Raw genomic sequence first — 115,343 nt, 5'->3', positions numbered from 1 at the left:
GTTATAAGTCTTGTCGAGCATGATTCCTGACTTCCACAGTCTTTAAACGAATACGGTTTTCTTCCGGCACCGGGCACAGGCCCGGATTCGCCGGAAGAAGGGGCGCAGAATACCCAACGGCGGCAAAAAACCAAACCGCTAAACAGGAAAAAAGAAGGCCGCTCCCTTCTTCCCGGCAGAAGGCCGCTGCGGGGGCGGACCAAAAGCAAGGCCGCCGGGGCTTTTCGGTCCCCGGCGGCCTTGCACTGTCAGTCATCCGATCAGTGGCAGCGCTTACTTCTCGCCACCGGAAACCAGACGCTCAATTTCCTTACGGACCAGACGTTCCACCAGATCGGGAAGATGGTTGTCCAGCCATTCCGTCAGCAGCGGGCGCACCATCTCGCGGACCAGACCTTCAATGGTCAGGCCCCCGTTGCCAACCCCCAGAGACCGTTCCCGGGCAATCAGGGCCAGTTCAGAGAACGCGGCGGTGGATTTCGCCTCTGTCGGCGGGGATACCAGACGTTCCGCCTCGTCCACCACCGCCAGCGGCGCGGCGACAGGCTCCGGACGCCAAATCGATTCCAACTCGTCTTCCACTTCTTCAACAATAGGCTGCGGCGCGGGAACAGGCTGAAGCAGCAGCGGCTCCTCCTCTTCCTCAGCCACCATCGAGTCGGTCAACTCGAATACTTCGTCTTCCTCGTCATCCTCACCCAGCGCCTGCGCTTGCAGGGCATCGTCCCAGGAGACTTCAGGCTCCGGTTCCGGTTCGGGTTCAGGAGTCATGTCCCAAGCCGGTTCGGGCTCGGGCTCCGGTTCGGGCATGGGGGCGGGCTTGGGCGCTGGCGCGGGGGCCTTGGCCGCAGGCTCTTCCTCATCCTCCGACAGGATCTTACGAATGGAGGCAAGGATGTCCTCCATCGATGGTTCCTGATTCTTCTCGTCCATGGCGTACTCCGCCCCCAGCCGGACCTGTCAGGGCGGCACGGGCGCCCCTTACCTACACTAACCTAATGCAGTGATACAACATCGACCCTTAACATTTTGCAAACAAGGGAAGATCAATCGATATTCATCGGAAAATACCGCTTGGCCCGCCCTGCCCCGGATCAATGGCGCACACATATCAGCAGTGGGGAGTGTTGCAAAGCCCCGTTATTCTGTCCAGCAAGCACAGAAAGCCCCGGCCGGAAAACCTGGAAAAGAAACAGGCTGCAAGGGAGCTTCCCCCGCAGCCTGCCAATTCCCTTACACTCCGGGCCGGGAGGAAAACTCTGTTACTGAGCGGCCTTACGGGCCAGATCTCCGTCCTGATCCGCCGCATCGGAGGAGCCGAACCACGTGCCGCGGACGTCGTCATAATGCCCGACCGGATCATACAGCTCCACCGGCAAGGACAGATCGCGGGCATTCATCCGCCCGACCGCCGCCAGAACCGCATAGACCGCAACCCGCTCGGTCCGCTGCGCCCGGACCAGTCCGACGCGGGCATCCAGAAGCTCCTGCTCCGCGTCCAGAACATCAAGAACGGTGCGGGCCCCAACCTGCGCCTCACGTTCAACCCCTTCGAGGGCGACGGTGGCGGCGCGGACCTGCGCCTCCAGCGAGGTGATCTGGGCGCGGGACGCCTGAAGCTGCTCCCACGCCTGAATGGCGGATTCGCGGGACTGCTGGCGGGTCTGCTCCACGATCAGGCGGCGCTGCCCGGCGGTATGCTTGGCTTCTCGGATGCGGGAGTAAGTGCCCCCGGCCTCGTACAGCGGCACCGACACCGTCGCCACCACCTGATATCCGTTGGAACGCGAATCCTGCGACGAATCATCAAAGTTCCGGAAGGCTGTCCCCTGCAAGGCCACCGTCGGTAACAGCTCCCCGGTGGCGGCATCAACCGAATTGACCGCCGCCCGCGCCGCATATTCCGCCGCCAGAACCGTTGGCTGCTCCGTGGTGGCAAGGGCAACCGTTTCCTTCAGCGACGGCGGCAGGCCGGTGACCTCCGCCGGTGTCAGAAGCTGCTCCGGCGGCAGACCGACCAGTCGCTCGAACGTGGCGCGGCTGGTGGACAGCTGGGATTCGGCGGCAATCCGCGATGCCGTTGCCCCGGCCAGCCGGGATTCGGCCTGACTGACATCGGTCCGGGTGATTTCCCCAACCCGGAACCGGTCCCGCGTTGCCGCCAGCTGACGCTGAAGAACCTGCTCGTTGTTCGCCTTCAGCTCCACCTCAGCCTTATCGCGCACCACATTCAGATAGGCCTCGGTCACAGCGGTGAACAGGCGCTGCTCAACCACGCGCAACTGCTCCCGCGCCGCCAGAACCTGATTCTCCGCGGCCTCCGTCTGGTTCACCGTCCGGAAGCCGTTGAACAGCGGCTGCGAGACCGTCATGCCCGTCTGACGGGGATGCGTCTGCTGCTCCTGCGGAAAGCGCAGATTGGATTTGCTGTTGCTGTACCCGGCCGAACCGCTCAGCGATACCGTCGGGCGCCAGCCGGACAATGCCTGTGGCACCGATTCGTCCACGCCCCGGAGCCGGGCCCGCTCCGCCTGAAGTTCCGGGTTATTCTGATAGGCTGAGGCCAGAGCCTCCTGTAAATTTAATGCCAATGCCGGAGTATGCAGGCCGCTTCCCGCCAGAAGGAGGGCCCCAAGCACAAGGGAGGCAGGCGCCAGAGACACAGACTTCTTCATGGTCAATCCGTCGTAAAGCAGTGGCGCCACATCAAATCCCCGAAACTCCGGGATCCGGTGGCGAAACCGGAAGGGACTGTTGCAGGGGCCACACAACGGGCACCTAAAACTAAACTGATTAGTTCAGTTTGATGCAGGCCTGTCAGTATGTCAATTCGGAAGGGACGCGCAGTAGAAAAGCGTCATTCTTCAGCGCCGATTGATCATTATCCGGCCAAAAAACAAAAAGCCCCTCCACCTGATGGTGAAGGGGCCTTCCGGTCGCCGCCCGCAGGGGCAGCAACAGATCAGAACACAAAACCGGCCGGCTTGCGGAAGCCCGGCAGCGGCAGAATGTTGGCATCAAACAGCTTGCGGTGCCCGAAACTGTCGCCGTTGCGGGTATAAACCGTGGCAACACCCTGCCCACCGCCGGTGACAACCGCGACCAATCGGCCACCGTCTGTCAGCTGCGACAGCAGGGCCTGCGGCACCACTTCAACCGCACCGTTGATGAAGATGACATTATAAGGGGCCTGCACCGGATATCCGGCCTCCAGATCCCCGGCGACGATCACCGCGTTGTCGTGCCCATGGCTGCTGACGGCAGAAATCGCCATCGCCCGGAAATCGGCATCGCTGTCGACGGACACCACGGTATTGGCAATCTTCGCCAGAACCGCCGTGGCGTAACCGGTGCCGGTGGCGATTTCCAGCACCACATCATCCGGGTCAATTTCAGCAGCCTGAAGCAGACGGGCCAGAACCATGGCCTCCATCACGCCACGGCCATTGCCGACCGACAGGTCGTCGTCGGCATAGGCGATGCTGCGCAGGGCTTTCGGCACATAATCCTCGCGCGGCACTTCAGCCATCGCCGCAAGAACAGCCGTATCGGTCACACCGTTCGGGCGGATCTGACCTTCCACCATATTGTGACGGGCAGCAGCGAAATCCATGAGGGGCCCCTCTCGCAACACTTTAGATCATGTGGTTGAGCCGACGGAGATGACGGCGGGGGATTGCTCCCCGGAACGCCTTTACGGTCCGCCCCTCTCTCCGGTTGTCTGATGACACCGGCGGCGGCCGCCGACAGGCGACACCAGACACCCCGTTTCGGCAACAGGTCTCTGCGCGGTTTTATAACGCCCCGCCCTCCCCTTGACAATCTCTATCCACCCTCTGGCTCTATCCACCCTCCGGCTCCATCCCCCGCCCCGTCACACCGGGAAGGACAGGCGTGAAAAGGCATTTTGCAGGAATTTGAAAGAACAGTAAAAAAGCTGTTGACCGCCCCGGAGGTCAGCGATATAAACCGCGTCCTCGGTGCAAGGCCGGGTGGCAGAGTGGTGATGCAGAGGACTGCAAATCCTTGAATACCGGTTCGATTCCGGTCCCGGCCTCCAACCGAGAAACTGATGGATATTCCGGCGTAGCTCAGCGGTAGAGCCCCCGACTGTTAATCGGGTTGTCGTAGGTTCGAATCCTACCGCCGGAGCCATCCTCAGAAAATGGCTGTATTGCATTGAATGGCTGTCGCTGTAAAGCGTCAGCCTTTTTTGTTTCCGGCCCCCTGCCCCGGCCTCTCCGGTCATACAGGCCGGAAGCCGGTCGGAACCGGTGCATCAGGCGCTTAAATCCCTGTTGCCCCCGGCCCCAGTGGGGTTTATGCAAAGCGTATAAGGCAGAGTCAGGCGTTTCCGCCCCCTCTGTCCCGACCGGTCCGACCTGGGGAGCTGAGCTGACCGTGACCGTCACCCTTATCCCTTCGGGCCTGATGATCCCGGCCCTCTGTCTGGCCGCACTCATCCTGCTTTCCGGCTGCGTCGTGCTATGGCGGCGGCAGGGCCCGATGATTCCGTTACTGCTGGCCGGTCTGGCCGCCAGCATCGGCGTGTACCTTCTGGGCCCGCTGACCACGCCACCCGCAGCCCCCCGGACGTTTGACTGCCAGTGGGACGATGCCGCCGGTAGCGGTCACCGCAGCTTCCGCCTGACCGACAGCGGAGACCATCTGCATGGCAGTTTCTCCGCCGGGCAGGACCGTCGCAAAGGTCAGGTCGCAGTCGCCGGGGATGACACCCTGACCTTCACCTTCGCCGCCGCCCGGGCTGACAGCCCGCCGGATCTGGTGGTGGTGATTGACGGCGATGATGATGAGATGCGCCCGGATGTGCCCCGCGCTTTCCGCGCCCTCGGCATTCTGGTCGGGGATGACCCGCTGAACAACCCGGATGATTTCACCGTCGAAGGGCAATGCGTACAGGCTACCGAGGCCCCGTAACGCCCTTACAGAACACCGGGCACCACAGCCAGTTCTCCGGCGATCAGTTCCAGCGCCTCAATGGCCTTTGCGGAATTCCCCCGCGCATCCAGCGGCGGCGACCACACACACAGGCTGCCAACCCCGGGCAGGATGGCGATAATACCGCCGCCGACCCCGCTTTTGGCTGGCAGACCGACCCGGAACACAAAATCCCCGACACCATCATACAGACCGCAGGTCAGCATCACCGCCAGCGTCTGGCGGGTCTGGGCCGGAGACAGGATCCGCGTTCCGTCCAGTGCACAGCCATTGTTGGCAAGAAACAGCGCCGCCTGCGCCAGCTCCTGACAGGTCAGGGGGATCGCACACTGGCGGAAATAGGTCCGCGTCACCTCCGCCACGTCATTCTCAAAACGGTTATGGGCCTTCAGGAAATAGGCAATGGCCCGGTTGCGGTCGCCGTGCTGCTCTTCCGACCGCGCCACTTCCTCATCAATGAAGATCTTCTTGCGGCCACTCAGCCCGGCCATGAAGTCGAGGATCGCGCGTTCCGGCTGGGCATAGCGGGAGACCAGTGCATTGGTCACCGCCAGCGCCCCGGCATTGATAAAGGGGTTCCTTGGAAAACCGTCCTCGTGCTCCAGCTGCACCAGCGAGTTGAAGGCCGTTCCCGAGGGCTCCCGCCCGACCCGCTGCCACAGCTCATCCCCATACAGGCGTTGTGCCATCACCAGCGTAAACAGCTTGGACATGCTCTGGATCGAGAAGGGTTCTGTGGCGTCTCCGGCAACGAAGCTCCGCCCGTCCACCAGCGCCAGCGCCATGCCGAATCGGCTGGCATCAATGCGGGCCAGCGCCGGAATATAGTCGGCAACCTTGCCACGGACCGGTCTGGCCGCGACCTCGGCATGCACCCGATCCAGAAGGGACTGATACGCGAACGACATGGTGGGGAATCCGGTGGCTGGCTGGGCGTTTGGGACTGGACTTTCCTGAGGGGCGGGGAGAATACTCGGCGCAACCGGCTGCCGCAACGGCAAGACGGCCCGGCCCGCCCTGTTTTCACCCCCGTTTTCCGGATGGTTTTTCATGCTGCAATCGCTGACGGTCCTGCTGCTGTGCCAGCTTATCGGGGAGGTTCTGGTGCGGCTGCTGCATCTGCCGGTGCCCGGCCCGGTCTGCGGGATGGTGCTGCTGTTCTGCGGGCTGTGCCTGCTGGGCCGTGTGCCCGATGGGCTGGCCCGCACCACCGATGGCATGCTGGCCAACATCTCCCTGCTGTTTGTGCCTGCCGGGGTTGGGGTGATGCTGCATTTTGACCTGATCGCCGCCGACTGGATCGCCATCGCCGCCGGGATTGCCATCAGCACCACCGCCGGGCTGATCCTGACCGCCCTGCCGATGCACCTGCTGCGCCGCCGCCACGGCAACACCCCGTCTGCGGAGGAGAACCGGTAATGGCCCCGCCCCTGCTCCCCACCGATGTTCAGGATCTGTGGGTCTATCTATCCGCCAGCCCGCTGTTTCACCTGACCCTGACCCTTGCCGCCTTTGTGCTGGCGCAGGCCCTGTCCCGGCGCTTTGGCGGGTCCCCCCTGCTGAATCCGGTACTGCTGACAGTGGTAATGGTGGTTCTGGTCCTGCTGGCCACCGGCACCGATTACCGCACCTATTTTCAGGGGGCGCAGTTCGTCCACTTCCTGCTGGGGCCGGTGACGGTGGCTCTGGCGATCCCCTTGTACCGGCAGCGGGCCATGCTGCTGCGCTACGCCCTGCCGCTGGTGGCCAGCCTGCTGATCGGCTCGGCTACGGCGGTGCTGTCAGCCGTCATCACGGTCCGCCTTCTTGGCGGACGGGCCGATACCGTCAGCTCTATGGCCCCGAAATCGATTACTGCCGCCGTGGCGATGGGGGTTTCAGAACAGATCGGCGGCCTGCCATCGCTGACCGCCGTACTGGTGATGATGACCGGTATCTTCGGCGCTGTGGCGGCCCCGTCCCTGCTGCGCCTGTGCGGCATTACCGATCCGGCGGCGGTCGGGCTGGCGATCGGCACCGCCAGCCATGGCATCGGCACCGCCCGCGCCCTGCAACTGGGGGAAACCTGCGGGGCCTTTTCCGGTCTGGCAATGGGGCTGAATGCCGTGGCAACCGCGCTGCTGCTGCCGGTTCTCTGGCATCTGGCGCTGTCGATCTTATAATCAGGCCGCTTCAGACAGGGGCATGGCCCCACAGTAAAACCCGTGCCTATGCCGGACCCGGCACATAGGGTATTATACGCATACCGATCTCCCCCCATCAGATTCCGGCACAATGAAACGGCCAACGCCCCCCTCTGCCCCGGCACACCGGCGCCTCCTGACCCGCCGGGCCATCCTCCAGGCTGTTGCCACGGCTGCGGCCGGGGCGGCGCTCCTGCGTCGGGCCCGGGCCCAGTCGACTCCTCCCATCCGCCTGATCACGTCGGAGTTTGCCCCCTATTCATTCTCTGAAAACGGGCAGGCCCGGGGGGTTGTCGCCGACCGGGCCCGGCAGCTGCTGCGTGAAACCGGGCGATCCGTTCCGATTGAGGTCTATCCTTGGGCACGGGCCTATGAAACCGCACTGCGCACCCCCGGTGCCCTGTTGTTTCCGGTTGCCCGCCGCCCGGAGCGCGAGGACCTCTTCAAATGGGTCGGCGAGGCAATCCCGTTTAAGGTCGCCCTGTTCCGCTCGACCGAGCGGCCAGACATCACCCCCACGACCCTTGAGGAGGCCGGGCAGTACCGGATCGGAGCGCTACAGAAAGACGTTAAAGGGATCTATCTGACCGCAAAAGGTATTCCACACGAGATCATCGCGGATGAGGAACTGGGCGTCCGCATGCTGGTGCATGGCAGGCTGGATCTTCTGCCATCCGATATCCGGTCGATGATGTATCGGCTGCATAAGCTGGGCCTTCCTCAGACTGCGGTGACGGAAGCCTTGCCCCTGCCTGAGATCTCCCGTCCCCTGTACTTCGCCTTCAACCGCGATACCCCGGATGAAATTGTCGAGGAGTTCCGCCGCGCGCTGGACACCCTGCCGGAGCCGGAACAGTACTGATCCTGCGCGGATCCCGGACCACAGGTAAAAATACGCCCGTATGGTTCCAGATCAATGCCGGAGCACCGGAGCTGACAGAGACTGTCGGCGATGCGGTGCCGCTCCTGATTTTATTCCCCGCAGAGTTCTGAATATAAAAGATCTTTCAGGGACCTCACTGTTTCCGGTCAGGGTCCGCCACACTCCCCGGTGCCGGGGGCCGCACTGCCCGGCATGGCGCCTGCGCTGGTTGCCTTTTTCAGGATTAAAGCATGTTTTCAGAGATCCCCGGCCTCGCCGCCCCGTCCCGCCCGCAGCAGAAGCTGTGGGCCTTTGAGGGTGAGACCTTCACGCCGGAAGAATGCCGTACCATCATTGCCCTGATGGAAGACGGACGGCAGAAAGACGCCACTCTGGTGAATGGCGAATCTGAGTCCCGGATCCGCAGAACTGCAATCCACTGGCTGCCGGAAGGGCCGGAAACCGACTGGATCTATCAGCGCCTCGCCCGGCTGGTGGCCACCGCCAACCGCGAGCACTTCAATTACACCCTCGATGGATTTCAGGAGGATGCGCAGGTCGCCCGGTATCAGGACGGCGGATTCTACGACTGGCACATCGACCGCGGCGGCAAAGGCCCGGCAGGCCGCGCCCGTAAACTGACCATCGCCATTCAGCTGAGCCCGCCGGAGGCCTATGAGGGCGGCGACCTGCAACTGAACCCGGAAGGGCACGTGCTGACCGCCCCGCGCGATCCCGGCATGGCTGCGGTGTTCCCGGCCTTTGTGCTGCACCGGGTGACCCCGGTCACCGCCGGGGCCCGGCATTCTCTCGTGATCTGGACCCACGGGCCGGATTTTACATGAGCCAAATTTTAAATGAGAACGTATAAAAAGCCCTTACCCTGACTGAAGGAAGGGTTTTTGCTGCATTGCAGCATCAAACGCTATATACTGACACGGCCGGTGCTGCCCCGTCCTGATGGGGATGACGGAAACAGCGCAGCCCCGGGCACAGTCACACACGGGGGGACCGGCATACGATGAGCGTCCGTTATCTGAAACAACTGTTCAAGCCCACGTCCGTTGCCGTGATCGGGGCCTCCAACACAGCGGACAGTGTCGGCGGCATCGTCATGCGCAACCTGTTGCAGGGGGGCTTCACCGGGCCGATCCTGCCGGTAAACCCCAAGTATCAGGCGGTTCAGGGCGTTCTCGCCTATCCATCGGTTGCCGCCCTGCCGCTGGTGCCGGACATGGCGGTGATCGCCGTCCCGCCGGATGACACCCTCAACGCCCTGCGGGCACTGGCGGAACGGGGAACCCGCGCCGCCATCATCGTCGCCTCCGGCCTCGGCTGGGCCGCTGTCAAACCCGATGTCGCCGCCGCGATCCGCGATACCGCCCGGACCCATGGCATCCGGGTACTTGGCCCCAACAGTCTCGGCGTCCTCGTCCCCGGTATCGGCCTGAACGCCAGTTTCGCCCCCCAGCCTGCCAACAAGGGCCGAATCGCCTTCGTGTCGCAGTCCGGGGCGGTCTGCACCTCGGTGCTGGACTGGGCCCGGCCCAAGGGCATCGGCTTTTCCCACTTCATTTCGATGGGGGACATGCTGAACACCGATTTCGGCGATGTCCTTGATTATCTGGGGTCAGACCCCGATACCCGCGCCATTCTGCTGTACGTTGAAAGCATTCCGCTGCGTCGGAACTTTATGTCCGCCGCCCGTGCCGCCGCCCGTAACAAGCCGGTTCTGGCCATCAAGGCCGGGCGCCGCAATGCCAGCCAGCAGGCCACGATCAGCCATACCGGCATCCTTGCCGGGTCGGATCTGGTCTACGACGCCGCCTTCCGTCGCTCCGGGATGCTGCGGGTGTACACCATCGAGGAACTGTTCGCCGCCACCGAAACCCTGTCGGTGATGACCAAGCCAAAAGGCGAGCGGATGGCCATCCTGACCAATGGCGGCGGCTTCGGCGTGATGGGCGTCGATGAACTGGATGAGCAGGGCGGCACGCTGGCCGACCTCAGCCCGGAAACCATCGAGGCGCTGAATGGCGTTCTGCCCGCCACATGGTCGCGCGGCAATCCGGTCGATATTATGGGAGAGGCCTCCCCCGAGCGCTATGCTGCTGCCCTGAAGATCCTGTGTGCTGCCAAGGAGGTGGACACGGTGATCGTCATGCATTCCCCGGTCGCCACCACCAATGCCCTGACCATCGCCGAAACGCTGATTCCGGTGATCAAGCAGAGCCGCCGGGTCAGCGTTTCCACCTGCTGGATCGGTGATGAACTGGTGCGGGAATCGCGCCGCCGCTTCCATGAGGCGACGATTCCCACTTTCACCACTCCGTATCAGGCGATCCGCAGCTTCCTGCACACGGTGGCCTACCGTAAGAATCAGGACATGCTGATGGAAACCCCCGCCAGCCTGCCCACCGAATTCACCGCCAATATCACCATCGCCCGTCGCCTGATCAGCGATGCGCTGGCGGCCGGAAGGACCACCCTGTCTGAACCGGAGGCCAAGGCGCTGCTGTCGGCTTACGGGATCCCGGTGGTGGAAACCCGGGTGGCCCACAGCCCGGCCGATGCCCGCACCGTAGCCGAATCGATCGGCTACCCGGTGGTGCTGAAAATCCTGTCCGATGATATTTCCCACAAAAGCGAACATGGCGGGGTCCGGCTGGACCTGACCAGCGCGGAAGAAGTCGAGCAGGCTGCCCAGAACATGCTGGCGCGTCTGTCCGTCTCCTTCCCCGAAGCGCGGATCAGCGGCTTCACCGTCCAGCCGATGCGGCGTCATTCGCTGGGGCAGGAGCTGATCGTCGGCATCAACACCGATCCGATCTTTGGTCCGGTGATCCTGTTCGGACAGGGCGGTACTGCCGCTGAGATCATCGCGGACCGTTCCGTCACCCTGCCGCCGCTGAACATGGCGCTGGCGGCGGAAGTGATTGGCCGGACCCGGATCGGCAAGGTCCTTCAGGGGGCCAAGGCCCATACTGCCGCCGATCTGGAATCGCTGTCTCTGGCCCTGATTCAGGTGGCCCAGATGACGGTTGATCTGCCGGAAATCCGCGAGCTGGACATTAATCCGCTGCTGGCCAGCCCGGAGGGTGTGGTGGCGCTGGATGCCCGGGTGGTTCTGGCCCCCTATGCCGGAACCAACCCGACGGACCGGTTGGCGATCCGCCCCTATCCGCAGGATCTGGAGGAAACCTTCGTGATGAAGGGTGGGCGCCCGGTGCTGCTGCGCCCGATCCGCCCGGAGGACGAACCGAACCACCATGTCTTCGTGTCCCGCCTGACACCGGAGGACATCCGTTTCCGCTTCTTCGGTCTGGTGCAGGAACTGCCGCACAGCCAGATGGCGCGGATGACCCAGATCGATTACGACCGGGAAATGGCCTTCATCGCCACCGCTCCCGACACCGACGGGCGGCCGGAAACCCTGGGGGTGGTGCGGGCCGTGACCGACCCGGACAATGAAACCACCGAGTTCTCGATTGTCGTGCGGTCTGACCTGAAGGGTGCCGGGCTGGCCAAGGCGATGATGGTCAAGATGATCCGCTACTGCCAGAGCCGGAAGACCAAGACCATGGTCGGTCAGGTGTTGAAGGAAAACACCCGGATGATGACCTTCGTCGAGCACCTCGGGTTCCGCCGGGTGCGGATGGTCGAGATTGATGTCGCCGAGGTGGAACTGGACCTGCAATCCGCCCGTATCGAAGGGGTGCCCTTGTTCGACTGAGTACCCCTTGCCGCAAAACGGAAAGCCCCCGGATCCACTCCGGGGGCTTTTTCTCTGACCCCATCATGGCGGCGTCTTTACTGTTTTACTGCACGGTCCCCAGCAGCAGCCCTTCCGGCACCCGGCCCGCCGCAACACTGCCGCCGGGGCCGGAATAGCGCAGGACCGCTGCCAGCTCATCCGCAGGCATCGGCTTGCCAAACAGATAGCCCTGTACAACATCGCAGCCTTCAGCCCGCAGATATTCGTACTGGTCTTCCGTCTCCACGCCTTCAGCAATCACCTCCAGCCCCAGACTGTGGCCGAGGTTGATGGTGGCCCGGGCAATCACCGCATCAGAATGGTTGGTGGTCATCTGCCGGACAAAAGACTGGTCCAGCTTCAAACGGTCCACCGGAAACTGCTTGAGATAACTGAGGGAACTGTAGCCAGTGCCGAAATCATCAATCGCCAGCTTCGCGCCAAGACCGGACAGATCCTCCAGCGTGCGGATCGCCTCGTTGGCATCCTGCATCAGCATACTTTCGGTCAGTTCCAGCTCAATCCGGGCCGGATCAACACCACTGCCAGCGATGGCATCCCCAACCCGGCGGACCAGATTCCCCTGCTGGAACTGAACCGCCGAAATGTTGATCGCCACCGTAATCGGCGGCAGGCCATCATCCTGCCACGCCCGGCTCTGGCGGATCGCTTCCTGAATCACCCAGTCGCCGATCGGCAGAATCAGGCCGGAATCCTCCGCCACCGGGATAAACCGCGACGGCGGGATCATACCATGCTCAGGATGCTTCCAGCGCAGCAGCGCTTCCACCCCGATAATCCGCCGGGACCGCACATCCACCTGCGGCTGGAAGTTCAGGCACAGATCGCCGTTCTCCAACGCCCGCCGCAGGTCGCCTTCCAGCGCCAGCCGGACCCGGGCCTCATCATTCATCTCGTTGGAATAGAAGAAACACTTTTCAGTCTCGGACCGCACCGCCCGGTACATCGCCATATCGGCGTTTTTGATCAGGTGGTCCGGGTCTTCCCCGTCCTGCGGATAAATGGCAATCCCGACATTGGTGCCGACCCGCACTTCCAACCCGCTGATATCCACCGGACGGTTGACCGCATCAATCACCTTGCGGGCGAGCAGGGCCGCCGCCTCGGTGCTGGTCAGGCGGTTCTGGATCAGGGCGAACTCATCGCCGCCGATGCGGGCGATGGTATCCGCCTCCGGTGCCGCAACCGCATTGATGCGGGAGGCGATGGTCATCAGAAGCTGGTCGCCGACGTCATGCCCCAGCGTATCGTTCACCCGCGAAAACCGGTCAAGGTCAACGAACAGCACCGCCAGCGAGGTCCGGTTATTCCGCGCCTGATTGACCGCCTGATACAGATGGTCGCGGAACAGAACCCGGTTCGGCAGACGGGTCAGCGTATCGTAGTTGGACAGATAGGCGATCCGCTCCTCCGCCCGCTTCCGCTCGGTGATATCCTCATGCACCGTCACGAAGTGGGCAATCTGGTCCCGCTCATCGCGGATCGGGGCCACGGTCTGGTCAACGGTGTACAGGCTGCCGTCCTTCCGGCGCTCCACCATTTCACCGCGCCAGACCCGCCCGGATTTAATAGTATCCCAGAACCGCCGGTAACTGTCGTCATCCTGCATCCCGGACCGCAGCAGGGCCGGGGTTTTCCCCAGAACCTCATGCGCTTCATAACCGGACAGACGGGTAAAGGCGGCATTGACCCATTCAATCCGGCCTGACACGTCGGTGATGAAAATCGCATTGGCGGCGGCGGCCAGTGCCGTCCCCTGAAGACGCATCTGCGTCTGATCCTGCATCACCTGAAGGGCATTGCCCAGCCGGGCCGAAACCGTATCCATCTGCTTCAGCGACCGCTGATCCGGGGCCAGACCGGTTCCGGCCACCATCAGACAGCCGATCACATCCGTCTGCCCCCACAACGGCAGCACCACCAGCCAATCCTGCGGTACCGGCAGGGCGGCGGGCAACGGACTGTCATCGACCGTCAGCAGCAGCCGCCCGCCCATCCGGACCACATCCTGAAGGACACCGTTGCTCCAGTCCGGGCGGGACAGAACAACCGCCAGCGCCTCCGCCGAGACAGCAGAGCCGGAGACACCCCGCACGCTGATCTGTCCCTGCCGCTCCGGCACGGCAATCACCGTCAGCCCCAGCCCGAACAGCCCACAGATCTGATGACAGAGCGCCTGTTGCAGGTCCTCCGGATTCCCGCCGGCAATGGCGGTCCGGTCCAGTTCATGCAAAAAGTCGTTCATCGCCCCGGACCGGCGTTCTTCCGCCAGACCGTGCAAGGCAATCAGACAGATATCCTGCCCTTCGTATTCCGTCCGGCGGATCACGGCCCGGATCGGAACCCTCTGCCCCCCCTGCGACACCGACACCGACAGATCCGTTCCGGCAGTGTCTTCGGAAAGAAGCTGCGGCCAGTCCGGCGCCGCCCCATTCTCACCGGTCAGAAGCAACCGGAGCGGCTGCCCGACAAAAGCATCCGCCGGGCCACAGCCACCGGTCAGCAGGGCAATGGCCCGATCGTTAGCATCCCGGACCGTTCCGTCCGGATCAACCACCAGCAGGGCATCGGGAAGCCGGTCCAGCAGATGCCGGACCCGCCCGACCGCCTGACCGGAGGCCTCAAGCGCAGCCTCCAGACGGGCCACTTTCTCGTCAGCCGCCGTCCGTTCCTGTCGTATTGCGGCGAAGACCGTCAGCAACCCGGCGAGGGGAAGCAAAGGAACCATCAACAGGCGGGCGGCCTGCCCTGCCCCCTCCGGCAGATCCGGAAACAGCCCGACTCCTGCCCCGACTGTTGCCCAGAGAACAATGAGAAAAACCGGCAGAAAAACCGGGACTGGGGAGACAGCCTCCCGCCCGGCATCCTCCCCGTCGCGGGAGAGTCTCAACAGGCGTTGAGACAACAGACCGACAGCCCCGGCCATAATGGCTGCGGTTGCATGGCTGACACCATCCCCCGGGAGACTCGCCGAGGCCGCTCCAGCCAAACCGCCTACGACCAGCAGGGCACCGATCAGGCTTTGCCTGGACAGACCGGTCTGTCCGCGCAGAAGCCTTAACACCAAAGATGGAGAAGAAAATCCGCTGAGAACCAGCAGGGAAACCCCCGCCGCCAGCGTCATCGCGCCCCCTCCGGCCAAGACGGCCCGGGCAAGTCCCGCGCCCTGAAAATCAGCATTAACAATGCTTAAGGCGGATAGAAGGCTGCCCACAGCAAGCAGCAGGAAGGCCCCGGAGCAGGACCGGGCGATTGCCTTGGCGCTCCCGACGAACGGAGCCGGGACCTGAAAAAGTCCGGCCATCACAATCAGGAGAAGAGAGGTCTGGAGCGTCAAAGGGTGTATCACGATGTCCATCGGGCAACAAAAGAGTGAACGAGTGTATCATCCTATTTTTCCCGTGGATAAGCTTTCCGATCAAGCCTGAAGCGATAAATAAGAATAAATGAGTTTAGCCCCCCGATAAAAAAGGTCGGATTTGACTGATTCCGGCGAATAAACTATTGGTAGGAGTGCTTCGCTACAGCGCGGACTCAATGCCTCACTGTCACGGCCGGCAAAACCCGGGGGTGATCGCAGGCGCGGTCCATTAAACCTTTCTGTCAGCGGAGTGCAGGCAGGGAGCCAGAATGACAGCGCGCGGGACGACCGTGTGTGAAACAGATGTTTGGGTAGGGGAACCTATGACTTCACGGCGCGGACAACACCTGACCGGAGGAATCGCGGTCGCTGGCCTGATGATGCTGGCCAGCACACAGGCAGGCGCAGCCCCCCTGTCAGAAGAGTTGCAGGGGCTTCTTGGGCAGCACCCGAAGATTGAAGCCAGCAAGAACACCGTTTCATCCTCTGACGAGGCTGTGAACAAGTCCTTTGCCGGTTTTCTGCCGACCATCAACCTGACCTCTGATGCCGGGTATGAGCATGTGAACAGCCCGGCCCGCCGGACGTCTCCCGGCGATCCCTACGACCGGGGCCGTCAGGTGGTGTCCGTTGTTGCCAGCCAGCTGCTGTATGACGGCGGGCAGACCAGTTCCCATTACAATGCCGCCAAGCTTCAGAAGACCGGCAGCGAATACGAACTGAACGCAACCCAGCAGGGCGTGCTGTTTGAAGGCATCAGCGCGTATCTGAATGTTCTGCGCCAGCAGGAGCTGCTGCGGCTGTCCCGCACCAACGAGGACAACATCAAGCGCCAGCTGAATCTGGAAGACGAGCGGGTCCGCCGTGGCTCCGGCATTGCCGTTGACGTTCTTCAGGCCAAAACCCGCCTCCAGCTGGCCAAGGAACGCCGGATCGCCGTTGAGGGCGCCCTGAAGTCGGCGATTGCCACCTACGAGCAGGTCTATGGTCATGCGCCGGAGACCGGCAAGATGACCGTCCCCCACGCCCCGATCAACGATCTGCCGAAGACGGTGGCAGAGCTGGTTGATATTGCGGTCAAGGAACATCCGTCGATCCGGTCTGCCGCAATCCAGAGTCAGGTGGTCGCGGAACAGCGCGATGCCGTCGATGCCGAATACATGCCGCGCATCACGCTGGAAGCGGCCAGCAACTATGAAAACAATAAAAACACGGTGATCGGCGAACGCCGGGATTACACCGTGCTCGTCAAGGCGAACTGGAATCTCTACAACGGCGGTGCCACCAGCGCCAGCGCAGCCAAGGCTGCCTATGACTACGCCGGCAGCCAGAACAACGCCGTTTATACCCGCCGGAAGGTCGAGGAACAGGCCCGGGTGGCGTGGGAAACCCTGCGCACCTCCCGCGAGCGGGTCAGCCTGCTTCAGAATGCGGTGAACATCGCCAGTGAAGTGCTGGACGCCCGCCGCAAACTGCGCGAGGCCGGAAAAGAAACCGCCCTGAACGTGCTGGATGCGGAAAACGAAGTCTATACGGCCGCCATCAATCTGGCGGCGGCAACCTACGATGCCCGCACCGCTGCGTTCCAGACCCTTCTGGCCATGGGCCGCCTGACACCGGCCTTTGCCGCAGTCCCGCTGAAAACCGGGGAACAGGCCGATCTGGCCCTGCCGGTCGGCAACTGAGCAAGCCATCAGCACACAGGGCGGTCAACCCGCCTTGACTGAACAGACCCCCGCCGCGTGCGGGGGTTTTTCATTTCCCCCGATGCTCATTCCCCTGTCAGGCCCTTGCCTGCACCCTGATGCACAGACAGAAGCGCCCCCTTCCTTTCAGAAGGGGCGCGCAGGCCACACACCGGATCCGTTCTTACTTGCTGGTGGCGACGTAGACACCATCCCAGTCCGCACCCGGTGGGTTGGCGCGGTAATCGGCCAGCCGCTCGGCGTACAGATCATAGAAGCCTTCGATATGCATACCGTCACTCAGGCGGCGGCATTCGGTCAGCAGCTCTTCCATCCGGTCCCAGTCCTGTGCCCGGTAGGCGGCGATCATCAGATCATGCACCTGCCGCAGGGCGGTGAATTCGGGTGACGTCGCGAACGCCTCATCGCCCAGCAGGGTGAAGATGCGCACCGGCAGGGTCTTGCCCTTCACCTTAATCAGATCCAGCTCCAGCACCGCAAAATCCGGGGCCCGCTGATAGGTGTTCTCGCCGATGACGATCGAGACACCATACGGCTTTGACTGCCCTTCGAGACGGGAGGCAAGGTTAACGTTATCCCCCAGCACGGAATAGTCAAACCGCTGATCCGACCCCATGTTGCCGACGCAGACCTGCCCGGAATTCAGGCCGATGCCGACTTTCAGCGGAATATGCTTTCGGCCTTCCTCGATGGCTTCCTTTTCCAGATCAACATTGACCTTGACCATGGTTTCCATCATCGCCAGCGCTGACCGGCAGGCGTTGGCGGCATGGTCGTCATCATCCAGTGGCGCATTCCAGAACGCCATGATGCAGTCGCCCATATATTTGTCGATGGTGCCGCGCCGGTCGAGGATGACGTTGGTCATCGGCGTCAGGAACCGGTTGATCAGCCGGGTCAGGCCCTGCGCGTCAAACTGTTCCGAGATGGTGGTGAAACCACGCACGTCACAGAACAGCAGGGTCATATCACGCATTTCGCCGCCCAGCCGCAGCTGGCTGGGGTCCTGCGCCAGACGTTCCACCAGTGCCGGGCTCATGTACCGGCTGAAGGCATCACGCACCTGCCGCCGCTCCGCCTCTTCCCGCGCATAGTTGGAATAGGTCAGCATCATGTACAGCAGCAGGGAACACAGCGCCGGGTAGACCGGATCAATCAGCATTCTCTGGGTTTCAAAAAACCACCACGATCCACCGGTCATCACCCCGATCGCCAGCGCCAGAATGATCACGGTCAGGCGGGCCCCGGCCAACGGCACCAGAACCACCATCAGCATCCCGGCGGCCAGCGCCCCCAGCATTTCAATCAGCCGGGCCCCCTGCGGCCGCTGTAACTGGGTCCCGCCCAGAACGTTCTCCAGAATCTGGGCGTGGACCTCCACCCCCGGAATCACGGAATCAAGCGGCGTGGACCGGATATCAAGCAGCCCTACCGCCGAGGTCCCGACCAGAATAAGGCGCCCGGCCACCTTCGCCGGATCAACCGTGCCGCGCAGCACATCAACCGCAGAAATGTATTTCGCCGGATCATGGCGGGAGAAATACACCCACACCCGCCCGCGCTCATCGGTTTTCAGCAGGCTCTTGCCCACCAGGATGCCCTCGACGCCGCCCGCCGGGAACATGCGGATCGCGGTGGACCGGTTGCCGGTCGCCACCCGCAGCATCTCGACGCTCAGCGCCGGTTCAATGGTGCCATTAACATTGGCCATCATCGGCAGACGGCGGGAAATCCCGTCCAGCTCCAGCGCCGAATTAAAGATACCACGCCCGGCAGCCACCTCTTCCAGCACCGCCAGATTGCGGACAATACCGGTGTGGAATTCCAGCCATGGGCGGGGATCACCCCCGCGTTCAGCAATGGAATGCTCCGGAACATTCTCACGCCCGATCACCGGCATCGCCTCCGACCGCAGCGACTGCCCCAGCACCACCCGGCTCCGGGACATCATCTGGGCCAGAACGGAATCGTTGTCGGGCAGGCCTTCCAGAACGGTCCGGGTGCCGTCATCAATCCCCGGCAGCTCCCCGGCGATGGAGCCCGGAGACATGCGGTCAGGCTCCGAGAACACGATATCGAACCCGACCACAACCGCCCCCATCTGGGTCAGGCGGTCCACCAGCCGGGCCACCGTGGTCCGGGGCCATGGCCACTGCCCGATCTCCGCCAGACTGCGCTCATCGATATCAACGATCATCGCCGGGCGCTCCGTGACCTCGCGCGGCTTGATCTGGTTGTAGATATCGAAGGTCTTGATCCGCAGGAACTGTAACGGAACCGGCTCCCACACGCCGAACGCCATCAACGCCGCCAGCAGAACCAGCCCGAGCCCCCGCCCCCTGCCAAGCACGGCACGGCGCAGGCGGCGCAGCAACGGCTGCCGGGGCCCTGACGGGCGCCTGTCCCTGACCTTCGCCTTGGGGGAGCTCCCCCCTGTTCCGTCAGGAGCTTGTCCGCCCTTCCCCAGACGGCTCAGAACACTTTTCATTGCCATTCCCCGATCAGGTCCTGCCCGGCTCACTCCGTCCCGGACGGTACCGGAAGCGCATAGTGCCCGTTCTTCGCCGGGACGAACCGTTAAAATTCGATCTGTCGCCTCAGCCTGCCTGTCGGGCGGACAGATCGCAAGACCGGAAATATATCTGTTTCAAGCCGTTGACATTCCCATCTGCTCCGTGGACAGACACCGCGGGAGACGGCAGGATCAGACCCAGAAAACCCCGGCGGCCAAAACGGCCGCCCGGTGTTCGGATAACCCCGACGGAAACACGTTCCGATGCCTTCTGCCCCCCCGCAAAGCCCTGCCCCGCAGGCCGCTCCGGCCGCCGGTTCCTGGCTTGAAACGGTCCTGCGCCCTCTGCTGCCTGTCACAAAAGATCTGCTGGCCGCCTCCCTGTTCATCAACATTCTGGCATTGGCCGGGCCGATCTTCGTGATGCAGGTCTATGACCGGGTGGTGTATCAGGCCGGGCTGTCCACACTGACCGGGCTGGTGATCGGCATGGCCGTGGTGGTGCTGTTTGATTTCACCCTGCGGCAGATGCGGGCCCGGGTGATGCAGGGGGTGGCGGTGCAGGTGGATGTGACCGTCGGGCGGCGGCTGTTCCACAAGGTGCTGTCCCTGCCGCTGCGGTCCCTGGAATCCCGGCCCACCGCCGCGTGGCAGCAGATTTTTCAGGATATTGAGGTGCTGCGGAACTGCCTGTCCGGCCCGACCGTTGTGCTGCTGTTCGACCTGCCGTTCACCCTGCTGTTTCTCGGCCTGATCTTCGTGATCGCCATGCCGGTGGCGTGGGTTCTCGTCGGGGCACTGGTCGCCTATGTGGTGATTGCGGCGCTGTCGGCCCGGGCGGTGGGGTCTGCGGCGGACAAGGAGCGGAAGCGCCAGATCAGCCGCGACGTGATGATGGCGGAAACCGTGATGGGCCGCACCACCGTCAAGGCGCTGGCCATGGAACGCGGGCTTCTGCCGCTGTGGGAAGACCGTCAGGCCGATGCGATTGAACGCTCTCTCGAACGCGGGCACCGGTCCGACCGGTTCGTCAACATGGCTCTGGCGGTGACGACCCTGACGACGGTGCTGATGACCACAGTCGGGGCGCTGTCCATCGTTGACCAGAAAATGTCCATTGGCGCGCTGGTGGCAGCGAACATGCTCTCCGGGCGGATGATCGGCCCGTTCAATCAGCTGGTCGGGGCGTGGCGGACCCTGCTCGGGTTCCGGCAGTCCGCCCGCAGGCTGGGCGATCTTTTCGGGCAGCCGGAAGACCGGCAGAGCAGCGGTCTCGCCCTGCCCCGCCCGTCCGGCCTGCTGACGGCGGAAGCCGTAACGTTCCGGTATGGGCGGGAAACCGTGCCGACCATCAATGCCGTCAGCCATGTCTTCCGCCCCGGTGGCATCACCGCCATTATGGGCCGGAACGGCTGTGGCAAAACCACGCTGCTGAAAATCCTTCTGGGTCTGTATGCCCCGGAAAGCGGGCGGGTGCTGCTGGACGGCGCTGACCTGTCTCAGTTCACCCGTGCCGAGCTGGCCGGATGGATCGGCTATGTGCCGCAGGATTGCGTTCTGTTCAGTGGCAGTATCCGCGATAACCTGACCCGCGCCCATCCGGGCATCGGCGACGATGATATTCTGGAGGCCTCCACCCTTGCCGGAGCGCATCAGTACATCATCAATCTGCCGGATGGCTATGCCACCGATGTCGGGGAAATGGGCAGCCTGCTGTCGGGCGGGATCCGGCAGCGGCTGGCCATCGCCCGCGCCCTGATGGGCAAACCGTCCGTCCTGATCCTTGATGAACCCTCCGGCAGCCTTGACCGGCAGGCCGAGGACCATCTGCGGGAGGTCCTGATCAAACTGGCGCAGGACCGGACGGTGATCATCGTCACCCACAGCCCGGCCCTGCTCTCCGCCTGCCGCAGTATTGTGGTGATGGAACAGGGGCAGGTGGCGGTCAGTGGTCCGGCCGGGGATGTCATGGGCTACCTCAGCCGGAAAGGCACCCCCGCCGCCCCACCGACCCCCGGTCCGCAGACCGTCTCCCCCACCGCCCCGTCTGCCGGAGCCTGACCCCGATGAGCGAGAACACCGTACCCGGCCCGGCCCCGGTTTCCCCTGCCATGCCCGTGACCATCCCCGGGACCATACCCGGCCCGTCCCGGCTGGATGCCCTTGCATCCACCCGGCAGGCCGCCGGACTGCGCCGCCTCGGCTGGATTGTCATGCTGTTCCTGACCGTGTTTCTGGTCTGGGCCGGGTTTGCCCGGCTCGATGAGGTTTCCGTTGCCACCGGAGAAGTGGCGCCACAGGGAAAAATCAAGATCGTTCAGCACCTTGAAGGGGGTTTGGTCACCGATATCTACATCCGGGAAGGGGAACTGGTGCGCGAAGGGGCGCCGCTGATGCAGCTGGACCTTGGTAATGTCGCCGCCAGCCGCGAGGAAATCGCGGTGCGGATCGACGGCCTGACCCTGACCCGTGCCCGCCTACAGGCGGAAGCCAACGGTGCCCCGGAGCCGACTTTCCCGAAAGAAGCCGCCACCCGCCGCCCGCAGCTGGTGGGCACCGAGACCGATACCTTCACCGCCCGCAGGCGCGAGCTGGAAGCCACCCTGCGGGTGATGGCCGAACAGGTGCGCCAGCGCGAAGGAGAGCTGCGGGAAATGACGGTGCGGCAACGGAACCTGACCACCAACCTCGGCCTGTCGCGGCAACGGCTGGGGATGTCCACCAATCTGCTGAAAGATGGCCTGACCGCCAAAATGGACCACGTCCAGTTACAGGCGGAGGTCGAGCAGATCAGCGGGGAGCTGTCGCAGATCGAAGCCACCCTGCCCCGGATCACCGCATCGCTGGAAGAGGCCCGGGGCCGCGCCGCCGAAGCCAGCCTGAAATTTCAGCGTGAGGCCCGGGAGCTGCTCAGCCAGACTGAAATTGACATTGCCCGCAATACAGAACTGCTGAACAAAGCGACCGAACAGCAGACCCGGACCGAAATCCGCAGCCCGATTGAAGGGGTGGTCAAAAACATGCGGATCAGCACCATCGGCGGGGTCGTCAAACCCGGCGAGCCGATCATGGATATTGTCCCGTCCAAGGACAATCTGGTGATTGAGGCCAAGCTGAATCCGATGGACCGCGGCTACGTCAGCATCGGGCAGGAAGCGACGGTGAAGATCTCCACCTATGACTATGCCCGCTATGGCGGCCTGAAGGGCAAGGTGATTCTGGTCGCCCCGGACTCAACCGTGATGGAAGGCAAGCCCCCGTACTTCCGGGTGGTGGTCGAACCTGAGAAATACTGGCTGGGCGATATCCCCGACACCTATGTGATTTCGCCGGGGATGGAGGCAACGGTGGATATCCACACCGGCACCCGGTCGGTTCTGCATTATCTGATCAAGCCGGTGCTGAAACTGAAGAATGAGGCCTTCCGGGAACGCTGATGCCCTGCGAACGCGGGGTTAAATTTCCTTGCCCGGGCTTGCACCCCGGATCAGTTTCGTTCACTGTGTACGCCACACCGTACAGAGCGGCTTTACGGTGCAATTACAGGGTTTTCCCATGTCACTGCCTACCCTGCTCGGCGTCCTGTTCAGTATTGTGCTGTTCATCGGTTCAATTCTGCTCAGCACCAACAAAGTCACGGTCTTCCTTGACCTGCCCAGCTTCGTGATGGTGGCTGGCGGCACCTTGGCCGCCACCTTTGTTTCCTACGAGGCCCGCTATGTGCTTCTGGCCCTGCGGCGGATGCAGTCAATCCTGTTCGTCAGCAAGGTCAACCGCGCCATCCTGACTCATGAAGTCGGCCGGGTGATCCGCTGGGGCTACATCATCCAGAAGTCCGGCATGCCGGGGCTGGAAGCCGATGCCAACAAGGTCCGCCGCGAAGACCGCTTTGTCGGCTTTGGCATTGATCTTGTCATCTCCGGTTATACCGGGCAGGAAGTGCGGGAAATCCTGTCCACCACTATCGAAACCACCTTCACCCGCAATGTGGTGATCGCCGACATCCTGCGCAACATGGGGGGCACCGCCCCGGCCTTCGGGATGATCGGGACCCTGGTCGGCCTGATCATCATGCTGGATAACATGGCGGACCCCAGCAAACTGGGCCCGGGGATGGCGGTGGCGCTGATCACCACCCTCTACGGTATTCTGTTCGCCCGCTTCCTGCTGCTTCCCGCTGCGGCCAAACTCCAGCAGCGGGAGGAGATCCTGCGCTTCCGCAACTATCTGGTCGCCGAAGGGCTGGCCCTGCTGGCTGAGCGCAAGAGCCCCCGCTACATTCAGGACCGGATGAACGCCTTCCTTGACCCCTCGCTCCACTTCAGCATCGACAAGGTGCGCCAGAAGTAACAGCAGGCGGACGGAGGCACCCAATGTTTGACAACACAAAACTGTCCCCACCGAAGCCACCGCCGGAAGACGAAAGCTGGATGGCAACGTTTGCCGATATGGTGACGCTGATTCTGGTGTTTTTCATCCTTCTGCTGTCGATGTCTAAGCTCGACACCGCCAAGTACGAGGAAGTCTCGGCCGGGATGACCAAATCCCTCAGCGACCGCAAGGTGGAAACCCCGATTGAGGATCTGCGGCAGACCATCCGCGATAACATGAAGGGCACCAAACTTGATGACGCGATCGCCATCGGCAAAGATTCTGCCGGGGTTTCGCTCGAAATGGCGGCGGCATCGTTTTATGAACTTGCCTCGGCTGATTTCAAGCCGGAGGCGATGGACACCCTGATTCAGCTGGCTGACACCATCAAGGCAGAGCGTTTTGACGGCTTCCAGATTGCTGTCGAAGGCCACACCGACGATACGCCGATCCGGACTGAAAAGTACCCCAGCAACTGGGAACTGTCCGCCGCCCGTGCCGCCCGCGTGATCCGCCTGTTCGAGGATCAGGGCATCAACCCCAGCCGGATGCGGGCGGTCGGGCTGGCTGACACTGCCCCCAAGGTGCCGAACCGGGGGCCCTACGGGGATCCGCTGCCGCAAAATCAGGAAATCAACCGCCGGGTGGTCGTCCGGCTTCAGCCCCGCTGAATCTCCGTTCATATGAACAGTAAAAAACCGCAGCCTTTCCGGTCTGCGGTTTTTTGTTGTCTCCGGCGGATCCCGGTGGGGTGAATCCCGGTGCGGTCAGCCCAGTGTCAGTTCCATGTTATCCCGGGCAATCAGGGCACCATCCCACATACGGCGGGCCTGATCCTCAAGCCGTTCCATGAACTCATCATCATGGTCCGGGTCATGATGAAAGATCGCCAGCCGCCGGACATTGGCCGCCCGGCACAGCCGGACCCCTTCCTGCCAGGTGGAATGCCCCCAGCCGACCTTGGCGGGAAACTCGTCATCCGTATAGGTGCTGTCATAAATGACCAGATCCGCCCCTTCAATCAGGTCAAGGATCCGTTGGTCCGGCCGCCCCGGCACGTGCTCGGTATCGGTGATGAAACACACGGACAGGCCATCATGGTTAATCCGGTACCCGGTGGCGCCATTGGGATGATTCAGCGGGGCCGTCTGCACCACCACGTCATCGCCAAAGCGCAGGGTTTCCCCGGCATGGAAATCAACGAAACGGATTGTGGCCTGAAGGGCTTCCAGCGGCACCGGAAACATCGGGGTCGCCATCTGGCTGGCAAAAACCTGCTGGATTCCGCCACAGTCCGCCAGATGACCGGCATAGATATCCAGCGTCATTTCCGGGCCAAAGATCGGGGCAAAAAACGGAAATCCGTTGATGTGATCCCAATGGGTATGGGTCAGCAGAAGAGAGCTGCTGTTCAGGCCCTTCCGCGCAAACTCATGCCCAAGACCACGGATCCCCGTTCCGGCATCAAGGATCAGGTGCTGGTCGCCAGCCGTCACTTCAATGCAGGAGGTATTGCCCCCATACACCACGTGATTGGGCGAAGGGCAGGCAATGCTGCCGCGGACTCCCCAGAACTTGACCTTAAATCCCATCTTACCTACCCCGAACCTGAACAGGCGTCCCGCCCCGACCCATGTACAGCACGATACCGCTCTCTATAATCATTCAGAAACTGAACGAAAACTCATATCAAATTTTATGCAGGCTTCCAATTAATACGGTCGCCGACGACAAGACCCAGCAAATTCTGGGCGGAACCGCCGTTGACCGCAATCTCCACCAGCCCGTTGGAATTAACATACCAGAACGGCTGCCCCGGACCGACCAGACCGAAGGTCCGCGCATAGGGCAAAGACCGGCCACGCACCGTCAGCAGGCGGTCTGCCGGGCAGGCATCCCCCCGCAGGCCGGTCATCGCATTGCCGAAACGGTCAAAGTAAATGACCTCGGCAAGGCTGGTTGACCAATCAGGCCGACACAGATCCTGCGCCGGAATTTCCTTCACCTGTAGCGGCGCGGTCTGCCCCGGCTTCACCCCGCAGGCCAGCGCCGCCGCAACCGGCGCAAAAATATCGCGGCCATGGAAGGTGGCGCTGGCCTGATCCGGGCGCCACAGCACTTCCCATGCCTCAGCCCGCTGACCGGTGGCCACCACCGCGTGCAGCAGCCCGTTATCAGGGGCCACGTACCAACGCCCGTCCACACGGGCAATCACCGCCCGCCGTTCCGTCCCCACGCCGGGATCCACCACGCAGACATGCACGGTCCCGATCGGGAACGGCGTCCGGGTATAGGCCGGAAGCAGAAAACTGGCAGCCCGCGGCTGGTAGGTGGGCAGATCGGCAAACAGATCAATCACCGGAATCCCGGGAGCCTTGGCCGCCAGAACCGCGCGGACCTGCCCCAGATAGGGGCCTTCCAGACCAAAGTCGGTGCTCAGAACCAGCATCATCGCGTATCAGCCTGCCCTGCCATTGTTGTCTGCACCGGCGGCGTCCCTGCCACTGGCATCCTGCCCGGACCGTACCATCAACACGCATCCCCCTCCAAGTATCGCGACCACCGCGCTGCACAGAAAAGCAGCGCCGTAACCGCCGGAAGCGCTGACAGCCACCCCGAACAGGGAAGGCCCCAGCACAACACCGGCATAGGTAAAGGCGAGAGCCCCGCCCGTTGCTTTCCCTGCATCAGCAGGTCCGGCGGCGTGGGCCACTTCTGCCAGAAAAACCCCATTCCAGCCGATCGCCGATGCCCCCAGGATCACCACCACGGAAAGAATGGCAAAAACAGGCCACTCACTGGAAAAGAAAGCACACCCTGACGCTGTGACGGCCATCACAATAGATAAAATTGTTAGCATTTTTCGGGCCCCGAGCCAACGGTCAGCGAGGATTCCCCACACAACCCGCCCGATGCTGCCCGCCACCTGCGCCACCGCAAAAACCACCCCGGCCCTGACCAGAGAATACCCCAGATGACTGACCAGATAGGTCACCAGATAGGCGGAAAAAGACAGCTGGACCGCCGCAAAACAAAAGGAAGACAGCGCCATCAGCCTCAGGTTCCGCCGCCCCCAGACCAACAGGAACGGCACGGCCCATCCGCTGGCCCCCACCTTCCGCCGGGGGACAAGACGGTCAGCATCCAAAGCCGGGCGCAGCGGCTGCACCAGCAGGGACATCAGCAGTGCCGCCCCGCCAACAGCCCCGGCAGCCCCCTGCCAGCCAAACGTCAGGACAAGCCAGGGCACGGCAGCCCCGGCGAGAACACCCCCCAGCGGAACCCCGGTCTGCTTGATGGAGAAGATCAGGCCACGCTGATGTGGCGGCGTGGTCCGGGCCAGCATGTGGGAACTGGCCGGTGTCGCCGGACCATAGCCAAACCCGATGATCAGCGCCGAAAACAGGGCCGGGACCAGAAAACCTGAGGCCAGCCCGCACAGCCCGGCCCCGCACAGCCCGGCCCCGCACAGCAGCAGACAGATCTGGCTGACCCGCATCGCCCCGACCGTGGCGACAACCGCACCGGACACCACCGTCGCCAGCATCGCCCCCAGATACACCAGAGACGTATAAAAGCCGACGAAGGCCGGATTGAAGCCGATCTCCGCAGCCGCTTCCGTCGCGAAAACCGGTGGCGTCAGGGCCGCCCCGGAGATCAGCGACTGCATGGCCGTCGTCACCGCCAGCACCAGCCATGGCGACGGACCCCCTTGCGGAGAGGAGGCCGGAGCGGTCTGAGAGGAAAGGGCCATGCCGGGGCACCCTGTGCGAATGAAACTTTTTTGACTTTGCGCTTTTCCAACCCCACATTTACAGTCTAACCGGGATAAACGGAATGCCGTAAACCCCTTTATTTTTTGATATTTTTGTTTTCGGGACTCTCCTCATGGCCGTTATCAACCGTATCGCCGATTTCAGTCAGGATATGGCCGCGTGGCGGCACGATATTCACCAGCACCCGGAGCTGGCCTATGAAGAGCACCGGACCGCCGCCCGGGTTGCCGCCCTGTTGCGGGAATTCGGTGTGGATGAGGTGACCGAAGGGGTCGGCGGCACCGGGGTGGTCGGTGTCATCCATGCCGGTGACGGGCCGTCCATCGCCCTCCGGGCGGATATGGACGCGCTGCCGATTGAGGAACTGGCCGAAGACCGCCCCTATAAGTCGCGCCATTCCGGCAAGATGCATGCCTGCGGCCATGATGGCCACACCGCCATGCTGCTGGGCGCCGCCCGCTATCTGTGCGAGGAACGGCCGTTCCGTGGCAGTGTGGTGCTGGTGTTCCAGCCCGCCGAGGAAGGGAAAGCCGGGGCCAAGGCGATGATTGAGGATGGCCTGTTCACCCGCTGGCCGGTTCAGGCCATCTACGGCATGCACAACATGCCGGGCATTGATGCCGGGGCCTTTGCCGTCGCCCCCGGCCCGGTGATGGCCGCCGCAGACCGCTTCACCATCACCGTCACCGGCCATGGTGGCCATGCCGCCGCCCCGCATCTGGTGCGGGACCCGATTGTCGCGACCTCGGCGCTGGTCAGCGCCCTACAGACCATCACCTCCCGCAATACCAAACCGACCGACACGCTGGTGGTCTCGGTGACGCAGTTCCACGCCGGGGACACCGGAAACGTTATTCCCGACAGTGCGTGGATCGCCGGAACCGTCCGTCATTTCGACAGCGCCGTCGGCACCGCCACAGAAGCCCGCATGCGGGAGATTGCCGCCGGGATCGCCGCCACCTATGCCGTTGAGGTCGAGGTCAAGTACATCATCGGCTATCCGGCGACCGTTAACTGGGACGAACCGGCGGCACTGGTGCGCGACGCCGCCGTCGATGTGTTCGGGCCGGACCGGGTACAGGTGCAGTCTCAGGCGATGTTCTCGGAAGATTTCAGCTATTACCTTCAGCAGGTTCCCGGCTGTTATGCCTACATCGGCAACGGCCATGGCGGACCGCACGGTTGCAGTGGCCTGCATAACCCGTTCTATGACTTCAATGATGAAATCCTGTCCGGCGGCGCCAGCCTGTTCGTGCGGGTGGTGGAAAAGGCCCTGCCGCGATGACGTCGTCCCGCCCGCTCGCCGTCTGTAGCCGTCGGCTGCCTGCCCCGACCGAACAGGCGCTGGAAAGCCTGTGCACCGTCATCGCCAATCCCGGGGATCTCCCTCTCCCCGCTGCCACGCTGGCGGAGCGCTGTCGCCAGCACGGGGCCACTGTTCTGGTGGTGACCCCGACCGACCGCATCAGCGCCGACATCATCGCCACCCTGCCCGACAGCCTGAAGCTGATTGCCACCTTCTCGGTCGGTTATGAACATATTGATGTTGAGGCAGCGCGGGCGCGGGGCATCACCGTCACCAACACCCCCGGTGTCCTGACGGACGCCACCGCCGATATTGCGCTGCTGCTGATCCTTGGGGCGGCCCGCCGGGCTTCAGAAGGGGAGCGGGAGATCCGCACCGACAGCTGGACCGGCTGGCGGCCAACCCACCTGATGGGCACCCACATCGGCGGGCGGCGGCTGGGCATTCTCGGCATGGGGCGGATCGGGCAGGCCGTCGCCCAGCGGGCCCGGGCTTTTGGCATGGAAATTCACTACCACAACCGCACCCAGCTGAGCGCAGAGCAGGAACAGGGCGCTATTTTCCATGCCGACGCCGACAGCCTGCTGCGGGTCTCCGACGTGCTGTCCCTGCATTGTCCGGCAACGCCGGAAACCACCGGGTTCCTGAATGCACAGCGGCTCGCCCTGCTGCCCGATGGGGCCATTGTCATCAATACGGCGCGGGGGGCCATCGTCAACGATACGGACCTGATCGCCGCCCTGCGCAGCGGGCGTATTGCCGCCGCCGGTCTGGATGTCTTTGCCGGTGAGCCCGATATCCATCCGGACTACCGGGAGCTGTGCAACACCTTCCTGCTGCCCCATCTGGGCAGCGCCACCCTGCAAACCCGGACCGCCATGGGAAACAGCGTCATCGACAGTATACAGTCAATTCTTCTCAACCGCTTACCGTCAAACGCCCTGTGACGCGACTTTCGCCTTAGACAGCGTAGTCCATCCGTATCATTGCGCCATTATTCTTCCCGCCGCTATCGTGCAGACTGTTTTGAATGCGTGAATAACCCGGTACACTGTCGGGGTATGGGTGCGGTTTGTGGGGATGACAGACAGGATGGCGCAGCCGATCGATCAGGTTACCCGCCTGAGAGAACAACGGGACCGTTTCATCGCCTTCGCCTTTGCCGGGGCTGAAGTGCTGATGGAACTGGATTCCGAATTCCGGATCACCTATTCCGCCGGTACGGCGGAACACCTGCTTGGGGTCAGCAGTGACCGGCTGGTCGGGTTGCAGATTGATGCACTAGTCGCCCCGGGGGACCGCGTCACCCTACAGGAGCTGATGCGCCGGATCCAGAATGCCGGTCGCATGGAACGGACCCGTCTGCACTTCCTGCGCAAAAACGAACCCTTCCGTGGCATCCTCAGCGGGATCACCTTCCCTGAACGCCCCGGCACCACCTTCCTGACCCTCAGCCGCGCCCAGCGGGGCGACTATACTGGCCGCGACGGCGGCGGGACCAAAGGCGATCAGGCCCCGACCACCATCCCGGAACCCATTCCGCAGAACGGTGATGAATTTGCCCGTCTGGCCGCCCGGCGTCTGGAAGATGCCGAACGCTTCGGCGAAGACGTGCGGATGACGCTGATCGATTTTGACGGTGCCTCCATCAAGGACCGTCTCGATCCGGAAGCCGTCGGTCAGTTTATTGAAGGCGTTGAATCCTACCTGCGTGCCTGGTCGGTCGGCGGGAATTCCGTCGGGGTGCTGGAAAACGGCAAATACGGCGTTATCCACGATAAAAACCTGCAACCCGAACATGTGACCTCCCGCATTTCCGAGATCGCCGCCCTGTTCGATCCGGCCGGGGAAGGGATTAAGGTCAACGCCTCCACGCTGGACCTCAGCGCCGACAGTCTGACCCCTGAAGATATCTCCAAGGCGCTGGTCTACACCATCAACCGCTTTGTCGAGGAAGGCGGCGAAGACTTCGCCATCCGCTCGATCAAGGACAGCTACACCGAGGCGATCAACGAAACTCTGGCTAAGGTCAATGCCTTCCGCCAGACCCTGACATCAGACAATTTTGTTCTGGTGCTCCAGCCGATCATCGATCTGAAAGGCTGGGGGGTTCACCATTACGAAGTGCTGGCCCGCATGGTGCAGGGGGACAAACTGTTCCTGCCCGCCCGCTTTATCGGCTTTGCCGAAGAATTTGGCGTGGTCAACGAATTCGACCTGATGGTGGTCCGCAAATCCATCTTCATGCTGAAGGAAAGCCGCAAGCTGCAACCGCGGGCATCCATCGCCGTCAATCTGTCCGGGAAATCCCTGAGTAATGACGGCTTTGTCCAGCAACTGCTGCTGATGCTGGCGGAAAACCGGGAAATTCTTCCGCGCCTGATGTTTGAAGTGACGGAATCGGCCGAACTGAAAGATCTGGAAGCCGCCAACCGGATCCTGCAAAAGCTGCGCTCCTTCGGCTGCAAGATCTCCATCGACGATTTCGGGGCCGGGGCCGCAGCCTTCCAGTACCTGAAGGCCCTACAGGTCGATTTCGTCAAAATCGATGGCAGCTACATCCGGGATGCCTTCAACACCCGCTACGGCATCCCTTTCCTGAAGGCCATGGCCCAGCTGGCCACTGACATGGGCATCCAGAGCATCGGCGAAATGGTCGAAGATGCCCGTACCATGTGGCTGCTGAATGACGTCGGCGTCCATTTCGGGCAAGGCTATTTCTTCGGGCGCCCGATGCCGGATGTGTTCAATTTCCGCCTCGCCCCCCTGCCCGACCGCAGTGGGCTGGAGCGGACAATGGTCAACCGATACTGATCTGCCCTTCTTATCCCCGACAGCACAGGCAGCGCCCACCCCGGCGCTGCCTTTTTCTCTGCCTGACAGGCGGTTTACCGGAAACCGGCACGGCGGCAGGCTTCCGTGATCTGGGACTGTTCCGTGTTGGTCAGCGGTGCCCCATCCAGATACACCTGATTGCCACGCAGGGTGACTTCTCCCAGCGGAATTTCACTGCCGAATCTCGTGCCATTGGATCCCAGCCCCATCCGCTTCGCCAGATCAACGGAAATCGGGATCCGGATCACGTCGAGGATCTTCCGCCCCATGGACGGGTCAATCCCGCCCCCCGGCCCTTCTGCCGGAACCACGGCGCGGCCGTTGACGTCCACCCCCGGCTTATAATCAACATCCGCGCTGGTGCTGCCGACCGTCACCTTCCGGCAGGCGGCAGGACTGATGCCGACATAGGTCTCCGCTGCTATCGCCATGGTGGCCGATACAGCCAGTGGTGCCGCAACCATCAACAACAAACACTTCCGCATGGGTCACCTGCCGGTTTCTATTCTGACAGCCATCATAAGACGGGACAGCCTGAAAGCCTACTCCGCCCATTTTGTGGTCAATCTGGTCATAAAAAAGTCACGATTTTTTATAAGCCATGCATTTTTCGCGTGACAAGGATACCCTTCACGCATATCTTCATGTCACCAGCAGGGCCGAACAGGTGGCTGGGCTTGATGAGGATGCCACCACATTCCTTCATCGCCCCCACCACAGGCAGCCCGAGTTTAGGGAGGAATGCCGCATAAGCGGCGGGTCTGGAGACAGGCCAGCGGTCAAAGACCGGGTGCAGCGAAAATCGCGCACAGAAAAGGCGGAGCCTCAAAGCTCCGCCTTTTTCCATTGCCTCATCTTGCCCCGGGCAACCCCTCCAGCCAATGCGCATAAGCCTGTGGCCAGTCCTGCGTCCGGTCCCCTGCCCGCCCCATGGCAAAACCATGCCCCCCCGTTGGATACCGGATCATTTCAACCGGCACCCCTGCCACCTGATATGCTGCGGACAGCAGACGGCTGCTCTCCGGCGCGACAACAGCATCATCCTCTGCCTGCACCAGAAACAGCGGCGGGGCCTGCCCGGTGACATGGGTCTGTAAGGACCATTGCTCTGCCTCCTCCCTCCGTCCGCCTCGGCCGATAATCTGCCGGTACGTCGAGGTGTGGGTATTCGGCGGCAGCAGGCTCACCACCGGATAGATCAAGGCCGCACCACTCACAGGAGACCGATCCATCGCGATGCCAGACCGTGGAGACCGCACCTGAAACCCCGGCCGGAATGCGGCCACCCCCAGAAGGTGCCCCCCGGCAGAAAAGCCGAGGACACTGACCTGGGCTTGCCGCTGGCGGATCACCTGCAAAGCCCGCAGAGCATCCTGTAACGGCGCCACAGGGCCATCAGCCCACCCTTCGCCGGGAAGACGGTAAATCAGAATGTAGGCCGTATACCCCCGCGCCGTCAGCCAGCGGGCCGCAGGCTCAGCTTCCTTCCCGACCTCAATCCGGGTATATCCCCCGCCCGCCGCGATCAGCACCGCCTGCCCATTGGGGCGGGACGGCGACAAAACCCTGAGGACCGGCTGACGGATGCTGGTCCAGGCCCCTTTTGCAGAGACCACCGGCCCCCCGAGCGGCCCGCCGCCGCCGGAAATCTCATCCTGCCACAGCCGGATCTCCTCCCCCCGCCCGGCAGCGCAGGCGATGGTCGGCCAGAGTCCCCCGGCACTCAGAACGGATATCCCGAGCCCCCGCAGAAAATGACGCCTCTGCATGCACTCCCTCCCTTGAGAGCGTTTTCAGCAAAAGTGGACACCGGTTTTGCGGTTGAGAATGCTCTAACTTTTTAAAAATGAAGCATTTTCGATTGATCGGAGTCCACTCAACCGAAAATGCTCCAAGTCCCGGAAAAAGGACCGGGCCTGAGCCGTATCTGCTCAGGCCCGGGATCCTGTGGTTTGCCAAAACGGTCCCCGATCAAGGGGGACAACGCACTGGTGTAAAAAGGCAAAGCCGCCTCAAGGATGGATCAGCGCCGGATCAGGCCTGCTCCAGCTCCACCAGAGTGCCGTTGAAATCCTTCGGATGCAGGAACAGGACCGGCTTATCATGGGCCCCGATCTTCGGCTCCCCGTCGCCAAGCACCCGCATCCCTTCCGCCTTCAGCTTATCGCGGGCCGCATAGATATCGGCCACTTCGTAGCAGACATGGTGAATGCCACCGCTGCTGTTCTTGGCAAGAAAACCGGCAATCGGGCTGGTTTCCCCCAGCGGATGCAGCAGTTCGATCTTGGTATTGTCCAGCTCCACGAACACCACGGTCACGCCATGGGCAACTTGCGGCACCGGGGCGGAAACCTTGGCCCCGAGAACATCACGGTAGGTGGCGGTGGCCGCCTCCAGATCCGGAACGGCAATGGCAACGTGGTTCAGGCGTCCAATCATGGGTGTGTCCTCTCCTCAGGTCTCAGATCGTTGTTTCATCCGCGGATCCCGGTTGTTCCGGGTTTTATAAAGCTGGGGCCGGAATTGCTCCCGGCCCGATACTCACGCAGAAAATTACAGGCGGACCAGATGCACATCCGTCACCGGCTTGCGGCCCTGATCAATGTGCAGCACCTTCCGCAGGGCGCGGCGGGCCGCTTCCTGCACGGCGTCATCGTCCGCCTTCTCCCGCCGGTCAAGGCGGTCAACCGCATCCCGCACGGCGCGGATCAGGCTGTCACCGCCCCCTTCCTCATCATCATCCGGGGTAAACAGCCCGTGCGTCGTCACCAGCGGGTCCGCAACCAGCCGGGTGCCCTCCATCACCAGTGTCACCACCGCAGCACCATTGGTGACCATCTTGCGACGGTCCTTCAGCACCGGGCTGTCCATCGGAACAATGCGGTCACCATCCACGGTCAGGCGGCCAATCGGAGCCGAGGCAACCACCTTCGGACCGAGCGGAGCCAGCTGAAGGACATCGCCATTGTCGATCACCGCCGTATCCTGCGCCCCGTGGTTCAGGGCAAAATCGGCATGGATCTGGAGGTGGCGACGTTCGCCGTGCACCGGAATCACCATCTGCGGCCGCAGCAGGCTGTACAGCTCCGCCACTTCCTCCTGCCCCGGATGGCCGGACACATGGATGAAGGCGTCACGGTCGGTGATCACCTCCACCCCTTCCCGCACCAGCTGATTATGCAGGCGGAAAATCGCCCGCTCGTTGCCCGGAATCACACGGGAGGAGAACAGGCAGACATCGCCCTTCCCCAGCTTGACGTAGGGATGATGGCCCCAGGCGATCCGGGTCATCGCTGCCCGCGGTTCCCCCTGGCTGCCGGTGCAGACATACAGAACCTCGCGGGCCGGCAGACGGTCAGCCTGTTCCGCTTCGAGCAGACGGCCCACATCCTGTAGGTAACCGCATTCACGCGCCACATCGACGATCCGCCACAGCGACCGCCCGACCAGACACACCTGACGGCCATTGGCCCGGGCGGCGCCGATCACGGTTTCCAGACGGGCAACGTTGGAGGCAAAGCACGACACCGCCACCTTACCGCCAAAGCGGCCGATCACCTCGGTCAGGCTGCGGCGGACTTCCCCTTCCGAGCCGGAATGACCGGGGTTCATAATGTTGGTGCTGTCGCTGATGACGGCCAGAATACCTTCATCGCCCAGCTCACGCAGGCGCTTGGTATCGGCGTCCGGGCCGACCAGCGGCTCCGGATCCAGCTTCCAGTCACCGGTATGGTAGACATTACCGTGCGGAGTGCGGATCATCAGCCCGTTCGGTTCGGGAATCGAATGGGTGAGGGACACGAATTCAATCTCGAACGGATCGAGATTGATCTTGCCGCCCAGCGGCACCACATGCACCGGCACGTCCTTCTCGATGCCCTCTTCCTTCAGCTTCAGCTTCAGGAACTCCGCCGCAAACGGAGTGGCATAAACCGGACACCGCAGATCGGGCCACATATAGGCAACGGCCCCGATGTGGTCCTCGTGGGCGTGGGTGATGACGATCCCGACCAGATCCTGCGCCTGTTCTTCCAGAAACAGGTGGTCGGGCATAACCACATCAACGCCGGGGATTGAATCGTCGCCGAAACTGACCCCCATATCCACGGCCAGCCACTTGCCGTTGCAGCCGTAGACATTGAGGTTCATACCGATTTCGCCGGTCCCCCCCAACGGAAGGAATACCAGACCGTCTTTCGGGGCCCGCCGGATTTGCGGAAGGGTCTTTTCGCTCATGCTGCCTTATTTCTTCGGTAAATCTCAACCAGGCCCCGCAGGGTCAGATCCTGATCAAGGTGATGAATGGCCTCTGTGGCCTCGATAAACAGGGGGGCGAGCCCGCCGGTGGCGATGACCGTCATCGGAGCCCCGAATTCTTCTGATATGCGCTTGACCAAGCCCTCGATCAAGCCGACGTAACCCCAGTAAATCCCGGACCGCATGGCCGGGACGGTGGACTTGCCGATCACCTGCGCCGGCCGTCCGACCGCCACCCGTGGCAGCTGGGCCGCCGCCATATGCAGGGCCTCCAGCGACAGGTTGATCCCCGGGCAGATGCAGCCCCCGTGATAATTTCCGGCCCCATCCACCACATCAAAGGTGGTCGCGGTGCCGAAATCGATGACAATCAGCGGACCCACGTACTTCACATGGGCGGCGACAGCGTTGACCAGCCGGTCAGCCCCCACCTCTTCCGGACGGTCCATCATAATCTGCAACCCCAGATCCACCGTCGGCTCACCGATCACCAGCGGTTCGGTGGCAAAATAGCGGCGACACAGGGTTTTCAGCGTAAACAGGTTGGCGGGAACCACCGACGCGATGATCGCATCCTTGATGTCTTCCCGCTTCAGGTCAATGAACTGCATCAACTGCGACAGCCAGACGCCGTATTCGTCAGCGGTCCGGTCAGACCGGGTCGAGGACCGCCACTCGCCGCGCAGGACGTCACCATCATACACTGCAAAGACAGTGTTGGTGTTGCCAGAATCAATCACCAGCAGCATTTCTGACTCCGCTCCGTGCACCCGGCCTTTATTCTCAGGCCGGTGTGCTGTTTCCTCCGGGTCTTGCGTTGGCCCGGCCCTGACAGGCCGGACGGACCCTTTGTTCCTGCTACCGGGGCCTAGCGTGCCCCAAAGAACACATCTGCCGCCATGATACGGATGCGCCCCATGTTGCTTTGCAACACAAGCGCCCCATCGGCGTCAAGGTCAACAAACTCACCCTGCTGTTCGGAGCCGTCATGCAGGCGGGCCGTCACCGTTTGCCCGCGCCCCTGCGCCACCTCCAGCCACGCCGAACGGATCGGGGCGAACCCGCCGTCCCGCCACAGCTGCGTACAGGCGGCAAGATGACGGCATAAAGCCGCCGCCAAGGTTTCCGGGCTGACCACCGCCCCTTCCTGCCGCAGGTTCGTTGCCGGATACAGCGCCTGCCCCGGCGGGGGGGACCACACCAGATTCACACCGATCCCGACAATGACATAGGGATCATCACTCTCCAGCAGAATACCGGAAATCTTGGCCCCGTTGACCAGAAGATCATTCGGCCATTTGCAGCGAATCGGTACATGCGGGGCAACATCGCGCAGAGCATCGGTCAGGGCCACGGCAGCCACGAACGACAGCTGTGCTGCGGTCGGCAGTCCCCCGGGCCGACTGTCCAAGCGGATGGAGATATACAGGTTCCCTTCCGGGCTGGTCCATTCCCGGCCCCGCCGCCCCCGCCCGCTGGTCTGGCGGGCAGCAACCACCGCCAGCCCCTCCCCCGGATCACTGTCACGGCGGCGGCGGAGTTCAAGGTTGGTGGAATCAGTTTCCTGCAAAAGGACGAGGCGCCACCCATGGGGCAGCGCCTCGCGGCTTACACGCTCGTTGGCCGTGTCCAAGGACTTAACCCGGGAACAGAACCTGAGCCGCCGTCTGCGCCGAATTGATCAGCGCCGCCGGCCACAGCCAGAACAGCAGGGTAACGGCAGAGGTGCCCCACAGGATGACGGTGTTGGCCGTCGCCGGACGGTCAAAGCTATCCACCGGCTCATCGAAGTACATGATCTTGATGACGCGGATGTAATAGAACGCCGACACCACCGAGGTCAGAACGCCGATGATCGCCAGACCGAACATCCCGGCCTTCACCGCCGCCATAAACACGTACAGCTTGGAGAAGAACCCGGCGAGCGGCGGGATACCGGCCATCGAGAACATGAAGATGGTCAGGGCAGCGGCCAGACCCGGCGAGGTCCGCGACAGACCGGACAGATCGGAGATGCTTTCCACCGCCCGGCCCTTCTGGCGCATCGACAGGACGACGGCAAAGGCACCGACGTTCATGAACACATAGAGGGCAAGGTAGACCAGCGCACCACGCACGCCTTCCGGCGAGGCAACGGTCAGGCCGACCAGCACATAGCCCATGTGACCGATCGAGGAATAAGCCAGCAGGCGCTTGATGTTGGTCTGGTTGATCGCGCCGAAAGCACCGATGGCCATCGACAGGATCGAGATCAGCCACACCACCTGCTGCCACGCCCCGACCAGATCAGCGAACGGACCGGCCAGCAGACGGATGAACAGGGCAATTGCCGCCACTTTCGGGGCAATGGCGAAGAACGCGGTGACCGGGGTCGGCGCGCCTTCATACACGTCCGGGGTCCACATGTGGAACGGCGCGGCAGAAACCTTGAACGCCATGCCCGACAGCATGAACACCAGACCGACCATCACGCCGGTGGACGGGTGATGCGACAGCACTTCCGCCAGCTTGTCGAAGCTGGTGGTCCCGGTGAAGCCATAGACCAGCGACATGCCATACAGCAGCAGGCCGGAGGCAACGGAGCCCAGAATGAAGTACTTCAGACCGGATTCCGTGGACTTCAGGGTATCGCGCTTGAACGCGGCGAGAACGTAGGCCGCCAGCCCCTGAAGCTCCAGACCGAGGTACAGGCTCATCAGGTTGTTGGCGGAGATCATCATCAGCATGCCAAGGGTGGCGAAAATGATGAGGATCGCATACTCGAACTTCTTGACCTGCTCCTGAGCCAGCCACGACAGCGACAGGATCAGGGTCAGCGCCGACGCCCCAAGGGTCGCCAGTTTGGTGAACACGGCAAAGCCGTCGGTGACGAACAGCCCGTTGAACAGGGTGGCCGACCCTTTCGAGCCGGTCAGCACCAGCCCGGCGGCAGCGACCAGCGCGGCCACAGCCAGCCAGCCGACCTGCGCCGTCGCGTCGGACTTCCGGAACACCCCGAACATGAGCAGGACAATCCCCGCCCCTGCCAGGAACAACTCGGGAGCAGCAGCACCCAGGTTTGCGATCACAGTCATTGTGTCTATACCTTCTTCTGCCTGCCCGTCGTCAGTTCGCGGCAACCGAACCGCCGTTGGCGGCCGCCAGCGCGGACTGATAGTTCTCGATCAGGTGAACAACCGACGCATGCATCGGATCAAGGAACGAGGACGGATAGATCCCCATCCACAGCACCACCAGGATCAGCGGAACGAACATCGCGATTTCCCGCGGGCTCATGTCCAGCAGCGCCTTCAGGTCTTCCTTATCCAGCTTGCCGAAGCAGATGCGACGGTACAGGAGCAGGGCATAGGTGGCGCCCAGGATCAGACCGGTGGCGGCAAACAGGCCGACCCAGGTGCTGGTCTGGAAAGCCCCCAGCAGGACCATGAATTCGCCGACGAACCCGGCAGTGCCCGGCAGGCCGACGGAGGCCATGGTGAAGAACAGGAAGACGGTGGCGTACTTCGGCATGGTGTTGGACAGGCCGCCGTACCGGGCGATTTCACGGGTGTGCAGGCGGTCGTAGACCACACCGACGCACAGGAACAGCGCACCGGACACCACCCCGTGGGACAGCATCTGGAAGATGGCGCCTTCGATGGCCTGCTGGTTGAGGGCAAACACACCGATGGTCACAAAGCCCATGTGGGCAACGGAGGAATAGGCAATCAGCTTCTTCATGTCGTCCTGCACCAGCGCAACCAGCGAGGTGTAGATGACAGCAATGATGGACAGGGTGAACACCATCGGCGCGAAGAATTCGGTCGCTTCCGGCAGCATCGGGATCGAGAAGCGGATGAAACCGTAGCCACCCATCTTCAGCAGCACACCGGCCAGAATGACGGACCCGGCGGTCGGGGCTTCCACGTGGGCATCGGGCAGCCAGGTATGAACCGGCCACATCGGCACCTTGACCGCGAAAGAGGCAAACATCGCCAGCCACAGCCACAGCTGCATTTCGTACGGGAAGCGGGTCTGCATCAGGGTCGGGATGTCAGTGGTCCCGGCGACATAGAGCATCGCCAGCAGGGCCACCAGCATCAGGACCGAGCCGAACAGAGTGTACAGGAAGAACTTGAAGGCAGCATACACCCGGCGCGGACCACCCCACACCCCGATGATGATGAACATCGGGATCAGGACCGCTTCGAAGAAGATGTAGAAGATCACATAGTCCAGCGCGCAGAACATGCCGATCATGAAGGTCTCAAGGACCAGAAAGGCCAGCATGTATTCCTTCACGCGCTTTTCCACCGCGCCCCAGGTCGACAGAATGCAGATCGGGGTCAGGAAGGTGGACAGCAGGACAAAGAACAGCGAAATGCCGTCGATGCCCATGTGATAGTTGATGCCCCAGTCGGGCAGCCACTGCACTTTCTCGACAAACTGGAAGTCGGCCGTGGCGGGGTTGAACCCCCGCCACAGGGCCAGCGACAGAACGAAAGTGGCCAGAGAGGTCAGCAGGGCCACATTGCGGGCATTGCGCGCAACGACAGCCTCATCACCACGGACGAACAGAATGAACGCCGCGCCGACCAGAGGAAGAAAGGTGACGAGTGACAGCAAGGGAAGGTCGGTCATCGGTGCTTATCCTGCCTTTGACATCAGGAACCAGGTCACGAACACCGCAACACCAAGGATCATGGCGAAGGTGTAGTGATACAGGTAGCCAGACTGGGCCCGCGACACGCGGCGAGCGATGTCCCGGGTGGCGGCGGCGATCCCGTCGGGGCCGACGCCATCGATCAGCGCACCATCCCCGCCCTTCCAGAAGTGGCGGCCCAGAACGAACGCCGGACGCACGAAGATGCGGTCATACAGTTCGTCGAAGTACCACTTGTTGAGCAGGAACAGATAAACCGGACGGAACACGCGGGCAATAACACCCGGGATGCCCGGAGCAAACAGATACAGCACGTAGGCCAGAGCAATCCCGCCAACGCTCATGTACAGCGGCAGCAGCTTCACCCAGGACGGAACATGGTGAGCGTGGGCAACGGAGTCGGTGGCATCAAGAACCTTGATCGCCTCACCCCAGAACGCCTCGCGGCCTTCACCGACGAACAGATCGTAGCCGACATACCCGGAGAACAGGGCACCAACCGCCAGAACCAGCAGCGGAACCAGCATCACCGGCGGGCTTTCATGGATATGGCCCATGACATGCTCGTTGGCGCGCGGCTTACCGTGGAAGGTCATGATCAGCAGACGCCAGGAGTAGAACGCGGTCATCCCGGCGGCAGCGATGCCGAGGACGAACGCATACATGCCCGGGCCGGAATGCGACGCGTAAGCGGCTTCCAGAATCATGTCCTTGGAATAGTACCCGGCAAAAAACGGGATACCGGCCAGAGCCAGAGACCCGACCCACATCATGGCATAGGTGACCGGAATGTGCTTCCAGATCCCGCCCATCTTGCGGATGTCCTGTTCGTCAGACATGGCGTGAATGACGGAACCGGCCCCGAGGAACAGCAGCGCCTTGAAGAAGGCGTGGGTCATCAGGTGGAACACGGCGGCCTGATAGGCATGCACGCCGATGGCGAAGAACATGTAACCCAGCTGCGAACAGGTGGAGTACGCGATCACGCGCTTGATGTCGTTCTGGGTGCAGCCGACAGTGGCGGCGAAGAAGGCGGTGGTGGCACCGACAACCGCAATCACCGCCAGCGCATCCGGGGCATATTCATACAGCGGCGACATGCGGCTGACCATGAACACACCGGCGGTCACCATGGTGGCAGCGTGGATGAGGGCGGACACCGGGGTCGGGCCTTCCATCGCATCCGGCAGCCAGGTGTGCAGGCCAAGCTGAGCCGACTTACCCATGGCACCGACGAACAGCAGCAGACCGATGATGGTCAGGGCGTGCGCCTGAATGCCGAAGAAGGTAACGGTGGCATCAGCATATTCCGGGACGGCGGCGAAGATGTCCTTGAATTCGACGGAGCCGAACAGGAAATACACCCCGAAGATCCCCAGCGCGAAGCCAAAGTCACCGACACGGTTGACAACGAAGGCCTTGATGGCGGCGGCGTTGGCCGACGGCTTTTCGTACCAGAAGCCGATCAGCAGGTAAGACGCCAGACCGACGCCTTCCCAGCCGAAGAACAGCTGAACGAGGTTATCGGCGGTCACCAGCATCAGCATCATGAAGGTGAACAGCGACAGGTAGGCCATGAAACGGGGCACCGACTTATCGTGGTGCATGTAGCCCCACGAATACAGGTGCACCATCGACGACACCGAGGTGACCACCACCAGCATGACGGCGGTCAGGGTATCGACATGGACCGACCAGGACACCTGAAGATCCCCGGAGGAGATCCACTTGAAAAGCTGAATGCTCTGCGGCTGACCGTTCAGGCCAACCTCGATGAAAATCATGATCGACATGGCCGCCGAGGCCATGACGGAGCCGGTGGTCACCAGCTGCGCCCCGCGGTCCCCCAGAATGTGGCGGAAGAACCCGGCGATCATCGCCGCCAGAAGCGGCAGGAAGATTGCTGCGACGTACATTGCGTGGTTCCTCAGCCCTTCATCTGGTTGATGTCCTCAACCGCGATGGAACCACGGTTGCGGAAGAACACGACCAGGATCGCCAGACCGATCGCCGCTTCAGCAGCGGCAACGGTCAGGATGAACAGGCTGAACACCTGCCCGACCAGATCGTGGAGGAAGGTCGAGAACGCCACCATATTGACATTCACCGACAGCAGCATCAGTTCGATGGACATCAGGATGATGACCACGTTCTTGCGGTTCATGAAAATCCCGATCACCCCGAGAACGAACAGGATTGCCGAGACCGAAAGATAGTGCGAAAGCCCGATGGTCAGCATCAGATGCCCCCTCTGGTCGAGACCTTCTTCAGCTCCACCGTGCGGCCACGGTCAAGCTGCGCCGCGATGTTCTGCTTGTGCACACCCGGACGGGTGCGGTGGGTCAGCATGATCGAGCCGATCATCGCCACCAGCAGAACCAGACCCGACGCCTGGAAGAGGTAGATGTAGTCGGTGTAAATGATGTTCCCCAGCGCCTGAATGTTGGAGACCGCGCCCGGGTCAGCCAGCGGCTGGGCCCGTGCGGCCTCAATTTCAGGGGCCAGCACCCAGCCGCCGGTGATGGCGGCGATTTCGGCGAACAGCACCACACCGATGGCCACGCCGACCGGCATGTATTCCGCCATGCCTTCCCGCAGGTTCAGGGTGTTGATGTCCAGCATCATCACCACGAACAGGAACAGCACCGCAACCGCGCCGACGTAAACCACGACCAGCAGCATGCCGAGGAACTCAGCGCCCATCAGCACGAACAGACCGGCCGCGTTGAAGAAGGTGAGGATCAGCCACAGCACGGAATGAACCGGGTTGCGGGCGGTGATCACCATCACCGCCGAGAACACGGCGATGACGGAGAACAGATAAAACGCCAGACCCTGGATAATCATCTGTTCCCCTCCCCCGCCCGCAGAGCGGGCATGTTGACCAGAGACATAATTTTGCCTTGAGAATTCATGGTGTCCCGGGCCTCGCCTTAACGGTACGGCGCATCAAGCTCGATGCGCTTGGCGAGTTCCTTTTCCCACCGGTCCCCGTTGGCGAGCAGCTTGTCCTTGTTGTACAGCAGCTCTTCGCGGGTTTCGGTGGCGAACTCGAAGTTCGGCCCTTCGACAATGGCATCCACCGGGCAGGCTTCCTGACAGAAACCGCAGTAGATGCACTTGGTCATGTCGATGTCGTAGCGGGTGGTGCGGCGGCTGCCGTCATCACGCGGTTCGGCTTCGATGGTGATGGCCAGCGCCGGGCAGATCGCCTCGCACAGCTTACACGCAATGCAGCGCTCTTCCCCGTTGGGGTAGCGGCGCAGCGCATGTTCGCCACGGAAACGCGGGCTCAGCGGGCCCTTTTCCATCGGGTAGTTGATGGTCACCTTCGGCTTGAAGAAATACTTCAGCGTCAGCGACATCCCCTGCAGAATTTCGGTCAGCAGGAAGGACCGGACGGTACGGTCGATAAAAGCCATTTTGCCGTTCTCCCTTCCACTCAGTTCCACGGGGTCCAGCCGGTGGCCTTCAGCACACCAGCGGTCAGCACCAGCCACAGCAGCGAACCCGGCAGGAACACCTTCCAACCCAGACGCATCAGCTGGTCATAGCGATAACGCGGGAAAGCGGCACGGGCCCAGATGAAGATGTACAGCAGCAGCACAACCTTGATCAGGAACCACAGCGGGCCCGGAATCCAGTTGAACGGCGCGATATCAACCGGGGGCAGCCAGCCGCCGAGGAACAGGATGGTGGTCATCCCGCTCATCAGGATCATGTTGGCGTATTCACCCAGGAAGAACAGGCCGAAGGTCATCGCCGAATATTCGACGTTGTACCCGGACACCAGTTCCGCTTCCGCTTCCGGAAGGTCGAACGGGTGGCGGTTGGTTTCGGCCAGAGTGGAGATGAAGAACATCACCGCCATCGGCAGGTGCGGAATGATGAACCACACGCTGTTGGCCTGCGCCTCGACGATCTTGGTCAGGTTCAGCGACCCGACGGTCAGCAGAACCGAGATCATGATCAGGCCCATTGCCACTTCGTAGGACACCATCTGCGCCGCAGAGCGCATGGCACCGAGGAAGGCATAGCGGGAGTTGGAAGCCCAGCCCGCCATGATGATCCCGTACACGCCCAGCGAAGAAATCGCGAACAGGTACAGGATACCGACGTTGAGATCAGACAGAACCCATCCGGCATTGACCGGGATCACCGCCCACGCGATCAGCGCGAGAATGAAGGTGATCATCGGGGCCAGAATGAACACGGCGCGGCTGGCGCCGGTCGGGATGATCGTTTCCTTCAGCAGCAGCTTCAGGCCGTCGGCCAGCGGCTGGAAGAGACCGAACGGTCCGACCACGTTCGGGCCACGGCGCATCTGCATGGCGCCGATGACCTTGCGTTCCATCAGGGTGAGGTAAGCGACGGCCCCCAGCAGCGGCAGCACAATCGCCAGAATCTGGGCAACAATGATGATGCCCGGCCAGATATAGCCTTGCCAGAGGTCAGCCATGGGTTCCCGTCTTCCGCTTCTGGTTGCCGTTCACGTACACTTCCGTGCATTCCGCCATCGTGCGGCTGGCACGGCTGATCGGATCGGTCATGTAGTAGTTCTTGACCGGGCTTTCGAAGGCCGCGGCATCGATGGCACCGGCAACGCCAAAAGCGCCCCATTTGCCAGCCGGAACGGCGGTATCTTCATCGAACACCGGGCTGACGGCGGCCAGACGGTCGCGCACCTGCACCAGCGTGTTCTGCGGCAGGGTATGGCCCAGCACCTCGGACAGGGCCCGGATGATGGTCCAGTCTTCCTTGGCTTCACCCAGCGGGAACACGGCACGGGCGGTGCGCTGCATCCGGCCTTCGGTGTTCAGGTAGGTGCCGCTCTTTTCGGTGTAGGCGGCACCCGGCAGGATCACGTCGGCGCGCATCGCCCCGGCGTCCCCGTGGGAGCCCTGATACACCACAAAGGCCTTGCCCAGACGCTTGGTGTCGATTTCGTCGGCACCCAGCAGATAGACGAAGTCCAGCTCGCCCTTTTCGGCACCCGACAGGATCCCGTCAAGATCACGGCCATTGGCCCCCGGCACGAAGCCGAGTTCCAGACCGCCGACGCGGGCGGCGGCGGTGTGCAGAACGTTGAAACCGTTCCACCCGTCCTTGACCAGACCACAGCTGTCCACAACCTGCGACGCCAGCGCCAGAATGGCAGCGGAGTCCTTACGGGTCAGCGCCCCCATGCCGAGGATGATCATCGGCTTCTGGGCGGCCTTCAGAACGGCAGCGAACGGCGAGGAGCCATCGGCCACAGCCTTCAGGGCATCCGGACCGGTGCCGAGATGATCAACCTTATAGGTCAGGTCGGTGGCTTCGCCGATCACGGCGAACTTGGCCTTCCCGGTCAGGTAGCGCTTACGCAGACGGGCATTGAGGACCGGAGCTTCCCAGCGCGGGTTAGACCCGACGATCAGGATGGCATCAGCCTCGTCAATCCCGGCGATGCCGGAATTGAACTGCCACGACAGCCGGTTCGACAGGTCGAACACCGCACCGTCCTGACGGCAGTCGAAGCTGCGCGAGCCCAGAGCGGTCAGCAGGTCCTTCAGCAGAACCATCGATTCCGCATCGGCCATATCCCCGGCAACGGCGGCCATTTTGGCACCGCTGGTGGTCTTGACCTTGGCGGCAATGGCCGCAAAGGCTTCCTGCCAGCTGGCCGGAACCAGCTTGCCGTCCTTGCGGACATAGGGGGTGTCGAGGCGCTGGCGGCGCAGACCGTCGATGGCATGGCGGCTCTTGTCGCCCAGCCATTCCTCGTTCACGTCTTCGTTCAGACGCGGCAGCACACGCAGCACTTCGTTGCCACGGGCATCAACACGGATGTTGCTGCCGACGGCGTCGAACACGTCGATGCTTTCGGTCTTCTTCAGTTCCCACGGGCGGGCATTGAAGGCATAGGGCTTGGAGGTCAGCGCACCCACCGGGCACAGGTCCACCAGATTGCCCGACAGCTCGGACCCGATGGCCTTTTCCACATAGGTGGTGATTTCCATATGCTCGCCACGGTTCACACCGCCCAGATCCGGGGCACCGGCAACTTCCTGCGCAAAGCGGACACAGCGGGTACACTGGATGCAACGGGTCATTTCCGTCGCCACCAGCGGGCCCATGTACTTGTCCTGCACCGCACGCTTCTGCTCGGTGTAGCGGGAACGGTCGTAACCGAAGGCCACGGCCTGATCCTGAAGATCACACTCGCCGCCCTGATCGCAGATCGGGCAATCCAGCGGGTGGTTGATCAGCAGGAATTCCATCACGCCCTTACGGGCCTTGACCGCCATCGGGCTGTTGGTCTTGACGGTCATCCCTTCGGCGACCGGCATGGCGCAGGAGGCCGCCGGCTTCGGCGGGCCCGGCTGCACTTCGACCAGACACATACGGCAGTTACCGGCAATCGACAGGCGCTCGTGGTAGCAGAAACGCGGGATTTCAATCCCGATCTGCTCGGCCGCCTGAAGGATCGTGGTGCCAGCGGGCACCTCGACTTCGATTCCGTCAATCGTCAGTTTGGGCATAACCCTCTGATCCTCCTTATTCGGCGGCCTGCGCCCGACGACCGAGGCGTTCCTCGATCTGCGGACGGAAATGACGGATCAGGCCCTGAATCGGCCACGCGGCGGCGTCGCCGAGAGCGCAGATGGTATGGCCTTCAATCTGCTTGGACACATCGAACAGCATGTCGATTTCCTCGACGCTGGCGCGGCCCTGCGACATGCGTTCCATCACGCGCCACATCCAGCCGGAGCCTTCGCGACACGGGGTGCACTGCCCGCAGCTTTCATGCATGTAGAACTTGGCAAGACGGGTGATCGCCCGCACCAGATCGGTGGACTTGTCCATCACGATCACGGCAGCGGTGCCAAGGCCCGACTGCACGGCGCGCAGGCTGTCGAAGTCCATCAGCACGTCGTCGCAGATGTTCTTCGGCAGCATCGGCACGGAAGACCCGCCCGGAATGATCGCCAGCAGGTTATCCCAGCCGCCGCGCACGCCGCCACAGTGCTTCTCGATGAGTTCCTTCAGCGGAATCCCCATCTCTTCTTCGACGTTGCACGGCTTATTGACGTGCCCGGAGATGCAGAACAGCTTGGTCCCGGTGTTGTTCGGGCGCCCCAGACCGGCGAACCAGTCGGCACCGCGACGCAGGATGGTCGGGGCGACGGCAATGGATTCGACGTTGTTCACGGTGGTCGGGCAGCCGAACACGCCGACACCCGCCGGGAACGGCGGCTTCAGGCGCGGCTGACCCTTCTTGCCTTCGATCGAGTTGATCAGGGCAGTTTCTTCCCCGCAGACATAGGCACCCATGCCGCGGTGGATGAACAGATCGAAGTCCCAGCCGGAGCCGGAGGCGTTCTTGCCGATCAGGCCCGCTGCATAGGCTTCATCAATGGCCCGCTGAAGCGCTTCCGCCTCGCGGTAAAATTCGCCACGGATGTAGATGTAGCAGGTGTGGGCGCGGATGGCGTAGGAGGCGATCAGGCAGCCTTCGACCAGCTTATGCGGGTCGTGGCGCATGATGTCGCGGTCCTTACAGGTCCCCGGCTCGCCTTCGTCAGCGTTGACCACCAGATAGTGCGGACGCTCCCCGACTTCCTTCGGCATGAAGGACCACTTCATGCCGGTGGAGAAACCGGCGCCGCCACGGCCACGCAGGCCGGAGGCCTTCATCTGGTCGATAATCCATTCCGGACCCTTGTCCAGAATCGCCTTGGTGTTGTCCCAGTCACCACGGGCCTGCGCGCCCTTCAGGAACGGGTCCTGAATGCCGTACAGGTTGGTGAAGATGCGATCCTTATCCTGAAGCATCAGGCATCTCCCTTCAGAGTGGTCGGGCCGCCTTCGGGGCAGGAGGTCTGACGGCCGATCTGCGAGCCGACGGTCACCGGCTTGCCGTCCTTCAGCGCCTGAAACAGTGCCTTGGCGTTGTCGTAGGTCAGATCTTCGTAGTAGTCGTCACCGATCTGGGCCACCGGCGCATTCACGCAGGCCCCGGCGCATTCGACTTCCTCGAGGGTGGCTTCGTCGTTGGACTGGCCAAAGCCGATGCCGAACACTTCCTCGGCAGCGCGCTTGACGTCATCAGAGCCGCGCAGCCAGCAGGAGATGTTGGTGCACAGCTGGACGTGATGCTTCCCGACGGGGCGCAGCCGGTACATGGTGTAGAAGGTCGCGACCTCGTACACCTTGATCGGCGGCATGCCGAGCAGGTCAGCGATATAGTCCATGGCGGCACGGGACAGCCAGCCGACCTGACGCTGGGCCAGATCAAGCAGCGGCATCACGGCGGAGCGCTGACGGCCCGCCGGATACTTGGCGATGAACACCTTGGCCTGTTCCATCACTTCCGGAGTGAAAGCGAAGGTTTCCGGCTGCGGCACGTTGGGATCGGGATAGTGCGAACTCATCGGTCAATCTCACCGAAAACGACGTCAATGGAGCCGATGATGGCCGGAATATCGGCCAGCATGTGACCCTTGGACATCAGGTCCATGGCCTGTAGATGCACGTAACCCGGCGAGCGGATCTTGCACTTGTACGGCCGGTTGCTGCCATCGGAGACGAGGTACACGCCGAATTCCCCCTTCGGGGCTTCGGTGGCCACATATGTTTCCCCGGCGGGAACATGGAAGCCTTCGGTGAACAGCTTGAAGTGATGGATCAGGGCTTCCATCGAGCCTTTCATTTCACCACGCTTCGGCGGGGTCGCCTTGCGGTCATCGGTCTTCACCGGGCCCTTCACCTTCTCCATGCGGTCAAGGCACTGGTGAATGATGCGCAGGGACTGGTGCATTTCCTCGACGCGGACCAGATAGCGGTCGTAGCAGTCGCCGGTCTTGCCGATCGGAATATCGAAATCCATGTCTTCATAGGCATCGTAGGGCTGCGACTTGCGCAGATCCCAGGCGAAGCCGGAGGCCCGCAGATTCGGACCGGCGAAGCCCCAGTCCAGCGCCTCTTCCGGGGTCACGACACCGATGTCCACCGTCCGCTGCTTGAAGATGCGGTTGTTGGTGATCATGGTTTCCATGTCCCGGACGTAGTTCGGGAACTCGTTGGCCCACTGGCGGATCCGCTCGGCCAGACCGGCCGGAAGATCCTGCGACACCCCACCGGGGCGGAAGTAGGCCATGTGCATGCGCGCACCACAGACCGCCTCGCAGAATTCGAAGATCAGCTCGCGCTCTTCGAAGGCCCACAGCATCGGGGTCATCGCGCCGACGTCCATGGCGTAGGACGGCACGTTCAGCAGATGGTTGCCGATGCGCACCAGTTCCGCGAACAGGGTCCGGATCAGCTTGGCGCGTTCCGGCACTTCGATGCCCAGCAGCTTCTCGACCGCCAGAACATAGGAATGTTCCATGTTGATCGGGGAACAGTAATCGAGGCGGTCAAAGTACGGCAGAGCCTGCACGTAGGTCTTGTGCTCGATCAGCTTTTCGGTGCCGCGGTGCAGCAGGCCGATGTGCGGATCCGCACGGTCCACCACTTCGCCGTCCAGCTCCAGCACCAGACGCAGCACACCGTGCGCCGCCGGATGCTGCGGACCGAAGTTGATGTTGAGGTTTTTGATTTGCGTTTCGCTCATCTTACTTCCCCTCGGCCTTGGCGGTGGCCTTTTCGTCACCCGGCAGCCAGCGGGTGGTCATGCCTTCCCACGGGCTGAGGAAGTCCCAGTTACGGAAGTCCTGAACCAGTTTGACCGGCTCGTAGACCACACGCTTCTGGTCTTCGTCGTAGCGCATTTCGACATGCCCGGTCAGCGGGAAGTCCTTGCGCAGCGGATGACCCTGGAAGCCGTAGTCGGTAAGAATGCGGCGGAGGTCGGGGTGATCGGCGAAGAACACGCCGTACATGTCCCACACCTCACGCTCGAACCAGTTGGCGGTCGAGAAGACCGGCACCACCGAGGCCACCGGGGTGTTCTCGTCAGTGGAAACCTTCACGCGGATGCGCTGGTTGTGCTTCATGCTGAGCAGGCAATAGACCACATCGAAGCGCTCTTCGCGCTGCGGGTAGTCCACCGCCGTCAGCTCCACCAGTTGCGAGAACCGGCAGTTGACGTCGTCGCGCAGGGTGGTCAGCACCTTAACGATGCTGCCGCGCACCACGGTGATGATCAGTTCCTGCTTGAGGATCTCGGCGCTGATCAGGTCCTGCCCCAGCAGGGAGGACACGTGATCGCGCAGATCGCCAAGGGCCTGCATCTGTTCGTCGGTCAGTTTCATGGTCAACCCGACCCCTTCCTCAAACCTGCATCAGCGGTGAAGACCGCCGGTACGGCGGATCTTCTTCTGGAGCTGCATGATGCCGTAGACCAGCGCTTCGGCGGTCGGCGGACAGCCCGGAACGTAGACATCCACCGGCACGATGCGGTCACAGCCGCGCACCACGGAATACGAGTAATGGTAGTACCCGCCGCCGTTGGCACAGGACCCCATCGAGATCACCCAGCGCGGCTCGGCCATCTGGTCGTAAACCTTGCGCAGCGCCGGAGCCATCTTGTTGGTCAGGGTCCCGGCAACGATCATCACGTCAGACTGACGCGGCGACGGGCGCGGCACGATGCCCAGACGGTCAAGGTCATACCGGGGCATGTAGGCGTGGATCATCTCCACCGCGCAGCAGGCCAGACCGAAGGTCATCGGCCACAGCGACCCGGTCCGGGCCCAGTTGACAAGACTGTCAACGGAGGAGAGCAGGAAACCGCGCTCCTGTAGCTCGGCATTCACCACATCGGCGAAAGCGGCATGATTGGCCCCGGCGGCGGGCAGCGCGCCCGGAGCGGAAGTCTGGCCGGTCACTCCCATTCGAGTGCTCCCTTCTTCCATTCATAAACGAAGCCAATGGTCAGCACGCCCAGGAACACCATCATCGACCAGAACCCGAGCATGCCGACGTCGCCGAACGACACCGCCCACGGGAACAGGAAGGCGACTTCCAGGTCGAAAATGATGAACAGAATGGCCACCAGATAATAGCGCACGTCGAAACGGGCGCGGGCGTCGTCAAACGCCTCAAAGCCGCACTCGTATGCCGAATCCTTCTCAGGATCCGGGCGCTGCGGGGCAACGATGTAGGATGCCAGCACGGCAATCCCTGCGACGGCGACCGCGATCCCGAGGAAGATCAGGATCGGCAGGTACTCGCGGAGCAAGTTCTCCATGAGCGTAGCTCCAACCTCCTGCTGCGGCGGCTGGCAGCCTGAAGCGTCTTGCGGTCTGCCGCTTCCGCCCCCACATGCCCGGGCGGACGGTGGAAGAAACGGAAACGCACGGCAGTGCCGGGGCGGAATCCCCGCATTGGGGCCCGTTCCGGCGGCAATCCTTCAGGCGGCACACACCCCCGTGCCAAAAACAAGTGGTTCGCCCGGGGCGGCCCTGCCTGTTCAGGCAGGGCGCGGCTACCGTACCCGACGCGCCCTCTGTCAGCGTTCCTTCTGACCGGAAGTCCATCCCCAGTCAGGACTTCAGTCTATACGGCCGACCGGGTCCGGTGGATCTGTCTGCCACAGGGCGGACATCTTTCGGACACAGAAACGCCGCGTAAAGAAGGTACGCAGGCACAGGACGCGCGAAGAACGGGCCCCGCGCGGAATCGCCGTGATGTAATCCCCGCCCTTGAAACAAGTCAAGCAAACAAGGCCATTGACAGGGAAGTTTCTGCACCGCCACATCAAGGCAGACCCTAGGTTTTTGCGGTGCACACCATGGCCGTCCAAGCCGCCTGTTTTTCGCGAAGAGGGCAGACGCCGGGCAGTGTTTTTTCCTGCCTTTGCGTTCCTGCCCCCTACCCTTTGCGGCAGGAATGAGGCAAAGGCGGAGGAATCAACGCTCCGGCCCGGCCCCGGCCTGGCATCGTGGCAGAGAGCACCGGCCCTCTTGCCATGGCGGGATCCGGTCGGGCACCATCGCGGAAGGCTCTGGGGGCTTTAAGATTTTCGCGGTATGGTTTCGGGCCTGCGCAGGCACCGGCCATTCTGGCCGCAACGGCAAACAGGGGGAGCCATGCCGTCCACCACCGTCACCCGAGAGGTCTATTACTCGCAGGAGCAGATGTACTCTCTGGTCGCTGACGTCGAGTCCTATCCCGCCTTCGTTCCCAACTGGCAGGCGGTGCGGGTGCGCAACCGCCGGGATGACAGCTACACCACCGATCAGGTGGTGCGGATGGGGCCGGTGCGCCACACCTTCACCACCCGCACCCGCACGGTGGCCCCGTCGTTGATCGAGGTCACCTCCTCCGATCCGCCGTTCCGGTCCTTCAGTCTGCGGTGGTCGTTTGAAACCGCCGAGGACGGCGGCTGCCTTATCACTCTTGTTTCCGATTTCGAGCTGCGGATCCGCGCCTTTCAGGTGATCGGCGCACTGCTGTCGGCAGACTCGATCCACCGGATGATTTCGTCCTTTGAAACCCGGGCCCGCGCCCTGTACGGCCCCCCCGGAGCAGAAAGCCATGCCTGACGGTACCAATCCCCGCCCCGCCCGACACCCGCAGCCGTCCCTGCCCGGCCACGATGCCGGGGATGTTCCGGCCTATCTGGCCGAAACCTACACCTGGGCTTACCTGTCCGGGTTCGGCACCCGCTTTTTTGATTATCAGGCGGTGGTCAACACCATCCTGTGGGGCAATGCTGACCGCCTGATGGACTGGGTGGCCCGCGATATCACCCCCGGCAGCACCGTCTGGCAGCCCGCCGCCGTCTATGGCGGATTCTCCCGCCGCCTTGCCGACCGCACCGGCCCGCTCGGCCGCCTGATCGTCAGCGATGTCGCCCCGGTGCAGGTGGATCTGACCACCCGGAAGCTGACCGGGATACCGCAGGCCCGGGTGATCCGTCACGACGCCCGCGAGTCTCTGCTGTCACCGGATACCGCAGAGCCGATGCAGGCCGATACCGTCACCTGCTTCTTCCTGCTGCATGAGGTTCCGGCAGAGGCCAAACGGCAGGTGACCGCCGCCGTCCTGCGCTCCGTCAGCCCCGCCGGGAAGGCGGTGTTTGTCGATTACCATGCTCCGGCGCTGTGGCATCCGCTGCGGCCGGTGATGATGCTGGTCTTCGCCCTGCTGGAACCATTTGCCCGCGAACTGTGGACAACGGAGATTCAGCAGATTGCCGCAGACTCCGATGCCGATGACAGCGCTTTCAGCTGGCATAAGGAAACCCTGTTCGGCGGCATGTATCAGAAGGTCACCGCCACCCGGATCCGGTAAGTCCCCGACTGTATTCATGGGGTTTTATTTGCTTCGTATACAGGCGGCGGCATCTTCCCGCCATGCGCGGGACGCAGAGCGGCCCCTCCCCTGACCTGCCAACCGTCACAAGGACTTAACGTTTCCTTACGGCAAAACCTCAGCTATCATCCGGTCATTGTGTCCGTCCCGGCCCGCCGGGGCGGCGCACAGCGGATTTTGAGGAGGCAGCAGGGCATGGATGTCCTTCAGACAGATGTGGTGATCGTCGGCGCCGGTGGCGCGGGCCTGCGTGCCGCCATTGCGGTGGCCGAAGCCGATCCGGCGCTGTCGGTGACGCTGATCTCCAAGGTGTACCCGATGCGCAGCCACACGGTGGCGGCGGAAGGCGGGGCCGCCGGGGTGATCAAGGAAAACGACAGCCTTGAAAACCACTTCAACGACACCATCGGCGGCTCCGACTGGCTGGCCGATCAGGACGCCGTGGAGTTTTTCGTTGAGCAGGCCCCGAAGGAGCTGACCCGGCTGGAACACTGGGGCTGCCCGTGGAGCCGGGACCCGGATGGCCGGGTCGCCGTCCGCCCGTTCGGCGGCATGAAGATTGAACGCACGTGGTTTGCCGCTGACAAAAGCGGCTTCCACATTCTGCACACCCTGTTCCAGACCTCGATGAAATATCCGTCGATCAAGCGGCTGGACGAGTACTACACCACCGATCTGCTGCTGGAAGACGGCCGCGCCGTCGGCGTGCTGAGCCATGAGATGCGCAGCGGCAAGCCGGTGGTGGTGCTGGGCAAGGCGGTGATCCTCTGTACCGGCGGTGCCGGGCGGGTCTTCCCGTTCACCACCAACGGGGCGATCAAGACCGGTGACGGCATGGCGATGGCCTATCGGGCCGGGGTGCCGTTGCAGGATATGGAATTCGTGCAGTACCACCCCACCGGCCTGCCCGGCACCGGCATCCTGATTTCGGAAGCGGCGCGCGGCGAAGGCGGGATTCTGGTCAACAAGGATGGCTATCGTTACCTTCAGGATTACGGCATGGGTCCGGCGGACCCGTGGCCGCGCAAGAAGGCGATGGAACTGGGGCCGCGGGACCGCCTGTCGCAGTCGTTCTGGCAGGAACAGCAGAAGGGCCGCACCATCCAGAGCAAATGGGGTGATGTCGTTCACCTCGACCTGCGGCATCTGGGCGAGAAGAAGATCAACGAACGGCTGCCATTCATCCGTGATCTGGCCAAATCCTATGTCGGGGTCGATGTGGTCACCGCGCCGATCCCGGTGCGCCCGGTGATCCATTACACCATGGGCGGCATCGCCAGCGATATCACGGCGGGCACGCCCCTGCCCGGCCTGTTCTGCGCCGGGGAAACCGCCTGCGTGTCGATCAACGGGGCCAACCGCCTTGGCTCCAACTCGCTGGCGGAACTTCTGGTGTTCGGCAAAGTCGCCGGGGAAGCGGCGGCCAGGCTGGCCCGCAGCGTGCCCGCCCCGTCAGAGGCATCGGCACTGGCTCAGGCCAAGGCCCACCGCGCCCGGGCCGAAGCGCTGGTTGACGGCTCCCGTGGGACCGAGGCGGTGGCCACCATCCGCCGCGACATGATGGCGACCATGGAATCCGGCTGCGGCATCTACCGCACGCAGGAAGGGCTGGAACAGACCTGCACCACCCTGCGCGATCTGCGCCGCCGCTACCGCGACGTCAAGATTTCCGACCGCAGCTGGGTGTTCAACACCGACCTGACGCAGGCGCTGGAACTGGGGGCGATGCTGGAAATCGCCGAAACCATGGCGCTGTCGGCCCTGCTGCGCACGGAATCGCGCGGGGCGCACCAGCGCCTTGACCATCCGCAGCGGGATGACGCCGGTTTCCTGACCCACAGCATGGCGTGGCGGCAGGGCGACGAACCGCCACGGATTGACTACAAGCCGGTGACGATCACCAAATCCCAGCCCGCCGCCCGGGTGTATGGGGGGGCCGCATCATGAGCAACACCACAACCGTCACGCTGGAAGTCCTGCGTTACGACCCCGAGCGGGATCAGGAGCCGCGCTTCCAGAGCTTTGAGGTGCCCTATGACGAGGACTGGGTGGTTCTGGATGCCCTCAACTGGATCAAGGACAACGCCGACAGCTCCCTGACCTACCGCTGGTCCTGCCACATGGCGGTGTGCGGATCCTGCGGCATGGTGGTCAACGGCGAGGAAAAGCTGACCTGTAAGGCCTTCCTGCGCGATTACCTCGGGCGCGGCCCGATCCGGGTGGAGCCGCTGCGCAACTTCCCGATCGAGCGCGATCTGGTGGTGGACATGGAAGGCTTCATGGCCAAGCTGGAATCGGTGAAGCCGTGGATCATCCGCGAGGAAGAAAAGCCGGTCGAGGATGGCGAATACATCCAGCTGCCGAAGCAGCTGAAGCGCTTCAAGCATCACACCCTGTGCATCAACTGCCTGCTGTGCTACAGCGCCTGCCCGCAGGTCGGCCTCAACCCCGGCTTTATCGGTCCGGCAGCGCTGGCACTGGCGCACCGGTATAATCTGGATTCCCGCGATCAGGGCCGCCATGAACGGCAGGAAGTCACCGGATCCGCCGACGGGGTGTGGGAATGCACCTTCGTCTCTGCCTGCTCCGAGGTCTGCCCGAAGCATGTGGAACCGGGCGGTGCCATTCAGGAACAGAAAATCGCCAATTCCGTCGACTGGTTCCTTGATCACCTGATCCCGGGCCGGTCCAATGCGGGGAGGACCAAGGAATGAGCCGTCGCCCCTATACCCCGAAAATGACCTATGGCTGGTGGCTGGACCGACCGTTCTACACCCGTTACATGATCCGGGAACTGTCCAGCGCCTTTGTCACCGCCTACAGCGGCCTGCTGATTATCGGCCTGTGGCGGCTGGCGGAAGGCGAAGCGGCGTGGAACGGTTATGTCAGCGCCCTCAGCCATCCGGCGGCGCTGGTGTTTCAGGGGGTTGCCCTGCTGTTCGCGCTGTATCACACGGTGACGTGGTTTGCAGTCACCCCGCGTACCACCCCGGTGATCGTCGGCGAGGATTTTCTGCCGCCGCAGCCGGTGATCATCGCCCAGTATGCCGCCTGGATCTTCGCTTCGGCGGTGATCATCGGCGCGGCCCTGTGGTTTTAAAGGACGGAGGGAAAGATATGGCCCGTTCCAGCAAGCCCATCGTCTGGCTGCCTTTCGCCGCCGGAGGGACCCTGTCGGCCTTCCTGCTGCCCGCCCTGATCATCGTCACCGGCATTCTGGTGCCGCTGGGGCTGGCCTCCGGGGCTTTTTCCTATGGCACCATGCGCGCCTTTGCCGCCTCGCTGATCGGCAAGGTCATCCTCGCCGGAGTGATCCTGCCCTGCCTGTGGCACGGTGCCCACCGCCTGCGCATGACCCTCCAGGACCTGTTCCTGCGCGGCGAAGACGGCCACCGTATCGCCGGAGCCCTGTGCTACGGCATCGGCGCAGTGCTGACCCTGCTGTGCGGCGCCGCCCTGCTGACGGTCTGGTAAACCCTTCCGGTCTCAGTCTGTTGCAAAACCCCATTGATCGGGACCGGTCAATGGGGTTTTCTCTGCGCTCGCCCTGACAGTTTTCCTCCGACTCGCAAAGCAGATATCATGACCGATACGGCCCCCGAAATTGCCCAGCTTCAGGAACGCATTAACGAGCTGGAAGGCCATGTCGCCCATCTGGAGCTGGCCCAGCAGGAGATGAGTGATCAGATGGCCGCGCAGTGGGACCAGATCGACCGTATGACCCGGACGCTGGAACTGATGCATCGCAAGATGACCAGTCTGGAACCGGCGCATGAGGTCACCAAGCCGCCGCACTATTGATCTGCGGACAAGAAATACTTTCCTCTCAGGACGATACGGTCATCACCCTGAATTTCCCTCCGGCCTGAAATCCATTCTCTTCTCCAGGCTATATACCCACAAAATTTTTAACTATTTCAATTCGCTCTTGCAACATCTCTGTCACGACCTATAGTTCCGCCCGAATGAGCGGGGATCCTGACTGCCGAAAGCGGTCTCCGCAGGGTCCTCCGCCGGTGCGAAGGGTCCCGGAGCGTTTTCTGATTGAGTGGATTATGGTCAGCCAAAAGAACGCTCTATCCTGAAAGAGTCAGAGCGTTTTCAGCGCAAAGCCGGTGTCCACTTTTACTGAAAGCACTCCAGTGTCGTAAGAGAGGACCGACATGCGTTTTCTGCCTTATCTGCTCGCCGTGTTCATGATTGCCCCGATGGGCATCTGGATTGCTCTGGAATCCATGCTGGGCGGCAAGAGCACCAGCTTTGCCGGGGAAACCCAGCAGCAGGTCTATACCCTTCTGCCGATCGCCCTGATCGCCATTTTCCTGCTGGCGTTCTGGATGAGCCGCGTGATTGCCCGCACTCAGGGCCGCGCCTCCTGAGGCCTGCCGCAGGGCACAGATACAAAAACGGCGCATTCCCCACGGATGCGCCGTTTTTCATGCCGGTCCCACAGCAGGCCCGATAACAGAGAGGCATCAGCCCCCGGTCTGCCACTTCAGCAAGGGCACCGTCGCCTTCGGCAGGCTGCCATCCGCCGATGATGCCGTGGTGACCCCCAGCACAATGAACTGGAAGCCATCCGGCCGCTCCACCGTCAGCAACAACGGCCCGGGTCCCGCCAGCAGGGCCTTCGCCTGCGCGATATCCGCCACCGGCTGCTGGTTGACCTGAGCAATCACGTCCCCCGGCCGCAATCCGGCCAGCTGGCCCCGGCCACCGGCATCCACACCGTCCACCACCACCCCACGGCTGCTCCAGCGCAGGTTATAGCGTTTGCGCCGTTCAACCGACAGGCTGGACAGGGTCAGCCCGACCTCATGCGCCCCTTCACGGGCTTCCGGCGGCGGCTGATAGCCGACAGGCAGCGCCGACAGAGAAGAGGCCGGAGACATCCACTGATCATTGCGGGCCGTATCCATCACATAGGGGCCATCCGGCAACTGGGCCGCCAGAACGGTTTCCCCCGCCACCACCGGCAGGTCAGCCGCCCCCACCCCAGCCAGAAACACCGCGTTCCCACGCTCCGCCAGAACATACCAGCGCGGCCCCATGGCCTGTAGCGTCACTTCCAGCATATCCGGGGCGGTGACCACACTGCGGCCAACCGCCACGATGACGTCACCCGCCTTCAGGCCTGCCTGCGCCGCTGCCGATCCGGGGTCCACCTGACGGACGATCACCCCGACCGATCCCCAGCGCACCCCATAATCCAGACGGTTCTTTTCTGACAGGGCGATCACGGTCAGGCCGAATTCCGGCAGGACCGCCGTCGCCACCGCGCTGATCTTCCACCCCGCAGGCCAGCTGCCCATGGTCACCGCCACCGGCTGTTCCACCTTGCCCCGCCAGATGCGGAAGGAAACCGGCTGGCCGGTCCGGGTGGTGCCCACCCGCGACACCAGATCGTCGAAACCGCTCACGGTCCGCCCGTCAAAGCCCAGAATGACATCCCCGGTGCGCAGCCCCCCCTGCCATGCCGGGCCACCGCCCTCGACATCGCGGACAATGACCCCGCCGCCTGCGGTCAGCGACAGCGCCTGACGGATGGACGGATCAACCGGCTGGACCTGAATACCCAGAAAGCCACTGTCCGCCGCCGCAGGGCCACACCACAGGGCAGCGGCGATGGCAGCAACCGCGCCCAGACGGCCACGGCAGCGCCGGGGAGCCGGGGCCTGCCCCTGCGCGGTTGCCCGATGCGGACCGGAAGGTTTGAACAGCTGCTTAAGCCACACGAGACCCGCTCCCCGTTTTCTGCCCCCCTTGATACGGGGTCAGTCTGAAAATCCGTCACCCGGCACCGGAAAACTGAATCTCCGGTCACCCGATCCGATCGCCCCCTGCTGCCCCCAGCGGAAAGCTTTACCGTATGCGATCATACCTGTGGAAGATTGAAAGAGCCTTAATTGCCCGGATTGCCATAACCCGCATTGATGCAGGATCAGGCATCTGTTCCCCCCGCGGCAACGGCAATCCACCCGCTTCGGCCCCCGGATGCAACCTCAATCGGCAACCCCTTGATCCCGCAAAGCAAAACCGCCCGGCTCTTTCGAACCGGGCGGCCTTGAATCTGGCGGAGCGGGAGGGATTCGAACCCTCGGTACGAGTTACCCCGTACGACAGTTTAGCAAACTGCTGGTTTCAGCCACTCACCCACCGCTCCACTGCGTGTCGGCTTGTGCGGCCTGAGGAGGCGGTTTTTAATGGATGCCGCCGCCCCGGTCAACCCAGAAATGTCGGAAATTGCACTTTTTTTCCGACATCCCGGCCCGGGCCTTATTCCAGCCCGAAAACATGGGCCAGAAAGCCCGCCGCCAGCTCCAGCCCGTCGCGGTCAATTCCGTGCTCCAGCCCGGCGCAGGTCATGGTGTTAACGTCGATCCCGGCATCTTCCAGCACGCGGGAGGCCATGCCCATCGCCGCAATCGGCACAATCTGGTCCGCATCGCCATGGATCAGCAGCACCGGCGGCTCCGACACCAGTTCCGTCTCCAGACTGTCAGCCCCGATCAACGCGCCGGAAAACCCGACCACAGCCGCCACCGACGGCTGGGTCCGCAGGGCGACGTGCAGGGCCATCATGGTGCCCTGCGAAAAGCCGACCAGAGCCACCCGGTCACGGCCAATGCCATGGGTTGCCGCCACGCTGTCGATAAAGGCCGACAGGTCCGGGGTCGCAGCGCGGGTGCCGTCCAGCATCTGGGCATAGGCCGGGGCCAGCGTCGCCGGATTACGGCGCAGCATTTCCGGGTCATACTGCGACAGGCTGAACCACTGGCGCCCGAACGGCCCCATTTCGCACGGCTGGGGGGCATCGGGGGAATAGAACGCGGTCCCCGGCAGGGCATCCACCAGCATCGGGGCCAGATCGATCAGGTCATTTCCGTCAGCACCGTAACCATGCAGAAAGATCACGGCCTGCTGCACGGCCTGCCCGGCGGCGGGAAGAACGGAAGGTCCGGAAAGAGCCATCGCGGCCTCACTCCTAAAAAAGATCCAAAGATGGGATGGGGAAAAGAACAGGGTGCAGCATAGGCGGCGGCCGCCCGCTGTCCAGTTCAAAACCATTAAAAGAAAGCGGCAGGACGGAAGGGCGGCGGTCAGTCCGCCGACAGGCCCAGACCGTCCACCACGGTGCCCCCGGTCAGGGTCAGCAGTTCCTCCCAGCTCAGGCCGAACACACAATGGGTGTGTCCCGCCGCCGCATACAGGCGGTCAAATCGCTGGAGAGAGGCATCAATCAGCACCGGCAGGGCCTGCACATGGCCGACCGGGGCGACGCCGCCGATGGCAAAGCCGGTGACATCCCGCACCAGCCGCGCCGGGGCCCGTTCCGCCTGAGCGGCACTGCCAAGGGCACGCGGCAGCGCATCAGTGCAGCAGCGGCGGTCCCCCGCCACCAGAGCCATCACCGGGGCACCCTCAACGGTAAACATCAGGGATTTAACGATGCTGCCCAGCACGGTGTTCAGCGCGGCGGCGGCATCTTCCGCCGTGCGGGCGGTGTCAGACAGCACCCGAACCCGCTCCGTCATTCCGGCCTGTGCCAGCACCGCGATCACCCGCTGCACACTGGCAGAGGCCAGAATGGTGTCTTCCGTCATCGCACGTCCTTCCTGCTGTCTGGGGAGCCGCTTCGGGCCTTACAGAGGCAACATGCCAGCCGGAGCATTGGCGATCAACAGATCTCCCAGCAGCCGGAAATCGCGGCCCCGCGGGCTGGCCCGCCGCCACACCAGTGCAATGGTGCGGGCTGGCACCGCGCCATCCAGCGGGCGGATCACCACCGGGGCACCGTCGCTGATCTCCACCGGCAGGGCCGAGCGCGGCAGCAGGGTCACGCCCAGCCCATTGGCCACCATCTGCACCAGCGTGCGGACGCTGGTGGCCTGAAAGGCTTCGTTCTCCCGTGGGCCACGCAGCCCGCAGGCCTGAAGGGCATGATCGCGCAGGCAGTGGCCGTCTTCCAGCATCAGCAGATCAACCCCCAGCAGATCGCGGTCATACAGGCGCGGCTGATCCGCCAGCGGGTGCCCCTGCGGCAGCAGCGCCACCACATCTTCCCGCCACAGCGGATGCACCACCAGATCCCCGGTTTCATACGGCAGGGCCAGCAGACCGGCATCCACCCGCCCGGCATCGAGATCCGACAGCAGGCGGGCCGACTGTTCTTCCCGCAGGAACAGGCGCAGATCCGGATAGGCGCGGCGGGCGGCAGGCATCACCCCCGGCAGCACATAGGGGCCGATGGTCGGGATCACCCCCAGCCGCAGATCCCCGGCCAGCGGGTCCGCCCCGGCGCGGGCAGCATCAGACAGGGCCTCGGCATCGGTCAGCAATTTGCGGGCCCGCTGGATAATATCGTCCCCCAGCGGGGTGATCACCACCTTGCGGCGGGACTGTCGCTCAATCAGCGTCACCCCCAGCAGGTCTTCCAGATCCTGAATGCCTGCCGACAGGGTGGACTGGGTCACGAAACACTTTTCGGCGGCCTTGCCGAAATGCAGGGTCTCAGCGACGGTCACGAGGTAGCGCAGTTGCCGCAGGGTAGGAAGCGGACGCATCAGGGTCTCCACATCTTCGCCCCCGCCTCAGCGGAAACCGCTCAGGCGGGGGTACACAAAAACAGACAGCATAAGTACGCACACAGGCCGGATTTCGGTGATCAGCCGTGTCCGGCGGCGGCCTTCAGCACCGCCAGATCCGCATCGTCCATGGTCCGGTTGCGGTCCCGCCAGTCCGCCCCGATCTCCACCGCCCGCTGTGCCGCCGGACGGGCGGCGATGGTGGCATACCAGCGCTGCACGTCGGGGAATTCCTCCAGCGCGATACCTTGCCAGTCGTGACGGCGGATCCACGGCCAGATCGCCATATCAGCGATGGAGTAGTCTCCGGCAACGAATTCCCGCCCGGTCAGACGGGTATTCAGCACCCCGTACAGACGGCGGGTTTCCGCAGTATACCGGGCAATCGCATAGGGAACCGGCTCCGGGGCCGCCCGGTTGAAATGGTGGGTCTGTCCGGCCATCGGCCCCAGACCGCCGTGCTGCCAGAACAGCCACTGATCAATCTGCGCCTGATCCCGCACGGTCTGCCCATAGAACCGGCCATGGCTGAGGGCGAGATATTTCAGAATGGCACCGGATTCAAACACCGACAGGGCCGGGCCGCCATCGGCCGGAGCCTGATCGATGATCACCGGCATCCGGTTGTTCGGGCTGACCGCCAGAAATTCCGGCCGGAACTGGTCATCCTGCCCGATGTTGACCGGATGGATCTGGTAGGGAATCCCCAGCTCCTCAAGCATCAGGGCGACTTTCCAGCCATTCGGGGTCGGCCAGTAAAACAGGTCAATCATGGGGAGCCTTTACGTCTGTTACGGGCCACAGGGGCCCCGGTACCGCACGGCTGTCAGCCCCCGCCTTTTCAGCTAGGGTCTTACGACGCCGGAGACAAGACACGAATCCGCTTCTTTTTTACGGATTTTACCGCCGGAACGCCGCCTCCGGCTCAGCCGGGCGGCAGACGGTCAGCCTGATCGGCATCGATCACCGTCTTGCCGATCGGGGCAAGGGAGATCACCGCCAGCTTCAGATGTGCCCACGCCAGCGGCAGGCCGATAATGGTGACGGCGCAGGCAATGGCGGAGCCGAGATGCCCCAGCGCCAGCCACCAGCCCGCCACCAGAAACCACAGAATGTTGCCCACCGTGCCCATCGGGCCGGTGCCAAGATCCTGCTGCCCGGAGAGGCGGGAGCGGTCAACCGCCGTCCGGCCGAAGGGCCACAGCGCATACACCCCGATGGTGAAGGCGGACCGCGCCCACGGAATACCGATGATGCTGATCACCATCAGCACCCCGGCCACCATCCAGCCCAGAAACATCACGATCCCGCCGAACACCAGCCAGATCAGGTTAAGGATCAGGGAAATCATCGCATTCTCCCATCAAAGTGAAGATTAACATAGCCTAGCCTCCTGAACGGGGACTGAATAGCCCGCACCTGCGGAAACCCGGCCTTTGCCTGCACGGACGGAGGCGATAGGCTACCCCGGTGAAGAAGGACAGCCCGGCTGTCAGACCTCCCCCCTTCTTTCAACAACCGGCGGATTTCAGGTGATGTATCAGACCATGGCGGCGGCAGGCGGACCGGTGTTCCTGCTGGTTCTGCTGGGATATGTGCTGGCATGGCGGAACATCATGGACCTGTCCGCCCAGCGGGCCCTGAACCGGCTGGCGATGTGGGTGCTGATGCCGGGATCCCTGATGTATCTGCTGTCGCATGAACGGCTGGCGGAAATTTTCGACCCCGCCCTGTGGGGGGCCTTTTATGGGGCCATCGCCATTGTCGCCGTGGTAGCGGTGGCGGTTCTCCGGCTGGCATTCCGCTGTAGCCTGCCGGAAACCGCCGTGCTGATGATGGCCAGCACCTTTTCCAACCTTGTGCTGCTGGGGTTTCCGATTGTCGAAGGGGCCTACGGGCGGCCCGGGCTGACCATCCTGCTGATCGTGGTATCAATCCATGCCGCGGTTCTGGTGACCCTGACCGTGCTGATGGCCGAATGGGGCCTGAGCGGTGGCGGTGGCTGGAAGGCCCTGCGAAAGACCCTCTCCGGCGTGGTGCGCAACCCGGTGCTGATCGGCATTGCCGCCGGGGTTGCCCTGTCGCTGACCGGGCTCCGGCTGCCTGCCGTGCTTGATCAGGCGCTGGAACGGATGCAGGGGGCAGTGACGCCGCTGTCACTGCTGCTGGTCGGCTCCGGCCTGTACGGGGTGAAACTGCGGGGGGATCTGCGGGTCAGCCTGTTTCTGGCCGGGGCCAAGACCCTGCTGCTGCCGCTGCTGGTGTTCCTGCTTGGCCGCTTTGTGTTCGGACTCCCCCCGTTCACCGTCACGGTCTGCACGGTGATCGCCTGCATGCCGACCGGGGCCAACACCACCCTGATGGCGGGAACCTACCGGCTGGGGGAAAACCGTGTTGCCTCCTCCATCCTGATCGGCACCGCCATCAGCCTGCTGGTGGCCCCGGTTCTGATTGCCGTGCTGGCTTGATTTCGCGAAACCCCGGCCCAGATGAAGGGGACAGACCGGCGCACCGCCGGATGTCCACCTTCAGTCATGGACCAACATGTCCGATCCTGCCTCCGCGTCTCCGCATCCGTCGTCCCGCCCCTCCGCCTCCGCCGTTCTGGAGCGCCTTGCCGATGTGCCGGAAGGACACCGCATCCGCTTCGGGGACATTACCGGCGCCTTGGATGAGCGGGCCTTCGGCGTCGCCATTGTCGCCCTCGCCGCCCCCTGTCTGGTGCCGATGCCGCTGCCCGGCTTCGGCCTGCTGTTCGGCGCGCCCCTGCTGATCATCACCCTGCAACTGCTGATCGGCCTGCCCCGGCCTTGGCTGCCCCGCGCCCTGTCAGACCGGTCCCTTGATGCCGGAACCTGGCGGAAAATCATGGGGTTCGTCAGCCCGCGCCTGCACCGGATCGAAAAGATCCTGACCCCCCGCCTGCCGTGGATGTCCTCCCGCGCCGCAGAGCGGATCACCGGTTTTATCGCCGTTCTGGTGGTTGGCCTGCTGCTGCTGCCGGTCCCCTTCACCAACATCCCGCTGGGCCTGATCCTCTGCCTGATCGGACTGGGGCTGTTTGAGCGGGATGGAGTGGTGCTGCTGATCGGCTGGGGCCTGTCTCTGGTGGCCATCGGCATTGCTGCCGGGGCAGCGGTCACCGGTGGCACCGCTGTCCTCAGCATGCTGGGGTAATGTTCATTTTAGCGACACGATTTTCAAAAAAGCGCACATAACGCGCTTTTTTGAACAGTTTTCATTGACTGTTACCTTTTTCTTACAGAAATATGACAGTCACTGATTTCTGGAATGCCCCTAATGTGATCCCCGCATCCCTGCGGTCTCCTCACAGGGCGGGGCACGGGGTGTGCCATGGGTGAACTGTCGGTCCTGATCAACATTCTCGGTGCGGCGGCCCTGCTGCTGTGGGGCCTGCGCATGGTCGGCACCGGTGTCACCCGGGCCTATGGGGCCAACCTGCGCCGCTGGATCAACACCGGCATCAGCAACCGGATCCGCGCCCTGGGGGCGGGAACGGTGGTGACACTGGCCCTGCAAAGCAGCACCGCCACCTGCTTCATGGCCGCCTCTTTCGCCGGGCGGGGCCTGATGACCACCGCCACCGCGCAGGCGGTGATGCTGGGGGCGAATATCGGCACCAGCCTGATGGCCAAGCTGCTGACCTTTAACGTCGGGCCGCTGTCCGCTGTGCTGATTCTGGGCGGCGTGGTGGTGTTCCGCTCCGGCGAGGGCCGACGGCGGCATCTGGCCCGCATTGCCATCGGCCTTGGCCTGATGCTGCTGTCGCTGCACCTGCTGCACATCGCCTCGGAACCGCTGCGGACCGCGCCGCAGCTTCAGGCGGTTCTGCGCGATCTGGATGGCCTGTGGCTGGCCGGGCTGGCACTGGCCGCCCTGATTGCCCTGCTCGCCCATTCCAGCATTGCCGCCATTCTGCTGATCCTGCCTCTGGCGGCACAGGACTCGTTCAGCCTGTCGTTCGGGCTGGCGCTGGTGCTGGGGTCCAACATCGGCAGCGCCCTGTCGCCGGTGCTGGAAACCGGGCATGAGAAGCCGGTGGTGCGCCGGGTGCCGCTCGGCAACCTGATTGTCCGCCTCGCCGGGGCCGCTATCACCGTACCGTTTCTGGAGACGCTGGCCCCGCTTCTGGCGAAGATTGATGCCGACCCGGTGGCGGTGCTGGTCAACTTCCACATTCTGTTCAACATCGCCCTGTCGGTGCTGGCCCTGCCCCTGACCGGGGCCATTGCCGCCCTGACCCTGCGGCTGCGCCCGGACGAGCCGATGACCGATGATCAGCGGCGGCCGCGCCATCTGGATGAATCCGCTCTCGGCAGCCCGACCGTTGCCATCGGGGCCGCCACTCGCGAGACCCTGCGCATCGGCGATCAGATCGAGGCGATGCTGGCCCTGTCACTGGATGTACTGCGCGGCGGCACGGCCAAGCAGGCCGGAGAACTGGGCAAGATGGATGACGTCGTCGACAGCCTGCATGAGGCGGTGAAGATGTATCTGGTCCGCCTGTCTAACGAGGACATGGGCGAGGAGGAACGCCACCGCGCCAGCGAAATCATGACCTTCGCCATCAATCTGGAGCATATCGGCGACATCATCGACCGTAACCTGAAGGAACTGGCGGAAAAGAAGATCAAGCACCACCTGACCTTCTCTGATGAGGGCTTCCACGATATCGAGGCGATGTTCGCCCTGACCATGTCCAACCTGCGGGCAGCCCTGGCCGTGTTTGTGTCCGGCGACGTGGCGCTGGCCCGGCAGCTGGTGGCAGAGAAGGCGGAAATGCGCCGACTGGAACGCAGCGCCACCGAATCCCACCTCAGCCGCATCAGCAGCGGGCGGCGGGAAAGCATCGAGACCAGCGCCCTGCATCTGGACATTCTGCGGGATCTGAAGCGGATCAACGCCCACATCACCTCGGTGGCCTATCCGATTCTGGAGCAGCGCGGCGAGCTGGAACGCACCCGCCTGCGCCCGGCCGGATGATTACACCGAGGCCTATGAAGCTGGCTGCACAGCCTATATCGGCAAGCCCTTCAGCCCGGCAGCCCTGCTTGACCGCATCCACCAGCTGCTGCCCGCCGCCTGATCCTTCCGCCGTGCCGTTCTGATGACATGAAAAAGACCCGCAGCCCCCCGCTGCGGGTCTTGTCATTCGTGCATCCCGCAGATAGTATCATTTGAAATGGTATCAAATGCAACTAACTGCCCTGCCAGACGGCAGGCCGGATCAACCGGCCGCCGGGCAGGCTCCCAACAGGAAACGACGCTGAAGGACGCGCACCCATGCTGCAAACCTACTCGTATCCCGAATTCCCTTACGTTCAGCCGCCGGAACAGGCCTCCGGGCAGCTGGTCCGCAAGACGGCGGTGGTGGTCGGGGCCGGGCCGATCGGCCTGACCACGGCGCTGGATTTCGCCAGCCGGGGCATCCCGGTGGTGGTGCTGGATGATAATAACACTGTTTCCATCGGATCCCGGGCCGTGTGCTATGCCAAGCGCCCGCTGGAAGTCTGGGACCGTCTGGGTTGTGCCGACCGCATGGTCGATAAGGGCGTCAGCTGGAAGATCGGTAAGGTGTTCCGCGATGAGGAACAGGTCTATCAGTTCGATCTGCTGCCGGAAGCCGACCATAAATACCCCGCCTTCATCAATCTTCAGCAGTACTATCTGGAAGAATACCTGCTGGACCGGGCGAAGGATTTCGGCGACCTGATCGACATCCGCTGGAAGAACAAGGTCGTCAGCCTGAAGAACAACGCCGACCACGTCCGCCTGTCGATCGAAACCCCCGATGGCATCTATGACATGGAAGCCGACTGGATGGTCGCCTGTGACGGGGCTAAATCGGATATCCGGTCGATGATCGGGGCGGAGTTCACCGGCCAGTTCTTTCAGGACCGCTTCCTGATTGCCGATGTGGTGATGAAGGCGGACTTTCCGGCGGAACGCTGGTTCTGGTTCAACCCGCCGTTCCACCGCAACCAGTCGGTGCTGCTGCATATGGAGGCCGACAACGTCTGGCGCATCGACTTCCAGCTGGGCTGGGACTGTGACCCGGACGAGGAAAAGAAGCCGGAAAAGGTGATCCCGCGCCTGAAGGCGATGCTGGGCGAGGATGCCGAGTTCGAGCTGGAATGGGTCAGCGTCTATCAGTTCGCCTGTCGCCGGATGAAGTCGTTCCGCTTTGGCCGCCTGTTCTTTGCCGGGGACGCCGCCCATCAGGTCAGCCCGTTCGGGGCGCGCGGGGCCAACACCGGGGTGCAGGATTCCGATAACCTCGGCTGGAAGCTGAAGCTGGTGATTGACGGTCTGGCGCCGGACAGCCTGCTGGACAGCTACAATGCCGAGCGGATCTATGCCGCCGACGATAACCTGAAGAACTCCACCCGCTCCACCGACTTCATCTCGCCGAAGAGCCCGGTGTCGAAGGCGTTCCGGGATGCGGTGCTGGATCTGGCCAACCGCCATTCCTTCGCCCGGCCACTGGTCAATTCCGGCCGCCTGTCCAGCCCGACCCCCTATGCGGTGTCGCCGCTGAACACCCCGGACAGCGACAGCTTTGCCGGAAAGATGCTGCCCGGCACCAACTGTGCCGATGCCCCGGTCCGGGTCAACGGGGCTGACGGCTGGCTGCTGAACCAGCTGGGCGACGGTTTCACCGCCCTGTACTTCAGCGCCGACGGATCGGTTCCGGCTGATCTGGCAGCGCTGGCCGGTGCCCCGGTGCCGGTGAAGACCATCGTCGTCGGCGGCGGGCTGGAGGATGTGAAGGGACTGGTGACCGAACGCTATGACGGCACCCCCGGCACTGTCTATCTGATCCGCCCGGATCAGCACGTTGCCGCCCGCTTCCGCCATTTCGACGCCGCCCGCTTCTCCGCCGCGCTGAATACCGCGCTTGGCAAGAACTGAGACCGAGGACCAGACCATGTCCCTGATCCTGACCCCAAATATTCCGACCCCCGATGATTTTTACGAAAAGCTGATCGAGACCCATCGCGGCCTGACCGATGAACAGAGCCGGGATGTGAACTGTAAGCTGGTGCTGCTGCTGGCCAACCACATCGGCGACCTGCCGGTGCTGGAACAGGCGCTGGCGGTGGCCCGGGACGGGTATGAGTAATCCCGCCGCTGCGGGTTTCATAGCGGATCCATGGTCCGGGCCGGGAGGACACCCCTCCCGGCCCGGACCGTTTCCAGACAGACGGTACCAGACACCCCCCACCGGAGCCCCCGGAACAAAGCTCATCTATCACTTCAGAATGATTTCTTAACCCTTTTGCAAACCACTTTTGGCAGTGTGGCATTCCGGCGGAGAGACAGTAAAGTTCGGGAGCGACCATGTCCGACGATCAGCGCACCGGTGAAACGGGCACAACGGTGATTTCCCCCGTGCGGGAAGACACCGGGGGGCAACTGCCTCCGGCTCCGGTGCCGTCCGGCCCTGCCCCGTCGGCACCCCCCCCACCCCGGCCCCGTCCGGCCCTGTGGGTCGGCAACGTCCTCAGCCTTGTCTGGATCGGGCTGATTACCGCCTATGGAGTGACCGGGCCGGGGCTGGACAGCCTTCTGGCCGGGCCACCCCTGACCGTCGCCGCCCTTGGTGCGGTTGCAACCCTGCCGCTGCTGGCGCTGTGGCTGCTGGTGATCCTCTCCGACCGCAGCAGTTCCTTCCGCGCCGAAGCCGATTATCTTAAACAGCAGATTTCGCTGCTGGTGATCCCCGATGACACCGGGGACAGCCGCTTCAGCCGCCTGTCGGAAACCCTGAAGGAGCAGACCCGCGCCCTACAGGATGCGACCCGTGACGCGGTGACGCAGGCAGAAACGGTACGGGCGATGTTGAGCCGGGAATCCGGCGAACTGGTGCGCATCACCACCGACATCAGTAAGGAAACCACCCCGGCCCTGAACCGGGTTGCCGAACAGGTGAAGGCCGTCAGCGATCTGGTCGAGCGGATCACCACCACCACCGAAACGGCGGAAACCACTCTGGCCCGCCGCCAGAGCACACTGGAAGAAACCGTCCGGCAGGCTGATGCCGCCACCGACCGTCTGGCCAACACGTTTGAACGCCATAACGGCAGCCTGAACGGCCTGAACGACGAGCTCAACCGCCGCACCACGGCGCTGGAAGGGCTGATCCACCGCCACGATGCCGCCCTGACTTCCACCCGCAGCACCACCGAAGCCTTCGAACGCACCGCGCAGGCTCTGATCACCGGGGCCGATGCCGCTGCCGCCACTGTCGCCCGCCATGCCGAAACCATTCAGACCACGCTGGACGGCCTGACCGGACAGGCCACCGCCTTCGGCAGCCTGACCGCGGACCTGAAGGACCAGCTCGGCGGTTTCAACGACATGCTGCAAAAGCAGGCGGACTCTCTGGAAGACCGCCACACCCGCCTGACCGAAGCCGCCCGCACCACCACGCAGGAGCTGGACGCCGCCACCGCTGCCGCGCTGGGGGACTTCAACGCCTTCCGCGATGTCGCCACCGATGCGCTGGAAGGGGCTCAGCTGGCCGCCGCCGCCATCCACGACTCCTCGCAACAGGGTGAAAGCGTCCGCCTGCTGTTGCAGCAGCAGGTGCGGTCGCTGGAGGATGCCATCCAGCGCGTCGGCGAAGAAATGCACAAGGTTTCCCAGACCTGTGGCGAAGAAGTGCAGGTGGTGGCACAGGCCACTGACCGGGCAGCAGAGCGCATCCGCCATCTGTCGGACCTGATGTCCCGCTCGGCGGTCGATGTCACCCGCACCACCGCCCGCGCCGGGGTGGAAATCGAGACCGTGACCGAAGCGGTCAAACAGGGTGCCGCCCAGATCAGCACCATCACCGCCGATATCCATACCGCCGGGGAAATCATCGCCGCCGAAGCCGATGCGGTGATCACCCACATCCGCACCGCCACCGAAGGCATGTTGCACAGCATTGATGCCCTGACCCAGACCGGACAGAACTTCTCGGCGGAGGCCGGGCACATCACCCATGCCACCCACGAAACCACCGAGGCGATCCGGGCGCTGGCCGATGACCTGCGGACCGAGGCCGACCAGTTCGGCATGGTCACCGGCCATGCCATCGAGCGGGCCGACAGCCTGCGCCTGACCCTGAACGCGGTGATGACCGACTTTGAACAGGCGGTTGAATCCGGCACCCAACGGGTGGAACAGTCCGGCATGATCCTGCACGAGGGCATGGACCGCTTCGGCACCTCCGCCCGCGCCACCATGGAAACCCTGACCGGGGCCGGGGGAGCCCTGCGGGCGCAGGTGGATAGCCTGAACCTGCTGACCGAGGACACCGAGGACAAACTGTCCCGCCTGAATGCGGCCATGCAGGACAGCGAAAACGCCATCGCGCAGGCCGGGGCCCGCACTGCCGAACTGGTGATCCGCGCCGGAACCGAGTTCAATCACCACACCGAAGCCCTGATGGCCGGGGTGCAGGCCGCCGAGGAACAGGTCAAGGCGATGGAAAGCACACGGGTTGATGTCAACCTTCAGCATTTCATCAGCGAGACGTCCTATGTAATCGACCAGCTGCATATGGCGGCGATTGACATCACCCGTCTGTTCAGCCCGTCAGCGGAAGACGACCTGTGGAAGCGGTATTATAAGGGCGAACAGAACGCCTTCCTCAGCTTTGCCGCCAAGGCGATCAACCGCACCCAGCTGGGGGCGGTGAAGAAGATGTACATGGAAAACCGCGAGTTCCGTCAGTACGTCAACCGCTACCTGAATGAATGCGAGATCTTCATGAAGGCCGCCCATACCAACGAACGCGGCGACATCCTGTCAGCCGTGTTCGCCTCCTCGGACATGGGGCGGCTGTATGCGGTTCTGGCCCGCGCCATCGGGCGGATGGAGGTCAACTGACCCCTGCCCTCCATCGGGCACGGTCAAGAAAACCACCGTTAAGAAAACGGGGCGGCCCCTGCGGACCGCCCCGTTAGCTTTTGGGGTTTCCTCCCTCTTCCGCAGAAGGGGGAGGCCCCGTCATCGTCCCGAAGAGCTTAATGCGACAGCAGCACCGGCACGGTCAGGTGGGCGATGATGTCGCGGGTGACGCCGCCGCGCAGCATGTGCGGGAAGCCGTAATGCCCGAAAGCCCCCATCACCAGCAGGTCAGCGGCGATGTCAGTGCAATGCGACAGCACATAATCGGCAACGCCGATATCCTTGACTTCCAGCAGTTCGCGGTCGGCATTGATGCCGTGGCAGGCCAGATGGTCGCACAGGCCGGAACCGTCCAGCGGGCGGGCCCCCTGCGGGTTCATCGCCATCACCACCACCCGCTCGGCATTGCGGATCAGCGGAATGGAATCGTTGGCGGCGCGGGCAGATTCCCGGCCCCCGTTCCACGCCACCAGAACCCGGCTGCCGATGTTGGGGAAGGACCCGGCGTAGGGCAGCAGCAGAACCGGACGGCCGGAATTGATCACCACCTGCTCCGCCAGATCAGACGGGGTGCGGCTGCTGCGGTCTTCGCGGTCGGTCTGGCCCAGAATGGTCAGATCGGCGCGGCGGGCGGCCTCGATCATGGTCTGGGTGACCTGATGGTGGTTGCCATGCACCAGCGACCGCCACACCGCCGGAATCCCGGCAGCGGCGGTGCGGGCCTCAAACTCTTTTCCGGCAGCGTCATAGGCGATCACCACCTCGGCTTCCGCAGTACGGCCAAGCAAGCCGGAATCCACCTCGGCGAACACGCCGACCACCCGGCTGCCCCAGCGCTTGGCCAGAGAAATCGCGGTCTCCAGACGGTCCATGGCGCGGTCGCTGCTGTCCAGATGGACGATCAGATTCTTATAGCTCATTCTGCTGTAAACCCCTGTTTGGTTTTTATTGATCCATACCCCTGCCTGAGCAGGCGGAGCAGGTCTTGATTCCGGCCTGACACCGGCGGTGGATATCTCCCATCGTCACCGCCGCCCCGGCGGCACCCTTGCGGCAGTTTACCGCTCCGGGACCGAGGGCAGACCGAGAATTTTCCGGGCCTCGGCCACCGAGGCTGCCCGAAAACCGTAATTAATGCAACGATCGGCGGCCCGCCGGACCAGCTGGGCATTGCTGCTGACCAGCTCATCGCGGGTGATGCGGATGTTGTCTTCCAGACCGGTGCGGATATGGCCGCCAAGGTACAGCGCCCAATCCATCACAATGTCCTGATGCCGCCCGAGGCCGGAGGCCATCCAGGTGGAATCCGGGAACAGGTTGTGGATTTCCGCGACGATAAAATCCAGAACCTGCCGCCGGGCCGGAAGAGCCCCCTGCCCGCCGAGAACGATGTGGAAATGCAGCGGCTCCCGCAGCAGTCCCTGATCGCACATGGCACGGGCGGTGTAGATCATCGACAGATCAAACACCTCGATACACGGCTTGATATGCAGGTCGGCGCAGGTGCGGGCCAGCTCGTCAATCACATCCGGCGGATTGTGATAAACCCCGTTGGGAAAATTGACCGATCCAAGGGCAATCGCTGCCATATCCGGGCGCAGCGGCAGGCTGGCCGCCCGGTCAGCAGGCGACCCGGCAACCCCGCCGGTGGACAGTTCGATGATCATGCCGGGGCAATGCTCATAAACCCCTTCCATCACCACCGCAAAGCGTTCGGGCAGGAAACAGGGGCGCTCGTGCTCGTCGCGGACGTGCAGATGCAGCACCGTCGCCCCGGCCTCAAAGGCTTCGTGGGCGCTTTCAATCTGCTCCGCCGGTGATACCGGCACCGCCGGATTGTCAGCCTTGCGCGGGCGGGATCCGGTAATGGCACAACAGATGACGATAGGACGACTCATCCCCACACTCCCTGATTCCGCTTCGGGCGTCATCCCGCGTCTCCCCCCGGAGGCGGCACGCCCCGGACCGGGGCGCGGCGATGACGTAACGGAAACCGGACATTCATGCAACAGATGTCCTATCCTACGAAAAAATCTGCTGCATTCCCAGAGGCATCACGCCAAAATCACCGGAAATTCACGGAAAAGGCGAAAGCCTCTGCCAAGGGGCTCTCAGGCCGCAGAAAGCAGGTCATTCCGGCGAAACCGGCACAGCTTCTGCGACAGGTCCGGACCGCCGGGCCGCAGCGCTCTCCCCCGCCTCCTCTGCCCGGCAGTTGACCTGACGCCCGCTTTCAGGCACACCCGGCCTGCCTTTCCCCCCATCCCCCGAAGGACCCCGCCGTGCAGCTGCTTCTTGCCCCGATGGAAGGGCTGATGGACCCCGCCATGCGCGGTCTGCTGACCGCCCTTGGCGGCTACGACCGGGCTGTCAGCGAATTCGTCCGGGTCTCACAGGGGGTGCTGCCCGCCCACGTCTGGCACCGGTACTGCCCGGAGCTGCTGACCGGCGGCACCACCGCCGCCGGAACCCCGGTTTACGTCCAGATCATGGGGCCGGAGCCGGAGGTGACCGCCGATAACGCCGCCTATGCGGTCAGCCTCGGGGCTCCGGGGATTGACCTGAACTTCGGCTGCCCGTCAAAGACCGTCAACCGCCGCTGCGCCGGGGCCAGCCTGCTGAAAACGCCGGACCTGATCGCCGATATCATCGCCGCCACCCGCCGGGCCGTTCCCGCCGGGATCCCGGTCACCGCCAAGGTGCGGCTGGGCTATGAGGACAAAGAGCATTTTCTTGATATTGCCCGCGCTGTGGAAGACGGCGGTGCCACCTCGGTGGCGGTACACGCCCGCACCCGGGCCGAAGGCTACCGCCCGCCCGCGCACTGGCATTATGTGGCGGAGATCCGGGCGGCCCTGCACATTCCGGTGATCGCCAACGGCGAAATCTGGACCCCGGAGGATTATGCCGCCTGTCGCGCTGCCAGCGGCGGCCCTGATGTCATGCTGGGGCGCGGTGCCATCGCCCGCCCTGATCTGGCCCGCCGCCTGCGGGACCACGGCACCGCATGGCCATGGGAGCGCATTGCCGCCTGCTTCCTGCGCTATGACGACGCCCTTGCCGCCGATGACTGCACCCCAACCATGCGGGCCGGGCGGCTGAAGCAGTGGCTGGCGCTGGTCAAACAGCATGCCGCCACCGACTGGCCCTTCACCCCGGCCCTGTTTGAACACCTGAAGGGTCTGACCGACATCACCGCCGTGCGGGCGGCCCTGTCGGACCCCTCCGGCCTTTCTGGCGTCGATACCGGCGTTCCGACTCGGGGGTGATTTTCGCCTGTTCCCGACCGATCCGGCCCCGGGGGAAGACTGGAACGCCGTGCCGTACCAAAGATTTCCACAGGCATGGATTTGCCCGTGGCGACAGACTGTTGCATCCGGCGGAGCTAAGTGCCAGAAACAGTGTCAGGATGTATTCTCCGGCGGCACCGGGGGGTATACCCGGCGCAGAGACAGCCGGACATCAGCCGGCTGACGGTTTTCCAGTGGGGGAGAGGACCGCGCGATGCGCTTCCGCTGCATTCGATCGATGGTTGCTGCATGTCCGAGACGCATCCCATAATGCAGACACCACGCCGTCGGGCCGGGATCCCGCGTGAGCGGGCCGGGCAGCCCCCTGTTCCGCGCCATGCTGACGGGCATGGGGACGGTCACGCTGATGTCTCAGGAGGAGAGGTTGACGCCCTGCCCGATTTCCTACGTGCCGCCCCATCGCGACGGCCTGTGCCGCGCCTTCTCTCCTCTTCTGCTCCGGTGCTGCCCTTGACACGCTCTGTCCTGACCGCCCTGACCGCAGGCCTGATGATCGGCGGCGGCCTTCTGTTCGTCGGTGGAATCACCGCCGGGGTGGTGTGGGTATCGGGCCGGGGCCCGGTCCAGACCGCCACAATTCCCATGCCGCCGCCCGCACAGGCGACGCTGTCCCCCGGGGTGACGGTGGATCCCGATCCCACTCCGGTGCGGCCGCAGGTGTTTACGCCGCCCCCCGCTCCGCCGGAACCGGAGCCCGCCCCGGCCCCGGTTGCAGCCCCGGCGGCCCGCCCGGCCCCGCCCTCTGCCCATACACCGGCCCAGACCGCAGGCATGCCTGCGCCACCGGCACCGCTGAAGCCTTCCGATCTCGACGCCAAACCGCCGCAGTCGATCCTGAGCATGCTGCTGAAGCCGGTTCCGCCGGGCAGCAGTGCCGAGCCGGAAGCTCCGCCGCCGCCGGTCCGGCAGGCGGTGCCCTCCGTGCTGTCGCCGACCCCGGTCCCCCAGTCTGCGCCCCCCGCTCCGGTGGTCAGCCCGCGTCCGCAGGTGTCGGCTGCGCTGCCTCCGGCTCCGGCTCCGGCTCCGGCTCCGGCTCCGGTAACCCCGTCTCAGACCCCGCAGCCGCTGGCAACCCTTCCGCCGGGTGTTGAGCCGGAACCGGTCAAACCTGACCCGACGAAGGCTGCCCCTGCGAAGATCGAGCCGGCTAAGACCGAACCGGCAAAGGTTGCTCCGCCGCCGGAACCCGTCAAAGCCCTGCCCGCAAAGCCGGAAGCGAAACCCCCGGTTAAGGACGCTGCGGCAAAACCGGCGAAACCGGACCCCAAACCGGCGGCCAAACCGGAACCGAAGGCTGAAGCGAAAGCAGAACCGAAGGCCGAGAGCAAGGACACCGCCAAAGCGGACGCGAAAGCCGAAACCAAATCAGAGGCCAAACCGGAGACAAAACCGGCGACGGAACCCTTGGCCGTGCAGTGGAAAGACGGCACCGCCGGTCCGGCAGTCGGCAGCGTCGCGGCACCGGCATCCCAGCAGCAGCAGCCCCAGCAGCAGGCATCTGTCATGGATGCGCTGGCCCTGCCGCAGGCTCCGGTCGGATCCCGGGTGGAAGTTGCCGCCGATGGCCAGCGCCAGACAGTGACCACACGCAGCACCGCCCCGGCCAAAGACAACAAAGAGACCAAAGAGACCAAGGCCAGCGTTGCCCCCGGCACCATTGCCATCCGGTCCGGCGTGTTTGCGCAGGAAGAGAATGTCCGCAGCCGTCTGGCAGAGCTGAAAGCCATTGGCCTGAGCGGATCCGTCTATTCCTTCACCAACAATGCCGGTAAAACCATGAAGGTGGTGGAAGTCGGGCGCTATTCGTCCCGCAAGGCTGCCGCCCCGGTGATCGCCAAGCTGAAGGCCCACAAGCTGGAAGTTTATGTGGCGGACCCGCCGTAAGATCTCCCGCCGGGGTGGCCATCCCGTTCTGCCCCGGCCTGTTTCCGTCGTTTCCAACAGGATAAGTGCCTCATGAGCAAGCCCCCCTCTGACACCGATGGCCGCCCCGGCGTTGATCTGCCCGGTCTGTCCCTGCCGGTGGAAGGCCCGGATGGCAGCACGCAGGCCCTGCTGGTGCCCATCCGCCCCCCGGCTGACCCCGACGCGGTGATTGACCTGATCGGCCGTCTGGATGCCTTTTTTGAAGAAGAAGCCGCCGACCCCGCAGATGCCACGCTGGGGGCGCTGCTGCTGTCGCTGGCTGCCAGCATGCAGGTCAACACCGACTGGCCGGTGACAGCGCGTCTGGATGCTTTCCTGCAACAGGTGACGGAACTGGTGGAGGACGCCCGATCCTATCTGGACACCACCACCCACTGAAGGCACGGCCTGATATCAGGCCCGTCAGACAGCAAAAGCGCTGCCCCCACCCGGGCGGCGCTTTTTTCTGCCCACAGAGCAGCATGGTCCCGGTAAGGGCAGACCACGGACTGGCCACCGAACGCGTTGAGACCCTCCCGAGGGGCCCGCTTGGGGCACGCCCATACCCCGGAAACCGGGGTGTCTGAAGGCCAAAAACAACAAGGCGCCTCCCGGGGGCCGGGAAGCGCCAAAGGCGGGTCATGTCAGCACACGGCATCGTGCCAGCCGATCACGACCAATCTGGGAAGGGTAGAAGGGTCCATAAAACCTTAAAAGCGACCGGACGCTCCGTGGGATTGCTCGGGGGGGGATGCACGGAGCGTCCGGTCTTTTTTGCCTGCCGGGGTCGGTCAGGCCTCTTTCACGGCTTCAATCACGAAGCCGCGATCTCGGGGATACCGATTAAAAATCTTGTTTCGGGCTTGGTCCGGGGTCTCCGCGACAACCTCCACGTAATGCGTTTCACTCCAGCTGTCGGCCAGATCCCGGTGATGGTCTCCGCCGTAAACCAGACGCCGGACATCGGCGTTGTGGATCGCTATTTCGTATCGGGTCATCGTGGGTACCAACCCCGTGCCTGATGAAGAGACATTACCCGGCCCTCCTGTTCTCAACAGTGACGTTCATCACAGGGGGTGCTTTTTTGCCCATGGTGTGCAGATTTTTTCTGCATGGACACACTCCGCTGTTTCATTTCCCCCCACTGTGGCAGCCTGATGTGGCCAGAAAATGGCACATCCCCCGGTATCAGCCCGGTTGAAAGACCGTAAAAAAGCCGCCCCGGAATACCGGAGCGGCTTTTTGTCAGATCACAGGATCCGGTGACTTACGCCGACAGATCCGCCCCGGCAATCGCCCGGTCCAGCAGCTCCACCGACTTATCGACGCCGTACAGGGCATAGAAGCTGCCCATGCGCGGCCCCTGATCCTGACCCAGCAGAATTTCATACTGGGCCTTGAACCAGTCGCGCAGCCCGGGGAACGTATCCGCGTGAGCCTTGCCGATTTCATAGACGATGTTTTGCAGCTCTTCCGCACCGGCACCGGCAGGGGCAGCCTTAAGCTGGTCGCGCAGGTCGGTCAGGGCTTTCAGCTCGGCCTCGGAAGCCTTGCGGAACTGCTTGGTCGGCTTGACGAAATCGTTGTAGTAGACGATCGCGTAAGACACCAGCTTGTTCAGGAACGGCGTTGCTTCCGGGCTGGCATCCGGGGCGTAGTTGCGGATGTAATGCCACAGCACGTCCGGATCATCGGTATTGGCGACGCCGACCAGATTCAGCAGAATGCCGAAGCTGAGCGGGCTGGTGGTCTGCGGCGGATTGGCATGGTGCAGGTGCCACGCCGGATTGTTGACCTTACCCTTATCGTCCTGACCGTGGAAGCTGTCCACATGGGCGATATACTCATCAACCGCACGCGGGATCACGTCAAAGAACAGACGCTTGGCCGCCTTCGGCTTCTGATACATGAACAGGGCGAGGGACTCTTCCGGGGCGTACTTCAGCCAGTCTTCCACCGACAGGCCATTGCCCTTCGACTTGGAAATCTTCTGGCCTTTGTCATCCAGGAACAGTTCATACGACAGGTTCTTCGGCGGGGTGCCACCGAGGATGCGGCAGATCTTCGCCGCCAGTTCCACCGACGGGATCAGGTCCTTGCCGGACATTTCATAGTCCACGCCCAGCGCGTACCAGCGCATACCCCAGTCCGGCTTCCACTGGAGCTTACAGGCGCCACCGGTGACCGGGGTTTCGATCTTCTCCCCGGTTTCCGGGTCCTGATAGACGATGGTTCCGGCGTCAGCATCATGATGGATCACCGGCACCTGCAGCACCACGCCGGTGCGCGGGCATACCGGCAGGAACGGGCTGTAAGTGGCCTGACGTTCCGCCCCCAGCGTCGGCAGCATCACCGCCATGATCTCGTCATAGCATTCCAGCACCCGCTTCAGGGCATGGTCGAACATGCCGGAGGCATAGCACTCGGTGGCCGACTTGAATTCATATTCAAAGCCGAAGCTGTCGAGGAAGCCACGCAGGCGGGCGTTGTTGTGGTGCCCGAAGCTTTCATGGGTGCCGAACGGATCGGGGATCCGGGTCAGCGGCTTGCCGAGGTGCTCGCGGACCATCTCCTTGTTGGGGATGTTGTCCGGCACCTTGCGCAGGCCGTCCATATCATCGGAGAAGGCGAACAGCTTGGTCGGCATATCCGGGGCCAGCAGCTGGAAGGCACGGCGCACCCAGGTGGTGCGGGCCACTTCGCCGAAGGTGCCGATGTGCGGCAGGCCCGACGGGCCATAGCCGGTCTCGAACAGGACGTAGCCTTTCTCCGGTTTTTTGCCACCCAGGCGTTTTTCCAGCAGGTCACGGGCTTCCTGAAAGGGCCAGGCCGAGGAATCGCGGGCGAGATCAACCAGAGAGTCGCTCATCAGTGTTCGGGTCCACATCAAAATGTTGAAGGAAACGGCCCGCCCGGCCGGATCGACCGGCAGCAGACCAAGGCTGGCACCCTATGCCGCGCCGCCGCGTCCGTCAACGCCGGAGGGGTACCATCGGGGATTCCGTGATCACATTTTTTTGCGGGTGCGGCAGAAAAACAGCAAAACGGGGGACGGCGATGATCCGCCTCCCCCGTTTGTGCATCAAAAGCCTCTGTTTGCAGCGGCCTTCCGCCACAGAGTGATCTTGATACCGCCCGGCCAATGAACTGACCGATTGGGTCAGTTCATGCCGAGACGGTAACGCTCAGACGCCGCGCGGGCTCGCCGACCGGCAAACGGATCATTTCAGAGGTCGGTCGGCCTTACTTCTGTTCAGCGACCTGCGCCGCATCGTCACGGTAGGTGACAACCAGCTGGTTGTTGATCATTTCGCCCTTCACCACGTCCCGGTTCAGCACCGGACGGGTGACGGTCTGGTCATAAATCGGCTGGGCATCACGGCCGGAGGTCCAGCCCACCGGCTTGGCAGCGGTGATGACATAGGTCTTGTCGCTGTACACCGGGGTGGCTTCGCCGCCGATCTGTTCCATGCCAACCGGCACGCGGCCCTTCAGAAGCTGGTCGCTGGCCTGCGCGGCGGAAAGGGACGCAGCGGCGGCGGCGGCGAAAGCAACGGCGGCAAAAGCGGTCTTGAAAGCAGACATGATGTGCTCCTTATAAGCGGTCATCCGGGGGGCCGGTTAAGCCTCAGCTCCGGGGGTGGCCTTCAAATCGAACTGAACTGTTCAGTTCTGTTGAGACAAACTTAGCCCTCCCCGATCCTGACCGCAAGATCAAACTGAACAGTTCAGTTTAGTTTTTTCCGATCAAAACCGCCGCTTTTTCCGATCAATCCTAATAACCGTTGTTTTTCATCAGGTTACCTAACATACCTATGAAGACGCCCTCTTTTTCGGCCTTCCTGCAAAAAAGTGCTTGCCCGTCACAGGCTCGGGTGCTAAATACCCGGCCCTCAACTGGTTGTTCCGGTGTAGCTCAGCGGTAGAGCCCCCGACTGTTAATCGGGCTGTCGTAGGTTCGAATCCTACCGCCGGAGCCAGTTGAGATAAAAAAAGCCACGGCCCACGCAGCCGTGGCTTTTTTCATTCCGGCGTCCTGCCCTGCCATCGCCCGGAGCCCCGTAGCCCGTTCTTTCCAAATCCTTTTCCGCCTTTGTAGCCATCCGGCAAAAAAAGTGCGGATCGACAAAATCAATGCTTGCCGAGCCCGGATCAGGCTGCTAAAAACCCGGTCCTCGACTGGTTGTTCCGGTGTAGCTCAGCGGTAGAGCCCCCGACTGTTAATCGGGCTGTCGTAGGTTCGAATCCTACCGCCGGAGCCAGTCGAGATAAAAAAAGCCACGGCCTGCAAAGCCGTGGCTTTTTTGATTCCGGGTTCCCCCGTTCGCGGCGGTCAGTTCCCGGCCCCTCCGGCCAGATCCCCCGCCCGCAGGGCCAGCCACAGCACCGCCACATCCTCCGTCCGGTCCAGAGACCGTCCGGTCAGGCTTTCCACCTTGCGGATGCGGTAGATCAGCGTGGTCTTGTGAATATTCAGCCGGGCCGCCGCCGCCTGCCATGACCGGTTTTCTTCCAGAAACACCCGCAACGACAGCAGCAGCACCCCGCCCTGTGGCTGATCCGGCTGCCGCAACGGCCCGAGAACCGCCTGAAAGGCATCTGCCGCCTCCGTCAGGCTTTCCGGCAGCCACGGCAGCCGGGCACCATGGCCGCTGTAGCCGATGACCTCGCCCGGCCCGGCATGGGCTTCGGCCAGACGGGCCTCGCGCAGCGCATCCGGCATCCGCCCGGCCCGGCCGACCGCCAGACTGGCCCCCAGCCCACCCCCGAGAACCGAGGCAACAAACGGCAGGTCTGCCGGCTGGGCCAGCACCAGCACCTCATCCCCCTGCGCCCGCAGCACCACCGGCACCTCCAGCTGCTGGAAGCGGACACTCCAGTCACTCAGCCTGTGCCGGGGCAGACGGGTCACCGCCAGACAGGCGGTTTCCAGCCGCAGGTGGAACGGCTCCAGCTGCTCCGCCGCCTGATGCGGGGACAGGCGCTGCGCCAGCAGGTCATCCAGAATCTGCGCCCCCAGCCGCAAAGCGCGCTCGGCCTCCGCCTGCAACCGCTCCATGGCGATGCCGACCACGGCAACCAGATGATGCAGCAGGCTATAATCGGGCAGCGGATCCCCCACCCCCCGGACCAACAGCACCCCTCCGCGCCGCGACGGCACCGACAGCGCCAGCACCTCGCCCTCCGGCAACGGATAGCGGCGCACCAGCGGCTGGGTGATGGAAAACTCCAGCGGTTGCCGCCGCACCGCCTCGCGCAGCGAGGGCGGCAGCTCTGCCCCCCGGGGCAGCCACGCCCGCAGCGGCTCCTGCGGATCCAGCAACAGCAGACCGGCCCCGATATCCTGTTCCAGCCGCTTCAGCAGCGGCTCCAGCGCCAGCCCCTCCATCGCCACCCGGGCGCTGGCACACAGGCGGGCAATGGTGTTGCGGCGCTCAAACTCCTGCTGACGTCCAGCATCGACAATCGCCCGGGTCACACTGGCAAACGGCACCCCGTATTCGGTCAGCAGCACCGGAAACCCCAAACGCTCCGCCGCCGCATACAGGGCCGACAGGTCCGCCGGGGCCTGCATGTTCTCCCCGATCATCAGCCCGGCCAGACCGGCCTGTGACAGGGCGCTGACATAGGCCGCCTGATCGGCCGGAGCCCGGGGGATGCCGATGCCGGTGGTCATCAGCAAATCCCCCTCCCCCAGCCATTCCGTCGGGTCGGAAAGTTCGCAGACATGGGCCCAGCGCACGGCGCGGTCGAGATTCCGGTCCGCCAGCGGACGGGTCCGCAGCTCCGGCATCGCAATCAGGTCAAGAAGCCGCAGCGGCATCGCGTTCCCTTTTCAGACCATCAACACCCCGATGGCACCCGGAAGGGGGTGGCAGGGGGCGGATCAGGATTTATCTTCCAGCCCGGACGGAGCCAGCCCGGCCAGCAGGCGGTCCAGCGCCGCCGGAGGCCGCCCCTGCATCTCCGCCCGCTCCTTGCGGATCACCGCCTGCCGCACCAGCGACCCGCCGACAAAGCGCAGCGGCTCCGGCGGAAAGGCCCGGCATGCCCGCCCGACCAGCGCACAGCCGCTCCACTCATCACGGTGGCCCAGCGCCAGACTGGCAAGAATCCGCCCGCCCAGACGGCTGGGGCCGACGCCATTGCCACTCCAGCCGATACCATAATGGATATTGCCCTGTCCGGTCAGGCTGCCAAACACCGGCAGGCTGTCATAGGCGCGGTCAATCGGGCCGGACCATCCCCCCTCCACCGCATCCGGCGGCAAGGCCGGATAGGTGCGGGCCAGATCGGCGCGGGTCATCGCCAGACTGGCGGCATGGTCACTGAAGGTGCCGTCAATCCTGCCGCCGTAAGCAATCGCCCCGGTGCCCTTGCCGAACGCAATCCGCCCGTCACGGGTGGTGCGGTAGTAATCGACCATCAGCTGGGAGTCGGTAATCGACTCTCCGCCGGTCCAGCCGCCCTCCTCCAGCGCCTGCTTCACCGGGCGGGTGATGACGATGGAGCTGTTGACCGGCGTAATCAGCCGCGCCAGCTCCGGGATCGCCGCCGACCACGCATTGGTCGCCAGCACCACCGCCCCGGCCCGCACCTGCCCGCCTGCCGTATGCACCCGCGCCGGAGAGCCGGGCTCAATCCCCGTCACCGCCGATCCTTCATAGATCCGTACCCCGGCCTCCGCCGCCACCCGGCGCAGCCCCTGCGCCAGCGCCGCAGGCTGCACCGTGGCGTTGGAAGCCTCAAACACCCCGGCCAGATGCACCGCCGATCCGGTGCGGCGCGCCACCTCCGCCGGGGACAGCCGCTCAAACGGCTGCACCCCCAGCCGGGCACAGGCCGCCAGTGTCCCGTTCCACGCATCGACATGCGCCGGGGTGGTGGCCGTCCACAGCCAGCCCTTCTGCACGAAATGGGCATCAATGCCGTGCTGCTGGCAGAACTCCCCCAGCTCCGTGATCGCCCGCTCGGCACTGTGGCCGAGGAACAGCGCCTGATCCGCCCCGCACTGGGACGCCAGCGTGCCGATCTTCGGCCACCACGACATGACAAAGCCGCCATTGCGCCCGGAGGCCCCGCCGCCGCAGACATCCTGCTCCAGAATCACCACCCGGCACCCGGGGTCGTGCTGCTTCAGGGTCAGCGCCGTCCACAGGCCGACAAACCCGCCGCCGAGAATGGCCACATCGGCCTCCTCCACCCCCGCCAAGGCGGGAAACGGCGTAACGGGACCCAACGACTGCTGCCAGTGGCTGCGCTTCAGCGGGGCGGTATGCGGAAAACGGATCATCGGGCCGGGCCTCCGGGCGGGGACAGTGCCCCCACTCTCCCGCCCCTGCCCCGGTGCCGTCAATGCAACCGGATTAGAAAGATCGGAGAGCTGATGCGACGATCGGAGGAAACGGGAGATGGGGCGGGAGGGAAGGAACGCAGGGCGCTGCCCTGCATCCGCAAGAAGGCTTGGCCTCCTTGACCTTGGTTTAGAGAGAGGTTGTCACACAGCAGGAGCGCCGTATGTTCAAATCCCTATCCCGCAACCAAATACCCGGGATTGGCCATAGAGCTCTTTTTGGCGTGTCCGACTTATATCACCGGCCTGATCGGGTCGGACGGCGAACGCTTGCTGTCGCACCATTCGTCACCCCCTCAATCCGCTTGTGCAGACCGGGTGATTCCCTCCACCTGATCGTTGGCAGGCATGGCTCCTTGACAAAGTAAGGAAATTTCCTTACCTATACCAAGGACCAGAATTGGAGCCAAGTCATGGGTACGCTGCTGACAGAAGAAAGCACCATCACCGCCAAGGGGCAGACGACGATCCCCAAAAGTATCCGGAAGGCTTTAGGCGTCGATTACGGCGGCAGCATCGCCTTCTTTGTTGACGATCAGCACCGGGTTTATATCGAGAAAGCGAAGGAGGAGACGCGCGATCCGGTCGTCGACCGTTTCCTCGAATTTCTGGCCAACGACATGAGCGGGCACCCCGGGACCTCCATCGCCGCGCTGCCCGCAAGCCTTCGCGACCGGGTGACCGCCCTTGTCGGGGACATGGACGTTGACCTTGACGCCGAGATTGACGGGGATGTCGCACTCTAACCATGATAACGATCAACGGCTGGACTCTTCTGGCACATCCCCTCTTTCTCGATCAGGTGGAGAAGCTGACCGGCAGCGTTGAGGCGTTGAAGGCCGAAAAGCCCGACGCCTACCAGAGGAACGCAAACACGAAGCTGTTGGCCGCTCTGTACAAGCTGGTGTTCCAGATCATCCCTGCCGATCCGACGGCAACCGTTTACCGACAAGGCTCGACACTTGGCGGGGGGCATAAGCACTGGTTCCGGGCAAAGTTCGGCAATGGCCGCTTCCGCCTGTTCTTCCGCTATGATTCGACCGCCAAAATCATCATCTTCGCCTGGGTGAATGATGAAACGACTTTGCGGACCTATGACGCGAAAACCGATGCCTACAGGGTTTTCAAAGGGATGCTGGAGGACGGCCATCCACCTGATGATTGGGTCGAGCTTCGTAAAGCCGCGTCTGATCAGGCCGCAATAGATCGGCTGAAAAAAGCCGCCCTCCCGGATCTGTGACGATCCCGGCTGATCGTCACAGAATTATCCTTCCCCTACGCCCCCGCCCTTACATCTCCCCCACCCAGTCTTCCGCCAGCACATCCCGGCCAAGGCCGAGGCTGAGGGCGAGGTGCAGCTTGGTCAGGGCGGCTTCCCGCGTCATATGCCCCCCGGCGATTACCCCGGCGTCGGCGAAGGCGGCCCCGGCTTCATAGGTGTCGAAGGCAATCGCACCGTGCAGGCACTGGCTGACCGCCACCATCACCGTGCCGCCGTCGCGCAGGCGGTGCAGCAGGCGCACCAGCCCGGCATCGGCGGTCGGGCCGGTTCCGCTGCCGAAACATTCGACGATCAGCCCCTGTGGCGGCACCGCAAACAGGCTGTCGGCGTGCAGGCCGATGCCGGGGTGCAGGGTCAGGAGCGCCACGGTCGGCACAGGCGCGGTTTCGGCCACGGCCGGCAGGCTGGCGCGGCCGGGGGCAGCAACGGCGGTCTGGGGCCGCGGCTGACCATCCAGCAGGGCGGCGGCGTCGCGCATGGCGTCCATGTCGTGGGCCATCAGCTTGCGGGCGCGGGCACCGTGGATCACCCGGCCATTGAAGCAGACGGAAACACCGTGCTGCGCCGCCGGGCCGTCGGCCATCGCCGTCACCGTTTTCAGGGCCAGCCCGAGGTTAGCCCCGCCGTCGGAGCCCTCAGCCACCATCGGCACCATCGCCCCGGTCACGGCCACCGGAATCCCGGTTCCCGCCAGCTGGAACGACAGGCTGGCGGCGACATAACAGAGGGTATCGGTGCCGTAGATCACCACAAAGCCGTCATAGTCCGCCGCCAGCGCCCGGATATCGCGGCCAAGGCGGTACCAGACCTCCGGCCCGGCATTGGCGCTGTCCAGCAGCGGGCTGTATTCCCGCACCTCCGCCCCGTTGCGCAGGCCGGGGTGCAGGCGGTCAGTCAGGGCGGCGAAGGACGGGGCCGGGCGCCAGCCGCGTTCCCCTTGCTCCATGCCGATGGTGCCGCCGGTGTACAGGATGCAGATGCGACGGGTCATGGTGTCTCCCAATGCTTTCTTATTAGAAGTGTGTCTCTGAGGATTTTTTTGGTTAAGGGCGGCACTTTGCCATGCCGGGGCGGATTGGCAACGGTTTTGCGCGGCCCCGGGCCGGGGGCTGACAGCGGGCTTGACTTGAGTCCGGCGATAGGGTTTGTTCCGCGCCTTTTTCGCCCCCACAGGAGTCCCGCCATGCACTGCGGTTTCGATTTCGGCACCAGCAATTCCGCATTGGGGATTCATGATGGCGTCACCCCGGTGCTGCTGCCGCTGGAAGGGCAGCACCGCACCATGCCGACTGCCCTGTTCTACCGCCCGGAACGCCCGGCCCCCGATCTGGGGCGGGAGGCGATGCAGGCCTATCTCGGCGGCGATGAGGGGCGGCTGATGCGCTCCATCAAGTCGGTGCTGGGCACCAGCCTGATCGAGGAAACCACCCGCGTCGGCAACCGTCAGGTGCCGTTCACCGCCGTGCTGCATGACTTCATCGCCGAGGCCAAGCGCCGGGCTGAAGCCGCCTGCGGGCACGACCTGACCGCCATCGTGCAGGGCCGCCCGGTCAACTTTGTCGATGGCAACCCGGAGGGCGACCGCGCCGCACAGGCGACGCTGGATGGCATCCTGCGCTCGGTCGGCTTCAAGCATATTGAATTTGAGTACGAGCCGGTCGCCGCCGCCTGCCTGTATGCCGACCAGCACGCCGGGGCGGTGAAGCCGGATACGCTGGCGCTGATCGTCGATATCGGCGGCGGCACCTCGGACTTTTCGCTGGTGCGGTTGACCCCGCCGGGGTCGGACCACGGGCGCACCCGTGCCGATGTGCTGGCCAGCACCGGCCTGCGGCTGGGCGGTACCGATTTTGATGCCTCCCTGTCCTTCTATAAGGTGATGCCGCTGCTGGGGCTGGGGCTGGAGGTGACGGAGAAGAAAATCCCGGCCCCGCGCTGGATCTATTCCACCCTGTCGAGCTGGCCGCGCATCAACACCCTCTATGCCCCCAAGGCGGAGCGGGACGTGCGCTGGCTGGCGGAAACCGCGCCGGATCAGCCGGAGTTCCAGCGGCTGGAAACAGTGGTGGAGCACCGCCTTGGCCACCGGCTGGGGGCGGATGTGGAAGGGGCGAAGATCGGCCTGTCCAACGCCGCCAGCCATGCCCTCGCCCTGTCGTACATTGAACGCGATCTGGCCCCGGAACTGTGGGAACGCGACCTGCGGGAAGTGCTGACCGACGGCATGGCCCGCCTGACCGGCGGCATTGATGCCTGCCTGAGCCAGAGCGGGGTGACGGCGGAGCAGATCGGTCTGGTGATCCTGACCGGCGGCTCCACCGAAATGCCGGTGGTGCAGGATGCGGTGCGCGCCCGCCTGCCGGGGGCGGAGATCACCCCCTGTGACACCTTCGGGGCGGTGGCCTCCGGGCTGGCGGTGGAGGCCGCGCGGCGGTTTGCCTGAGCAGACGCCCCCGCCCGCCCGCCGACTGAGGGGCTAAAAAACAAAGCGGAGCGCAGCGACTGGGCCATTGAGGCCCCGCGCGACCATTCGCGCGTGAGGCAAGCGGGCGGACGCCCGCGCCCGCCGACTGAGGGACCAAAAAACAAAGCAGAGCGCAGCGACTGGGCCATTGAGGCCCCGCGCGACCATTCGCGCGTGAGGCAAGGGCGCGGATGCGCCCGCCCGCCGACTGAGGGGCCAAACATACAAGGTCTAACCACCTTCTCTCTCCCCCTTGCACCCCCCGTAAACTCTCCCTATGGTTATGCCGTCTTCAGCCGAAGACAGTCTTTAAACATAAAGGCACTTGTTCTCAGGGCAGGGTGAAACTCCCGACCGGCGGTACATCGCCGCCCCGCATCCGTGGGGTCCGGCGGCAGCCCGCGAGCGCCTGTTCCCGTGCAGAGGACCGCACAGCCGGAACAGGGTCAGCAGATTCGGTGAAAAGCCGAAGCCGACGGTAACAGTCCGGATGGAAGAGGATAAGGCCGCGTCCGCATGCCGCCCCGGTTTTCCGGGATGGTGTGGCGTGGTATGTGCGCATGCGTGCGCCGGGCCGGGGGCTTTGCCCTGCGGTGCGTGTGGGCGTGTGCGGTCTTCCTGCGTGCCCTGATTCTGGTCAGCCGCCCCGATGGAACGGAGCATAACCATGAATCAGATGTTACCCGAAACCCCGTCCCTTCTCGCCGGTTACGGCACCCCGCAGGAGCGGGTGAAGCGGGCCGTCGCTGCCCTTCAGCGCGGCGAGGGGATTCTTGTGGTCGATGATGAGGACCGCGAGAACGAAGGCGACTTCATCTTTGCCGCCGACAGCCTGACCGACCAGCAGATGGCCCTGATGATCCGCGAAGGCAGCGGCATCGTCTGCCTTGTACTGACCGGTGAGCAGTGCGACCGCCTGAACCTGCCGCCGATGGTGGCCGACAATACCTCCCGCATGGGCACCGGCTTCACGGTGTCGATCGAGGCGGCGCACGGAGTCACCACCGGCGTTTCCGCCGCCGACCGCGTCACCACGGTGAAAGCGGCGATCAACCCGCAGGCCCGACCGCAGGATCTGGCCCGCCCCGGCCATATGTTCCCGCTGCGCGCCCACCCCGGCGGGGTGCTGGCACGGGCCGGGCATACCGAGGCCAGCCTTGATCTGGTGCGGATGGCCGGGCGGGCCCCGGCGGCGGTGCTGTGCGAACTGACCAACCCGGATGGCACCATGGCGCGCCTGCCGGAGGTGATCCGCTTTGCCCGGGGGCTTGGCATGCCGGTGATGACCATCGCCGACCTGCAACTGGTGCTGCGCGGTCAGCAGGCCGCCGCGTAAACCTCTCCCCTGTTCCCCCTCCCCCCTTTCCTGTCTGTGTCGGGGGGAGGGGATTTTCCCGCCCGGCGGCGACAGCGCACCTTGACCACCACCGGGGGTTATGCTGTGCTGCCGCCATGACCCAGCACGATCTGTTCGCCGCCCCGCCCTCCTCCCTGATGTCTTCCGGGGCCTCTTCCCTGCACGCTGACAGCGGCGATGCCGGTCCGGCCCGGTCCTTTTCCGCAGCGGAGCGGCTTGACCTGCTGCGCCTGATCCGCAGCGAGAACGTCGGCCCGGTGACCGTGCGCCGCCTGCTCGACCGCTTCGGCACCGCCCGCAAGGCGCTGGAGGCCCTGCCGACGCTGGCCCGCAACGGCGGCCGGGCCAAACCGATCAAGATCTGCCCGGCCACCACCGCCGAGAAAGAACTGATGCAGGCGGAAGCCCTTGGGGCCCGCCTGCTGTGTCTGGGCGAAAGCGCCTATCCCGCCCTGCTGGCACAGGTGGAGGATGCGCCGCCCTGCCTGTATGCCCTTGGCCATGCCCCGTTGCTGGCCCGGCCCTGCATCGGCATGGTCGGGGCGCGCAATGCCTCGGTGGCGGGGAAACAGTTCGCCCGCAAGCTGGCGCTGGATCTGGCCGCCGCCGGGATCACCGTGGTCTCCGGTCTGGCCCGGGGCATCGACACCGCCGCCCATGAAGGGGCGCTGTATGCCGCCACCCGCAATGACCCCGCCGCCGCCGGAACCGCCGCCGTCGTCGCCGGCGGGATTGATGTGATCTATCCGCCGGAGAACGACCGCCTGTACCGCCAGATGGTGGAACAGGGGGTGATCCTGTCGGAAATGCCGCCTGCCACCGTGCCGCAGGCCCGGCACTTTCCGCGCCGCAACCGCATCATCTCCGGGGCCAGCCTTGGGGTGGTGGTGGTCGAGGCCTCGGCCAAATCCGGGTCGCTGATCACCGCCCGCTGTGCCGCCGATCAGGGGCGGGAGGTGTTCGCGGTGCCGGGATCACCGCTGGAAGCCCGCAGCGAAGGCCCCAATCTGCTGCTGCGCGACGGTGCCACCCTGATCCGCCACGCCGGGGATATTCTGGAGGCGATCACCCGCCATCCTCCGGCGCTGGGAGAGCGCGGACGCCCCGGTTTCAGCGGCCCTGCCCCGGCCCTGCCGCCGGAACAGGATCTGGCCCGGGCGCGGGCGGAAGTTGTCCCCTGCCTGACCGTAACAGCGGTGACGGTTGACGAAATCATCCGGCAATGCCAATTGTCTTTTGCCGTTGTGTCCATGATCCTTCTGGAACTGGAACTGGCGGGCCGTCTGGAACGGCACCCCGGCAACCGCGTCTCTCTGCTGTCCGCCCCATGATCTTTCAAGGGGATAGGATGGCGGGAAGACACCTGACACCGCCTATTCAGCCTTTGCGAGCCCCATGAACGTCGTCATCGTCGAGTCCCCGGCCAAAGCCAAAACCATCAACAAATACCTCGGCGGCGGCTATACCGTTCTGGCGTCGTTCGGTCACATCCGTGACCTGCCGCCAAAGGACGGGTCGGTGCGCCCGGACGAGGACTTCGCCATGGACTGGGCCACCGATGCCCGGTCGGAAAAGCACATCCGCGAGATTGTGCAGGCGGTGAAGGGGGCCAAGCGCCTGTTTCTGGCAACTGACCCGGATCGCGAGGGAGAGGCGATTTCGTGGCATGTGCTGGAGGAACTGAACCGCCGCAAGGCCCTGAAGGATGTGGAGGTGAAGCGCGTCACCTTCAACGCCATCACCAAATCGGCGATTTCCGAGGCGATGGCCCATCCGCGTGACCTGTACTTTGATCTGGTCCACGCCTATCTGGCCCGCCGGGCACTGGATTATCTGGTCGGCTTCACCCTGTCGCCGGTGCTGTGGCGCAAGCTGCCGGGCTCCCGCTCCGCCGGGCGCGTGCAGTCGGTGGCGCTGCGCCTGATCTGCGAACGGGAATCGGAGATCGAGCGTTTCACCTCGGAAGAATACTGGACCGTTGCCGCCGATGCCCTGTCGGCGGGGGGCAAGCCGTTCCTGTCGCGGCTGACCCATCTGGACGGCACCAAGCTGGACAAGTTCGGCCTGCCCGACGCCACCGCCGCCGAACGGGCGCGGCAGGCGATTGAGGCCGGGGCCTTCACCGTCGGGGCCATTGAGCGCAAGCAGGCCAAGCGCCACCCGTTCCCGCCGTTCACCACCTCCACCCTGCAACAGGAAGCGGCGCGGAAGCTCTATTTCTCCGCCACCAAGACGATGACGCTGGCGCAGCGCCTGTATGAAGGCGTGCCGGTCAACGGCGAGACGGTCGGCCTGATCACCTATATGCGTACCGACGCCGTCAGCATGGCACCGGAAGCGGTGAACGACGTGCGCACCCTGATCGGCCAGAGCTGGGGCGACAAATTTGTCCCCTCCGCCCCCCGCGTCTACAAGACCAAGCAGAAGAACGCGCAGGAAGCGCACGAGGCGATCCGCCCGACCAACGTGTTCCTGAAGCCCGGCGACGTGCGTGATGTTCTGGATGCCGACCAGTTCAAACTGTATGAGCTGATCTGGAAGCGCACCGTCGCCAGCCAGATGGAAAGCGCGGTGATGGACCAGATGGCGGTGGATCTGGCCGATGGCGGCAAGAAGACCGTGCTGCGGGCCACCGGATCCGCCGTGCTGTTTGAAGGTTTCCTGAAGCTGTACACCGAAACCGTCGATGACGGTGCCGAGGATGACGAGAACAGCCGCCTGCTGCCGCCGCTGAAGGAAGGCGAACCGGTGCAGATCACCAAAATCTCGCCGGAGCAGCACTTCACCCAGCCGCCGCCGCGCTATTCCGAAGCCAGTCTGGTCAAGCGGATGGAAGAACTCGGCATCGGCCGCCCCTCGACCTATGCCTCGATCCTTCAGGTGTTGCAGGACCGCGATTACGTGCGCCTTGACGCCCGCCGCTTTGTGCCGGAAGACCGGGGCCGGATTGTCACCGCCTTCCTCGAAAGTTTCTTCCGCCGCTACGTCGAATACACCTTCACCGCCGATCTGGAAAACCAGCTCGACGAAATCTCTGCCGGTCATCTGGACTGGAAAGAGGTGCTGCGCCGCTTCTGGCAGGACTTTTTCGCCGCCGTTGAAGGCACCCAGACCCTGCGCATCTCGGAAGTGCTGGATGCGCTGGATGCCGACCTCGGCCCGCACCTGTTCGCCGCCCCGGCCGATGCCCCGGAAGGGCATGACCCGCGCCAGTGCCCGGCCTGCGCCGCTGGCCGTCTGTCGCTGAAACTGGGCAAGACCGGGGCCTTCATCGGCTGCTCGGCCTATCCGGAATGCCGCTACACCCGGCCGCTGGGCGGCGGGGCTGATGACACCGCCACCGACCGCGTGCTGGGCGACGACCCGGAAACCGGCCTGCCGGTCAGCGTCCGCAAGGGGCCTTACGGCTGGTACTGCCAGCTCGGCGAGGCCACCGGCGAAGGCAAGGCCAAGACCAAGCCGAAGCGGGCCGGTCTGCCCAAGGGCATGGATCCGACCGGGGTGGAGCTGGAACAGGCCCTGTCCCTGCTGGCGCTGCCGCGCACGGTCGGCCTGCACCCGGAAAGCGGCCTGCCGATTCTGGCCGGGATCGGGCGCTTTGGCCCGTACATCGTTCACGATGGCAAATATGTGAACCTGCGTGACGACAGCGTGCTGGAAATCGGCATCAACCGGGCGGTTGACCTGCTGGCCACCGCCAACAGCCGCGCCCGCAAGGTGGAAGGCAAGGAGCTGGGCACCCACCCCGACGACCAGCAGCCGGTGAAGCTGCTGTCCGGACGGTACGGCCCCTATGTCGAACACGGTGCCACCCGCGCCAACCTGCCGCGTGATACCGACCCGGAAACGGTGACGCTGGAACAGGCGGTCGGCTGGATCGCCGCCAAGGCCGCCAAGGATGCCGCCTCCGGTAAGAAACCGGCGGCAAAGAAGGCCCCGGCGAAAAAGGCGGCGGCGAAGGCCGATACGGCGACGGCGGAAAAGAAACCCGCTGCGAAGAAGGCAGCCCCGAAGAAGGCGGCCACCAAGAAAGCCGCAACGGATGCGGTGGTGGTGGAACCCCCGGTTGATGACAGCCTGCCGTGGGACGATGACACCCCGGCAGCCCCGGCAAAAAAAGCCGCCGTCAAAAAACCGGCTGCAAAGAAAGCGGCGACCACCAAAAAGCCCGCCGCGAAAAAGGCTCCCGCCAAGAAAGCGGCAGCCAAAACCGATGACAGCGAAGCATAAGGCTCTGCCCTTGGCCGCCGGAACCGTCCGGCGGCCTTTCGCTCATTGTTCACAGACCAAGACCAACAGAAAGTATTGATCCTTTGACCAAACACCCGCGCAAGCCCGTCCCCCTGCCCAGCAAGGCCCAGGTTCTGGAATTCATTCAGGACAGTCCCGGCCGTGTCGGTAAACGGGAACTGGCCCGCGCCTTCAACCTGACCGCCGAGCAGCGGCCGTTCCTGCGCCAGATCATGAAGGAACTGGAGGAGGACGGATCGGTCCAGCGCGGCCACAAGCGCACCCTGCACCGCCCCGGTGCCCTGCCCGATGTGGCGGTGATCCAGATCAGCGGCACCGATGAACACGGCGAACTGCTGGGCCGCCCCTTCAACTGGACCGAAGACGGCCCGCCGCCGCGCATTTTCCTGCAACCGGTGCGCCGGGATCTGCCCAGCGTCGGCATCGGCGACCGGGTGCTGTGCAAGATGCAGTTCATCGGCAACAATCAGTATCAGGCCCGGGTGATGAAAAAGCTGGTGGAGGCCCCGGCCCGGGTCCTCGGCCTGCTGGAAGTCGGCACCAACGGCCTGTTCCTGCGCCCGACCGACCGCCGCGACCGGCAGGATTACGTGGTGGCGCGCGGCGACACCGGCGGGGCCGAGGCCGGGGAACTGGTGGAAGCCGAAGTGCTGCCCGGCCGGGCCCATGGCCTGCGGCAGGTGCGGGTTCTCGACCGTCTCGGCTCGCTGACCGCACCGAAGGCAGTCAGCCTGATCGCCATTCACGCGCAGGGTATCCCGACTGAATTCACGCAGGGGGCGCTGGATCAGGCCGAAGCCGCCGGACCGGTGCCGCTGGGCACCCGCGAAGACCTGCGCGACATCCCGCTGGTGACCATCGACGGCGAGGACGCCCGCGACTTCGACGATGCGGTGTGGGCCGAAGCCGACGGCAGCGGCGGCTGGCATGCCATTGTCGCCATCGCCGATGTCGCCCACTACGTCTATACCGGCAGCCCGCTGGATAAATGCGCCTACGAACGCGGCAACTCGGTCTATTTCCCCGACCGGGTGGTGCCGATGCTGCCGGAGGCCCTGTCCAACGGCTGGTGTTCGCTGCGCCCGGACGAGGAGCGCGGCTGTCTGGCCGTGCACATGTGGTTTGACGCCAAGGGCAACAAGACGAAGCACCGCTTTGTCCGTGGCCTGATGCGTTCCGCCGCCCGCCTGACCTACACGCAGGTACAGAACGGGCTGGACGGCCGCCCGGATGACACCACCGGCCCGCTGATGGACCGTGTGATTGCCCCGCTGTTCGCCTGTTATCAGGCCCTGCGCTCCGCCCGCAATCTTCGCGGCGCGCTGGAAATCGAGATCGCCGAGCGCAAGGTGGTGCTGGCCGAGGACGGGTCGGTGGTCGGCATCGTGCCGCGCCCGAGCTGGGACAGCCACAAGCTGATCGAAGAACTGATGATCGCCGCCAACGTCTGCGCCGCCGAGACGCTGGAGGACCGGCAGCAGCCCTGCATGTACCGCGTGCACGACGAGCCGCCGATGGAACGGCTGGAAGCCCTGCGCGGCTTCCTTCAGACCATCAACCTCAACCTGCCGACCGGGGCGCTGCGGCCGCAGAACTTCAACAGCGTCATCAGCAAGGTGCGCGGCACCTCGCAGGAGCATCTGGTCAACACCGTCATCCTGCGCAGCCAGTCACAGGCCATTTACACGCCGGAAAACCGGGGCCACTTCGGGCTGGGGCTGCGGCGCTACGCCCACTTCACCTCGCCGATCCGCCGGTATTCCGACCTGCTGGTGCACCGGGCACTGATCCGGGGCCTTGGCTTCGGCACCGCGCAGGAGGCCCTGACCAGCGAACAGGCCGCCGACTTTGAACTGATCGGCGAACACATCAGCCAGACCGAGCGCCGCGCCGCGCTGGCCGAGCGGGATGTGATCGAACGCTACACCGCCCTGTACCTGTCCGAACGCATCGGAGCCGAATTTGCCGGGCGCGTCACCAGCGTTACCCGCTTCGGCCTGTTCGTCGAGCTGGAAGACAGCGGGGCCAGCGGCCTGATCCCGATTTCCTCCCTCGGCACCGAATTCTTTGTGCATGACGAGGCCAACCATCGCCTTGTCACCCGCTCGCAGCGCACCATCCACCAGCTGGGCGATGCGGTGATCGTCCGGCTGCGGCAGGCCGATCCGGTGACCGGCGGCATGCTGTTCGAGATGCGGGCCAATCTGGGCGGCGCCCCGAAGGACGGCTGGAAAGCCGAGCTGAAACCGGCACCGGAACGGCCGCAGCGCCCGCCCCGCGCCATCACCGAAAGCGCCGACTCCGGCCCGGCGGACGGTGCAGCTCCGGATGCCGGAGGTGATTTCCGCCCGGGAGCCCGGGGCAGCCGCAAACGGATCTCCGGCGAGCCGTCAGGCCGCAGTAAGACCGTGCGCCTCAACCGCTCCGGCCCGCCGGGCAGTAAAAAGCCGCGCCGTCGCTGACCACCGGAGCATTAAGGTACTGTAATACCGGAAAAACCCCCGCCGTTCCACGTCCGGCGGGGGTTTTCTTGCCTCTGCCCCGGCGTCGGAGCCGCCGGAAGGCCGCCGTCACCGGGCACGTCCCCTCCCGCTTACATCTTGTTAAGCGAAACCTGCCATGGTCTGATATCGGAAGGCAGGCCGGAGCTGAACGGGCAACCGTGCGGTACCGTATCCTATACGCCGCTTTCCTTCCGCCGACCGCCGTTTCAGGACTGGACCGAGCATGGCAGCAGGCACCGTAGACCGGATCATCCGCCCCGCGCCCCCACACCGGTGGCCGCTGCGGATCCGCCGTGTCGCCCTGATCGGCCTGTGGGTGCTGATGGCCGCCCCGGTGATGGCCGCAGCCCCCGCCGAGCCCCCGCCGTTTTCGCGCGATGAGGCGATGCGGATGATCGGCTTCACCTTCGATGTGATCGCCGAACGGCATCTGGAAGCCCTGAGCGGGCGGACGCTGGCACTGGATACCCTGAAAGGCCTGACCACGCTGGACCCATCCGTCAGCGTGCGCGCTGACAGCGACTGGGTGCAGCTGCTGGACGAGCGCGGCGTGGTGGCCAGTTACTCGGCCCCGGCGGATACCAGCCTGTCGGCCTGGACCCGGGTGACGGTGGATGTGACGCAGGCCGCCCAGAAGATTTCCCACCCGATTTCCGAGGCCCATGCTGAAGAGATCTATCAGGCCCTGATCGACGCCCTGCTGTCGACGCTGGATCCCTACTCCCGCTATGCCGGTCAATCGGAAGCGGCGGAAAACCGCGCCAACCGCAACGGATTCGGCGGTATCGGCATCCGCTATGTGCTGGAAGACGGCAAACTGTCGATCACCGAGGTGATGAGCGACACCCCGGCCTCCGACGCCGGTCTGAAGCCGGGGGATGCGGTGGTCAGCATTGACGGCACCCCCATCATGAAACTGGGCGGTACGCTGGAAGCTGCCCGGCAGCGCCTGCGCGGCCCGATCAATTCCCCGGTCACCCTCAGCGTCGAACGGACCGAGGGCAAGGCCCGGCCCCGCCTGATGGAGGTCAGCCTGCGCCGTGGGCTGGTGGTGCCGCAGACCGTGTTCATGGTGTCGGATTCCGACGGCATCGGCCATATCCGCATCAGCGGCTTCAATCACCGCACCGCCAAGGCACTGGAAGAGGTGGTCAGCGCCGCCATGCAGCAGAAACACCTGACCGGGCTGCTGCTGGACCTGCGCGGCAACCCCGGAGGCCTGCTGGATCAGGCGGTGGCGGCGGCCGACCTGTTTATGGACCGGGGCAAGATCGTCACCACCCGGGGCCGCCACCCGGAAGCAATGCAAAGCTATACCGCCCACCCCGACGACATCAGCAAAGGGCTGCCGATCGTGGTGCTGGTGGACGGCAAATCCGCCTCCGCCGCCGAAATCCTCGCCACCGCGCTGGAAGACAGCGGCCGGGCGGTGGTGGCCGGGACCTCCACCTATGGCAAGGGCACGGTGCAGACCGTGATCCGCCTGCCCAACGACGGCGAGCTGACCCTGACATGGTCACGCTTCCACAGCCCCACCGGCTACGCGCTGGAAGGGCTGGGGGTGATGCCGGGGGTGTGCGTCTATGATCAGGGGATGACCCCGGATCTGAGCGTGCAGGCCCTTGCCCATTCCACCAGCGATCTGGAAAGTTTCAACATGCAGTGGCGCACTGTCGCCACCGGGGATGCCACCGGACGCGCCGCCCTGCGCGGGCGCTGCCCACCCGGCAACCATGCAGGCTGGAACGTCGATGTCGCGGTCGGAAAGGCCCTGCTGCGCAATGGCCCGGCTTACGGTCAGGCCCAGACTGTGCTGACCCCGCCCGATGACACCGCGTCCCTGCACCGCTGAGGACCACCAATTCCGGGAGTCCCGGCAGGTTTTCCCCGGCAGGCCGGGCGGGTGCCTGACGGCAACTGACGGAAAACACTGGGGTTTCACGTTTTCTCCACAGCTTTCCCCAGCTTTCCCTTGACACCTTTTCCCAGCACTGTATTGTGCGCCCCTCGACACGCACGTTGTTTGACCAGGATTTAAGGCGATGGCTAAGCCGACCACCATTCAGATTAAGCTCGAAAGCACCGCTGATACCGGTTACTTCTACATTGCGAAGAAGAACCCGCGGAATACCACCCAGAAGCTGGAATTCCGCAAGTATGATCCGGTGGTGCGCAAGCACGTCGTCTTCCGTGAAACGAAGATGAAGTAAGATACGGGTTACACCGTTTTTTACCCTTTAAGGGCCGTTGGCAATCGTCAACGGCCCTTAAAGCTTTTTGCGCCCCCTGTCGCCGTCCCCCTCCCCTTGAGGAAACAGGCTGCGACGTGCGGACAGAGCCGAAGTCATGCGGCAGAAACAGTCTCCGTCAGCCGATCACCGACAGGGTTGTTTTCTGCATATCATTTTCCGTGCGGATCAACGCGGCAGAAGCCTTATAGGCCGCCTGCGCCATGCGCATCTGCACCAGATCGGTACTCAGGGAGCTGTTGGGCAACCCGTAAGCCGTGCCACCATCAGCGCCCGGCGTCGGCATATACGCCGGGACCACCGGGCGGGACCCGGTGACCACGCCACCCCCGGCGACGCTGGACTGCGTGACCGCCTGAGGCTGATATCCCTGATAGCCATCCGCCGTAATCGTCCCGCCACTGCGGGCATTCACGATATTCGATGCGGAAATCGCCACGGCGCGGGACGCAGCCTGTAACCCGGAAACAGCAGTGGAAAAGGCGTCAGACATGGCGGCGGAGATCCCTCTGCTTGGCAGACCCTGAAGACTGGCTGGATGACCGGCGACAGCCTATCCACCCTCCCCCAAGCATCGGCGCGGTTCAGCACTGTGGCTGTGAACCCTGTCACACCCCCGCTGACCGGAACCGGAGCCACCCCAAAAAAACAGGCAGCCTGTCGCCAGACTGCCCTCTTCATGCTCCGCACCTGCCGCCGCTACATCCAGCGGCTATAGACTTCTCCGGTCTGGCGGTCTTTCCCGCCGGAGGAGATCGCCCGAATGGCGCGTTCGTACTGGTTTACCCCGCTGCGCACCGTGGTGCCGGTGTTGCGGTCCCGGTCGCCCTGATTGCGGTAAGACACCAGCACCGCCGACACCTCGGTGGTCGTCAGGATGTCGCCGAAGCGCACCCCTTCCATCCGGGCCTTCCGGGCCGCAGCCTGCCGCTGCGACTGCTGGAACAGATTGCTCCAGTCCTGCGCAAAGCGGAGGGCTTCGTCCTCCGCCCCGACATTGCCGGAATTCGCCAGATTGGTGATGCTTTTGAAGGTCAGGGACGACGACACGGTCCCGCCGCTGCCCGCCCGCAGGGGGGAGGCCGCAACCGGCTGTCCTGTCTGTTGTCCGACCTTCGTGACCACGATGGGCTTCCAATGTCTTACGGGGAGGTGAGGACCGCACGGTGCAGCCCCACAGAACCCGGGGGAACCGGCTTTACGTCCCGGCAGACGGTAAACTCAGCGGCTGGTACCGGGCGATAACACCCGGAACAGCAAACGATAACCGGGGAATACCACAGGAGAACCATCGATTAAAGTCGATAAAATTCAAGATTTCGATTCGTCGGTCTCCGACGCCCGTCCCCTTGATAGATCCCGGTTTTACAGCGGTCAGAGTCTGGATGGATAACCGCATGGTTTTATGATGAGGCCCCACCCCGGCAGAGTCAAACTCCGAGGCCGTTCTTGCAAAAACAATTCGCCCTCAAGCAGTCCCTGACCGCCGCAACCAACGCCCGGGTTGTCAGCACAGACACATCTTACGCCTGCTGCGTGTTGCCAACAGTGCCGGACCCGTATCTTATAGGCATGAAAGCCGGATGCGGACCGCCGAAAGGGATCCGCCGTTCTGTCGTGACCACGGTCCGCCACCGGATTCTGCCCTGTCCTCTTGCCCGGATGCCGGAAGCCATGTCAACCCGCAGGGATTTTCTGTCCGCCCTCAGCAATGCCACCCTGTCGTTTCCCGATAATACGGCGGCCCGCCGGATGATTGCCGGGACCTTTGGCATGGAAGACTATCACCGGCTGCTGCTGTCACTGTATCACGTCGCCCACGCGGTGCCGGACAGCACCCGTCTGGCGGCAGCGCGCTGCCCGGACAGCCTGCCGCAGGCCCGCCAGTGTCTGGAAGCCCACGCCCTGCGGGTTGCCCCCCATGCCGGGCTGCTGCGGACCGATCTGACCGCCAGCGGTTACGCCGGTCCGGCCCCGGAAAACACCACCCCCGACCCCGCCGCTGCCGCCTACATCACCTTCAACGCCACTCTGGCGGAAACCCACCCGGTGGCGCGGCTGGCGGTGATTGCGGTGATGGATGCCATCAGCGGCAGCTTCAGCGGCAACTATATCGCCAAGCTGTTGCAAAGCCTGCCGCTGCGCCCCAGCCAGATCGGCTTCTTCTTCCGGCAGGATGATCCGGCAACCCGCCCGCAACCGGTGCTGGATGTGCTGGAACACCTGCCCCTGACCGCCGGAGACTGGGCCGGAATGATTGATGCCGCCACAGCAGCCGCCCGGCTGTACCGCGATGTTTACAGCAGTGCGGTCGCAGCCCCGGCCCCGGTGGATGGCCTGCGCCGGAGCGCCTGACCGGATAATCCTTTAGAGCTGATCCGCCACCTGCCGCAGCCCGTCAAGGTTACAGCGGAAGTGGTTGCGCCCCAGCGTTTCCAGCAGGGAAGCCCGGCGGAATTCGGCAATCGTACGGCTGGCGGTCTCGGTGGTGATGCCAAGGATCGCGCCGAGATCTTCCCGGGTGAACAGATCGCTGATCTCGTTGCTGCCACCGGTTTCGGCCAGATGCAGCAGCAGGCGGGCCACCCGCCCACGGGCATTGCCGGTGGACAGGCCGGTCAGCCATTCATCCGCCTCGCGCACCGCCTGATGCCAGCGGCGCATCAGCTGGGTATGCAGACGCGGCGTTTCCCGTTGCAGGCGGGTCACCACCTCCAGCGGCAGACGGCACAGCACCGCATCCTGCACCACCACGGCATCATGTTCATACGGCAGGGTCAGCAGCACCTCCAGCCCCAGCGTGTCGCCGGGGCGGCGCAGGCGGACAATCCGCTGCGATCCGTCCGGCAGGGACTGCACCAGCTTGATCATCCCGGAGCGCAGGGTATAGAGCGCCGTCCCCTGATCCCCCAGATGATAGACCGGGGCCCCGGCAGACAGACGCAGTTCATCAATCGGCACATGGATCAGCGCGAAGTCGGACTCCTGAAGGTCCGCGAACAGGGCCATCTGCCGGATGCCGCAGGTGCGGCACCCTGATGCCCCGGCCCAGGCGGCCTGAATGTTGATCCCCGCTGCCATCCGGCGCTGCCTCTCCTGCCTGACCGTGGTTTAACCCTTTCCGGAGACAGGGTTTTCAGCCTGCCTTCCGTGTATTTAAGCATGATCCGGCAACGGTGGGGACTGGGTATTTGCATCCTCCGCCAGATGCCGGGTCAGCCGTCCGGTCAGAAACTCCACCAAGGCCCGGACCCGGCGCGGCTGGGCCGCCGTCGCCGGGTACACCAGCTGCAACGCCGTCGCCCCGGAGGAAAACAGCGGCAACAGCTCGGTCAGACTGCCATCCCGCAGGCTGCCCGCGACATCGAACAGCGATTTATAGGCGATGCCCTGCCCGTCGAGGCACCAGCGGCGGATCAGGTCCCCGTCATTGGCAATACGGTGACCGGGCACCGGCACCCGTTCCATCCGGCCCCCGATGCGGAACGGCCAGACCGCCTCCGTCACCGTGCCGAAGCGCATCAGCAGACAGCGGTGTCCGGCCAGATCCTGCGGATGCTGCGGCACGCCGTGCCGCGCCAGATAGGACGGGGCGGCGCAGACCACCCGCCGGGCCGTGCCCAGTGGCCGCACCTTCAGCGAGCTGTCGGCCAGCAGCCCGTGGCGGACGGCCAGATCCATCCCCGCCGCCACCAGATCGACGTGGGAATCAGACAGGTGCAGGTCAAAGGTCACCTCCGGATGATCCTGCCCGAAGGCATCCAGCAGCGGCACCAGATGCCGCCGCCCGAAATCCATCGGCGCGGACAGCCGGACCGGGCCGGACAGCCGGTCGGCCCCCAGCCGGATCCGGGCGGCCAGATCATCGGCCTCCGCCAGCAGGCGGCGGGCCCCGTCGGCCAGAACCCGGCCCTCTTCCGTCAGGGTCACCGCCCGGGTGGTGCGGACCAGCAGGGCCGCGCCGTAATGGCGTTCCAACGCCGCCAACCGCTCCGAAACCGAGGACGGAGACAGCCCCAGCTCCCGCCCGGCGGCCGCCAGCCCACCCTTTTCGACAATGCGCAGGAACAGGGACAGTGTTTCCAGCTGCATGACCGGACCTCATTCTGCGGATTTTCCGAATTATGATTTCAGATCATCGCACATTCTGCCGGATATCCGCAGAGCTTATCCTTCCTGACAGACACCCCGCCACCGATCAGGAGCCTTCTGCCATGACCTTCACCGCCGCCACCGTTTCCGTCGTCATCGGCGGCACCAGCGGCATCGGCCGCGCCGTTGCCGATGCCCTGTCACAGCGCCCCGGCACCGTCCACCGCCTCAGCCGTTCCGCCGGGCTGGATATCAGCGATCCTGCCGCCGTGGCTGCGGCCTTTGCCGCCCTCGGGCCGGTGGACCATGTGGTGATCACCGCCGGATCACAGGCCCCCGGCGGGCCGCTGACCGGGCTGGACCTGACCGCCGCCAAAGCCGCCTTTGATGTCAAGTTCTGGGGCAGTGTCACGGTGGCGCAGGCCGCCGCCGGGCATCTGCGCCCCGGCGGCACCCTCACCCTGACCTCGGGCTTCCTCGCCCGCCGCGCCACACCGGGCACCTTTGTCAAAACCGCGATGAATGCAGCGCTGGAGGCCACCGCCAAACTGCTGGCGCGGGAACTGGCCCCGCTGCGGGTCAACGTGGTCAGCCCCGGCCTGACCGACACCGAAGCCTATGCTGCCCTGCCCGCCGAGGCCCGACAGGCGATGCTGGACCGGGCCCGGGCCACCCTGCCCGCCGGACGGGCCGGAACTCCCGCCGATCTGGCCGCCGCCTATCTGTTTGCGATTGATACTGCCTTCGTCACCGGCACGGTGCTGGATGTTGACGGTGGCGCGCTGATCGCCTGATTCCTTCCTGATGGAGATCCCCCAATGTCCGCTGCCCCTTCCCTGTTTTCCCCGGTCCGCATCGGCGGCCTGCCGCTGCCCAGCCGCCTGATCATGGCCCCGATGACCCGTGCCCGCGCCGCCCAGCCCGGCGACATCCCCACCCCGCTGATGGCCGAATACTACGCCCAGCGCGCCGGAGCCGGACTGATCCTCACCGAGGCCACCCAGATTTCCCCGCAGGGTAAGGGCTATTCCTTCACCCCCGGCATCCACAGCCCGCAGCAGGTGGACGGCTGGCAGCAGGTGACACAGGCGGTGCACGCGGCGGGAGGCAGCATTGCCCTGCAACTGTGGCACGTCGGGCGGATGAGCCACCCCAGCCTGCATGCCGACGGTCAGACGGTCGGCCCGTCGGCGATTGCCCCCGATGCCAGCGTGTGGATTGTCGATCCAGCCACCGGAACCGGCACCATGCTGCCCTGCCCGGTACCGCGTGCCCTGACCACGGCCGAAGTGGCCGCGGTGGTCGATGATTACCGCCACGCCGCCGACAATGCCCGTGCTGCCGGGTTCGATGCGGTGGAGATCCACGCCGCCAATGGATACCTGATTGATCAGTTTCTGCGGGCCAGCGCCAATCACCGCACCGACCGGTACGGCGGCCCGGCGGAGAACCGGATGCGCTTTCTGCTGGAGGTGGTGGACGCAGTGGCCGGGGTCATGGGAGCCGACCGCACCGGCATCCGGCTGTCGCCCTTCATCACCCAGCGCGGCATGAACGATCCGGACATCATCCCCACCGTTCTGGCGGTAGCGGCGGAACTGGAGCGACGGCGGATCGCCTATATCCACATCGCCGAAGCCGACTGGGACGACGCACCGGAAACACCTGAAGCGTTCCGGCATGCCCTGCGGCAGGCTTTTTCCGGCAGCATCATTGTCGCCGGGGGATACACCCGGGAGAAAGCTGATGCCATCCTGCGCAGCGGACTGGCCGACGCGGTGGCGTTCGGGCGCCCCTTTATCGCCAATCCGGATCTGCCGCGCCGCCTGCGGGACGGTCTGCCGCTGGCGGAGGCCGACACCACCACCCTGTTCGGCGGCGGTGCGGAAGGGTATGTCACCTATCCGCCGCTGCCGTAAGGCGGGCACAGCACAGAGGAGGGATGCGCGTCAGCCCCCCGGGCACAGGCGATCTCTTCGTCCCCCGCCTCAGAACGCTCCGGCATTCCGGGGCGGGGGATATCGCCTGAGGACCGGGGGCTTTGCCGATGGCTTACCCGGAAACGGCCCTCTCAGGCATGCAGGGCGTACCCCAGCACCCCCCACATATAAATCATCACCAGCAGGGACAGCAGCGCCAGAAACTCAGTGACAAAACGGCCGATCGACATGATGTCCTCCATCGGGGAATGCGCAGCCCCCTGCGCAGAGAGAGGGGAGACGGAAACGGCAAAGATCAGGCTTACGCCTATATTGTTCTTATTTTGTTCTTGTTGCGGTGATGGGAACATAAAGAGAACGCAGAGTCAACACCACCCCCCCGGACCCGCAGAATTCTGCGGGTCTCTCCTGCCACAGGGCTTGCCAGAATTGCCGATCCCGGCCAGACTCGGCGCATCCTCCAACAGGCCGGAGCCCGCGATGACCGACAGCGCCGCTTACCGCCGCACCGCGCTGTTGCCCGGTCTGGTGCTGGGGCAGGCCCGGTTTGAGACCACCCACTTTGACCGCCACTTCCACCTTGAGACCCACATCGGTGTGGTAACGGACGGCGTACAGCGGCAATCGTTCCGGCGGGAGGTGACGTTCCTCGCCCCCGGCGGCATCTCGCTGATGCCCCCCGGTGAAATCCACGACGGCACCCGCCATGCCGATCAACCGTTTACCCTGCTGACCTACCGGGTTTCCCCGGCATTGCTGACCGATCTGTCGGAAGACCTGACCGAAACCGCCCGCCCGGTGCCCGTCGCCGCCATCACGTTTGATCAGCCGGAAGTCAGCCAGCGCCTGATCCGCCTGCACCGGCTGCTGACGGCAGGCTCAGACTCTCCCCCTGCGCCTGAGCTGGCAGCCCAGAGCGAATGGCTGGCCCTGCTGGCCGCCCTGCTCCTCCACAGCCACAGTCTGCTGCCGCCACCGCCCGCCGGGCCACTGGGGGCGCGACGGTTGCGGCAGGTGCAGGACTACTGCCTTGACCGTCTGGCCGAAAAGATCACGCTGGAAGATCTGGCCACCGTCTGCGGCCTCGGGCGGTTCCAGTTTCTGCGACAGTTCCGCGCCAGTGTCGGGATGACGCCCTATGCGTGGCTGCTGCGCCTGCGGCTGGAACAGGCCTGCGCCCTGCTGGCGGAGGGACGGCAGACCATTGCCGCCGTGGCACAGGACACCGGCTTCCATGACCAGAGCCACTTCAACCGCGCCTTCCGCCGCGCCTATGGCGTCGCCCCGTCGGGGTATTGAGGCGGCTCCCCCGCTACGGAGCCTGCACAGAAGAAGGACCAGACAGCTATGGCTGTTCCCGCCAGTAAAGACGCTCTGCTGACCGCCATCGATACCGAATTCGGCAAGGTGATCCGGGACTTCCACGCCGTTCCGCCCGCGCAGGCCATGGACCGGACCCTCGAAGGGCACGCCAAGGGCACGCGGATGAGCGTTGCCGACCTTGCCGCCTATCTGATCGGCTGGAATGAGCTGGTCCTCAACTGGCTGGACCGCGACGCCGCCGGTCAGCCCATCGACTTTCCGGCAACCGGATTCCGCTGGAACGAACTGGGTCGCCTCGCCCGGAAATTCTATTCCGACTCTCAGGAGCTTTCCTATCCGGAACGCCTCGACCGCCTGATCACAGCAAAAACCCGGATCGTAGCCTTGGTCGAAGCCCGGGATAACGACACCCTCTATGGCCGCCCGTGGTACGGGAAATGGACGATGGGCCGGATGATCCAGCTCAATACGGCCTCACCCTATGCCAATGCGCGCGGGCGGCTGCGGAAATGGCGGACTGCCAACAGCGGCACCTGAGCGGCGGCAAGGCCTCGCCCGGCTTTTTCCGTCACTATTTTACAAGGCAGGCCAGTCCGATCCCGGCACGATCCCCCCGGAAACTCCTTTTTCTGATGGATCCCCGGAATGACGGAACGCCTGTATTTTTTCAGCGATGCGCTGGAGACCACCGCCACAGTCCTGTCCTGCACCGATGCCGGGGACGGCATCTATGCCGTGGTGCTGGACCGCAGCCTGTTCCACCCCCAGGGCGGGGGCCAACCGTCTGATACCGGGGTTCTGGGTGGGGTGCGGGTGCTGAAAGTCCTCAGCGAGGGCGACACCCTGCGCCATATCACCGATGGCCCGGTTGCCCCCGGTCCGGTGACCCTGCGGGTGGAAGCCGCCCCGCGCCTGCTGCACAGCCGCCTGCATTCCGCCGGGCATGTGCTGGCCGCCGCTGCGGCCCCGTCCGGCTGGCGGGCAGTGAAGGCCCACCACTGGCCGGGCGAGGGCCGCGTGGTGTTCGAGGCCCCTCCCCTGACCCCGGTACCGGATACCGCGGCACTGACCGCCGCCACCAATGCCCTGATTGGGGGTGGCCACCAGCGGGTGATCACCCCGGGGCCGGACGGACGGCAGGTCGGCTTCGGCCTGCTGCCTGCCACACTGTGCGGCGGCACCCATGTGACGGAGCTGTCCGTCATCGGCCCCATCCGCCTGACCCGGATCAGCCTGAAAAAAGGGGTGCTGACGGTCTCCTATGATGTTGATCTGCCCCCTGACTGATCCCGGCCAGAGAGCAATCCTGCGTCCCTGTGATGCCTGCACCCGGATAGCGATGGCGCAGGCAGCACCGGGGTAACGGCCAAAAGGCTGAAAGAATGGCCTGCCACCCTCCGGGATCAGAGAAATCTCAGCGTCCGGAGACGTCGAATTTCAAATGTGATTTAACGATTTTTCATAGCTTTAATAACGTCCTCCGCAACCAGTCTGGCCCCAGTGTTCGACAGATGATCATCATCGTAATAGAAGATGTCAGAGCCCTTCGCGGTTACACACCTTCCCCCTTTTACGGCATTACAGAAAATATGATCCGGCCGTACCCGCATTAAATTTTCATTGTCCGGAATCGAGTCAAATGCCTCAAGAACCTGCCGGTTCCGATCCATGAAAACGTCATAACTTGTTGTAATTTCGTCTTTTTCTCCAAACATTTTAAGTCTCGCCAATTGCCTCGGCACATCAAAACCAACCTCCGGGACCGGATAGACCAAGATGACTTTCTTCCCGCCCTCAAGTAAGCGCTGGACAGACCTCTTATACTGGCGTGTAAGCTTTTCCATCCTTAAGGGATTATTATTATTTTCCTTAATACCGTTCTCAACAACATCTAAAGATATACGATTGGAAGACTCAAAACCCCCTTCCCGATTATCAAAATATGTCCCTTCCATATAAATAGACCACCGGCCGAGAAGAACAACATATTCGACGTCATCACTCCGCAAAGCATAGTCAAAAGACTTCTTATTTAACTCGTAACACTTATGAACTTTTCTAAGGTCGAATCTGTAAACGTCCTCAACAGGAGGGCATCCGTTGTACGTGATCGACCGGAGAGAAAGGCCATTCTCAGAAAGGGCCTGAGAAAGCGAAAAGGCTAACGCATCGGCGTGAGAGTCCCCTAATAACAGGCCCTTTAATTTTCCATTTCCCAGAACGCAATAGTTTTCAGGCGAGGGAGCCTCCCCCCCAGAATAATGACATTGCGCCTGCCGAGGATTTTTATCTTTTTGCGCCAGAAAAAATTGGTCGAATTCCTTACTGAACCGGAACTTATACCCGCCCGAAATATGGCCACACAGGCCAATACAGATAAAAACAAAAGAAATAGAAAAAAATAATATAAAAATCCCCCTTCTTTTCAAAAAGGCGGCATTCCGAAATGGAACTTCAATGAATCTCCAACTAAAATAAGCCATTACAAAGGCCACAATAGATAATAAAATAAAAACATCCCGCCCCGGATCGTTCAAGATCCGATGTCTGGCAAATGCAAAAAGCGGCTGATGCCACAAATATGCACTGTAGCTTATCAAGCCAATCCGAACGAATGCTTTATTACCTATGAATTTACCAACACTATTTTCATTTGAAGCAAATAATATAATAAGGAGAGCGCCGAACACCGGAGCAAGCGCATTGGCCCCTGGAAACGGCGTTGCTTTACTATAAGAGAAGACCGCGTAGAGAATTAAGGCGAAACCGAGCCAGCCACCCAAGTCTCCCAGGACTTTCCCTGAAAGTCCTCGCGGCGAATTTGATAAATAAAATGCAGCGAAGACGCCAACAAGCAGCTCCCAAATACGGGACTGCAATAGAAAAAAAGCAGCCTTGGACCAAGCGTATGAATCTCTCTGAGACAAATAAAAACTATATATGAGCACAACCCCCAGCGCGACCACGGCCCAGCGCCGGCCAAGCTTCAATAAAAAGATCATAGATATAGGAAATATTAAATAAAACTGCTCTTCTACAGACAAACTCCACGTGTGAACGAAGGGCTTTAATTCAGATGCTACGCTGAAATAGTCATTTTCCCTCAAAAATAGAATATTTGATAAGAATAAATATATAGATACTAAGCTTTGTGAAAAGTCCTTCATATCTCTTGGCAAAAGCCAAAACCAAGAGAATGGCAAAGAAACCATCATTACGAAGAATAATGCTGGAAATATGCGCCTGATCCGCCTTTCATAAAATTTTATTAAAGAGAAATTTTTATCCTCAATTTCTTTTAGAATTATGGATGAAATTAAATAACCGCTGATGACAAAAAAAACATCGACACCAACGAACCCCCCCCTGAACGTTTCAAACCCAGCATGAAACAGTATGACGGGTATAACCGCTAAGGCCCGAAGCCCATCTATTTCTCGCCTGTATTCCATATATTTTATCCAAAAACTATCTATATTTTTCTTCTATATTCCCAACCGATACAGCATGACACAGATCAGCGCCAGAGACAGGAATGCCCGAGCCATCGCGAACCATTATCACCGACAAAGACACACTTGAGGAACGAAAACAAGCAACGGTCCTCCTTCAACGCCGCAACGCGCCGTTTCTACGCCTTGATCTGTTTACCCGCGCCTCCCACCAATGCATCAATCCATTCCCCTTTTTTCTGCGTCTTTAACACTCTGGAGTCAGCCCATCCCGGAAGCATGGGGCGTTTTCCCGGCAGGTGGATCCCGGTGCCGCCATGAACCCGACATGGGCGACACCGGGCTCAAATACCGCACCATGAAGGGCCAGCGTTTGCCACTGCACAGACGGAACGGAACAGCCCGGCTGATCCAATGCCGTTATCAGGCGATGACGGAGAGACCCCAGTGCCCGGCCAACAACGGCGCAACAGCGGTAAAAGCAGCCTCCAGAGCCAGCCCCTGACCATGCCGCAGGCGGAAAAGAGCACGTTCAGTAACCATCGGATTTCCTCCGATACAGACAGAAAAGGCCGGAGGACCTGCCATCAGGCGGTACTCCGGCACTCCGAAGACGGCTCAGACGACGGGGACCGGCAGGAATACGCTCTGCCCCACCACATCAATCGTCACCTTCCCGCGCAACCCGCGGGGCCCGCCCGTTTCCAGCAGGGTGTGGGCGTCCCCCATCCGGGCCAGCGGCAGGGTCGCCCCGATCACCGGCCTGACCAGACCGCGCTCAACAAGGGTGGTCAGCGCATCCAGCTTGCCCCGGTTCTGGCGGGTGAAAACAAAGTGGTAGGCGGCATTGCGGCCCCACGCCTCCACCAGATTCTGCGGCTGCGGAATATCGACAAGACTGACCACCCGCCCGAAATCGGCCAGCACCAGCGGGCTGCGGGTCAGTGTATCGCCGCCGATGGTGTCAAACACCACGTCAACACCCTGATTGCCGGTCAGCGCCGCCACCGCCGTAACGTAATCCTCCGTCACAAAATCAATCGCCTCATCCGCCCCGAGGGAGCGGACAAAGTCATGATCCACCGCACGGGCGGTGGTGATCACCCGGGCCCCGATCGCCTTTGCCACCTGAATGGCGATGGTGCCGACACCGCCCGCTCCGCCGTGGATCAGGATGGTTTCCCCCACCGCCAGCCGGGCACGGGAGACAAAGGCCTCCCACACCGTTCCACCGACCAATGTCAGACTGGCGGCCTCCAGATGGCTGAGGTTACGCGGCTTGCGGCCGACCAGCTCTACGTCAGCCACGTGCTGCTCGGCGTAGGATCCGGCACCGCCGAAGATCTTCGGGGTATAGTAGACCTCATCCCCGGGGCGGAATTCACTGACGTCGGATCCCACCTCCTCCACCACGCCGGAAATATCGTGGCCGATGATGGCGGGCAGCGGCACATAGGCCGGATAATCCCCCCGGCGGATCTGGTAATCCAGCGGGTTGATGGCGGTGGCATGGACCCGCACCCGCACCTGCCGGGCTCCGACGGCCGGAACCGGCACATCGCGGAGGTCAAACGCCTCGGCCCCGCCAAAACGGGTCAGCACAATCGCCTTCATAGTCATGGTCATGTCTGTGTCTTTCTGTCTCCCGGAACGGCCCTGCACAGTCAGGCAGGCGGCTCCGGTGGGGAGTGAACCGGGAGGCCCCCGCCGGGGGCTGCTCCGCTGACGTCACCTTGACCTTCAAACAGACAGCCGTGTAGCCATGGAGATATTCAATCAGTTTCAATATTTTCTTGAAGATGAAACCGGCCACCGTTATCCCCGGGCCCAGATCTGCCCACCGGCTGGAGAAGGCCACCATGGATCTTGACGATCTCACCCTGTTTATCCGGATCGCACGCCTCGGCGGTATCAGCGCCGCCGCCCGCGATCTTGGCCTGACCCCGGCCGGGGCCAGTGCGCGCCTTGCTGCCTTCGAAAAGTGTCTCGGGGCCCGCCTGCTGCACCGCACCACCCGGCAGGCTGCCCTGACCGAGGACGGACGGACCTTTCTGCCCCATGCGGAAAACCTGCTGGAGGCCGCCGCCGCCGCCCGGGCCGCACTGGGCGGGGCACAGGCGACGCCCCGGGGCACCCTGCGGATTGCCGCCCCCTCCTCCTTCGCCCGTCTGCACATCGTGCCGGGCCTGCCGGAATTCACCGCCCGCTATCCAGACCTGCGGCTGGATCTGCGGATCTCCGACAGCATGGTTGATCTGGTGGAAGGGGCCTTCGATGTGGCGGTGCGCTACGCTGACCTGAAGGACTCGTCGTTTGTGGCGCGGCGGCTGGCTCCGGACCGCCGGGTTCTGGTGGCCTCCCCGGACTATCTGGCCCGCCATGGAACACCGGAAACGCCCGACGACCTTGATCACCACGCCTGTCTGGTGGTCGGCACCCTCGACCGCTGGACTTTCCGGGATGCTGACGGGGCAGAACACGCCCGCTGCATAACCCCGGTCCTGCGCATCAACGATGGCGAGGCGGTGCAGCAAAGCGCCTGCGCCGGAATGGGCATTGCCCTGATGGCAACGTGGTGTGCCGCAGACCAGCTGCGCAGCGGGGCACTGGTGCCGGTTTTGCCCGATCACCCGCTGGTTTCAACCCAGACCCTGTGGGCCCTGTACCCCAGTACGCGGGAACTGGCACCGAAGGTGCGGGTGTTCATCGACTGGCTGGTGGCGCGGTTCGGCCCGGACCCCTACTGGGATCACGGGCTGCCGGTCCACAGCCTGCCCTGAGGGCGGAAAGCAGAGAGAAAAGGGCCTTACGCCCTCTTGATGGTGATCGTGCCCTTGCCGAACAGCACAGCCAGCACCCCAAGGCCCAGCGCGGCACCGGTTGCCAGCAAAATCAGAATCAGGGCCGACGGCACCACCACCGCCATCACCACCACCGCGACCAGCGCGAGAACGCACAGCGCCAGCAGACGGACGGCAAGGGTCTGGAACAGGCTGAGAGGGGACATCGGATCGACCATTCCTTGCAAAAAGATTGCACCCGGACACTGCCCCCGGTTCAAACCCGGGGTGTCTTCTCTCCGTTTTACCAGAAAACCACCCTAAGGAGAGTCATTTTCTCCGGATCGCATCAGATCTGGAATCAGCCCCGGCGGTTCCGGGCGGCGATGCCCCGGAGCGGCCCCTCCCCCAGAACCACAACCCAAGGTGATTCCGATCTTTTCCCGTGCTACAGTTGCGCAAAGCAACGGAGAACCGCCGAGGAGTCACATGGACGGGTCTTTCTTTTATCTGGTCGGGGCGGCACTGGTGGTTATCGCCCTGTTCCGGGGCCGCCGGGGCGGAAATTCGATCAAAGCCCGGAATATCTCGGGCAGCATTGTCATCAACGGCGATACCTCTGGCCCTGTGGTGCAGTCCTCCTCCCCTGCCGCATCCGGTACCGGGGAGAAAGGCCCCAACAAGACCGGCCTTATCGGCGTCATCCTCTCTGGCGCACAGCTTCTCGTCAGTCTCGTCAAATAATGTGGAATCCGTTCTCCGGCAGGTCGATGAAGCTCCGGGATGCGGCGGGCAGTGTCGTCGTCAACGGCGGTAACACCGGGATCATTAACCTCGGCGGCCTACAGGCAAAGACATTCCCCCTACAGATCTTTCTTCCCGCCGACACAGCCGCAGCCAAGAACGACAACGCCAACCGCTTCACATACACCGCCCGCCGCACAGAGTTTCTGGGGCGCGACGCGGAGATGCAGCAGCTTCAGGATTTCCTGACGTCACCGGCCCCCTTCCGGTGGTGGCTGATGACCGGTCAGGGCGGCGTCGGCAAAAGCCGCCTCGCCCTGGAATTCTGCCGTGCCGCGACGGCAAAAAAACATCCCCCGGCGCGGCCCGCCGCCCTGTCATGGCTGCGGGCGCTTCTGGGCGGAAAAGACAGGCCCGGCCAAGGCAGGCAGACCGGGACAGCCCGAACCGCAACGGCCAGCCAGCCATGGACCAGCGGCTTCCTGCTGCTGGACGAAGCGCATAAACAGACCGATGCGGCCCAGCTTGCAGCCTGCGTTGATCCCCTGCAACACTGGCAGCCCGAAAGCCCCACCCTGATCGTGGTCGATTATGTCGGGGAAAGGCCGAAGTATCTGGGCATGGTGATCCGCACTTTGGCCATGCGGAAGGATTTAGCACACCCGGTGCGGCTTCTGCTGCTGGAACGCGATGCCGATGGACTCTGGCGGCAGGCTTTCGACGCCTCCGACGCGCCCGGCCGGAACCTTATGGACCAGACGCGCCATGCCGATCCGCTGGCCCTGACCAGACCAGACGAAGACGCGTTGTGGGCCATCCTCTCAACAATGTCCAACGGGCAGGCCAAGGACAGAACGGATTTGCTCGGTCAGTTGAAAGAGATCGATCCGCACTGCCGACCCCTTTTTGCCGCCTTTCTCGGCGATGCCCTCGCCGGTTCCGGACCATCGCGGCGCTGGGACCGTGCCGCCCTGCTGAAGGACGTGCTGAAACGGAACGAGACGCATTTCTGGACCCCGAATGGCATCACCGAGGCCGACAAACTCTTGTTATGCCTGGCAACCCTGACCAGCGGTGCCTTTGCTGACTGGCTGAACACCCCGGCGTTGACGGCCCCGGACTTCCCTGATCCACTGCCCTCTCTGCAAGACCCGGGCCTGCAAGAGCGTTACCGGACCATGACCGGTTCGGATATTCAAAACATTGCCGGTCCGCTGGGCCGCCGCAGCCTGTTTCCCGCCTTGCAGCCGGACCTGCTCGGCGAGTTCTTTGTGCTGCAATACCTTGCACCGCCCGGAACCATGCGGGAAGCGTGGTCCCCCCGCCTACAGGCTGTTCTCAAGGCGGCATGGCACCTTGCCCCCGTCGGGACCGCTGTTTTTCTTGACCGCCTCGGCACGGACTTCCCTGATGCGCCAGACCTCCACGACTTTTTTGCGATGCCGGAGAGTGACGTCATTGAGGTCCAACGCTATTGGGCCATGGTGGCGATCAATGAGGGAACCCGCCTCGGTCGGCGTGGCGAGAACACGGCATCAATCGCCGTCTATGACGAGGTGATCAGCCGTTTTGCTGACGCCCCGGAGACAGCCCTGCGCGAACTGCTTGCCACGGCAATGGTCAACAAGGCGGTCTGCCTCAGCGAAAGTGATGACAGCACAGCAGCGATCGATCTCTATAACGACGTGATCCGCCGCTTTGCCAACGCCCCGGAGCCAGCCCTGCGCGGACCGCTCGCCAAGGCCATGGTCAACAAGGCGGTCCGCCTCGGCAAGAGTGGCGACAGCGAGGCGGAGATCGCCGTCTATGACGAGGTAATCCGCCGCTTCGGCGATGCCACGGAACCAGCCCTACGTGAACAGCTCGCCAAGGCAATGGTCTACAAGGCGATCACAATCGGCCAGAGTGGCGACAGCAAAGCGGAGATCGCCGTCTATGACGAGGTAATCCGCCGCTTCGGCGATGCCACGGAACCAGCCCTACGTGAACAGCTCGCCAAGGCAATGGTCTACAAGGCGATCACAATCGGCCAGAGTGGCGAC

The 115,343-nt window shown here is 63.5% G+C and carries 100 protein-coding genes, 5 tRNA genes and 1 riboswitch (1 of these 106 only partly in view); of the genes, 53 read left to right on the top strand and 52 right to left on the bottom strand.

What is annotated here, in order from left to right; genetic code table 11:
- The 4 genes from FHS48_RS09900 to FHS48_RS09885 form a co-directional block, all read right to left on the bottom strand.
- Positions 1 to 21: the start of a valine--tRNA ligase gene (locus tag FHS48_RS09900; RefSeq protein ID WP_184263400.1), read on the bottom strand. Its footprint begins 2,700 nt before the window's first position; only the first 21 of its 2,721 coding nucleotides appear in the window; it begins with the start codon at positions 19 to 21; its stop codon lies beyond the left edge, outside the window.
- Positions 22 to 273: 252 nt separating this feature from the next.
- The gene (locus FHS48_RS09895; RefSeq protein WP_260402421.1) at positions 274 to 933 is read right to left on the bottom strand and encodes a DUF2497 domain-containing protein; all 660 of its coding nucleotides are present in this window, start codon (positions 931 to 933) and stop codon (positions 274 to 276) included.
- Between the two features lie 329 nt (positions 934 to 1,262).
- Positions 1,263 to 2,675, bottom strand: a complete 1,413-nt coding sequence (locus tag FHS48_RS09890) for a TolC family outer membrane protein (RefSeq protein WP_260402420.1) — start codon at positions 2,673 to 2,675, stop codon at positions 1,263 to 1,265.
- Positions 2,676 to 2,962: 287 nt separating this feature from the next.
- Positions 2,963 to 3,613 (bottom strand): protein-L-isoaspartate O-methyltransferase family protein, encoded by a 651-nt coding sequence (locus tag FHS48_RS09885; protein WP_184263399.1) that lies wholly within the window; start codon positions 3,611 to 3,613, stop codon positions 2,963 to 2,965.
- A 373-nt stretch (positions 3,614 to 3,986) separates the two neighbouring features.
- On the opposite strand from FHS48_RS09885, the gene FHS48_RS09880 reads away from it, so the two are divergent.
- The 3 genes from FHS48_RS09880 (at position 3,987) to FHS48_RS09870 (ending at position 4,938) form a co-directional block, all read left to right on the top strand.
- A tRNA-Cys gene (locus FHS48_RS09880) sits at positions 3,987 to 4,060 on the top strand.
- A gap of 20 nt (positions 4,061 to 4,080) precedes the next feature.
- Positions 4,081 to 4,155, top strand: a tRNA-Asn gene (locus tag FHS48_RS09875).
- 246 nt (positions 4,156 to 4,401) lie between these two features.
- Positions 4,402 to 4,938, top strand: a complete 537-nt coding sequence (locus FHS48_RS09870; RefSeq protein WP_184263398.1) for a hypothetical protein — start codon at positions 4,402 to 4,404, stop codon at positions 4,936 to 4,938.
- Positions 4,939 to 4,943: 5 nt separating this feature from the next.
- Here the strand turns inward: FHS48_RS09870 and FHS48_RS09865 are convergent, their stop codons facing one another.
- Positions 4,944 to 5,867 carry a glutaminase gene (locus FHS48_RS09865; RefSeq protein WP_184263397.1) on the bottom strand — a complete coding sequence of 308 codons (924 nt, stop codon included), beginning with the start codon at positions 5,865 to 5,867 and terminating at the stop codon, positions 4,944 to 4,946.
- Positions 5,868 to 6,009: 142 nt separating this feature from the next.
- On the opposite strand from FHS48_RS09865, the gene FHS48_RS09860 reads away from it, so the two are divergent.
- The 5 genes from FHS48_RS09860 to FHS48_RS09840 all read left to right on the top strand — a co-directional run bounded on the left by FHS48_RS09860 (position 6,010) and on the right by FHS48_RS09840 (position 11,737).
- A complete protein-coding gene (locus FHS48_RS09860) occupies positions 6,010 to 6,378 on the top strand; it encodes a CidA/LrgA family protein (RefSeq protein ID WP_184263396.1) in 369 nt (122 codons plus the stop codon).
- A complete protein-coding gene (locus FHS48_RS09855; protein WP_184263395.1) occupies positions 6,378 to 7,121 on the top strand; it encodes an LrgB family protein in 744 nt (247 codons plus the stop codon). Before FHS48_RS09860 ends, FHS48_RS09855 begins: the two co-directional genes overlap by 1 nt.
- 112 nt (positions 7,122 to 7,233) lie before the next feature.
- Positions 7,234 to 8,004, top strand: a complete 771-nt coding sequence (locus FHS48_RS09850) for a substrate-binding periplasmic protein (protein ID WP_184263394.1) — start codon at positions 7,234 to 7,236, stop codon at positions 8,002 to 8,004.
- A gap of 251 nt (positions 8,005 to 8,255) precedes the next feature.
- On the top strand, positions 8,256 to 8,849 hold the full coding sequence (locus tag FHS48_RS09845) for a 2OG-Fe(II) oxygenase (protein ID WP_184263393.1): 594 nt from the start codon (positions 8,256 to 8,258) through the stop codon (positions 8,847 to 8,849).
- 176 nt (positions 8,850 to 9,025) lie between these two features.
- Positions 9,026 to 11,737, top strand: coding sequence for a bifunctional acetate--CoA ligase family protein/GNAT family N-acetyltransferase (locus FHS48_RS09840; protein ID WP_184263392.1), 2,712 nt, complete (start codon positions 9,026 to 9,028; stop codon positions 11,735 to 11,737).
- An 85-nt stretch (positions 11,738 to 11,822) separates the two neighbouring features.
- On the opposite strand, the gene FHS48_RS09835 is transcribed toward FHS48_RS09840, so the two are convergent.
- The gene (locus tag FHS48_RS09835) at positions 11,823 to 14,507 is read right to left on the bottom strand and encodes a sensor domain-containing protein (protein ID WP_184263391.1); all 2,685 of its coding nucleotides are present in this window, start codon (positions 14,505 to 14,507) and stop codon (positions 11,823 to 11,825) included.
- Between the two features lie 956 nt (positions 14,508 to 15,463).
- Here FHS48_RS09835 and FHS48_RS09830 point away from each other — a divergent pair.
- Positions 15,464 to 16,825, top strand: coding sequence for a TolC family outer membrane protein (locus tag FHS48_RS09830; protein WP_184263390.1), 1,362 nt, complete (start codon positions 15,464 to 15,466; stop codon positions 16,823 to 16,825).
- A 184-nt stretch (positions 16,826 to 17,009) separates the two neighbouring features.
- On the opposite strand, the gene FHS48_RS09825 is transcribed toward FHS48_RS09830, so the two are convergent.
- Entirely contained in the window at positions 17,010 to 19,220 is a 2,211-nt protein-coding gene (locus tag FHS48_RS09825) for a CHASE2 domain-containing protein (RefSeq protein ID WP_260402419.1), read from the bottom strand.
- A gap of 402 nt (positions 19,221 to 19,622) precedes the next feature.
- On the opposite strand from FHS48_RS09825, the gene FHS48_RS09820 reads away from it, so the two are divergent.
- The 4 genes from FHS48_RS09820 to FHS48_RS09805 all read left to right on the top strand — a co-directional run bounded on the left by FHS48_RS09820 (position 19,623) and on the right by FHS48_RS09805 (position 24,400).
- Complete coding sequence (locus tag FHS48_RS09820; RefSeq protein ID WP_184263388.1) at positions 19,623 to 21,419, top strand: peptidase domain-containing ABC transporter; 1,797 nt, start codon at positions 19,623 to 19,625, stop codon at positions 21,417 to 21,419.
- Positions 21,420 to 21,424: 5 nt separating this feature from the next.
- Positions 21,425 to 22,795 carry an HlyD family type I secretion periplasmic adaptor subunit gene (locus tag FHS48_RS09815; RefSeq protein ID WP_184263387.1) on the top strand — a complete coding sequence of 457 codons (1,371 nt, stop codon included), beginning with the start codon at positions 21,425 to 21,427 and terminating at the stop codon, positions 22,793 to 22,795.
- A gap of 118 nt (positions 22,796 to 22,913) precedes the next feature.
- Positions 22,914 to 23,708, top strand: coding sequence for a motility protein A (locus FHS48_RS09810; RefSeq protein ID WP_184263386.1), 795 nt, complete (start codon positions 22,914 to 22,916; stop codon positions 23,706 to 23,708).
- Between the two features lie 23 nt (positions 23,709 to 23,731).
- The gene (locus FHS48_RS09805) at positions 23,732 to 24,400 is read left to right on the top strand and encodes an OmpA/MotB family protein (protein WP_184263385.1); all 669 of its coding nucleotides are present in this window, start codon (positions 23,732 to 23,734) and stop codon (positions 24,398 to 24,400) included.
- A 96-nt stretch (positions 24,401 to 24,496) separates the two neighbouring features.
- On the opposite strand, the gene FHS48_RS09800 is transcribed toward FHS48_RS09805, so the two are convergent.
- The 3 genes from FHS48_RS09800 to FHS48_RS09790 form a co-directional block, all read right to left on the bottom strand.
- The gene (locus FHS48_RS09800; protein ID WP_184263384.1) at positions 24,497 to 25,321 is read right to left on the bottom strand and encodes an MBL fold metallo-hydrolase; all 825 of its coding nucleotides are present in this window, start codon (positions 25,319 to 25,321) and stop codon (positions 24,497 to 24,499) included.
- A gap of 104 nt (positions 25,322 to 25,425) precedes the next feature.
- Positions 25,426 to 26,181: an SAM hydrolase/SAM-dependent halogenase family protein gene (locus FHS48_RS09795; RefSeq protein WP_184263383.1), complete on the bottom strand. Its 756-nt coding sequence runs from the start codon at positions 26,179 to 26,181 to the stop codon at positions 25,426 to 25,428.
- Between the two features lie 6 nt (positions 26,182 to 26,187).
- Positions 26,188 to 27,483: an MFS transporter gene (locus FHS48_RS09790; protein ID WP_184263382.1), complete on the bottom strand. Its 1,296-nt coding sequence runs from the start codon at positions 27,481 to 27,483 to the stop codon at positions 26,188 to 26,190.
- Positions 27,484 to 27,617: 134 nt separating this feature from the next.
- Here FHS48_RS09790 and FHS48_RS09785 point away from each other — a divergent pair, with 134 nt between their 5' ends.
- The 3 genes from FHS48_RS09785 (at position 27,618) to FHS48_RS09775 (ending at position 31,625) form a co-directional block, all read left to right on the top strand.
- Positions 27,618 to 28,790 (top strand): M20 aminoacylase family protein, encoded by a 1,173-nt coding sequence (locus tag FHS48_RS09785; protein ID WP_184263381.1) that lies wholly within the window; start codon positions 27,618 to 27,620, stop codon positions 28,788 to 28,790.
- Positions 28,787 to 29,758: a 2-hydroxyacid dehydrogenase gene (locus FHS48_RS09780; RefSeq protein WP_184263380.1), complete on the top strand. Its 972-nt coding sequence runs from the start codon at positions 28,787 to 28,789 to the stop codon at positions 29,756 to 29,758. The genes FHS48_RS09785 and FHS48_RS09780 overlap by 4 nt, the downstream gene beginning before the upstream one ends.
- A gap of 145 nt (positions 29,759 to 29,903) precedes the next feature.
- Entirely contained in the window at positions 29,904 to 31,625 is a 1,722-nt protein-coding gene (locus FHS48_RS09775) for an EAL domain-containing protein (protein WP_184263379.1), read from the top strand.
- 74 nt (positions 31,626 to 31,699) lie between these two features.
- Here the strand turns inward: FHS48_RS09775 and FHS48_RS09770 are convergent, their stop codons facing one another.
- The 20 genes from FHS48_RS09770 to FHS48_RS09675 form a co-directional block, all read right to left on the bottom strand.
- Complete coding sequence (locus FHS48_RS09770; RefSeq protein ID WP_184263378.1) at positions 31,700 to 32,110, bottom strand: hypothetical protein; 411 nt, start codon at positions 32,108 to 32,110, stop codon at positions 31,700 to 31,702.
- Positions 32,111 to 32,497: 387 nt separating this feature from the next.
- Positions 32,498 to 33,415, bottom strand: coding sequence for an alpha/beta hydrolase (locus FHS48_RS09765; RefSeq protein WP_184263377.1), 918 nt, complete (start codon positions 33,413 to 33,415; stop codon positions 32,498 to 32,500).
- A gap of 265 nt (positions 33,416 to 33,680) precedes the next feature.
- Positions 33,681 to 34,085 carry a methylmalonyl-CoA epimerase gene (mce, locus tag FHS48_RS09760; RefSeq protein ID WP_184263376.1) on the bottom strand — a complete coding sequence of 135 codons (405 nt, stop codon included), beginning with the start codon at positions 34,083 to 34,085 and terminating at the stop codon, positions 33,681 to 33,683.
- 114 nt (positions 34,086 to 34,199) lie between these two features.
- Entirely contained in the window at positions 34,200 to 35,882 is a 1,683-nt protein-coding gene (locus tag FHS48_RS09755; protein ID WP_184263375.1) for a ribonuclease J, read from the bottom strand.
- The gene (locus FHS48_RS09750) at positions 35,879 to 36,652 is read right to left on the bottom strand and encodes a type III pantothenate kinase (RefSeq protein WP_184263374.1); all 774 of its coding nucleotides are present in this window, start codon (positions 36,650 to 36,652) and stop codon (positions 35,879 to 35,881) included. Before FHS48_RS09750 ends, FHS48_RS09755 begins: the two co-directional genes overlap by 4 nt.
- A 119-nt stretch (positions 36,653 to 36,771) precedes the next feature.
- On the bottom strand, positions 36,772 to 37,536 hold the full coding sequence (locus FHS48_RS09745; protein ID WP_260402418.1) for a biotin--[acetyl-CoA-carboxylase] ligase: 765 nt from the start codon (positions 37,534 to 37,536) through the stop codon (positions 36,772 to 36,774).
- A gap of 4 nt (positions 37,537 to 37,540) precedes the next feature.
- Positions 37,541 to 38,977 carry an NADH-quinone oxidoreductase subunit NuoN gene (gene nuoN / locus FHS48_RS09740; RefSeq protein WP_184263373.1) on the bottom strand — a complete coding sequence of 479 codons (1,437 nt, stop codon included), beginning with the start codon at positions 38,975 to 38,977 and terminating at the stop codon, positions 37,541 to 37,543.
- Between the two features lie 31 nt (positions 38,978 to 39,008).
- Entirely contained in the window at positions 39,009 to 40,523 is a 1,515-nt protein-coding gene (locus FHS48_RS09735; RefSeq protein ID WP_184263372.1) for an NADH-quinone oxidoreductase subunit M, read from the bottom strand.
- 6 nt (positions 40,524 to 40,529) lie between these two features.
- Positions 40,530 to 42,461 (bottom strand): NADH-quinone oxidoreductase subunit L, encoded by a 1,932-nt coding sequence (nuoL, locus tag FHS48_RS09730; protein ID WP_184263371.1) that lies wholly within the window; start codon positions 42,459 to 42,461, stop codon positions 40,530 to 40,532.
- Positions 42,462 to 42,472: 11 nt separating this feature from the next.
- A complete protein-coding gene (nuoK, locus tag FHS48_RS09725; protein ID WP_026344985.1) occupies positions 42,473 to 42,781 on the bottom strand; it encodes an NADH-quinone oxidoreductase subunit NuoK in 309 nt (102 codons plus the stop codon).
- Between the two features lie 2 nt (positions 42,782 to 42,783).
- Entirely contained in the window at positions 42,784 to 43,392 is a 609-nt protein-coding gene (locus tag FHS48_RS09720) for an NADH-quinone oxidoreductase subunit J (protein ID WP_184263370.1), read from the bottom strand.
- Positions 43,393 to 43,478: 86 nt separating this feature from the next.
- A complete protein-coding gene (nuoI, locus tag FHS48_RS09715) occupies positions 43,479 to 43,967 on the bottom strand; it encodes an NADH-quinone oxidoreductase subunit NuoI (RefSeq protein WP_019643602.1) in 489 nt (162 codons plus the stop codon).
- A 20-nt stretch (positions 43,968 to 43,987) separates the two neighbouring features.
- The gene (gene nuoH, locus FHS48_RS09710) at positions 43,988 to 45,004 is read right to left on the bottom strand and encodes an NADH-quinone oxidoreductase subunit NuoH (RefSeq protein ID WP_184263369.1); all 1,017 of its coding nucleotides are present in this window, start codon (positions 45,002 to 45,004) and stop codon (positions 43,988 to 43,990) included.
- Positions 44,997 to 47,066 (bottom strand): NADH-quinone oxidoreductase subunit NuoG, encoded by a 2,070-nt coding sequence (gene nuoG / locus FHS48_RS09705; RefSeq protein WP_184263368.1) that lies wholly within the window; start codon positions 47,064 to 47,066, stop codon positions 44,997 to 44,999. The genes nuoH and nuoG overlap by 8 nt, the downstream gene beginning before the upstream one ends.
- Before the next feature lie 16 nt (positions 47,067 to 47,082).
- Positions 47,083 to 48,360 carry an NADH-quinone oxidoreductase subunit NuoF gene (nuoF, locus tag FHS48_RS09700; RefSeq protein WP_184263367.1) on the bottom strand — a complete coding sequence of 426 codons (1,278 nt, stop codon included), beginning with the start codon at positions 48,358 to 48,360 and terminating at the stop codon, positions 47,083 to 47,085.
- Complete coding sequence (locus tag FHS48_RS09695) at positions 48,360 to 48,959, bottom strand: complex I 24 kDa subunit family protein (RefSeq protein ID WP_184263366.1); 600 nt, start codon at positions 48,957 to 48,959, stop codon at positions 48,360 to 48,362. Before FHS48_RS09695 ends, nuoF begins: the two co-directional genes overlap by 1 nt.
- Positions 48,956 to 50,140, bottom strand: coding sequence for an NADH-quinone oxidoreductase subunit D (locus FHS48_RS09690; RefSeq protein ID WP_184263365.1), 1,185 nt, complete (start codon positions 50,138 to 50,140; stop codon positions 48,956 to 48,958). The genes FHS48_RS09695 and FHS48_RS09690 overlap by 4 nt, the downstream gene beginning before the upstream one ends.
- Before the next feature lies 1 nt (position 50,141).
- Complete coding sequence (locus tag FHS48_RS09685; RefSeq protein WP_184263364.1) at positions 50,142 to 50,780, bottom strand: NADH-quinone oxidoreductase subunit C; 639 nt, start codon at positions 50,778 to 50,780, stop codon at positions 50,142 to 50,144.
- A gap of 30 nt (positions 50,781 to 50,810) precedes the next feature.
- Positions 50,811 to 51,362, bottom strand: coding sequence for a NuoB/complex I 20 kDa subunit family protein (locus tag FHS48_RS09680; protein WP_019643595.1), 552 nt, complete (start codon positions 51,360 to 51,362; stop codon positions 50,811 to 50,813).
- Entirely contained in the window at positions 51,353 to 51,718 is a 366-nt protein-coding gene (locus FHS48_RS09675) for an NADH-quinone oxidoreductase subunit A (RefSeq protein WP_019643594.1), read from the bottom strand. Before FHS48_RS09675 ends, FHS48_RS09680 begins: the two co-directional genes overlap by 10 nt.
- Before the next feature lie 841 nt (positions 51,719 to 52,559).
- On the opposite strand from FHS48_RS09675, the gene FHS48_RS09670 reads away from it, so the two are divergent.
- The 8 genes from FHS48_RS09670 to FHS48_RS09635 all read left to right on the top strand — a co-directional run bounded on the left by FHS48_RS09670 (position 52,560) and on the right by FHS48_RS09635 (position 58,166).
- A complete protein-coding gene (locus FHS48_RS09670; RefSeq protein ID WP_184263363.1) occupies positions 52,560 to 53,015 on the top strand; it encodes a type II toxin-antitoxin system RatA family toxin in 456 nt (151 codons plus the stop codon).
- Entirely contained in the window at positions 53,008 to 53,766 is a 759-nt protein-coding gene (gene rquA / locus FHS48_RS09665; RefSeq protein WP_184263362.1) for a rhodoquinone biosynthesis methyltransferase RquA, read from the top strand. The genes FHS48_RS09670 and rquA overlap by 8 nt, the downstream gene beginning before the upstream one ends.
- Before the next feature lie 216 nt (positions 53,767 to 53,982).
- Complete coding sequence (frdA, locus tag FHS48_RS09660) at positions 53,983 to 55,734, top strand: fumarate reductase (quinol) flavoprotein subunit (protein ID WP_184263361.1); 1,752 nt, start codon at positions 53,983 to 53,985, stop codon at positions 55,732 to 55,734.
- A complete protein-coding gene (locus FHS48_RS09655) occupies positions 55,731 to 56,501 on the top strand; it encodes a succinate dehydrogenase/fumarate reductase iron-sulfur subunit (RefSeq protein WP_184263360.1) in 771 nt (256 codons plus the stop codon). Before frdA ends, FHS48_RS09655 begins: the two co-directional genes overlap by 4 nt.
- Positions 56,498 to 56,887 (top strand): fumarate reductase subunit C, encoded by a 390-nt coding sequence (locus tag FHS48_RS09650; RefSeq protein ID WP_184263359.1) that lies wholly within the window; start codon positions 56,498 to 56,500, stop codon positions 56,885 to 56,887. Before FHS48_RS09655 ends, FHS48_RS09650 begins: the two co-directional genes overlap by 4 nt.
- 17 nt (positions 56,888 to 56,904) lie before the next feature.
- Positions 56,905 to 57,261 (top strand): fumarate reductase subunit FrdD, encoded by a 357-nt coding sequence (gene frdD, locus FHS48_RS09645; RefSeq protein ID WP_184263358.1) that lies wholly within the window; start codon positions 56,905 to 56,907, stop codon positions 57,259 to 57,261.
- Positions 57,262 to 57,369: 108 nt separating this feature from the next.
- A complete protein-coding gene (locus FHS48_RS09640) occupies positions 57,370 to 57,588 on the top strand; it encodes a SlyX family protein (RefSeq protein WP_184263357.1) in 219 nt (72 codons plus the stop codon).
- Between the two features lie 362 nt (positions 57,589 to 57,950).
- The gene (locus FHS48_RS09635; protein ID WP_184263356.1) at positions 57,951 to 58,166 is read left to right on the top strand and encodes a hypothetical protein; all 216 of its coding nucleotides are present in this window, start codon (positions 57,951 to 57,953) and stop codon (positions 58,164 to 58,166) included.
- 96 nt (positions 58,167 to 58,262) lie between these two features.
- Here FHS48_RS09635 and FHS48_RS09630 read toward each other — a convergent pair whose 3' ends face one another.
- The 7 genes from FHS48_RS09630 to FHS48_RS09600 form a co-directional block, all read right to left on the bottom strand.
- Entirely contained in the window at positions 58,263 to 59,522 is a 1,260-nt protein-coding gene (locus FHS48_RS09630; protein ID WP_184263355.1) for a PDZ domain-containing protein, read from the bottom strand.
- Between the two features lie 336 nt (positions 59,523 to 59,858).
- Positions 59,859 to 59,950: transfer RNA gene (locus FHS48_RS09625), tRNA-Ser, on the bottom strand.
- Positions 59,951 to 60,063: 113 nt separating this feature from the next.
- Entirely contained in the window at positions 60,064 to 60,759 is a 696-nt protein-coding gene (locus FHS48_RS09620) for an alpha/beta hydrolase (protein WP_184263354.1), read from the bottom strand.
- 128 nt (positions 60,760 to 60,887) lie between these two features.
- Positions 60,888 to 61,391: a YbaK/EbsC family protein gene (locus FHS48_RS09615; RefSeq protein ID WP_184263353.1), complete on the bottom strand. Its 504-nt coding sequence runs from the start codon at positions 61,389 to 61,391 to the stop codon at positions 60,888 to 60,890.
- Positions 61,392 to 61,430: 39 nt separating this feature from the next.
- Entirely contained in the window at positions 61,431 to 62,351 is a 921-nt protein-coding gene (locus FHS48_RS09610; protein ID WP_184263352.1) for a hydrogen peroxide-inducible genes activator, read from the bottom strand.
- A gap of 101 nt (positions 62,352 to 62,452) precedes the next feature.
- Positions 62,453 to 63,145 carry a glutathione S-transferase N-terminal domain-containing protein gene (locus FHS48_RS09605; protein WP_184263351.1) on the bottom strand — a complete coding sequence of 231 codons (693 nt, stop codon included), beginning with the start codon at positions 63,143 to 63,145 and terminating at the stop codon, positions 62,453 to 62,455.
- Positions 63,146 to 63,297: 152 nt separating this feature from the next.
- On the bottom strand, positions 63,298 to 63,723 hold the full coding sequence (locus FHS48_RS09600) for a YccF domain-containing protein (RefSeq protein ID WP_184263350.1): 426 nt from the start codon (positions 63,721 to 63,723) through the stop codon (positions 63,298 to 63,300).
- A gap of 184 nt (positions 63,724 to 63,907) precedes the next feature.
- Here FHS48_RS09600 and FHS48_RS09595 point away from each other — a divergent pair, with 184 nt between their 5' ends.
- The 6 genes from FHS48_RS09595 to FHS48_RS09570 all read left to right on the top strand — a co-directional run bounded on the left by FHS48_RS09595 (position 63,908) and on the right by FHS48_RS09570 (position 72,272).
- A complete protein-coding gene (locus FHS48_RS09595) occupies positions 63,908 to 64,840 on the top strand; it encodes an AEC family transporter (protein ID WP_184263349.1) in 933 nt (310 codons plus the stop codon).
- Positions 64,841 to 64,916: 76 nt separating this feature from the next.
- On the top strand, positions 64,917 to 65,549 hold the full coding sequence (locus FHS48_RS09590) for an exopolysaccharide biosynthesis protein (RefSeq protein ID WP_184263348.1): 633 nt from the start codon (positions 64,917 to 64,919) through the stop codon (positions 65,547 to 65,549).
- Between the two features lie 177 nt (positions 65,550 to 65,726).
- Positions 65,727 to 67,376, top strand: a complete 1,650-nt coding sequence (locus tag FHS48_RS09585) for a Na/Pi cotransporter family protein (RefSeq protein WP_184263347.1) — start codon at positions 65,727 to 65,729, stop codon at positions 67,374 to 67,376.
- Positions 67,377 to 67,676: 300 nt separating this feature from the next.
- Positions 67,677 to 69,305: an FAD-dependent oxidoreductase gene (locus FHS48_RS09580; protein ID WP_184263346.1), complete on the top strand. Its 1,629-nt coding sequence runs from the start codon at positions 67,677 to 67,679 to the stop codon at positions 69,303 to 69,305.
- A gap of 16 nt (positions 69,306 to 69,321) precedes the next feature.
- The gene (locus FHS48_RS09575; RefSeq protein ID WP_184263345.1) at positions 69,322 to 69,516 is read left to right on the top strand and encodes a DUF2783 domain-containing protein; all 195 of its coding nucleotides are present in this window, start codon (positions 69,322 to 69,324) and stop codon (positions 69,514 to 69,516) included.
- Between the two features lie 218 nt (positions 69,517 to 69,734).
- The gene (locus FHS48_RS09570; RefSeq protein WP_184263344.1) at positions 69,735 to 72,272 is read left to right on the top strand and encodes a phage tail tape measure protein; all 2,538 of its coding nucleotides are present in this window, start codon (positions 69,735 to 69,737) and stop codon (positions 72,270 to 72,272) included.
- A 137-nt stretch (positions 72,273 to 72,409) separates the two neighbouring features.
- Here FHS48_RS09570 and FHS48_RS09565 read toward each other — a convergent pair whose 3' ends face one another.
- Positions 72,410 to 73,213, bottom strand: coding sequence for a universal stress protein (locus FHS48_RS09565; protein WP_184263343.1), 804 nt, complete (start codon positions 73,211 to 73,213; stop codon positions 72,410 to 72,412).
- 138 nt (positions 73,214 to 73,351) lie between these two features.
- Positions 73,352 to 74,191, bottom strand: a complete 840-nt coding sequence (locus FHS48_RS09560) for a 3-oxoadipate:acetyl-CoA acetyltransferase (RefSeq protein ID WP_184263342.1) — start codon at positions 74,189 to 74,191, stop codon at positions 73,352 to 73,354.
- A gap of 384 nt (positions 74,192 to 74,575) precedes the next feature.
- Here FHS48_RS09560 and FHS48_RS09555 point away from each other — a divergent pair, with 384 nt between their 5' ends.
- The 3 genes from FHS48_RS09555 to FHS48_RS09545 all read left to right on the top strand — a co-directional run bounded on the left by FHS48_RS09555 (position 74,576) and on the right by FHS48_RS09545 (position 77,908).
- Complete coding sequence (locus FHS48_RS09555; protein ID WP_311769117.1) at positions 74,576 to 75,562, top strand: tRNA dihydrouridine synthase; 987 nt, start codon at positions 74,576 to 74,578, stop codon at positions 75,560 to 75,562.
- Between the two features lie 492 nt (positions 75,563 to 76,054).
- Positions 76,055 to 77,488: an SPOR domain-containing protein gene (locus tag FHS48_RS09550; protein ID WP_184263341.1), complete on the top strand. Its 1,434-nt coding sequence runs from the start codon at positions 76,055 to 76,057 to the stop codon at positions 77,486 to 77,488.
- A gap of 72 nt (positions 77,489 to 77,560) precedes the next feature.
- Positions 77,561 to 77,908 carry a hypothetical protein gene (locus tag FHS48_RS09545; protein WP_184263340.1) on the top strand — a complete coding sequence of 116 codons (348 nt, stop codon included), beginning with the start codon at positions 77,561 to 77,563 and terminating at the stop codon, positions 77,906 to 77,908.
- A gap of 392 nt (positions 77,909 to 78,300) precedes the next feature.
- Here the strand turns inward: FHS48_RS09545 and FHS48_RS09540 are convergent, their stop codons facing one another.
- From FHS48_RS09540 to FHS48_RS09530, 3 genes are all read right to left on the bottom strand, one after another.
- Positions 78,301 to 78,507, bottom strand: coding sequence for a hypothetical protein (locus FHS48_RS09540; RefSeq protein ID WP_184263339.1), 207 nt, complete (start codon positions 78,505 to 78,507; stop codon positions 78,301 to 78,303).
- A gap of 269 nt (positions 78,508 to 78,776) precedes the next feature.
- Positions 78,777 to 80,378, bottom strand: coding sequence for a lysine--tRNA ligase (locus FHS48_RS09535; protein WP_184263338.1), 1,602 nt, complete (start codon positions 80,376 to 80,378; stop codon positions 78,777 to 78,779).
- A 374-nt stretch (positions 80,379 to 80,752) separates the two neighbouring features.
- Positions 80,753 to 81,094, bottom strand: coding sequence for a hypothetical protein (locus FHS48_RS09530; RefSeq protein WP_184263337.1), 342 nt, complete (start codon positions 81,092 to 81,094; stop codon positions 80,753 to 80,755).
- A 320-nt stretch (positions 81,095 to 81,414) separates the two neighbouring features.
- Between FHS48_RS09530 and FHS48_RS09525 the strand changes: the two genes are divergently transcribed.
- Positions 81,415 to 81,489, top strand: a tRNA-Asn gene (locus FHS48_RS09525).
- Between the two features lie 207 nt (positions 81,490 to 81,696).
- A tRNA-Asn gene (locus FHS48_RS09520) sits at positions 81,697 to 81,771 on the top strand.
- Positions 81,772 to 81,842: 71 nt separating this feature from the next.
- Here FHS48_RS09520 and FHS48_RS09515 read toward each other — a convergent pair.
- Positions 81,843 to 83,333 carry a PucR family transcriptional regulator gene (locus FHS48_RS09515; RefSeq protein WP_184263336.1) on the bottom strand — a complete coding sequence of 497 codons (1,491 nt, stop codon included), beginning with the start codon at positions 83,331 to 83,333 and terminating at the stop codon, positions 81,843 to 81,845.
- Between the two features lie 63 nt (positions 83,334 to 83,396).
- Positions 83,397 to 84,803, bottom strand: a complete 1,407-nt coding sequence (locus tag FHS48_RS09510) for an NAD(P)/FAD-dependent oxidoreductase (RefSeq protein WP_184263335.1) — start codon at positions 84,801 to 84,803, stop codon at positions 83,397 to 83,399.
- A 473-nt stretch (positions 84,804 to 85,276) separates the two neighbouring features.
- Between FHS48_RS09510 and FHS48_RS09505 the strand changes: the two genes are divergently transcribed.
- Both FHS48_RS09505 and FHS48_RS09500 read left to right on the top strand, forming a co-directional pair.
- Positions 85,277 to 85,609 carry a type II toxin-antitoxin system PrlF family antitoxin gene (locus FHS48_RS09505; RefSeq protein ID WP_184263334.1) on the top strand — a complete coding sequence of 111 codons (333 nt, stop codon included), beginning with the start codon at positions 85,277 to 85,279 and terminating at the stop codon, positions 85,607 to 85,609.
- 2 nt (positions 85,610 to 85,611) lie between these two features.
- A complete protein-coding gene (locus FHS48_RS09500; RefSeq protein WP_184263333.1) occupies positions 85,612 to 86,103 on the top strand; it encodes a type II toxin-antitoxin system YhaV family toxin in 492 nt (163 codons plus the stop codon).
- 49 nt (positions 86,104 to 86,152) lie between these two features.
- Here FHS48_RS09500 and FHS48_RS09495 read toward each other — a convergent pair whose 3' ends face one another.
- Positions 86,153 to 87,136 (bottom strand): asparaginase, encoded by a 984-nt coding sequence (locus tag FHS48_RS09495; RefSeq protein WP_184263332.1) that lies wholly within the window; start codon positions 87,134 to 87,136, stop codon positions 86,153 to 86,155.
- A gap of 192 nt (positions 87,137 to 87,328) precedes the next feature.
- Between FHS48_RS09495 and FHS48_RS09490 the strand changes: the two genes are divergently transcribed.
- From FHS48_RS09490 to rpmG, 7 genes are all read left to right on the top strand, one after another.
- A complete protein-coding gene (locus tag FHS48_RS09490) occupies positions 87,329 to 88,588 on the top strand; it encodes an Hsp70 family protein (protein ID WP_184263331.1) in 1,260 nt (419 codons plus the stop codon).
- A gap of 344 nt (positions 88,589 to 88,932) precedes the next feature.
- Positions 88,933 to 89,115: riboswitch (FMN riboswitch) on the top strand.
- A gap of 161 nt (positions 89,116 to 89,276) precedes the next feature.
- Positions 89,277 to 89,945, top strand: a complete 669-nt coding sequence (gene ribB / locus FHS48_RS09485; protein ID WP_416046509.1) for a 3,4-dihydroxy-2-butanone-4-phosphate synthase — start codon at positions 89,277 to 89,279, stop codon at positions 89,943 to 89,945.
- Positions 89,946 to 90,061: 116 nt separating this feature from the next.
- Positions 90,062 to 91,297 carry a DNA-processing protein DprA gene (dprA, locus tag FHS48_RS09480; protein ID WP_184263330.1) on the top strand — a complete coding sequence of 412 codons (1,236 nt, stop codon included), beginning with the start codon at positions 90,062 to 90,064 and terminating at the stop codon, positions 91,295 to 91,297.
- A gap of 64 nt (positions 91,298 to 91,361) precedes the next feature.
- The gene (gene topA / locus FHS48_RS09475) at positions 91,362 to 94,196 is read left to right on the top strand and encodes a type I DNA topoisomerase (RefSeq protein WP_184263329.1); all 2,835 of its coding nucleotides are present in this window, start codon (positions 91,362 to 91,364) and stop codon (positions 94,194 to 94,196) included.
- An 83-nt stretch (positions 94,197 to 94,279) separates the two neighbouring features.
- The gene (rnr, locus tag FHS48_RS09470; RefSeq protein ID WP_184263328.1) at positions 94,280 to 96,679 is read left to right on the top strand and encodes a ribonuclease R; all 2,400 of its coding nucleotides are present in this window, start codon (positions 94,280 to 94,282) and stop codon (positions 96,677 to 96,679) included.
- A 265-nt stretch (positions 96,680 to 96,944) separates the two neighbouring features.
- Positions 96,945 to 98,573, top strand: coding sequence for a S41 family peptidase (locus FHS48_RS09465; RefSeq protein WP_184263327.1), 1,629 nt, complete (start codon positions 96,945 to 96,947; stop codon positions 98,571 to 98,573).
- A 190-nt stretch (positions 98,574 to 98,763) separates the two neighbouring features.
- Positions 98,764 to 98,931 carry a 50S ribosomal protein L33 gene (rpmG, locus tag FHS48_RS09460; protein WP_184263326.1) on the top strand — a complete coding sequence of 56 codons (168 nt, stop codon included), beginning with the start codon at positions 98,764 to 98,766 and terminating at the stop codon, positions 98,929 to 98,931.
- Between the two features lie 157 nt (positions 98,932 to 99,088).
- On the opposite strand, the gene FHS48_RS09455 is transcribed toward rpmG, so the two are convergent.
- Both FHS48_RS09455 and FHS48_RS09450 read right to left on the bottom strand, forming a co-directional pair.
- Positions 99,089 to 99,463 (bottom strand): flagellar basal body rod protein FlgC, encoded by a 375-nt coding sequence (locus FHS48_RS09455; RefSeq protein ID WP_184263325.1) that lies wholly within the window; start codon positions 99,461 to 99,463, stop codon positions 99,089 to 99,091.
- A gap of 206 nt (positions 99,464 to 99,669) precedes the next feature.
- The gene (locus tag FHS48_RS09450; protein WP_184263324.1) at positions 99,670 to 100,095 is read right to left on the bottom strand and encodes a hypothetical protein; all 426 of its coding nucleotides are present in this window, start codon (positions 100,093 to 100,095) and stop codon (positions 99,670 to 99,672) included.
- Between the two features lie 549 nt (positions 100,096 to 100,644).
- On the opposite strand from FHS48_RS09450, the gene FHS48_RS09445 reads away from it, so the two are divergent.
- On the top strand, positions 100,645 to 101,325 hold the full coding sequence (locus FHS48_RS09445) for a hypothetical protein (protein ID WP_184263323.1): 681 nt from the start codon (positions 100,645 to 100,647) through the stop codon (positions 101,323 to 101,325).
- A gap of 12 nt (positions 101,326 to 101,337) precedes the next feature.
- On the opposite strand, the gene FHS48_RS09440 is transcribed toward FHS48_RS09445, so the two are convergent.
- Positions 101,338 to 102,051 (bottom strand): Crp/Fnr family transcriptional regulator, encoded by a 714-nt coding sequence (locus tag FHS48_RS09440; protein ID WP_184263322.1) that lies wholly within the window; start codon positions 102,049 to 102,051, stop codon positions 101,338 to 101,340.
- A 75-nt stretch (positions 102,052 to 102,126) separates the two neighbouring features.
- On the bottom strand, positions 102,127 to 103,062 hold the full coding sequence (locus tag FHS48_RS09435) for a LysR family transcriptional regulator (protein ID WP_184263321.1): 936 nt from the start codon (positions 103,060 to 103,062) through the stop codon (positions 102,127 to 102,129).
- A 122-nt stretch (positions 103,063 to 103,184) separates the two neighbouring features.
- On the opposite strand from FHS48_RS09435, the gene FHS48_RS09430 reads away from it, so the two are divergent.
- The 5 genes from FHS48_RS09430 (at position 103,185) to FHS48_RS09410 (ending at position 107,612) form a co-directional block, all read left to right on the top strand.
- A complete protein-coding gene (locus FHS48_RS09430) occupies positions 103,185 to 103,856 on the top strand; it encodes an SDR family oxidoreductase (protein WP_184263320.1) in 672 nt (223 codons plus the stop codon).
- A 24-nt stretch (positions 103,857 to 103,880) separates the two neighbouring features.
- Entirely contained in the window at positions 103,881 to 104,981 is a 1,101-nt protein-coding gene (locus tag FHS48_RS09425) for an alkene reductase (protein ID WP_184263319.1), read from the top strand.
- A 501-nt stretch (positions 104,982 to 105,482) separates the two neighbouring features.
- Complete coding sequence (locus tag FHS48_RS09420) at positions 105,483 to 106,301, top strand: AraC family transcriptional regulator (RefSeq protein WP_184263318.1); 819 nt, start codon at positions 105,483 to 105,485, stop codon at positions 106,299 to 106,301.
- 48 nt (positions 106,302 to 106,349) lie between these two features.
- The gene (locus tag FHS48_RS09415; RefSeq protein ID WP_184263317.1) at positions 106,350 to 106,862 is read left to right on the top strand and encodes a ClbS/DfsB family four-helix bundle protein; all 513 of its coding nucleotides are present in this window, start codon (positions 106,350 to 106,352) and stop codon (positions 106,860 to 106,862) included.
- A gap of 108 nt (positions 106,863 to 106,970) precedes the next feature.
- Positions 106,971 to 107,612, top strand: a complete 642-nt coding sequence (locus FHS48_RS09410) for an alanyl-tRNA editing protein (RefSeq protein ID WP_184263316.1) — start codon at positions 106,971 to 106,973, stop codon at positions 107,610 to 107,612.
- Between the two features lie 161 nt (positions 107,613 to 107,773).
- Here the strand turns inward: FHS48_RS09410 and FHS48_RS09405 are convergent, their stop codons facing one another.
- Positions 107,774 to 109,777: an acyltransferase family protein gene (locus FHS48_RS09405; RefSeq protein WP_184263315.1), complete on the bottom strand. Its 2,004-nt coding sequence runs from the start codon at positions 109,775 to 109,777 to the stop codon at positions 107,774 to 107,776.
- Between the two features lie 618 nt (positions 109,778 to 110,395).
- Positions 110,396 to 111,403: a zinc-dependent alcohol dehydrogenase family protein gene (locus FHS48_RS09400; RefSeq protein WP_184263314.1), complete on the bottom strand. Its 1,008-nt coding sequence runs from the start codon at positions 111,401 to 111,403 to the stop codon at positions 110,396 to 110,398.
- A gap of 233 nt (positions 111,404 to 111,636) precedes the next feature.
- On the opposite strand from FHS48_RS09400, the gene FHS48_RS09395 reads away from it, so the two are divergent.
- Positions 111,637 to 112,557, top strand: coding sequence for a LysR family transcriptional regulator (locus FHS48_RS09395; protein WP_184263313.1), 921 nt, complete (start codon positions 111,637 to 111,639; stop codon positions 112,555 to 112,557).
- Between the two features lie 26 nt (positions 112,558 to 112,583).
- Here FHS48_RS09395 and FHS48_RS09390 read toward each other — a convergent pair whose 3' ends face one another.
- Positions 112,584 to 112,784, bottom strand: coding sequence for a hypothetical protein (locus FHS48_RS09390; RefSeq protein ID WP_184263312.1), 201 nt, complete (start codon positions 112,782 to 112,784; stop codon positions 112,584 to 112,586).
- 262 nt (positions 112,785 to 113,046) lie between these two features.
- Here FHS48_RS09390 and FHS48_RS09385 point away from each other — a divergent pair, with 262 nt between their 5' ends.
- Both FHS48_RS09385 and FHS48_RS09380 read left to right on the top strand, forming a co-directional pair.
- Positions 113,047 to 113,301: a hypothetical protein gene (locus tag FHS48_RS09385; RefSeq protein ID WP_184263311.1), complete on the top strand. Its 255-nt coding sequence runs from the start codon at positions 113,047 to 113,049 to the stop codon at positions 113,299 to 113,301.
- A 26-nt stretch (positions 113,302 to 113,327) separates the two neighbouring features.
- The coding region (locus FHS48_RS09380; RefSeq protein ID WP_184263310.1) for a hypothetical protein at positions 113,328 to 115,343 on the top strand (2,016 nt) is incomplete at its 3' end.

Source organism: Novispirillum itersonii, from assembly GCF_014205675.1.
Lineage (GTDB): Bacteria > Pseudomonadota > Alphaproteobacteria > Rhodospirillales > Rhodospirillaceae > Novispirillum > Novispirillum itersonii_A.
Note: the sequence above shows the minus strand (reverse complement) of the source record. Positions and strands in the feature narration are given on the sequence as shown.

Bases quoted from the DNA above. Each gene is read 5' to 3' on its own strand.
- FHS48_RS09560 (WP_184263342.1), bottom strand. From the start codon at position 74,191: ATGAGTCGTCCTATCGTCATCTGTTGTGCCATTACCGGATCCCGCCCG.
- FHS48_RS09510 (WP_184263335.1), bottom strand. From the start codon at position 84,803: ATGATCCGTTTTCCGCATACCGCCCCGCTGAAGCGCAGCCACTGGCAG.
- FHS48_RS09540 (WP_184263339.1), bottom strand. From the start codon at position 78,507: ATGACCCGATACGAAATAGCGATCCACAACGCCGATGTCCGGCGTCTG.
- FHS48_RS09545 (WP_184263340.1), top strand. From the start codon at position 77,561: ATGAGCAAGCCCCCCTCTGACACCGATGGCCGCCCCGGCGTTGATCTG.
- FHS48_RS09765 (WP_184263377.1), bottom strand. From the start codon at position 33,415: ATGCAGAGGCGTCATTTTCTGCGGGGGCTCGGGATATCCGTTCTGAGT.
- nuoL (WP_184263371.1), bottom strand. From the start codon at position 42,461: ATGTACGTCGCAGCAATCTTCCTGCCGCTTCTGGCGGCGATGATCGCC.
- FHS48_RS09385 (WP_184263311.1), top strand. From the start codon at position 113,047: ATGGACGGGTCTTTCTTTTATCTGGTCGGGGCGGCACTGGTGGTTATC.
- FHS48_RS09770 (WP_184263378.1), bottom strand. From the start codon at position 32,110: ATGGTTGCGGCACCACTGGCTGTATCGGCCACCATGGCGATAGCAGCG.
- FHS48_RS09440 (WP_184263322.1), bottom strand. From the start codon at position 102,051: ATGGCAGCGGGGATCAACATTCAGGCCGCCTGGGCCGGGGCATCAGGG.
- nuoG (WP_184263368.1), bottom strand. From the start codon at position 47,066: ATGCCCAAACTGACGATTGACGGAATCGAAGTCGAGGTGCCCGCTGGC.
- FHS48_RS09755 (WP_184263375.1), bottom strand. From the start codon at position 35,882: ATGAGCGAAAAGACCCTTCCGCAAATCCGGCGGGCCCCGAAAGACGGT.
- FHS48_RS09830 (WP_184263390.1), top strand. From the start codon at position 15,464: ATGACTTCACGGCGCGGACAACACCTGACCGGAGGAATCGCGGTCGCT.
- FHS48_RS09890 (WP_260402420.1), bottom strand. From the start codon at position 2,675: ATGAAGAAGTCTGTGTCTCTGGCGCCTGCCTCCCTTGTGCTTGGGGCC.
- FHS48_RS09840 (WP_184263392.1), top strand. From the start codon at position 9,026: ATGAGCGTCCGTTATCTGAAACAACTGTTCAAGCCCACGTCCGTTGCC.
- FHS48_RS09595 (WP_184263349.1), top strand. From the start codon at position 63,908: ATGTATCAGACCATGGCGGCGGCAGGCGGACCGGTGTTCCTGCTGGTT.
- FHS48_RS09800 (WP_184263384.1), bottom strand. From the start codon at position 25,321: ATGGGATTTAAGGTCAAGTTCTGGGGAGTCCGCGGCAGCATTGCCTGC.
- FHS48_RS09795 (WP_184263383.1), bottom strand. From the start codon at position 26,181: ATGATGCTGGTTCTGAGCACCGACTTTGGTCTGGAAGGCCCCTATCTG.
- FHS48_RS09810 (WP_184263386.1), top strand. From the start codon at position 22,914: ATGTCACTGCCTACCCTGCTCGGCGTCCTGTTCAGTATTGTGCTGTTC.
- FHS48_RS09850 (WP_184263394.1), top strand. From the start codon at position 7,234: ATGAAACGGCCAACGCCCCCCTCTGCCCCGGCACACCGGCGCCTCCTG.
- FHS48_RS09465 (WP_184263327.1), top strand. From the start codon at position 96,945: ATGGCAGCAGGCACCGTAGACCGGATCATCCGCCCCGCGCCCCCACAC.
- FHS48_RS09515 (WP_184263336.1), bottom strand. From the start codon at position 83,333: ATGCCGCTGCGGCTTCTTGACCTGATTGCGATGCCGGAGCTGCGGACC.
- FHS48_RS09845 (WP_184263393.1), top strand. From the start codon at position 8,256: ATGTTTTCAGAGATCCCCGGCCTCGCCGCCCCGTCCCGCCCGCAGCAG.
- FHS48_RS09690 (WP_184263365.1), bottom strand. From the start codon at position 50,140: ATGAGCGAAACGCAAATCAAAAACCTCAACATCAACTTCGGTCCGCAG.
- FHS48_RS09640 (WP_184263357.1), top strand. From the start codon at position 57,370: ATGACCGATACGGCCCCCGAAATTGCCCAGCTTCAGGAACGCATTAAC.
- frdD (WP_184263358.1), top strand. From the start codon at position 56,905: ATGGCCCGTTCCAGCAAGCCCATCGTCTGGCTGCCTTTCGCCGCCGGA.
- FHS48_RS09895 (WP_260402421.1), bottom strand. From the start codon at position 933: ATGGACGAGAAGAATCAGGAACCATCGATGGAGGACATCCTTGCCTCC.
- FHS48_RS09785 (WP_184263381.1), top strand. From the start codon at position 27,618: ATGGCCGTTATCAACCGTATCGCCGATTTCAGTCAGGATATGGCCGCG.
- FHS48_RS09500 (WP_184263333.1), top strand. From the start codon at position 85,612: ATGATAACGATCAACGGCTGGACTCTTCTGGCACATCCCCTCTTTCTC.
- rquA (WP_184263362.1), top strand. From the start codon at position 53,008: ATGCCTGACGGTACCAATCCCCGCCCCGCCCGACACCCGCAGCCGTCC.
- FHS48_RS09410 (WP_184263316.1), top strand. From the start codon at position 106,971: ATGACGGAACGCCTGTATTTTTTCAGCGATGCGCTGGAGACCACCGCC.
- FHS48_RS09530 (WP_184263337.1), bottom strand. From the start codon at position 81,094: ATGTCTGCTTTCAAGACCGCTTTTGCCGCCGTTGCTTTCGCCGCCGCC.
- FHS48_RS09535 (WP_184263338.1), bottom strand. From the start codon at position 80,378: ATGAGCGACTCTCTGGTTGATCTCGCCCGCGATTCCTCGGCCTGGCCC.
- topA (WP_184263329.1), top strand. From the start codon at position 91,362: ATGAACGTCGTCATCGTCGAGTCCCCGGCCAAAGCCAAAACCATCAAC.
- FHS48_RS09585 (WP_184263347.1), top strand. From the start codon at position 65,727: ATGGGTGAACTGTCGGTCCTGATCAACATTCTCGGTGCGGCGGCCCTG.
- FHS48_RS09635 (WP_184263356.1), top strand. From the start codon at position 57,951: ATGCGTTTTCTGCCTTATCTGCTCGCCGTGTTCATGATTGCCCCGATG.
- FHS48_RS09815 (WP_184263387.1), top strand. From the start codon at position 21,425: ATGAGCGAGAACACCGTACCCGGCCCGGCCCCGGTTTCCCCTGCCATG.
- FHS48_RS09400 (WP_184263314.1), bottom strand. From the start codon at position 111,403: ATGACCATGACTATGAAGGCGATTGTGCTGACCCGTTTTGGCGGGGCC.
- FHS48_RS09835 (WP_184263391.1), bottom strand. From the start codon at position 14,507: ATGGTTCCTTTGCTTCCCCTCGCCGGGTTGCTGACGGTCTTCGCCGCA.
- FHS48_RS09685 (WP_184263364.1), bottom strand. From the start codon at position 50,780: ATGAAACTGACCGACGAACAGATGCAGGCCCTTGGCGATCTGCGCGAT.
- FHS48_RS09655 (WP_184263360.1), top strand. From the start codon at position 55,731: ATGAGCAACACCACAACCGTCACGCTGGAAGTCCTGCGTTACGACCCC.
- FHS48_RS09790 (WP_184263382.1), bottom strand. From the start codon at position 27,483: ATGGCCCTTTCCTCTCAGACCGCTCCGGCCTCCTCTCCGCAAGGGGGT.
- FHS48_RS09590 (WP_184263348.1), top strand. From the start codon at position 64,917: ATGTCCGATCCTGCCTCCGCGTCTCCGCATCCGTCGTCCCGCCCCTCC.
- FHS48_RS09495 (WP_184263332.1), bottom strand. From the start codon at position 87,136: ATGACCCGTCGCATCTGCATCCTGTACACCGGCGGCACCATCGGCATG.
- FHS48_RS09390 (WP_184263312.1), bottom strand. From the start codon at position 112,784: ATGTCCCCTCTCAGCCTGTTCCAGACCCTTGCCGTCCGTCTGCTGGCG.
- FHS48_RS09615 (WP_184263353.1), bottom strand. From the start codon at position 61,391: ATGACGGAAGACACCATTCTGGCCTCTGCCAGTGTGCAGCGGGTGATC.
- FHS48_RS09570 (WP_184263344.1), top strand. From the start codon at position 69,735: ATGTCCGACGATCAGCGCACCGGTGAAACGGGCACAACGGTGATTTCC.
- FHS48_RS09395 (WP_184263313.1), top strand. From the start codon at position 111,637: ATGGATCTTGACGATCTCACCCTGTTTATCCGGATCGCACGCCTCGGC.
- FHS48_RS09605 (WP_184263351.1), bottom strand. From the start codon at position 63,145: ATGATTGACCTGTTTTACTGGCCGACCCCGAATGGCTGGAAAGTCGCC.
- nuoF (WP_184263367.1), bottom strand. From the start codon at position 48,360: ATGCTTCAGGATAAGGATCGCATCTTCACCAACCTGTACGGCATTCAG.
- FHS48_RS09610 (WP_184263352.1), bottom strand. From the start codon at position 62,351: ATGCGTCCGCTTCCTACCCTGCGGCAACTGCGCTACCTCGTGACCGTC.
- dprA (WP_184263330.1), top strand. From the start codon at position 90,062: ATGACCCAGCACGATCTGTTCGCCGCCCCGCCCTCCTCCCTGATGTCT.
- FHS48_RS09415 (WP_184263317.1), top strand. From the start codon at position 106,350: ATGGCTGTTCCCGCCAGTAAAGACGCTCTGCTGACCGCCATCGATACC.
- FHS48_RS09435 (WP_184263321.1), bottom strand. From the start codon at position 103,062: ATGCAGCTGGAAACACTGTCCCTGTTCCTGCGCATTGTCGAAAAGGGT.
- FHS48_RS09805 (WP_184263385.1), top strand. From the start codon at position 23,732: ATGTTTGACAACACAAAACTGTCCCCACCGAAGCCACCGCCGGAAGAC.
- nuoH (WP_184263369.1), bottom strand. From the start codon at position 45,004: ATGGCTGACCTCTGGCAAGGCTATATCTGGCCGGGCATCATCATTGTT.
- FHS48_RS09675 (WP_019643594.1), bottom strand. From the start codon at position 51,718: ATGGAGAACTTGCTCCGCGAGTACCTGCCGATCCTGATCTTCCTCGGG.
- FHS48_RS09620 (WP_184263354.1), bottom strand. From the start codon at position 60,759: ATGGCTCTTTCCGGACCTTCCGTTCTTCCCGCCGCCGGGCAGGCCGTG.
- FHS48_RS09600 (WP_184263350.1), bottom strand. From the start codon at position 63,723: ATGATTTCCCTGATCCTTAACCTGATCTGGCTGGTGTTCGGCGGGATC.
- FHS48_RS09455 (WP_184263325.1), bottom strand. From the start codon at position 99,463: ATGTCTGACGCCTTTTCCACTGCTGTTTCCGGGTTACAGGCTGCGTCC.
- FHS48_RS09680 (WP_019643595.1), bottom strand. From the start codon at position 51,362: ATGGGAGTGACCGGCCAGACTTCCGCTCCGGGCGCGCTGCCCGCCGCC.
- FHS48_RS09720 (WP_184263370.1), bottom strand. From the start codon at position 43,392: ATGATTATCCAGGGTCTGGCGTTTTATCTGTTCTCCGTCATCGCCGTG.
- mce (WP_184263376.1), bottom strand. From the start codon at position 34,085: ATGATTGGACGCCTGAACCACGTTGCCATTGCCGTTCCGGATCTGGAG.
- FHS48_RS09505 (WP_184263334.1), top strand. From the start codon at position 85,277: ATGGGTACGCTGCTGACAGAAGAAAGCACCATCACCGCCAAGGGGCAG.
- nuoN (WP_184263373.1), bottom strand. From the start codon at position 38,977: ATGACTGTGATCGCAAACCTGGGTGCTGCTGCTCCCGAGTTGTTCCTG.
- frdA (WP_184263361.1), top strand. From the start codon at position 53,983: ATGGATGTCCTTCAGACAGATGTGGTGATCGTCGGCGCCGGTGGCGCG.
- ribB (WP_416046509.1), top strand. From the start codon at position 89,277: ATGAATCAGATGTTACCCGAAACCCCGTCCCTTCTCGCCGGTTACGGC.
- FHS48_RS09420 (WP_184263318.1), top strand. From the start codon at position 105,483: ATGACCGACAGCGCCGCTTACCGCCGCACCGCGCTGTTGCCCGGTCTG.
- FHS48_RS09565 (WP_184263343.1), bottom strand. From the start codon at position 73,213: ATGAGCTATAAGAATCTGATCGTCCATCTGGACAGCAGCGACCGCGCC.
- FHS48_RS09865 (WP_184263397.1), bottom strand. From the start codon at position 5,867: ATGTCGTTCGCGTATCAGTCCCTTCTGGATCGGGTGCATGCCGAGGTC.
- FHS48_RS09860 (WP_184263396.1), top strand. From the start codon at position 6,010: ATGCTGCAATCGCTGACGGTCCTGCTGCTGTGCCAGCTTATCGGGGAG.
- FHS48_RS09430 (WP_184263320.1), top strand. From the start codon at position 103,185: ATGACCTTCACCGCCGCCACCGTTTCCGTCGTCATCGGCGGCACCAGC.
- FHS48_RS09670 (WP_184263363.1), top strand. From the start codon at position 52,560: ATGCCGTCCACCACCGTCACCCGAGAGGTCTATTACTCGCAGGAGCAG.
- FHS48_RS09735 (WP_184263372.1), bottom strand. From the start codon at position 40,523: ATGACCGACCTTCCCTTGCTGTCACTCGTCACCTTTCTTCCTCTGGTC.
- FHS48_RS09750 (WP_184263374.1), bottom strand. From the start codon at position 36,652: ATGCTGCTGGTGATTGATTCTGGCAACACCAACACTGTCTTTGCAGTG.
- FHS48_RS09580 (WP_184263346.1), top strand. From the start codon at position 67,677: ATGCTGCAAACCTACTCGTATCCCGAATTCCCTTACGTTCAGCCGCCG.
- FHS48_RS09490 (WP_184263331.1), top strand. From the start codon at position 87,329: ATGCACTGCGGTTTCGATTTCGGCACCAGCAATTCCGCATTGGGGATT.
- FHS48_RS09695 (WP_184263366.1), bottom strand. From the start codon at position 48,959: ATGAGTTCGCACTATCCCGATCCCAACGTGCCGCAGCCGGAAACCTTC.
- FHS48_RS09855 (WP_184263395.1), top strand. From the start codon at position 6,378: ATGGCCCCGCCCCTGCTCCCCACCGATGTTCAGGATCTGTGGGTCTAT.
- nuoI (WP_019643602.1), bottom strand. From the start codon at position 43,967: ATGGCTTTTATCGACCGTACCGTCCGGTCCTTCCTGCTGACCGAAATT.
- FHS48_RS09650 (WP_184263359.1), top strand. From the start codon at position 56,498: ATGAGCCGTCGCCCCTATACCCCGAAAATGACCTATGGCTGGTGGCTG.
- FHS48_RS09780 (WP_184263380.1), top strand. From the start codon at position 28,787: ATGACGTCGTCCCGCCCGCTCGCCGTCTGTAGCCGTCGGCTGCCTGCC.
- FHS48_RS09405 (WP_184263315.1), bottom strand. From the start codon at position 109,777: ATGGAATACAGGCGAGAAATAGATGGGCTTCGGGCCTTAGCGGTTATA.
- FHS48_RS09575 (WP_184263345.1), top strand. From the start codon at position 69,322: ATGTCCCTGATCCTGACCCCAAATATTCCGACCCCCGATGATTTTTAC.
- FHS48_RS09820 (WP_184263388.1), top strand. From the start codon at position 19,623: ATGCCTTCTGCCCCCCCGCAAAGCCCTGCCCCGCAGGCCGCTCCGGCC.
- FHS48_RS09425 (WP_184263319.1), top strand. From the start codon at position 103,881: ATGTCCGCTGCCCCTTCCCTGTTTTCCCCGGTCCGCATCGGCGGCCTG.
- FHS48_RS09775 (WP_184263379.1), top strand. From the start codon at position 29,904: ATGGCGCAGCCGATCGATCAGGTTACCCGCCTGAGAGAACAACGGGAC.
- FHS48_RS09885 (WP_184263399.1), bottom strand. From the start codon at position 3,613: ATGGATTTCGCTGCTGCCCGTCACAATATGGTGGAAGGTCAGATCCGC.
- rpmG (WP_184263326.1), top strand. From the start codon at position 98,764: ATGGCTAAGCCGACCACCATTCAGATTAAGCTCGAAAGCACCGCTGAT.
- FHS48_RS09445 (WP_184263323.1), top strand. From the start codon at position 100,645: ATGTCAACCCGCAGGGATTTTCTGTCCGCCCTCAGCAATGCCACCCTG.